This window comes from Devosia sp. Root685 (assembly GCF_001427875.1).
Lineage (GTDB): Bacteria > Pseudomonadota > Alphaproteobacteria > Rhizobiales > Devosiaceae > Devosia.
Map to the genome: position 1 here is coordinate 971,258 of NZ_LMHK01000002.1, position 114,913 is coordinate 1,086,170.

A 114,913-nucleotide genomic window follows, 5' to 3' on the forward strand; every position below is an offset into this window, starting at 1 on the left:
GGACGGCAACCTGCCGCTCCTTACCCTCTCCCCGCAATGGGAACGCGACTTTGCCGAAGCCATGGTTGGCGAAGGCGAGCACCGCCACCTCGCCATGGCGCCCAGCCGCTTGCAGCAGTTCATCATGTCGGTCGGTCAGGCCTTCGAAAAGGCGGCCCAGCAGGGCGAACTGCCGGTGATGATCACCTCTCCCTCGATCCGCCCGCATGTGCGCGCCATCATCGAGCGCTTCCGCCCGCAGACCGTGGTGATGAGCCAGAACGAGGTTCATCCCCGCGTGCGCCTCAAGACGGTGGGCGCCATCTAGGCCTGATCAACATCCCTCAAATGCAAAAGGGCGAACCCTCGGGTTCGCCCTTTCTTTTGGTCAGCTCGCGATATTGCCCGGAACCAGCGGCGGCAGGTTGATGACCGACGCCTCACGCGAGGTATCGACCTCGTCTTCTTCGGCAAGCTCGCGCTCGGCCTGATACCAGAAATCCTGTTCGCGATCCTCCGGCTGGCCGGCGTCGGCCCAAAGCTGGTAGGCGCGATCACGGACTTTATTTTCCTCGACATGGTGCATGGTGCTCTCCTCGTTTCGCATGAATGCAGAACGCGAGCTTGGCCTAGCAGTTGCCGACGACGCCGCCATGACGCGAGATTTTACCGGCTGGTCAGCGCCAGCTTGGCCCCGAGCGCCACGAAAGCGGCGGCAAAGGAGCGGCGCATCCAGGTCATGATGGCGGGTTTGGAGATGACGTGACCGCGAATGGCGGCGGCAAAGAGCCCATAAAGCGCAAAGACCACGAAGGTCATGAGCATGAACACCAAGCTTAGCTGCAGCATCTGCGGCACCGCACCCGGCGCATCGGCCGGCACGAACTGGGGCAGGAAGGCGAAGAAGAAGATCGAGAGTTTTGGATTGAGGAGGTTTATCAACACAACCTCGATCGCCATATCCTTGAGGCTTTTGGGCTCGGCATTGGCGGCAACCGAGAGCGAGCCGGTTTCTTTGAGCGTGGCCCAGGCCATGTAGAGGAGATAGGCGACCCCGAGATATTTGATGATCTCGAAGGCCAGCGCGCTGGCATGGAGAATGGCGGCGAGGCCGGTAATCGCGGCGATCATGTGCGGGACGATGCCCAAGGTGCAAAAAAGGGCCGCCCAGAGGCTCGCCTTGCTGCCGCGACCGAGCCCGGCAGCGATCGTATAGAGCGCGCCCGCGCCCGGAGAGACGACGACGATCAGGGTCGTGATGAGAAATTCGACGCTCATGGGACGTGGCTCCGGCTCAATGGCGGGACAGTTTCTCTTTTCGCGGGGAACGGCAAGCCCCGCGTGCCATTATCCCCGCACCAACAGGGGATCGGCATGCGCCTCTTCAGCTGCGATCATTGCGGCAATACGGTCTATTTCGAGAACAGCCGCTGCGAGCATTGCGGCCACGCGCTTGGCTATCTGCCGGAACAAAACGCGCTCGTCTCGCTCGATGAGGCGGAGGGCGTTTGGCACGCGCCGGCCTTTGCGGGAGGCGCCTATATCTATTGCGACAATGCCAGACACGGGGCCTGCAACTGGCTGATTGAAGCGGAACCCGGCGGGCCAGTTCTTTGCGCGGCCTGCCGGCACAATGAGACCATTCCTGCGCTCGACAATCCGGAAAACCTCAGCCGCTGGCAGGTGGTCGAACGGGCCAAGAAACGCCTGGTCTATTCGCTGCTGCGCCTCGGCCTGCCGCTGAAGACACGCGCGGAAGACCCTACGCACGGCCTCGCATTTCGTTTTCTCGCCGATGCCGGCAGCGCGCCGCATGTGATGACCGGGCACGAGAACGGCATCATCACCATTGCCCTGGCGGAAGCCGATGACGCCGAACGCGAGCGCCGGCGTACCGGCATGGGCGAGCCATATCGGACCCTTCTCGGTCATTTTCGACATGAGATCGGGCACCATTATTGGGACCTGCTGGTGAGCGGGCAGCCGCCGGAAACGCAGTTTCGCGCGCTCTTTGGCGATGAGCGAAGCGACTATGGCACGGCGCTCAAGGCCTATTATGCCCATGGCGCGCCCGCGGGTTGGCCGCAAAGTCATATCAGCGCCTATGCGACGGCTCATCCGTGGGAGGATTTTGCCGAGACTTTCGCGCACTATCTCCACATCGTCGATACGGTGGAAATGGCTGATGCCTTCGGCATCAGGGCACGGCCGCGCACGGGCGACGAGGCGCTGGCGCTGCTTCCGGTGTCCTTCGATCCCTATATGGCGCCCGACATGGCAGCGATCGTCGATAACTGGATACCCCTCGCTTCGCTCCTCAACAATCTCAACCGCGCCATGGGGCAGGCTGACGCCTATCCCTTCGTGCTGTCTCCGGCGGTGATCGAGAAACTGGGGTTTGTGAACGATCTGGTGCATCAGGCCCCGGCATTGGGGCAATTGGCAACGCTCGAAGAGGCGGAGTGAGCGACGCCCTTCCAGTGGCAAAAACTTGCTGGTAAACCCTCGTCCATGTCCGACATCATCATTGTTTCCGTCCCCGTCTTTTCGACCCTTTCCAATGCCGCCTTCGCCCTGCGGAGGGAGGTGTTCGTCTGGGAGCAGAAAGTGCCGCAAGAGGAAGAGCTCGACAGCTCTGACCTCACCGCGACCCACTATGTCGCCGTCGCCGAGGGCAATGTCGTCGCAACCTTGCGGCTTATCGCGCAGCCCGAGCATATGAAGATCGGTCGCGTTGCCGTGCATCAGGCCTGGCGCGGCAAGGGCGTGGCGCGAAAGCTGATCGAAAAGGCGATGACCGATGCGCGCGCCAAGGGAAGCGAGCGCTTTTTCCTGACCGCGCAATCGGACAAATTGGGGCTTTACGAGAAGCTCGGTTTTGTCGCTTTCGGCCCGGAATTCATGGATGGCGGCATGCCGCACCGGGCCATGCGCGACTATGACAAGGCTAGCGCCGTCCTAATCGATTAATTCAAATTTAACGCATTAACCTCGCTGGGGGACTCCTGCCCTCAAAGCTGCGTTATTGTGGGCTTGTCGCTCAAAAGAGCGCGTCCTGCCGGGCGGCAACCAGTGTGTGGTGCTTCTGGTTGAGAACGCGAATTCTTGTCTTTTCGCAGGACGCGACCAACCGCCAGGGAGGCGGAAAAGGGCCGGCACCGCCTCGCGCGGGAGCCGGCCTTTTCAACCTTTGCGAAGGAAAGGGTTCAACGTTTCCGGGGGGAGACGTCCAAATGGTTCCCTGCCAATGGGGGAAATTGATCGGGAACGGCTCGCGGATCGAGACGTTGATCCAGCATAACGGGCCACACGGCACTCTACCGGCAAGTTTTGCGCCGCATGGCCCTGTTCAAACAAATGAACCATTGGAGCCTACAATGATCCGCACGCTTTTGACCACTACGGCCGTTGCCATGCTCATGGGTACTGCTGCTATTGCTCAGACCACCCCGGCCCCTGCCCCGACCGACGCTCCGGCAACCACCACCGAGGCGCCCGCGGTGGCCCCGGCGGATGCCACCACCCCGGCTGAAGTGACGGCTGCTCCGGTTGATACCGGCGCTGCACAGACCACGGATGTCAATGAGCCCTGGGACATGTCGGCCGGCTATGTGGCCGCCGATACCGATAATCTCGGTACACGCCTGATCGGTCAGCCGGTCTATTCCAGCGCCGGTGACGACGCCGAAGAAATCGGCTCGATCAGCGATCTGGTGTTTTCTGAAACCGGCCAGATTGAAGCCGTCGTGATCGGCGTGGGCGGTTTCCTCGGCATTGGCGAAAAGAGCGTTGCCGTCGATTTCGACTCGCTCGAATTCACCCTTGCCGCCGACAATACCGAACGCTGGGTGCTGCCGACCACGGCTGAAGCCCTGACCACTGCCCCGGACTTCGTCTGGGCCGAGGATGAACCCGTGGACGGTGCCGCTGACGGCACGGCTCCGGCTGCCCCTGATGCAATGGCGCCGGCTGCTCCCGACGCGATGGCTCCGGCCCCCGTCACCACCAACTAATCTCTCCTGCGGCCCTTCGCTCACTGAAGGCCAAGGAAAGGAAAAGGCCCGCTTCGGCGGGCCTTTTTGCGTTCCGTGATTTTGGTGTCAGCGGTTGCGAAAACGCTGGCGGGCAATTTCGTCGTAGTCTTGCTGCTCGATCTTGTTCTGCTCGTCACGCTCGCGCTGATGTTCGCGCTGGTCGAGCAATTCGACCTTTTTCAGGTCTTCGAGGGCTTCGGCCAACTGGTCCTGTGCCGTTTCGAGCTTGCCGCGCATGTCCTGGGCGGATGCCAGCAGATTGTCGCGGCGCTGCAAAGCGGCCTTGGCAAAGGTGGAATAGGCAAAATGGGCGACATCGGAAATGCCGGTCTTGGTCTGCTCGATCTCGATCTGCTGATCGAGCTCGGAAGCCATGCGCTCGAAGTCCGCGACCATCATTTCGATCTGCATGACCTGCCGGCGCTTTTCGTCGACATTGAACTTCTTGAGCCGAATGAGGCTCTCACTGCGCGATTTCAAGACCTGTACTCCTTACACACCAAGTCAGTCTCCGAAAGAGGCCCCAAGCACACTCCCGTCAGACCTGCGCATCGGCTTCGGCGATGATCTCTGCAAGGCGCTGATAGCCCTCCTCGATCGTCGACGTCTCTTCCCGCTGCTGGTTCAGAAAACCTTCCAGCTTCGGGTTGATAGCGATAGCGCGGTCCACATTCGGATCTGACCCTTTGCGGTAAGCCCCCAGCCGGATCAGTTCCTCCATGTCCGAAAAAATGGACATGAGCTCTCGCGCCCTTGCCAGAACCGGCCGAACCTCGGCCGGTACGCACCCTGGCATGGTGCGCGAAATGGACCGGAGCACGTTGACGGCGGGATAACGCCCCCGCTCGGCAATACCGCGCTCCATCACAATGTGCCCGTCAAGAATGCCACGAACGGCGTCCGCAATTGGCTCATTGTGATCATCACCTTCCACCAAAACGGTAAATAGTCCGGTAATAGAACCGGTAGAAGGCGTACCGGGGCCCGCACGTTCGAGCAAACGTGGCAATTCTGTGAAAACCGTCGGTGGATAACCCTTGGCGGTGGGCGGTTCGCCGATGGAAAGACCGATCTCGCGCTGCGCCATGGCAAAGCGGGTGAGCGAGTCCATCATACAAAGGACCCGCAGCCCCTCATCGCGCAGATATTCGGAAAGCGCGAGGGAGATATAGGCGGCCTGCCGGCGCATCAGCGCGGCTTCGTCCGAGGTCGCGACAACGACGATGGCACGCTTGAGGCCTTCTTCGCCCAGATATTCCTGAATGAACTCGTGCACCTCGCGGCCGCGCTCGCCGATCAGCCCGATGACCGAGACGTCGACATTGGTATTGCGCGCCAGCATCGACATAAGGACGGACTTGCCCACGCCCGAGCCGGCAAAGATGCCCATGCGCTGGCCTTCGCAAAGCGTCGTGAAAGTATTGAGGGTGCGCACGCCAAGATCGAGCGGTTCGCCCACGCGGACGCGATCATGCGCCGCAAGCGGGGACTGGCGCAGCGGATAGGCTTTTGCCCCGCGCGCCAAAGGGCCCATGCCGTCGATGGGTTCGCCATTGGCATTGATGACGCGGCCGAGCCAGGCCATGGAGGGATTGACCGAGCCATCATGGCGCTTGAACACGGCCTTGCAGCCGAGCCGCACGCCGCTCAATTCGCCAAAGGGCAGACAGAGGGCATGACCATCGCGAAAGCCGATGATTTCGGCGGCAAGATGCTCCCCATCGCTGCCCTCGATCATGACGCGCCCGCCGACGCGCAATTCGCGCACCGGGCCGACCACTTCAATAAGCAGGCCCTGGACCGATTTGACGCGCCCGAACACCTCGACATCGTCAATGGCGTCCACGGCCGATATGAGCGCCTTCATGCGTGATCCGGGCCTTTTGCTGACACAAATATGGTTTACGCCGAGCCCGCGAATCGGGGCCGCCGCGAATCGCAAGATAACCGAACATTAACTTAAATTCGCTATTGGCTGAGCGTTCGGGCCTTTGGCCTTGAGGGCGGAGCTTTAAGCCCAAACCACTCCCAGATCACGAAATGCACGAGTCGCCTGAATCGCTTGTAGGCACTTCTTAACGTACTACCTTAAGAAATTTTCATCTAATTTTATTAACGATTTCAAACACTTAAATTAAAATCACCCTAACAGTGTTTGCGTATTGCCGAAGCGAATTAAACTTTGTTAACTATTTGGGCTTAGGCTTCAGTCATATCCAGTAGGGTTGGAGCGTGGTGGTTGGACTTGTCATCCCACCACGCAGGTTCCAGCAGGAACGAATGACAAGGGGAATATAATGCGGGTACTCCTCATCGAGGACGATAGCGCCACGGCGCAGAGCATCGAACTGATGCTCAAGTCCGAAAGTTTCAACGTCTACACCACCGATCTCGGTGAGGAAGGCGTCGATCTCGGCAAACTGTATGATTACGATATCATCCTGCTCGATCTCAATCTGCCCGACATGAGCGGCTATGAGGTTCTGCGGACATTGCGCGTCGCCAAGGTGCAGACGCCGATCCTGATCCTCTCGGGCCTTGCAGGCATCGAAGACAAGGTTCGCGGTCTCGGCTTCGGTGCCGACGACTACATGACCAAGCCCTTCCACAAAGACGAACTCGTGGCTCGCATCCACGCCATCGTTCGCCGCTCCAAGGGCCATGCCCAGTCGGTCATCTCGACGGGCGACCTTATGGTCAACCTCGACACCAAGACCGTGGAAGTGCAGGGCGCCCGCGTCCACCTCACGGGCAAGGAATACCAGATGCTGGAGCTGCTTTCGCTCCGCAAGGGTACGACCCTGACCAAGGAAATGTTCCTCAACCACCTCTATGGTGGCATGGACGAGCCGGAACTGAAGATCATCGACGTCTTCATCTGCAAGCTGCGCAAGAAGCTCAGCGTTGCCACCGGCGGCAAGAATTACATCGAAACCGTCTGGGGCCGTGGCTACGTGCTGCGCGAGCCCGATGAGGCCGACGTCTACAGCGAAAACGTCGCCTGACCTTCCGGCGACGAATGGATTGAAAAACCCCGCGCGACGCATCGCGCGGGGTTTTTGCTTTTTGGGCACCAAAATATGCCTTCTCGTGTCGAAATGGCCGGGAGCCACTCGTTGTCTCAGTGAAGGCGCGCTGCCGCCGCTGAGGAGACTGGACATGATCCGTTCGACACTTGCTGCCCTGACCATGACGCTCGCCGCCACTGCCGGTGTCTTTGCCGAAAATGCCGCAAAGGGCGACTATGCCGAGGTCAACGGCATGCGCATGTATTATGAGGTTTCGGGTTCGGGCGATCCGATCGTCGTGTTGCACGGCGCCTATATGAACATACCCGCCATGGGCGGCATCATTCCGGCGCTGGCAAAAAGCCACACGGTCTATGCCATTGAATTCCAGGGGCATGGCCGGACCGAGGATATCGATCGGCCGATCACCTATCCCAATCTTGCCGACGACGTGGCTGTCTTCATGGATGAAGTCGGCCTGGAGAAGGCCGATATCTTTGGCTATTCCATGGGTGCGGCGGCCGGACTGCGGCTCGCCATCGACCATCCCAAAAAGGTCGACCAACTGGTTACGGCCTCGGTGAGCTATGACATGGCGGGCTCGCAGCCGGCTTTTCTCGAAATGATCCCGACCATGACCCCGGAAATGTTCATCGGTTCGCCCATGGAAGACGCCTGGAAACAATATGCGCCTGATCCCGAGGGTTTTAGGCCCTTCGTCGAGCGCATGATCGCGCTGGAACACGAACCGCTTGCCTGGGGCGAAGAAGTGAAAGCGCTGAAATCACCCGTGCTGATCATCGCGGGCGACGCCGACATGATGACGCTTGAGCATATCGTGAGCATGTTCCGTCTGCTCGGCGGCGGCGCGCCCGGCGATATGGGAAAACCCCTCGGCGCCTCCCGCCTCGCCATTCTGCCGGCGACATCGCATACCGCGGTGATCGATCAGGTCGATCTGCTGATGGGGTTTATCGAGCCCTTCCTCAAGGGCGAAACGCCCAAGGGCATGTTCGATCAATGACCATTCTTGCCGGTGCACCGCATTCCGGCCTTTTCCTCGCGCCACTTCGCTGGCACCCTTGCCCGCGATCTGGAGGGGCCGATGAGCAGTCGCCAAGAAACCGACAAGGCCATTTCAACCGTCTGGCGCGTGGAACAGGCGCGGCTGATCGCCGGCCTGACCCGCCTCGTGCGCGACATTTCGCTGGCCGAGGAACTGGCGCAGGACGCCTTGATGGCGGCGCTAAAACATTGGCCGGAAACCGGCGTGCCGCGCAATCCCGGCGCCTGGCTGATGCAGGCGGGCAAGCGCAAGGCCATCGACTATTTTCGCCACCGCAAGATGGCGGCGGGCAAGCTCGAAGAGGTCGGCCGGATCATGGAGGACGAGGTGCCGGACGCCGAAACCGCCATCCATGAAAGCATGGACGACGATGTCGGCGACGATCTTCTGCGCCTCATTTTCACCTCTTGCCACCCGATCCTGCCGGCCGAAAGCCGCGTCGCGCTGACGCTGCGGCTGATCGGCGGGCTGACCACCGAGGAAATCGCCCGGGCATTCCTTGCCAGTGACACGACGATCGGCCAGCGCATCGTGCGCGCCAAGCGCACCATTGCCGATGCGGGCCTTCCCTATGAGGTGCCGCGCGGCGAGGAGCGCGCCGAACGGCTCCAATCGGTGCTCGGCGTGCTTTATCTCATCTTCAACGAGGGCTATTCGGCGACTGCGGGCGAGGACTGGATGCGCCCACAGCTTTGCGAAGAAGCCATGCGCATGGGCCGCACGCTCGCCCGGCTGATGCCCGAGGAGCCCGAAGTGCATGGACTGCTGGCGCTGATGGAAATTCAGCATAGCCGCGTCAATGCGCGCACCAATGCCAGGGGCGAACCGATCCTGTTGCCGGACCAGAACCGGGCGCTCTGGGACCAGTTGATGATAAGGCGCGGCCTTGCCGGGCTCGATCGCGTCAATGCGCTCAACGGTGTCGCGGGGCCTTATGCATTACAGGCCGCCATTGCGGCGTGTCACGCCAGAGCCCGCCGGGCCGGCGATACCGATTGGCGCCGGATTGCCTCGCTTTATGCCGTGCTGGTCGAAATCATGCCCTCGCCGGTAGTGGAGCTCAACCGGGCCGTGGCCGTGTCGATGGCCGACGGACCGGCGGCGGCGCTGCCTCTGGTGGAAGCCATTCGGGACAGCGGTACGCTCGAGAATTACCACCTGCTCTACGGCGTGCGCGGCGATCTCTTGCGCAAACTCGAGCGGCACACCGAGGCCAATCTCGATTTCAGGCACGCAGCGGAGCTGACGCGCAATGAGCGGGAGCGGGCATATCTGCTGGGGCGGGCGGCGGAGGTGGAGAGTTAGACCGTCTCGAACCGGCTGAGGTCGAATTTCACCTCAAGGCTCTGCCGGTCGAAGGGCTTCATCATATAGTCGTTGGCGCCTTCCTTGCGGGCCATGGCGATGGCGCCGATGTCGTGCTCGACCGTGCAATAGACGATGTGCGGTTTTTCCCCGCCGATAAAGGCGCGCAGCAATTTGAGAAATTCGAGCCCGCTCATGATCGGCATGTTCCAATCGAGCAGGATCGCGTCGGGCATGTTCGCCTTGCACTTTTCGAAGGCTTCCTGGCCGTCCTCGGCTTCTTCGACCGTGTAGTCGAGGTCTTCGAGAATACGGCGGGCAACCTTGCGCACGACGGTGGAGTCGTCAACGATCAGGCATGTGGGCATGGCGGAGCTCCGGGCAGGCAGGCGCTGCCCGGACTATGCGCGAAAAGTGGTTTGGGAATGGTTAGCGAAAAAGAAACTTTTCCGCCAAGCGCAATGCCAATTATTCGCTGGCGGTCGCCGCTGTAGCGTCCCCGGCTGACGCATCTTCCTTGGCCTTGGGCACGGCGGTGAAGAAGAAGACGTCGGCTTCGATGCCGATATCGATCTCCATATCGGTCATGCGGGCGAGAAGGCCGGTATAAAACGGCTGGATGCCCCGCGCATCGACCGAACCTTCTTCCGGCATGCCGGAGAGAAGACCGGCCGAGCCGGATGGGATCAACGTTTTCTGGCGCTTTTCGGGATCGCTCTTGGAGCTGAACTCGAACTTTTCTTCCCCCGCCGGGCCCGAAACCTTGACGCTGACAAGACCACCACGCGGCACGGAACCCGCTGCGATCAGCAGCATGTTCATAAGAAGCTTGGCCTTGTGCTTGGGCAGGAGGATCAGCGGCACGTTCCAGTCGAGATCGGCCTTTTCGATATCGAAGAGAATGCGCGCCACGCGCTCGCATTCACGCGTGTCGATATCGGTGCCGGCGGTCGAGGAGGCGCCATAGGCAAGGCGGGCAAATTCGAGTTTGGCCCGGCTTTGCTTCGCGGCACTGGCGATCAGGTCACGCGCGCCTTCCGACATTTCTGCCTGGGAAGGATCGGCCAAAACTTCGAGCCCATTGCCGATGGCGCCGATGGAGTTGATCAGGTCATGGCAAACCCGCGAGCACAGCATCGCGGCGAGGTCCGTTGCCTTGAGCTCAATGATATCGGTCATCTTAGGTCTCCATGCCCGCCGAAGCGGTGAATCAGTCTTTGAAAGGATAAAGGGGCGCGCGGCCCAGCACTACTGCGTCGATAGCGTTTTGGACAATGAGGGCCAGTTTGCGGCGCCCTGTCGCGCGGCAGCATCAGGCGAGAGCAGGAAGGCCTCGCGATTGGCCGCCGAATAGAAAAGGAAGAGGCGGTCCTTGAACACGGTATAGAGCCGCGCATCGGAATCCGAGACGAAACCGCGCGCCATGCTCATGGCGCCATGGCCGCCATATTGGGGGGCGTAGATTTCCGGATGGCGTTTGAAAACCTCAAAATTGGCTTCATTGGCGAAATGCCAGGGCGCGCCCATCCAGTAGAATTCAAACTCGGGCTTGCCCGGCAGCGGCGCTTTTTCGGTGAAATAGGACACCGGGTCCATGCCGCCAATGGCAATGCCGGTGAGCGGATCGGCGGTGATGTAGCTGACGACGGACTGGGCGAGCGCAGGGGTAAAATGGGCAGAAAATGGCCCGAAAAGCGGCAGCACCACGGCGAACATGGTTAAGATTTGTTTAGAGGTTTGCTGCATGATCGAAATCCAGGATCGGCACGTCGTCGGCGGTAAATTTGCCGCAAAGACCTTAATGTCTTCGTAACCACGCTGAGCCGCCCAAGGGAGATGATCCATGTTCAAACGCCTGGCCAAAATCGGTGCCCTTATGCTGGCCCTCGCACTGCCCGCTTCCGCACCCGCCCTGGCACAGGGTTCGCTGAGCGACACCTATTCGGGTGACGAACTGGTTGAAAGCGGACACCAGTTTTTCGGCTCGGCCAGCCAGGGCCTTGCCTCGGTCGTCGAAAAGGCCGTGAGCCAGTTCGGCCTGCCCAATGGCTATATCCTCGGCGAGGAGGCCGGCGGCGCGCTCTTTGTCGGCGCCAAATATGGCGAGGGCAAACTCTATACCCGCAATGCCGGGGAATATTCGATCTTCTGGCAGGGCCCGAGCATCGGCTTCGACGTCGGCGGCGATGGCTCGAAAGTGATGATGCTGGTCTATAATCTTCAGACCATTCAGGAAGTTCTCGGCCGCTATCCCGGCGTCGATGGCTCGGCCTATGTGATCGGCGGGCTCGGCATGACCGTGACCAAGCGCGGCAATGTGGTCATCGTGCCGATCCGTTCGGGCGTCGGCGCGCGTCTCGGCATCAATGTGGGCTATCTCAACTTCACCAATGAGCCGACCTGGAACCCCTTCTGAGGCCGGCGGTTGCCTCCAATACGCGTTTGGAAGCCGGGGCTTTGTCCCCGGCTTTTTCGTGACTCGTGTCCCAAAGCCGTTAGGGTTAATCTTCTGTGGAGATGGCCAGGGTAAAACCTGAGCGCTAAATCGGAATATGGACGAGCCGGCTGTGCCGGGGCTGCCTTGCGGCCGGAGTATGCGCGATGCTGATCGAGAACATGATGTATTTTGCGCTGGGCCTGCTGGTGGCGGGGCTGGTGGCGCTGATTGTCATGCCGGCCGTGTGGAAGCGCGCCGTGCGCCTGACCAAGCGCCGCATCGAAGCGGCAACCCCCATCACGCTTTCCGAATTCCGCGCCGACAAGGATCAGTTGCGCGCCGAATTTGCGCTCTCGACCCGCAGGCTCGAAATGAATGTCGAGACCCTGCGAAAACGCCTCGCCGAGCAATTGAGCGATGTGAACCAGAAGCGCACCGATCTCGGCGCGCTCAAGGCCGAACGCGAACAGCATATGGCCGTGGTTGCCGAGCTTGAAAGCCGGCAGATCGAGCTGCGGGCGCGCATTATCGAACTGGAAAAGGACGGCACCGACCTGGCGCAGCGGCTGCGCATGCGCGATCGCGACGTCGAAGTGCGCCAGGACGAGATCGAAACCCTGCGCTTGAGCCTGCGCGACGGTTTTCCTCAACCGACCGGCCCGGAAGACCTCACTGGCGATTATGATCAGGATATCGATCGGGTGACGGCGCTCTTGGCCATCGAGCGCAAGCGGGCGAGCTTTCTTGAAGATCAGGCGCGCAGCCTGATCGGCCGGCTGGAAAATTCCGATCGCCGCTCGTCCGAGGCGACGGCCGCCATCGCCCAGATGCGCGATGCGCTGGCGCGGCGCGACGCCCGCCAGGAGGAAAACGCCGAGGCTCTGGTCACCGCGGAAGCCCGCATTGCCAGCGCCGAAAACCGTCTCAACGCGCTTTTGGCGGAATCGAGCGAAGCGGTGGCCCAAAGCCACGGCCGGGCCGAGCAATTGCTGGCCGACAAGCTCGGCCTCGAAGACGAGGTGGAGCGCCTCCGTTCCAAAGTCGCCAATGTCGAATCCTCGATCCTCGCGGATTGGGAAACCGAGCGGTTTGAAGAGGCGCATCTGCGCGAGAAGCTCAACGACATAGCCGCCAGCGTCAGCCGGCTGGTTTATGCCGTCGACCACGAGGCCCCGCTCAACGACAATCCCGAGGAAAGCCTGTTCGACCGCGTGCAGCGCTTTGCCGACGATGGGGAATCGATGGGAACGCTGGAGCCGCCGACGAGCGAAACTCCGCCCCGCGGGTCGGTGTCGGATCGCCTGGCGGCACTGCGGGAAATTCAGGGGCGGTAGGGGAAGGCCACTACTGCGCCGCGATTTCCGTGCTTTGGCGCAATTCGCCGGTTTTGGAATCAAAGACCGACAGCATGACCGCGCCGCCGGCACGGTAGGTCACCTGAATGGTGCCATCGACCGTCAGCGCCGAAACGACTTCGGAGCCAGGCGGAACGCTGACGCTTGCTGCAATGGTCGGGGGCGGCGCATCGCGCATGAGGCGATAGACAACCGCCACGCCAATCGCCATAAAGCCCAGCAACATGATGCCCATGGCGAAACCCGCCGAACGGCGCGCTTTTCCAATAACGGCGGCAGCCTCGGGCGAGACTTCGGTTTCGGCAGGGGCGGGCTTATTGCCGGACATGTCAGGATCACTCATGGCAGACGATACCGTTTCTGAATTCGAGGACGAGCCGATCGAACTTGTCGTCGATGAAACCCATGCCGGGGGCCGGCTCGATGCCGTGCTCGCCAAAGAGCACGACGTTTTGAGCCGTAGCCGCATCAAGGATCTGATCCTCAACGGCGCCGTCACCATCGACGGCAAACCCGTCAGCGAACCCAAGTATCGCTTGAAGACCGGTGAGACAATCGTCCTTCTTGCCCCACCCCCCGAAGATCCCGAGCCCGCCGCCGAGGATATTCCGCTCGATATCCTTTATGAGGATGATCAGCTCATCGTTATCAACAAGCCGGTGGGCATGGTGGTGCACCCTGCCCCCGGCTCGCCCAATGGCACATTGGTCAATGCGCTGATCTTTCACTGCGGGGAGAGTTTGAAGGGTATTGGCGGGGTAAAGCGCCCCGGCATCGTGCATCGGCTCGACCGCGACACCTCGGGCGTGATGGTCGCCGCCAAGACGGAAAAGGCGCACAAGCACCTCTCCAAGCAGTTCGCCGACCATGGCCGCACCGGGCCGCTGCATCGCGCCTATACCGCCTTTGCCTGGGGCACGACGCAAGGCGCCCTGGGCACGGTCGATGCGCCTATCGGTCGCGATCCCGGCAACCGGGTCAAGCAGGCGGTGCGCAAGGATGGGCGCGAAGCCATCACCCATTATTCCGTCGAGGCGCGCTATGGCGACGAAGGCTGGGATATCACCCGCATCGAGTGCCAGCTCGAAACCGGCCGCACGCATCAGATCCGCGTGCACATGGCTCACATCGGCCATCCGCTGGTCGCCGATCAGGTCTATGCCTCAGGCTATGTGACCAAGGTCAATCGTTTGCCCGAAGCATTGGCCGGGGCAGTCCGCAGCCTTGGGCGGCAGGCGCTGCACGCGGCTCAGCTCGGTTTCGAGCATCCGGTGACGGGCGAAGAGATGATGTTCGAAGCTGACCTACCCGACGATCTCCAGGCGCTTCAGGATGCGCTGGAGCCCTATGACAAGGCGTTTGCGCGCTGAGAAAGGCCGGAATCACTCAAGGGTGATCGAACCGAAAGGCCCGCTGGCGCGTAGTGTTTATGAGGCTGCGTAAGAGGTGAGCGGGAACCTTATCCAATTTGTAACGTTATGTGCGGTTCCTGCCTCTTAAAATTGCCAAACTGCCGCCTATATTAGGCGGTGCGTCTTCGCTTGTGCCGTTCGGACAGGGGGAGATTTTTCCGCCCGCGCGATGCGGGGGATAAGAAAGGGGGTGCGTCCATGGCCCAAACCAATCTGCCAATTCTCTCCGCCGAAGGTGGCCTTAGCCGCTATCTGCAGGAAATCCGCAAGTTCCCGATGCTGGAACCGGATGAAGAATATATGCTCGCCAAACGCTACAAGGAACATGCCGATCCAGGCGCGGCCCAGAGGCTGATCACCAGCCATCTGCGTCTCGTCGCCAAGATCGCCATGGGTTATCGTGGCTATGGCCTGCCGATCTCGGAAGTCATCTCGGAAGGCAATGTTGGCCTCATGCATGCGGTCAAGCGCTTCGAACCCGAAAAGGGTTTCAGACTCGCGACCTATGCCATGTGGTGGATCCGTGCCGCCATTCAGGAATATGTGCTGCGCTCGTGGAGCCTCGTCAAGATCGGCACCACTGCGGCCCAGAAGCGGCTGTTCTTCAACCTGCGTAAGGTGAAGGGACAGATCGCCGCGCTGGACGACGGGAGTCTCCACCCCGACCAGATCAAGCAGATCGCCACGACGCTCAAAGTGACTGAAGACGACGTCGTGTCGATGAATGCACGCCTTTCGGGTGATGCTTCGCTCAATTCGCCCATGCGGGCCGACGAGGGATCCTCGGAATGGCAGGACTGGCTGGTCGACGATACGCCGGACCAGGAAACGAGCCTTGGGGAAACTCAGGAGTTCAGCGAGCGCATGGGCCTCCTCAATCAAGCCATGGATGTGCTCAACGAACGCGAACGCGCCATCTTCCAGGCCCGCCGCCTGCAGGACAATCCGGCAACGCTCGAAGAACTGGCCCAGCAATATGACGTCAGCCGCGAGCGCATCCGCCAGATCGAAGTCCGCGCCTTTGAAAAGGTGCAGGAAGCCGTGCAGCAGGCTGCCCACGCGCACTAGGTATTTTGGCGATTGAAGAAATTGGCTCCCGCGTTTCGAAAGGAATGCGGGAGTTTTTTGTTTGGAACCAGGTCGGTTCGCGTTTTGGCGGACGTAAAAGTAGTCCTCATGGTGAGGCGCGAAGCGCAGCGCAGCCTCGAACCACGAGGACGTGCCCCGATGACGCAGTGCCACGCCCTCGTGGTTCGAGGCTTTGCTCTGCAAAGCACCTCACCATGAGGACTACTCAGACATGCCTTTCAACCAAAACGTGATGCGCTCTAAGCATCGACCAGATCCCAGAGCCGCTCTTTACTCAAGATAAGCAGCCAGGGCGTTTCGTCTTCGGGCTCGATTTCTACCTGTCCGCCCGTCCCCTCGTTGGACGTGCCGATGAGCCCACCCGGCTCCAGCAGCAGGCCGTCCATGGGGTAAAACAGGCCCGTGGAACGGCGGAAGCGAATAGGCACCAGTGGGTGGATCGACACGCGTTCGCGTTTCCCTGCGTCGAAAGCGATGGGGCCGGTGACCGCGAGGGCCACGTCGACCTCATCGACCAGCATGAGGCGGCGGCTCGGTGCATATTGCAGCACGGCGCTGAGCGCGGCGAGGGTATGATCGAGGCGTTTGCCGGTCATGCCCAGCGCCAGGGTCACCGGAGCAATGGTCGAATAGAGCGCTTTCTGGAAATCGGTGGTGATCTGTTCGGGGATATGGATGACGCGGGAGCGGCTTTCCCAGCCGGCGCGATTTTCAAGCGAATCGAGATCGCCGATAACAGCCTCGGGCACAAGACCGGCCGCCCCGATCGTGTCCGCGCCGCCATCGGCCCCGACCAGCGCCACGCCTTTTTCGGCCAATTCGCGCAAAAGGGCGCCGTCTACCGTGCCGCCGCCGACAATGGCGAGGGGGCGATCAAAAACCAGCGGCAGCGCATCCGGGCTGCGTTCTGAAGTCACTTGCACTGTCACATTTCTCTCAATATGGTCCGAGCCGTCTCGCTGGGGTGTTCTGGAAATCTTCCGGAGCTGAGAGTTACCCATTGAACCTGAACCAGGTCATGCTGGCGGAGGAAGTTCGAGATGGCAAGAGTGCCCTCGCGTCCTCTTCCATTGACACATACCCTTCTCCCATGGCCGCAACCGTTGAAGGGATGACCAAATGGTCAAATCCACTTATCTGGCGCTTGCGGTCCTTTTTGGATTGTCTGCCGGTTCTGCCTATGCGCAGGACGTGCCCACGCTCACCATCTACACCTATGACGGCTTTGCCGCCGAATGGGGCCCGGGTCCGCAACTCTCGGCCGCGTTCGAGCCGGTTTGCGGCTGCAAGCTCAACTGGGTTGCCGCTGACAGCTCCATCGGCACGCTGCGCCGCGTGCAGCTTGAAGGCGCGACGACCGACGCCGATCTGATCGTCGGGCTCGACACAGCTATCGCCGGGGAAGCCCGCGCCACCGGGCTTTTTGCCGATCATGGCCTGACGCTCGACAAATTGGCGCTGCCCGAAGCCTGGACCGATGCGCAATTCGTGCCGTTCGATTATTCGCACTTCGCCTTCATGTATGACACCGACCGGACCGCGACGCCGCCGAAGAATTTCGAAGAGCTGATCGCCATGCCGGAGGATTTCAAGATCGTGGTGCAGGATCCACGTTCGGCGACGCCCGGCCTCGGCCTCGTCCTCTGGATCAAGGCCGCCTATGGCGATCGCGCCCCTGAAATCTGGGCTGGGCTCAAGCCGCACATCCTGACCGTCACGCGCGAATGGAGCGAGAGCTATTCGCTCTTCCTTGATGGCGAGGCCGACATGGCGCTCTCCTATACCACCTCGCCCGCCTATCACATCATCGAAGACAAGGACGAGACGATCAAGGCGGCGCTGTTCGAGGAAGGGCACTATCCGCAGATCGAAGTTGCGGGGATTTTGAAGTCTTCGGATCAGCAGGAACTGGCCAAGGAATTTTTGGCCTGGTTCACCTCGCCCGAGGGCCAAAAGATCATTCCGACGACCAATTGGATGTTCCCGGTGGTCGATCTCGGGGCTGATCTCAATCCTGCCTTTGCCACCCTGCCGCAGCCGGAAAAAACGCTGCGTCTGAGCGACGAGGATATTCTGGCCCATTCCTCGGCCTGGATCGACGAAATGCTGGCGGCGGTGCAGTAGACGTGAGCGGCTACCAGCGTACACGGCCAACACCCCCTCCCACCCTCCCCCATCAAGGGGGAGGTGCAGGCCGGTGGATGCGGCTTGATTGTGCGACATACTCGATGCAACACCTCCCCCTTGATGGGGGAGGATGGGAGGGGGTGACGGCAAGCACGGCACCGTTGTGGCTCCCGTCCCCCTCTCCAACTCTCCCCGCAAGGGGGAGGGTGCCGGCTGGAGCATGGGGCGAAAAATGCTGACACTTCCGCCGCGCCCTGCCCGCATCGCCATTTCGAGCCTCCTCGCTATCGCCATTGCCGGGCTGATTGCGGCCGTGCTCTGGGCCATCCTCGAAGCCGCGACCGAGCCGAGTTCGGCCTCGCGTATCGATATTCCGCATCTCCTGCGCATGACCGCCATTCAGGCGGGGCTGACAATGGTGCTCTCGCTTGCCGTCGGCATGGCGCTCGCCTGGGCGCTGAACCGTTTGCGTTTTCCGGGGCGCGATCTCGTCGTCGGGCTTTTTGCTGCCGCCATCGTCACGCCCGGCATGGTGGTCGCTTTTGGACTTCTGTCGATCTGGGGGCGCAATGGCTGGATCAATCAGGCGAGTGAGGCGCTGTTTGGCTTCTCGCTCGGCAATCCGGCCTTTGGGCTTTCGGGCATTCTTCTCGCTCATGTCATTCTCGATGGTGCCTTTGCCGCCCGCATTCTGTTGGCCCGGCTCGATGCCATTCCGGCAACGCGGTTGAAGGTCGGGCAATCGCTGGCCCTATCCGCGACGCAGCGTTTTGCCCTGATCGATTGGCCGGCGATGCGCTCGAGCTTGCCGGGGCTCGGCGCCATCATTTTTCTTCTCGCGTTCACCAGTTTTCCCATCGTGCTGCTGCTCGGCGGCGGTCCGGCCAACCAGACGCTGGAAGTCGCCATCTATTCAGCCGTGCGGCTTGATTTCGACCTCGCCGGTGCGGTGCGGCTGGCGCTGACCCAGATTGCCGTCTGCGCCGTCGTCATCCTTCTCGCCTCGGCCAGCACGCCCGTTGTCAGCGTGCATGGCCGTTCGGTCGCGCCGCGCTGGCGCGATGCACTGCCGGCGCAGGCGCTGCAATGGCTGGTGCTGTTGCTCGCAACAGTGGGTTTTGCCCTGCCCCTCCTCTCGGTACTGATCGATGGGATTGTTTCCGGTTTTGGCCGGGTGCTGGCGCAGCCGACATTCTGGTGGTCCCTAGCAACCAGTGTCGTCATCGGTAGCGCTTCGGCTGTCCTGACGCTGCTCCTCGCACTGGCTCTGACGCTGGGACGTGCGGCGAGCGGCGAGCGGCCGGTGCGCATTCTGCTCGGCACACCGAGCTTTGCCTATCTTGCGGTGCCGGCCGTCGTGCTCTCGCTCGGTTTTTTCCTCATCGTGCGCAATCTTGGCGTCGCCACGGCACAGGCGGCGCCCGTCGTCGTCATTATTGCCAATAGCCTCCTCGCCCTGCCCTTTGCCGTCGCGACATTGGGACCGCCACTCGACGCCATGGTGCGGGCGCGCGGCAAGCTGATACGCTCGCTTGGGCTCTCGGGCTGGCAGCAATTCTGGAAAGTGGAGTATCCGCTCCTTGGAAAGGATATCGGGCTCATGCTGGCCCTCGCCTTCTGCTTCTCGCTCGGCGATCTCGGCGTTATCGCCCTCTTTGGTACGCAGGATTTCCAGACCCTGCCGCTGATGATGTTCCGCGCCCTGGGCGCCTATCGCAGCAATGACGCCGCTGCCATCGCCGCCATTTTGCTGATCGGCACCATCCTCGCCTTTGTCGGCCTGCCGCGTCTCTTTGAAAGGATCGCCCATGCTTCGCGCTGAGCACCTCGCCTTTGCCTATGGAAAAGAGGCACAGACCTATGATTTCTCATTCGAGGCTGAGGCCGGCGCCGTGACTGCTATTTCCGGGGCCAGTGGTTCGGGAAAATCGACGCTGCTCGATCTCATCGCCGGGTTTTTGGCCCCGAAGAGCGGCACACTGGCGCTTGATGGCGCCAATCTGCTGCCGCTGCCGCCCGAGACGCGGCCGCTCTCGCTGCTGCTGCAATCGGACAATCTTTTCGACCATCTGAGCGCGCATGAAAACGTCGCGCTCGGCCTGCCCAAGGGTGTGGCCAAAATAGAGGGCCGGCGGCGGGTCGAAGAGGTTTTGCAGCGCGTCGGGCTTGATGGCCTTGCTCACCAGACGGCGGCAACGCTATCCGGCGGTCAGAAGCAGCGCGTGGCGCTGGCCCGTACGCTGTTGCGCGACCGCGCCATTCTGTTGCTGGATGAACCTTTTTCCGCGCTCGACGATGAAACGCGGCAGGTCATTAGGGCGCTGGTGGGCGAACTGACGCGCAGCGAAGGTTGGCACACTATTCTCGTCAGTCACCATGAGGACGATATCGCGGCGCTGGCGACGCGCCGCTATCGCCTGGCGGAAGGCCGGCTCACGCCGGCCTGATCACGTTGCCCAGGCAGCAAACACTTCGTTGAACAGCGCCTGCGCATCGGAATCCTTTTCGAGCGTCAGGATGGCATTGCGGCCGGTGCCATAGACAAGGGCGAGGTCGAGCCAGCGACGCGACTCCAGGAGCCGCGAATTGTTGGTCTGGTCATCGGGCGACGCCGACAGCGCAAAGAGGAAGCTATTGCCCATGACGCGGGCCGAGGCGCCGACCAGCGGCGTGCCCGGCACAAGTTCCTCATTCTTGAGCAACACACCCGGCAGGCTCGAAATCGCGCCGCCGACAAAGGTGTCGTTGACGTCGAAATTGATTTCCATCAGATGGCTGGCCGGCAGGCTCGGATCGCCATTCTTGCGGATGGTCACCGAGACATTGAGATTGCGCGCCGGAATACTGGCCTTGCCGATCAGGGTGGGCAGGCCCAGTTCATCCTCGCCCTTGGTCCAATCGACCGTGCCCGAGAAGGGCACGGCGCCGGTGCGGCCATCGGACGAAGCCTCGAGCAGCAGCGACTGGCTGCCGGCGAGAACCGCGGGATCGACGCTATTGGCCGGGTCGTTGGCCGCCGCAATGCTGGTATCGGCGCCCGAAAGGCGCTCCTCGGTCTTGTTCTCGCCGCCATTGATCGAGGGCAGCACTGTCTCATTGCCGCTGGGCGTCACCGTATCCGGCGTCGGCTCCAGCCGGTCGTCCGTATCGATGCCCTGCATGGCCGTGGTCGGCTCGCTCGGCGTAGTGGTTGCGGTATTACCCGGGCCAGTGGTGGTATCGGGCGCGGCGGGCGCATCGAGCGTCGGCGCTGTCGGCTGCGGCGTTCCGGTCGTCTCGGTTGCCGCCGTTTCGGTGCGCCCGAACATCTGGTCGAGATCGACATAGCCTTCGCGCCAGGCCCAAAAGCCCGCGCCACCGGCGCCGACCAGGAGGAGCGCGAAGACGATCAGGAAAATCGTCATACCCGCGCCGGAACGCCGTTCGCCGTTCGCTGGATCGAAAGCGCTGGGATCGGCGTTTTCGTCCGCGAGACTGTCTTCAAGCGGCGCCCGGGTTTCCTGCACGGGCAGCATTTCGGTCGGCTCGCCGCGCGCTTCGCGATCGAGCGTCTCGATGGCTCGCTCGATGGCGCCTTCGGCTTCCCGCGTATCGTCCGGCTCGACCTCGACTTCCCTAACGCTCGATAGCGCGGTTTCGACCGGCGGTTCGACGACGCTAACCTCGGGCTCGACCATGGTCTGCCGCGCTACGGCAGCGCTTGATCCCATGGACGGCTCGACCCGCGCCATGACGGGCTGCGCAGAAAAGCCGCTATTGGCCGCGGTGCTGACGGCGGCAGCTGCTTCGCGACGCGGCAAAATGCTGGGGCGCTTGAGCGGAACCGGTTCATTGGCACCGGGCGGGACAGCCTCGTCCACCACAACGGGAGCCACAGGCTTGGCAATCGCTTCGTCCTTGACGACGAGCGGGGCGACGACGGGCTGCACCTGTGCGCCGCTGACGCTGGCGGCCTGGCCGATGATCTCTTCGATCGAAAGGGGGCTATCGTCTTCGTCGACCGCTTCGGTCGGCACGACATCGGCGGGTAATTCGTCCGATTCGAGATCGGCTTCCGGCTCGATGACCTGCGGCGCTGGCGGCTCGACGGGCTGGGGTGCTGCGGCCTGAACCGGCTCGGCAACAATCGATTGAGCGTGAACCGCAGGCGTGGGCTGGATTTCTGCTGGTGGTGCCGGCTCGGGCGCGCGCGCGGGCGGCGCGGCGGCAGCAGGCGGGCGCGGCGCAAACAATGCATCGCGCCCGAGACTGATGACGGCTTCGCTGGCTTCCTGTTCGACCTGGCGGATACAATCTTCGAGCTGCAGCCGGTGCTGCGTGATCTCGCGAGCGGGCAGAGGGGGCTGGATAGCCCGCAACTGGCCGACGAGAGCCGCGCGCGCCTTTTCGTAAACCGCGCGCCGCGCAGCTCCATTGTTCTCCGGCAGCGCCGAGATCGCTCGGCGCAACAGCTCCTTATAGTCCGCCATAGGCTACTGGGTACTCACAATTGCAGCGACGTCTTTTAGCAAAGATTATCAATCTTGGAACGGGTCAACCACCAAGATGGTATCCGCGCGTTCCGGACTAGTGGACAAAAGCGCGACCGGCGCCCCGATCAGCTCTTCGATATAGCGAACATACTTCACGGCCTGTGCCGGCAACTCGGCCCAGGAGCGCGCTCCGGCCGTCGTTTCCGACCAGCCTTCGAGTGTCTCATAGATCGGCTTAACGCGGGCTTGCGCCCCCATTGAGGCAGGCAAATAATCAATCCGTGATCCATCAAGCTCATAGCCGACGCAGACCTTGATCTCCTTGAGGCCATCAAGGACGTCGAGCTTGGTCAAGGCGATGCCGGTAATGCCCGAGGTTTTGACCGTCTGGCGCACGAGAACCGCATCGAACCAGCCGCAGCGGCGCGGGCGGCCGGTATTGACGCCGACTTCCTTGCCGACCGTTGCCAGATGCCTGCCGACTTCATCATCGAGTTCGCAGGGGAACGGACCTTCGCCGACGCGGGTCGTATAGGCCTTGGTGATCCCCAGCACATAGCCGATCGCCGTGGGCCCGAGGCCCGAACCAGCCGCGGCCTGGCCGGCAACGGTATTGGACGAGGTGACGAAGGGATAAGTGCCGTGGTCATTGTCGAGGAGAGCGCCCTGCGCGCCTTCGAAAAGGATACGCGCGCCAGCCTTGCGCTTGTCGTCAAGCACCTGCCAGACGCGGTCCATGAACGGCAGGATTTCCCCCGCGATGGACGTCAGTTCGTCAAAAATCGTCTGCGCTTCGATCTCTGCAAGACCGATACCGCGGCGCAGCGCATTGTGGTGGCTGAGGAGACGCTCGATCTTGGGCATGAGCGTATCGGGTTCGGAAAGGTCGATGAGGCGGATGGCGCGGCGGCCAACCTTATCTTCATAGGCCGGACCGATGCCGCGGCGCGTCGTGCCGATCTTGAGACCGGAATTGGCGTCTTCGCGGATGCCGTCCAATTCGCGGTGCAGCGACAGGATCAGCGGCGCATTGTCGGCGATACGCAGGATTTCGGGGGTGATCTTGACGCCCTGGCCGCGGAGCTTGGCCATTTCCTGGACGAAATGGTGGGGGTCAACGACCACGCCATTGCCGATGACCGAGAGTTTGCCTTGCACGAGGCCCGAGGGAAGCAGCGCCAGCTTGTAGCTTACCCCATCGATGACCAGTGTATGGCCGGCATTGTGACCGCCATGGAAGCGCACGACGACGTCGGCGCGCTCCGAAAGCCAATCCACGATCTTGCCCTTGCCCTCGTCGCCCCATTGCGAGCCGACGACAACCACATTCGCCATAGTCCAGTCTTCCTTAGCTGAGGCGCGCCGAAGCCCGGCACGACAAAATCGGGCCGGCCCAAAAGCCTGTACCCTTACCCAAGTTGCGGACATCCGTCCTTCCGGCCGCACCCCTTGTCGGGTTTGATTGCAGCCGAATAACTGATAAGTCCGATTGTCCTTACATCACCCAAGCGCCGATGACAAAGCCGCAGACCACTGAAAAGCGCGGCATTTCCGCCGGCATTCTCGATCAGCCCTATCTTTTGCTCGTTCTGGCGCCGCTTTTCTGGGGCGGCAATGTCGTTGCGGCAAAACTGGTGGTGGGCGAAATCAGCCCCTTCCTCCTGCTCGCCTGCCGCTGCGTTCTGGCGACGCTGTTCATTTTGCCCTTTTCATACAGGCACTTGCGGAACGATTGGGCGGAGGTCAAACGCACATGGCCGGTGCTGATGGCCTTCGGCATCGTGGGCTATGCGCTGTTCAACGTCTTTCTCTATATCGGCCTGACCATGACGACCGCCGTCAATTCGGCGATCGAACAGGCCTCGCTACCGATGCTGATTCTCGGTGCAAATTTCCTGTTTTTCCGTGTGCGCTCCAATCTGTTGCAGATTTTTGGCGTGCTGCTGGCAATTTCAGGCGTCATCCTGACCGCGACGCATGGCGATCCGCTGCGGCTCCTGCGCATGGACGTCAATCTCGGCGACGGCTTTGTCATCCTCGCCTGCCTGGCCTATACCGGCTACACGCTGGCGCTGCGCTTCCGGCCAAAAGTGCACATGTTCAGCTTCATGGCCGTGTCGTTTTTCGGCGCGGCGGTGTCAGCAGTGATCATGCTGGCGCTGTTCGGCGGCGGACTGGGTACGGTTACCATCCTCGCCCACGCCTCACCCACCGTCTGGCTGGTGATCGCCTATGTCGCGATTTTCCCCTCCATGTTCAGCCAGGTCGCCTATGCCCGCGGCGTGGAATTGGTCGGCGCCAATCGGGCAGCGCCGAGCCATAATCTCATTCCGGTTTTTGGGACATTGGGCTCGGTGCTAATCCTGGGGGAAAGATTGGAAGGGTATCATTTCATCGCCGCAGGGATCATCATCGCCGGTATTGTGCTGGCGGAGTGGGCGGCGCGGCGGGGGACCCAACCGCAGTAGCCCTCATGGTGAGGGCTACTGGTGGCGGCGGAACGCTGTAGAAACGTTATGGCAGCGTGTGCCCGGCCGTACGGAACAGGCGATACCACTCTTCACGCGTCAGCGGGACGGATGAACCAGCGGCGCATTCCTCGACACGCGATGGTTTTGTGGTGCCGAGGACGACCTGCACATTAGCTGGGTGGCGGGTGATCCAGGCGACTGCAATTCCGGTCGGGGTCACCCCATACTTTGCCGCCAGTTCGTCCATCGCATCGTTAAGCTCTGCATATTCTTCGCGATCGCCGACAAAGACGCCGTCGAAAAAGCCCTTCTGGAAGGGCGACCAGGCCTGTAGCATCATGCCTTTCAGGCGCGAATAATCGAGCAGGCCATTGTCGCGGCTGATCGATTGGTCGAGGCCATTCATATTGGCGGCGACGCCCTGCGCGAAAAGATTGGCATGGGTCACGCTGAGCTGCACCTGATTGAACAGCAGCGGTTGCTTCACCGCGGTTTTCAGCACCTCGATCTGGCCCGGGGTGTGGTTGGACACGCCGAAATGGCGGACTTTGCCGGAGGCGGCGAGCTTGTCAAAAGCCGAAGCGACATCTTCTGGCTCAACGAGTGTATCGGGGCGGTGCAGCAGCAATACGTCGAGATAATCGGTGCGCAGCGCCGCCAGCGATTCATCGACGGTCTGCAAAATGTGCTCGGACGAAAAGTCAAAGTAGCCTTTGCGGATGCCGACCTTGCTCTGAATCAGGATTTTTTCGCGCTCGACAGCCGACAGTGTAATCGCCTCGCCGAACCGCTCCTCGCAACGATGCCGCTTGCCACCATAAATATCGGCATGGTCGAACACGGTGACGCCGGCATCGACAGCGGCGCCGAATAGGGCCTGGATTTCGGCATTGCTCATCTTGGCGATGCGCATGAGGCCGAGCACAACGCTCGACACGGAAAGATCGGTGTGGGGCACCTTGAAGGTCTTCATCGAAACCTCGGATTTTTTGGGATTGGCGCACGGCGGCGCAAGGGAACGCGAGAAGACTAGCGCGGACTGGCCCCAAAAAGAAAGCCCCGCCGGCGAACCGGCGGGGCAATTGTCAATAATTTGTCGCTTTTAGAAGCGAACGGCCTTTGCCTGCTTCACGCCTTCGAGCGCGGCAATCTTGGCCAATTGCTCTTCCGTCAGCGTGCCATCGATGGATACAAGCGCGATAGCATCGCCGCCGACATCGGCACGACCAAGGTTGAAATTGGCAATATTGATACCCAGCGTGCCAAGCAGCGTGCCGAGACGGCCGATATGGCCCGGCTTGTCCTCATTGGTGACATAGAGCATGGACGGCGAGAGCTCGGCTTCCATGTTGATGTCCTTGACCTGGATGATGCGCGACTTGCCATTGGCAAAGATCGTGCCGGCCACCGCGCGGGTCTGGCGCTCGGTGGTAATGGTCAGGCGGATATAGCCTTCATAGGCGCCCTGCTGGTCGCGGGTCGTGGTTTCAACGGTAATGCCGCGATCCTTGGCGATCTGCGGCGCCGAAACCATGTTGATGTCGCCGAGCGAGGGTTTTAGGACGCCATTGATGGCGGCCGCGATCATCGGCTTGATGTTGAGCCCGGCAGGGGTGCCTTCGAACTCGATGTGAATACCCTTGATGCCGGTTTCGGTGAGCTGGCCGGCAAAGGAGCCCAGCGCTTCCGACAGTTTCACCCAGGGGGTGATGATTGGCGCTTCTTCGGCCGAAATCGACGGGAAATTGAGCGCATTGGTGATTTCGCCGGTCATCAGATAGGCCGAAATCTGCTCGGCAACCTGCAGGGCGACGTTCTCCTGGGCTTCGGTGGTCGAGGCGCCGAGATGGGGGGTGCAGATGACGTTGGGCAATTCGAACAGCGGATTGTTCTCGGCGGGTTCAACGAGGAACACATCGAGCGCAGCGCCAGCGACATGGCCCGACTTCAACGCATTATAGAGGGCTTCTTCATCGATCAGACCGCCACGGGCGCAATTGACGATGCGCACACCCTTCTTGGTCTTGCTCAGGTTTTCGGCATTGAGAATATTGCGGGTCGCGTCGATCAGCGGGGTGTGCAGCGTGATGAAATCGGCCCGGGCGAGGAGATCGTCGAGCTCGACCTTTTCGACGCCCATGGTCTGGGCGCGTTCCGGGGTCAGGAACGGGTCGAAGGCAATGACCTTCATACGCAGGCCAATGGCGCGGTCGGCAACGATCGAACCGATATTGCCCGCGCCGATCAGGCCGAGGGTCTTATTGGTGACTTCGACGCCCATGAAGCGGTTCTTTTCCCACTTGCTGGCGCGGGTCGATGCGTCGGCTTCGGGCAGCTGGCGGGCCAGCGCGAACATCATGGCGATGGCGTGTTCGGCGGTCGTGATCGAATTGCCGAAGGGCGTATTCATCACGATGATGCCCTTCTTGGTCGCGGCCGGAATATCGACATTATCGACGCCGATGCCAGCGCGGCCGATGACTTTCAGATTGGTCGCGGCGGCGATGATCTTTTCGGTCACCTTGCTGGCCGAACGGATAGCGAGGCCATCATACTGGCCGATGGCTTCAAGGAATTTTTCCTTGTCCTTGCCGAGATCGGGCAGGTAGTCCACCTCGACGCCGTTGTCCTTAAAAATCTGGACGGCGGTTGGGCTCAGCTTATCCGAAACGAGAACTTTTGGCATTTGAGGGTGGTCCCTGGAATGTGATGTGTGGGATAAGACCCCCACCTGGCCCTCCCCCTGACAGGGGGAGGAATAGCTCCGAGTTTGGCCACTGTTTCCGCGCCAAACTCGATCAGCCCCTCCCCCTCGAGGGGGAGGTTGGGTGGGGGTACTAGAACTTAAGCAGCAACCTTGAGCGCGGCCTTTTCCTGGGCAAAAGCCCAGTCGAGCCACGGCGTCAGAGCCGCAAGATCGGACGCTTCAATCGTCGAGCCGGCCCAGATACGTAGACCCGCCGGAGCGTCCTTGTAGGAGCCGAAATCATAGCCGACGCCGAGCTTGTCGAGGCGGGCAACGATGGCCTTGGCAAACGCCGCCTGCCCCTCATCATCGAGCGCCACAACGTCCGGATCGGTGATCGACAGGCAGACAGAAGTATTGGAGCGCTGATCGGCATTCCTAGCGAGGAAATCGACCCAATCGGTCTTTTCCACCCAATCGGCTAGCACCTTGAAATTGGCATCGGCGCGGGCCTGCATTGCCTTGAGGCCGCCAACCTGCAAACCCCACTGCATGGCGTCGATCGCGTCTTCGATGCAGATCATCGAGACGGTGTTGATCGTTTCGGCCTTAAAAATGCCTTCGATCAGCTTGCCGCCCTTGGTCATGCGGAAAATTTTGGGCAGCGGGCGGGCGGGCTTGAACGTTTCGAGACGCTCAACGGCCCGCGGCGATAGGATCAGAATACCGTGCGCGGCCTCGCCACCCAGCGCCTTCTGCCAGGAGAAGGTGACGACATCGAGCTTGGCGAAATCGAGCTTTTGCGCGAAGGCGGCCGAGGTCGCATCGCAAATGGTCAGACCTTCGCGGTTCGCCGGGATCCAGTCCGCGTCCGGCACGCGCACACCCGAGGTCGTGCCGTTCCAGGTGAACACCACGTCGCGGTTGAAATCGACCTGCTTGAGATCGGGCAATTCGCCATAGGGCGCTTCGAGCACGCGCACATCGGGAAGCTTCAATTGCTTCTGCACATCAGTGACCCAACCGGCGCCGAACGATTCCCAGGCGAGCATATCGACGCCCCGAGCGCCCAGCGCGCTCCAGAGGAACATCTCCACCGCGCCGGTATCGGAAGCGGGCACAATGCCGATGCGATAATCGGCAGGAACTTCAAGCAGTTCGCGAGTCAGGTCGATCGCCTGCTGAATGCGCGCCTTGGCGGGCTTGGCGCGGTGCGAGCGACCGGTCAGCGCGCCAGCAAGCGCTTCAACCGTCCAGCCTGGACGCTTGGCACAAGGACCCGACGAAAAATTTGGGTTAGCCGGTTTTACCGCCGGTGCGGTCAGGGGCGTATCAGCCATCTCAAGCGGCCCTCCCAGGCCTATGCGCCTCGCGTTAGGGCGAGGTGTCCTGAGACCCGAAATACTCCCCGCCCGATTGGCCGTCAATGGGGAATGAGATTGAGATGCTTTGTAGGTAGACACGTAAGATTGGCGACGGGACAATTGCGAAGTGCAAACTGCCAGTCCTTTCAGTCGGTTAACCGAAAATGTGATAACGGAATGCATCTAAGGCATTGAATGCAAACGCTCTGTTCCGGTTTGCCTACCGCAACAAATGCGGCGCTTGAGCTGATCCTAGCCTTCGTCTCGGTACCGCTCGCTTGCTGTTGCGAAAAAGATAGGTGGCCAAGGCTTTCGGCCCAACTTGGCTGCTGGCACGCGTTGAAAGGCGCACCTCGCCGTCGGGATAAATCACAAGCTACTTAGACGGGCACCGTGTGCGCTTCACCACAATCTCGGACTGACCGCCCAAAAAGCGCAACAATTTCAAGGGGCCGTGAACCACAATTCTGGACTGTACTTTACCGCAATCCCGGACTGACGGCGACCCTCCCGTAAAATCAGTAGGTTAACAAGCATAGGGACACCTGAACTCCGAGCGACATCGAGGCGAAGCTCGCCTGCTGCTGATCCCGAGAACTTTCGTCTTAAAAATTTCTGCGTCGCTCGCACTGGTGTAAACTACGGCTGCCAACGGTGCCCCATCACCAGGAAGGGTTGAAGGCGCAAGAATCCTTTTATCCAACAAGCCCAAAAGCACAGGGTCCAAACACCGTGAAGGGCTCAGCTTTGCTAACTTTTCGGAGTATCGAGGGCCCTGAAAGAATCCTCAGAAGGCGGGGTTCGGGACCGAGTGCTACGAGCCGACGCCTGTCGCCCATTTCAGGAATGGGGTGGGCTGCAGACCGGCAGCTTTGCGTCCGCCGTCGGTCTATAGCGGACGATCAGCTTCAGGCAGTGGCGCTAAGCCCAGGCGACAGGACGCTGAGAGGCGCTAGCGGAGTAGCAAAAATCCGGTGAGCAGGATGGCGGTGAATGCGCCATTGAGCGCCATTGCAATACCGGCAAAGGCCCCCGCCATGTCGTTGACCTGCAAGGCCCGCGCCGTGCCGATGCCATGCGAAGCCACTCCGACGGCAAAGCCGCGGGCCGCATAATTCTTCGTCCCCAGCGCATTCATCAGCGGGGTCACGATGATTGCACCCGTCACCCCCGTCAGAATGACGAGCACTGCAGCGAGCGAGGGAATTCCACCCAGGCTCTTTGCCAGTTCCATGGCAATCGGCGCGCTGACCGATTTCGGCGCAATAGATGCCAGAACTTCCGGCGGTGCCCCAAAAATCGCGGCAATCGCCAGCGCGCTGCCCATGGCGGTCACGGAACCGGCGACGAGCGCCACGGCAATCGGCACTATGGAGCGCTTGACCGCCGCCAGGTTGCGATAGAGCGGGACAGCCAGCGACACCGTTGCCGGCCCCAGCAGAAAGTGCACGAACTGCGCGCCCTCGAAATAGGTGGGATAGGACGTGCCGGTCAGCAGCAGCACGGGAATGAGCATGGCCGCGCTGAGCAGCACGCTATTGGCCAGCGGCGAATTGCCTAGCAAAGCGCCGATGCGCAGCGCCAGCACGAAGGCAACCAGGGTGGCGCCGAGCCAGGTCAGCGGCGAGGTGGCAAGATAGACCCAGATTTCGCTGAAACCGCTCATCGCGACATCCACCGCTCGGTGAGGATGAAAGCGCCCACGGTGACCACCAGCGTCAGCGCCGTCGACGCGACAACCGCCAGCAATAGCGGCCCGCCCCAGGCCCGGATCAATTCGCCATTCTGCATGATGCCGACTGCCGAGGGCACGAAGAGCAGCGACAGGATACCCAGCAAGCCATCCGCCGATGCGATCACGGGCCTTGCCCGATCGCCCATAAGCGCCAGCAACCCCACCAGTAGCAACATGCCGATAACCGGCCCCGGAAAGGCAAAGGCCGGCACGAGCAACCGCAGGATTTGCACTAGCGTCTCGCCGGCCAGCTGACAGAGGATCAACAGGGCAAAGCCCGCCACCCAATCGGCTGGACGCAGCGGCTTGGCGACCACGTCAGTCATTTGAACTACCCGTGTTGGAGTGCGCCCTGGTTGAGCGCATTCTTCACGATTCTACCATTGGCCATGATGACGGGCATATGGGCGCCATCGTCTTGCAGCAGCGAGATATCGGACAGCGGATCTCCATCGACCACCAGCAAGTCGGCAAATGCACCCTCAGCGACGACACCCACCTGCCCCTCAAGGCGGCAAAGCTTAGCGCCAATCACGGTCGCGGAACGGATGATTTCCTGCGGCGTCAGCACCTTGGCGAGGAGTTCAAACTCCATGCCGTGATACTTGCGCAGCTGCCCGAGAAGGTCGGAGCCGAAGGCCATGGGCAGACCGGCATCGCGCATGATTTCGAGCGAGCGCAGGCCGCCACTGCGGACCACCTCGATTTTCGCGGATTCGGCGGCGCCGAGGCCGAGGGCTTCGCCTTCGAGCGCCAGCGCATCATAGGCGACAAGGGTGGGGACGGCGATGCAGCCCTTTTCGGCTGCCTTTTTAGCGGTGTCGGGCTCAATCAGGTTGCAGTGTTCGAGCGAGTGGACGCCGAGTTCTACGCAGCGAGCAATGGACTTATCGGTATAGACATGCGCGGCGACATAGAGGCCAGCATTCTCCGCCTCTTCCACCATGGCGCTAATTTCGTCGCGCGAATACTGGATCGAGTGGATCGGATCATTGGGCGAGGACACGCCGCCATTGGCCATGACCTTGATGAAGTTGGCGCCTTCCTTGATCATGGTGCGGCAGGCGGCGCGGACATTGTCGACGCCATCGACGATGAGGCCCATGGAGCCCAAGCGGTCGGAGAATAGACCGGGACGGTCATCGGTGCGCTGGCGCAGGTCGGCGTGGCCGCCGGTGGTAGTCAGGCCCTTGCCGCAGATGACGAGACGGGGACCGATGAGAAGGCCTTCATTGACAGCGCGGACGAGACCGTAATCAGCACCACCCAGATCGCGCAGGGTCGTGAAACCACGCCGCAGCGCTTCTTCCATCACCCGCGCCGAGCGCAGGGCGGCAAGCGAAGCCGGGGCGATCATATTGGCCCAGAGGTCGAGCGTTTCGGCAACGACATGGACGTGGCAATCGATGAGGCCGGGCATGATGGTCCTGCCCGCAAGATTGATCACTTCCACGCCGTCCGGCCGCGCAAGGTCGGTGCCGATGGCGGCGATGCGCTGGTCGGTGACGAGGACCTCAAGACCCTGCCGCAGGATGCCGGCTTCCGCGTCGAGGACATTACCGCCGGTGAAAAGAAAAGACGTGGTCATGAGAGCAACTCAACGGTTGTGACAGGCGACAAGGCGCCCATCGTCGCGGGCAGTCAGGGCCGGTTCGGTGGTCTTGCAGACGGCGGTGACGAGCGGGCAGCGCGTGTGGAACGGGCAGCCGCTCGGCTTCTTCGTCGCGCTCGGGATGTCGTCATTGGTGGCGCTAAAACTGTGGCGCTTGCGCGGATCGCGCGAGGGCGCCGAGCGCATCAAGAGTTCGGTATAGGGATGGCCCGGCTCGGCAAAGATGCGGGTCTTGGGGGCGATCTCGACGATCTTGCCCAGATACATGACGGCGACGCGATGGGAGATGAATTCGACGACGCCGAGGTCGTGCGAAATTGAGAGATAGGAGACGCCGAGATCGCGCTGCAGGTCGCTGAGGAGATTGAGGATCTGCGCCTGCACCGACACGTCGAGCGCCGAAACCGGTTCGTCGCAGACGATGACGTCGGGATTGAGGGCCAGGGCGCGGGCAATGCCGATGCGCTGGCGCTGGCCACCGGAAAACTGGTGGGCAAAATTGTCGGCCTGATCGGGTCGCAGGCCGACGCGTTCCATCAATTCGGCGACGCGTGTTTCCCGCTCGGCCGGGGTGCCGACCTTATGGATATCGAGCGGGGCGCGGATGATGTCTTTTACCCGCTGGCGCGGGTTGAGGGAGGAGAAGGGGTCCTGGAAGACGATCTGCATGCGCCGGCGATAGCTTTTAAGCGCCGCGCGATTGAAGCCGCGGATTTCCTGGCCGTCGAACTGCACGCGGCCGCCGGTCGGCTTGACGAGGCCCATGAGCGCAAGGCCGGTGGTCGACTTGCCGCAGCCGCTTTCGCCGACAAGGCTGAGGGTTTCGCCGCGATTGAGCGAAAAGCTGACGCCATCGACGGCTTTTACGGCGCCAACCTGACGCTGGAGCACGCCGGCGCGAATGGGGAAATGGACTTCGAGGTTTTCGACCGAAAGCAAGGGGGTGCGATCAGGCTGCATCATCGTGCTCCCAGCAGGCGGCCCAGTGTCCGGGGCGTTTTTCTTCGAATGGCGGGCGCTCTTTGAGGCAGCGCGCCGAGGCGTTGGCGCAGCGCGGGGCGAAGGCGCAGCCCTTGGGCAGGTTCCAGAGCGGGGGAACGGTGCCTGGAATATCGGCCAGGCGATCGCCGGCTTCGCTCGACGCGCCGGCACCGGGGACGGCGCCCATGAGGCCGATCGTATAGGGGTGGAAGGGGCGATCAAAGAGGTCGAAAATGCTCGCTTCTTCGACCTTGCGGCCCGCATACATGACGATGACCCGGTCGGCGACTTCCGAGACGACGCCGAGATCGTGGGTGATGAGGATTTGCGCGGTGCCGAGGCGCTTTTGCAGGTCGGAAATCAGGCCCAGGATTTGCGCCTGAATGGTCACGTCGAGCGCTGTGGTCGGCTCGTCGGCGATGATGATTTTCGGATCGCAGGCAAGTGCAAGAGCGATCATGGCGCGCTGGCGCATGCCGCCCGAGAGTTCGTGCGGAAACTGGGTGGCGCGGCGTTCGGGATCGGGCATCTGTACGAGGCGCAACACATCGACGGCTCGGGCATCGGCTTCGCGGCGGTTGCACTTGCGGTGCTGGCGGACGGATTCGGCGATCTGTTCACCGATACGTAGCACGGGATTGAGCGCGGTGAGCGGCTCCTGGAAGATCATAGCAATCTTCTCGCCACGGAAATCTTCAACCTGCCGCTGATCCATGGCGAGGAAATCCTGGCCATCGATCAGAACCTTGCCGCCGGCAATGCTGGCCGCTTCCGGCAGGAGCCGGAGCAGAGAGAGCGCGGTCATGGATTTGCCGCACCCGCTTTCTCCGACAATGCAGAGGGTCTCCCCTGCACTGACGGAGAAGCTCATGTCGGAGACGACGGCAAAAGCGCCATTGACGCCCCTGATCTCGATATCGAGATCGGAGACTTGCAGAACCGGGACATGGGTTGCTGTGTTCATTTCGCTCATTGCCGTCGTCTCCAATGCCGGGCTGGTGGGACGCGCCCGGCATGTTTCTGCGTCTCAGTCGGTGGCGCCTTCGAGGTTACCGACCATGAAACCGTAGTCGCCGCTGTGGACGAGATTGCGGGTGAGGTGCTGCATGATCATCACGCCGTTCTCGAACGGGGTCGGGATCTCTTCAAGCACTTCGAACGTGTAGGGGCTGACGACGCGCCCGAGGAGCTGGCCGGCCTTGATGACTTCGCCGTTTGCCGGAGCCAGCGGTTCGAGCCAGCCGCCCTGGGTTGGGCGAATGCCGGCCAGTTCATTGACGACGATCTGCTTGGGATTGGTCCACGGATCGCCCGGAATGGTGCCGATGGTTTTCAGCATATTGAGCACGCCATCGACCGTCTGCTTCACGTAAGGGGTCTGGTCGACGATGCCGCCGCCGAGCTCGATCACGGCAACAGGGATATTGCGGGTGTCGATGGTCACCGACTTGGTGGTGCCGCCGAAGACGGTGCCCTGCTTGTTCTCGACCGGACGGTAGAGGAGCTTGGAACCAAAGGCGCGCGACAGGCGCTCGTCATTCCAGATGTAGACATAGTCGACGGTCGGGCGGTCGGTGCCCGAATGCAGGTCGATATGCACGTCGATGACATTGAGGAATTTTTCGGTCAGCGCATGGGCGAGCTGCTGGGAATAGGTGCCCTTGGGATTGCCCGGGAACTGGCGGTTAAGGTCGACCTTGTCGATGGTAGCAAAGCGCTCGTTGACGGCGAAGGCATAGGGATTGGCGACCGGCAGCAAGAGGATGCGGCCCTTGAGGGGCTGATCCTTGAGGGCGCGGTAGAGATCGAGAATGGCCTGAGAGCCGGTGTTCTCGTTGCCGTGGATGGAGGCGGAAATGCCGATGGTGGGACCATCCTCTTCGCCGACCAGCTCATGGATGAACAGCACCGCATCGCTGCCATCGGCATGCGTCGTAAACTTGGGCCGAAGCTGGTTGATGGATTTGACCATTCGAATATTCCTTTAGTTACTTTGCCTTGGCGGACTTGCCGCCGCCGCGAGAGAGCTGGCGGGGGTCGAGCACATCGCGCAGACCATCGCCGAGTAGATTGAAGCCGAGCACCGTCACCATGATGGTCGCGCCCGAGACGATGGAGAGCCACGGCGCGTCGCGCATGAAGCGGGTGCCATAGGCGAGGGTCCATCCCCAGGTCGGGGCCGGTGGCGGCAGGCCAAAGCCGAGGAAGCTCAGGGCCGATTCCGAGATGATCGCCGTGCCGAGGCCGAGGGAGGCGAGGACGATGATCGGGCCCAAAGCATTGGGCAGGATTTCCCGGAAGATGATGCGGGCGGGGCTGGCGCCGATGGCCTTGGCTGCCTGCACATAGTTCTGTTCACGCAGCACCAGGGTCGTCGAGCGCACGACGCGGGCATATTCGGTCCAGGCGACGACGATGATGGCCAGCGCGACATTCATGATGCCCGGGCCGAGCACCGCGACGATAGCGAGGGCCAGGACGATGGCCGGGAAGCCGAGGAAGATATCGGTGATCCGCATCAGGACCTGATCGACCCAGCCACCAAAGTAGCCCGCGACAAGCCCGACCACCGTGCCGATCACGGCCGAGACCGTCACCGCGATCACGGCGATGGTCAGCGAGATGCGGGCGCCGAAGACGAGGCGGGACCAGAGGTCGCGACCGAAATTGTCGGTGCCGAGGATGTGCTCCATCGTCGGACCGTCGAAGCGGTTGCGCATGTCCATCTGCTCGATGCCATGGGTCGCGACATAGGGCGCGAAAATGGCGAGGAGAATGATGGTCAGCGAGATCAGCGCGCCGACGACGAGCGAAACGTTGGTGAAGGCTTTTGGCAAACGCATGGTCATCAACCCAATCGAATACGCGGGTCGACCGCTGCGTAGAGAAGATCCACCACCAGGTTCACGAGCGCGAAGACGATGGCGAAGGTGAGCACGATGCCCTGGATCAGCGGTAGGTCACGCTGCGAGATCGCGGCGATGGTGAGCTGTCCGAGGCCCGGCCAGGCGAAGATGGACTCGGTGAGTACCGCGCCGCCGAGAAGCGCACCGAAGCGGAGGCCGATGACACTGAGCACGGGGAGGAGTGCATTGCGGAGGGCGTGGCGGATAACGACCCGGCCTTTGCGCAGCCCCTTGGCATAGGCGGTGCGGACGAAATCCTCGCGCAGCACTTCGAGCATGGAGGCACGCACGAGGCGCGAGATGATGGCGGCCGAGTTAGCCGCCAGCGCTAGAGCTGGCAGGGCGATGTGGCCGATGGAATCCCAGAGCACCTGCGGGCGACCTGTGATGGCAGCGAGGAAGGCTTCGGGCAGCGGCACGCCGCGACCGATGGCGGGGAGCCAGCCAAGCTGCACGGCAAAGAGCAGCATCAGCAAAAGACCGAGCCAATAGACCGGCATCGAGACGCCGAGCTGGGCGAAGAGCATCGTCACCGTATCGACCCAAGAGCCCTGGCGGATGGCAGCGAGAACGCCCAGCGTCAGGCCGATCAGGGTAGCAAGGATCAGGGCAACGACGGCGAGCTCGATGGTCGCGCCGAGACGACCGAGGATGATCTCGGAGACCGGCTGGTTCTGGAAGATCGAGCGGCCCATATCGCCTTGCAGGAGGGCAGCAAAATAGTCCCAGAGGCGGATGTACCAGGGGTCATTCAGACCCAGCGTATTGCGCAGGGTTTCGATAGCTTCAGGCGTCGCATCCTGGCCGAGCAGAACCGCGGCCGGATCGCCCGGAATGATGAGCAAGAGGCCAAAGGTGACCACCACCATGCCGATGGCCATGGGGATGAGCAGCAGGAGCCGGCGGATGACATAGGCTACCATTGGCTTTGCCCTTGCCTGTCTGGATTACGCTCAGCCAAGGATCACCTCATCGAGCTTGCGGGGGAACTTGGTGAGGCTATCGGGCCCCTGTCCGGTGACGAGAACCGTATCGGCAAGGCGGAAGCCGCCGAGGCCGGGCACGTAAAGTGCGGGTTCGGAGGAACAGACCATATTGGGCAGGAGCACGGTGTCATCGCCCCCTTCCACCCATGGCGGTTCGTGGAACATCACGCCCATGCCGTGGCCGACGCGGTGGAGGCAGAATTCGCTGACGCCCCGGTCGCGGATGAAGCCGAGCGCGCGATCATCGGCCGACGAACAGGTTGCGCCAGCGATCAGCCCTGCGGTCCCAATGGCCTGAGCCTCCTGAGCAAGGTTGTAAAAACGCTCCTGCTCCTTGCTGGGCTCGCCCAGAATGAAGGTGCGCTCGCTTTCGGCGGCGCGCCCACCCACCCGGCAGCCGAGAGAAAGAATCATGCTTTCTCCGCGCTGCGGGCGGTGGCCGGTCGGCATTCCGTGAGGGACAGCGGAACGCAGACCGGAATAGACAAGCCCACCGGCAATGCCCTGCACGAGCATGACGTCCTCGTGCTCACGATACATGGTATCGAGCGCATGGCGGATGATGTGGGCTTCAATTTCGATTTCGGTCGGCATGGTCTTGCCGGTGCGCAGCGCCTCGTCGATGACGGCAACGCCGGCGGCAACCATGGAATCGGAAATGCGCGCAGCTTCACGCTGCAGCACCAGTTCTTCGGGGCGCTTGGTGAGGCGCATTTTCCCGACGATGCCGGATGCACGCACCCTGGCATTGGGGAAGGCGGCTTCGATCTGGCCGACGCGCGCGAAGGCTATGCCATGCGAATGCGCCACGGTGCCTTTGATGTCGCCGAGGGTTCGGGCGAGCACGGCAAAGGGCCGGTCGCGGCCGGGAAATTCGAAATAGACGACGAGTTCGGCTGCGGTCTTCTGGTCGAGCGCGTGGTGCCGCTCAAGTTCGGGGATCAACAGAAAGGCATCGGTTTGCGTCAGCGCAAAAACGACGGGGCGCTCGGTGGTGTAGTGGGAAAAGCCGGTCGTGTAGATGACGTCGTCATTGGAATCGAGCAGCAGCACGTCGACGCCGTCTTCGGCCATGCGCGCACGGATGTCGCGATGAACGGATGCGTAATAGTCGGCGCTGAGCCGCTGGGAGAAGGCCATGGCGATGTCCTTGGAAAGGGGCCGCAAGGCCGGCCGGCACCGAAGCGCCGGCCGGTTGGTCACAATCAGTCGGTGAAGCCGATCAGGCCGCGGAGATTGCCGCGCGGCGTCGCCTGCACATCGACCGGCAGATCCTTGGCGTAGAACAGCTGATAGCCCTGCGCGGAGATGACGTAGTAGGGCAGCTCTTCGGCAAGGATGGTCGCGGCCTTCTGATAGGCGGTGATGCGGCCAGCCTGATCGAGGGTCGAACGGCCTTCCTGGAGGAGCGCGTCGACTTCAGGGTTGGAATAACCACCCCAATTGGTCGGGCCACCGGTGGTGAACTGGGCGAACATCAGACGATCGGGATCGACGATGTTGAGCCAACCGAGGAGAGCGATCTGGTGCTTGCCCTGCTGCACATAATTGGTCGAGAACGACGGCCAATCGCTGATCTGGGCAGTGGCCTTGACGCCGGCGGCTTCGAATAGGGCCTGCAGGAATTCAACGCTCTGCACGCGGTTGGTGTCTTCGCTGTGGGTCGAGAGAACCACTTCGAGGTCTTTCCCGTCCTTGTCGAGCACGCCGTCGCCATTGCTGTCGGTCCAGCCCAGTTCATTGAACTGGGCCACGGCCGCTTCAATGTCGAAAGTCGGCTGGGAGATCTTGTCCGAATAGGCCCAGGACGAGGGCAGGATGATCGAATGCGCTTCCTGATCGACGCCCTGATAGATGTCGTTCACGATGGTTGCCTGATCAACGAGCTTGGCAAAGGCCTGGCGCATCTTGGGATCGGACAGCAGCGGATCTCTAACGTTGAAATTGAGATAGTTCACCCCGAGCCCGGCGGTGATGACATTGCCGAAACGGTCATCGGCCTTGAGGCGCTCGATATCCTGCGGGGCGAGCGGGGACTGGATGACGTCGAGGTCGCCGGCCTCAAAGGCCTGCGAACGGGCCGAGTTGTCGCCGATGATTTTCAGCGTGACGTTCTCGATCGTCGGGGTGCCGCGCCAGTAGTTTTCGTTGGCTGCGAGGACGATCTCGCTGCCGCGGTTCCATGACACAAGCTTCATCGGGCCGGCGCCAACCGGGTTGAGCGCGATGTCCGTGCCGCCTTCGACCAGAGCCTTGGGCACGATGCCGATATCGAGATAGGTGAGGAGCGGCGCGTAGGGTGCGGAGAGCGTGAACTTCACGGTTTGCGGATCGACCGCTTCGACGGCGGAGATCGGCGCGTAGAGGGCGCGGCTCGGCGCGTTGAAATCGGGATTGACCAGCGTCGTATAGGTGTAGACGACGTCATCGGCGGTCAGCGGGCTACCATCGGAGAACTTCAGGTCCGGGCGGAGCTTGAAAATGAAGGTCTGCGGATCGGGCGTTTCCCAGCTTTCGGCCAGGTCCGGCACCGGCTCGAGGCTCGGAGTGATATGGACGAGGCCGGAATAGATGAGGTCAGCGGTGCGCGAGGCAGTCGTATCGCGCATCAGGCGCGGATCGAGCGTACCGGCATCCACGTCCATCCCCACGATGAGCGCGTTGCTGTCCTGTGCGAAACCGGTCTGCACCGGCATGAGGCTCAGCGCGATCAAGGCGCTGGTCGTCAACAAAAATTTCTTCATTCCCTGTTCCCTTGCTGTGACTAATTAAGCGGATAGTCGGCCCGCTAGCTGACCGCCTTTGGCGCGCCTGAGATCGGCAAGCCGCGGGGCCAGAATGGTGTCGAGAGCGCCGGTATCGGGCGCGTGGCGATATTCGAAACACTGGACGCCCGGCCGCACGAGCTGGGCCACGTGATCGGCGCCCGAGGCGTAAACCACCGCATCCGAGTTCTCGATGATCTCGCTGAGATCATCGGCCGACGACCAGGTGACGCGGATGTCGGAAATATGCGGGGCGAACTCGCGCACGCTGGGGCGCATGATCGCGATATATTCCTTGAAGTGGGTGATGGCGGCGACACGGGCGCGGGAGTCGAGCCCGGCCAGATTCTGCCGCGTGCGCTGGGAGGGAATGAAGCGCAAGCCGAGTACTTCGCCGCCTTCGACCAGCGCCCGCACTTCCGCTTCCCTGTGGCCAAAAGTCAGGACGAGATCGGCAGCCTGACAGGCCCTTCGCTGCGGCCCGTCATTGCGAATGCTGTCGAGCGTGACCAGATCGATCTGGTCGTTGCTGGCAAGCGCGGGCCGGATTTCCTCGACATAGTCGCGGCCCGGACCTTCGAAGATGCAGACAAAGACGATGTTGAGCCCGGTCGCCGGGCGGCGCATCTGCGCGCCGGCATTGATCATCGACACCAGCGCCATGGATGAGACGCCGAGCGCTTCTGCCTTGGCGAGAATGGCTTCGATATCACCGCGCAGCGCATTGATCGGCTGCCCGGAGGCGGCAAGAGCCAGCGGATCGCGCGCCGTAAAGGCACCGAGGCCCGCGCGCATTTCGATCAGCCCCTCGTCGCGGAGCTGCTGATAGACCTGGCTGACGGTCATCGGCGCGATGCCGAGTTCGCTCGCCAGCTGCCGGACCGATTGCAGCTTGGTGCCATAGGGCATGTCGCTGAAGGCCAGCATGTAGCTCAATAGCCCATGCAATTGTGTCCCGACCGGGACGGGAAGCGACTTGTCGATGCTGGACGCGTCTATTGTGAACATGTGTTCTACCACGTTGATACACTGACCGTAACCACGAGTTCCCGACACTGCAATAGGGCATGCAATTTTTTTGCACACCGTTTGATTTCGCCTGACGAATGTGCACAAATGCATGAAATCAGGCGAGTTTTACCGGCTTTGGGGCCGGGCCATCGTCGTTTGCGCGTCTTTTTCTGCGTCTGGAGGTGTACTAATGGAATATATCAACCTGGGCCGGACGGGCCTGAAAGTGTCACAGTTGGCGCTTGGCTGCATGACCTTCGGCTCGCCCACCTGGGCCCCATGGGTGCTGGATGAAGCGGCCTCGCGCCCGATCATCGACAAGGCCGTGGACCTCGGGATCAACTTCTTCGATCTGGCGGATATGTATTCGGCCGGTGCGAGCGAAGAGGCGGTGGGCAAGGTGCTATCCGCGCAGAAGCGGCAGAACCTTGTGCTGGCGACAAAACTCTACAATCCGATGAGCGGCGATCCCAACGATCGGGGCTTGTCGCGCAAGCACATCTTTGAAGCCGTGGACGGCAGCCTGAAGCGGTTGGGGACCGACTATATCGACCTGTATCAGCTGCACCGCTTCGACTATGGCACCCCGCTGGAAGAGACGCTGGACGCGCTCAATGACGTGGTGCGGGCCGGCAAGGTGCGCTATCTCGGCGCCTCCTCCATGCACGCCTGGCAGTTCATGAAAGCCCTCGGCATGCAGCGCGCCAATGGCTGGGCGCCCTTCGTTTCCATGCAGCCGCACTACAACCTGATCTACCGCGAAGAAGAGCGCGAAATGCTGCCGCTCTGCCGCTCGGAAGGTATTGGCGTTATTCCCTGGAGCCCTCTTGCCCGTGGACGTCTTGCGGCCCGCACGGACGCCGACACCACGCGTTCGCAGACCGACAAGACCGCTTCGGCGCTCTATGACCGTTCACGCGAACAGGACGATGCTGTGGTTTCAGCCGTGCGCACCGTGGCCGAGCGCCATGGCCGCCCGCCGGCCCAGATCGCCTACGCCTGGGTCGCGACCCGTCCGGGGATTACGGCCCCCATCGTCGGCATTTCGAAACTCCATCAGTTCGACGATGCCGTCGCGGCGCTCGAGGTGAAACTCAGCGACGAAGACGTCGCGCTGATGGAAGCCCCCTACCACCCCAAGCCGGTTGCCGGTCACCAATAGGAGTTTTGGGTCATGCTGATTGGCAATGAACTGGCGGGCCTGACCGCAGGCATCGACGCGCTCTATCGCAGCACGCCACGCAGCGACGGTTTTCTCGACAAGGAAGGACTGATCCCGGTCGCCATGGCCGAGGTCGAACCCATCAAGCTGCGCGACTATGCCGAGGCGCGGGAACGGCTCGAAGCCCTGGCGATGCGCAATGCCGGCGAGGCGGAGACGCCGTTGCGCCGTGACTATGTCGATGAAATGATCGACTCGCTTTTAGCGCTGGTGACGACTTTTGAGGAAAAGCCGATCAGCTTTGCCGACCGTGTGGCGCGGCAGATCCGGGTCTCGACGCAGCTTGTGCCAGACGACGAATTGGAAGGCTATCGCAAGACGATCCGCGAAAAGCTCGATGAGCTGGGCTATTCCGGCGGCGGCCTCACCGAGGACTTCAATCGCTGGGAAGCTCAGGCGCGCGTGCCCAAAGAGGCGGTGCTCGCTGAGCTGAAGGCGCTGATCCTTGAAGGCCGTGAGCGCGTGACGGCGACCATGTATCCCTTTTCAGATGAATGGATGGAGCCCGAAGGCGTCACGGCCGTGCCGTTCTCGGCCTATTGCGACTACCCCACGCGGAAAGTGCTGCTGAACCTCGACTTTCCCTACACGCGCTTCTCGCTAAAGCACCTCGCAACGCATGAAGTGTTTCCCGGCCATCTCGTGCACATGAACCTGCGCGAGCGCCACGTCGCCGAAGGAAAGATGCCGCTCGATGGAGCGCAGGTGGTGACGAGTTCGGCGAGCAGTGCACTCTTTGAAGGCATTGCGGACAATGGCATGTTCTTCCTCGATTGGGTCGATGGCCCGGAGGACGAACTCGGCGTCGCCCTGCAGCGCCTGCGCAGCGCCATGCGCTGCAATGCCGCCTGGATGATGCATGCCCAAGGCATGAGCCTCGATGAAATCGTGCCGATCATGGCCGACAAGGCCCTGCAGGACCCGGTAACGGCCCGCTCGCGGCTCGCTTTTCTCAGCCACAACCTCAGGGCGCCGTTCGTCTACGCCTATTATGGGGGCGACATGGCCGTGCATGAGGTGTGGAAAAACGTACCCACAGAACGACGGACGGAATTTTGGAATTATCTTTACAGTAACATGCACACGCCAACGACACTCGTCCGCTATTGGCGATGATCGACCCGGTGCTCTGTCCAAGCCTAATCTCAGCGAAGAACGAGCTGCCTAATCTGCCAACGCCGGCTCCGACCGGGCATCATGCTGGTCCTGGGCGGCGCGGATTGTCTGCCAGTTGGCTTCGCTCCAATGCGCCAACGGGATCAGGGTCGTGGTCAAGGTCCGGCCCAACTCCGTGAGTTCATATTCCACCCTTGGCGGCACGGTAGCATAGGCCGTGCGCGTAACGAGGCCGTCGCGCTCCAGACCGCGCAAGGTCAAGGTCAGCATGCGGTGCGTTACGCCGCCGATCTCGCGCATGATCGTTGTGAAGCGGGCCGGTCCATCGGTCAGCACCGAGACCGCCATGATCGTCCATTTGTCCCCGATCCGATCGAGGACTGCGCCGACGACCCGGCAGTGATCGGCACGGTCGGGATTTATGCCTGATGTTGAAGGCTTGGCTGATGCCATCAGGTTTCCTTTCCGATCATTGGTGATCGTAAGCCACCATCCTGTGCGTTCTTGCAGGTCATTTCGATATCAAACATATCCCTACGTACATTTTGTGCGCAAGACATAAAGGAGAACTCAGGTGTCTGTTATCGCAATTCTCGGCGCCGGCCAGGGCATGGGCCAGGCCATCGGCAAGCTGTTTGGCAAGCGTGGTCACAAGGTGGCGCTGCTGTCGCGCGACCCGGCAAAGCTTGAGCCGGTCGTCGCCGAACTCGCTGCCGCCGGCATCGAAGCTGGGGCATTCCGTGCCGACGTCACGGACGAGGCCTCCATCAAGTCCGGTCTTGCCGCCGTCAAGGAACGCTTCGGCGCGATCGACGTGCTCGAATATTCGCCATCCAACGCCACGCTGCCGCAGGGGTCTGCTTCCCAGATCACCCGCAACACTCTTCAGCAATGGTTCGACTTCCAGCTCTTTGGTGCGATCGCTGCCGTCGCCGAAGTCTTGCCCGATATGCTCGAACGCAAGAGCGGCACGATCCTCGTGACCACCGGAGCGGCGTCCGTCCGTCCCGAGGCAGCCTATCCCGCCTTTGCTATTGCTGGCGTCGCCATGGGTGCGCTGCGCAACTGGGCCCTGGCGCTCCACACCGAAGTTGCGGCCTCGGGCGTCCAGGTCGGCCACGTGGCAATCGGTACGTTCATCGGTCAGAGCGCCGAAACCAGCGCCGACGCCATCGCGCCGCTCTACTGGGACTTGCACACCGAGCGTGACGCGCTCGAGCGCGTGTTCGGCTAAGTAGGAGATATCATTATGAAGATCGAAGTTTGGTCCGATATCGGCTGCCCCTGGTGCTACATCGGCAAGCACCGGCTCGACACGGCTCTGTCCGGTTTTGCCCATGCCGATGAGGTCGAGGTGATCTGGCGCAGCTTCCAGCTTGATCCGGACGCCCCGCGCGTTTCCGATATGAATCTCGACCAAATGCTGTCCAAGAAGCATGGCGTTCCGCCGGCCCAGGCGGTGGAGATGAATGACCGGATGCGCCAGATGGGTGCCAAGGAAGGTCTTACCTACCGCTTCGACATCGCCCGCTACGGCAACTCGTTCGATGCGCATCGGCTGATCCATCTCGCGCGCCAGCATGGGCTGCAGTCGGCCATGGAGGATCGCCTCTTTGCCGCCCATTTCGGCGAGGGCAAGGCGCTCGGTGATCCTGACACGCTGCTGGCTCTCGCGCTCGAAGCCGACCTGCCGGAGCCGGAGGTTCGCGATTTGCTCGCGGGTGATGCCTTCGCCGATCAAGTGCGGGCCGACACCGAAGAAGCCCGGCGGTTGAACGTGCGCGGCGTCCCCTTCGTGGTGATCGACGAAAAATACGCTCTGCCCGGCGCGCAGTCGGTCAAGGTCATCGGCGATGCCCTGCAGCAGGCCTGGAGTGAGGCACATCCGCTTAAGACCCTAGCAGGTGCCACCGATGCGGATGGCTATTGCGAAGGGGGTGAGTGCAAGCTGCCGAACTGAGGGGATACGGCTTTTACCGCCTACAAATCTGTGTAGCGGCTTCGCCTTGGATGGGCACACACTGACGCCCCATGCCCGCTTTCGGGTAAGAACACTCCCCAAGCCCATGTCAGAAATGGGGTCGACAGCGGCACATCCGAAATGCGCCCCATTCCGGCCGTTAATTCGCTTGAGCGGCGATCCCAAAAGCGGACACAGAATATACTACAGCGTTAGCTTATCAGCGTAGCGTCATAGTCCTTGGCGAGATGGCCGAGACGATAGAGCCGATTGTTTCGGCGACCGTGTCCTGCCCGCGGCCGAGCGCTGATCCATTGATAAGGACGTGATCGGATGCCAGTGGCCCTGGGGAAAAATAGCTGCCGGGGTGCAGCACGATACCGCGACTCGAAAGCTGGTTGGTCACGACATACTCATCAGGCACAGGCAGCCAGATAGTAGGACCGTCGGTTTTCGGCAGGTCAAAGCCAACGCGCCGCAGACTGTCGAGCATGATGGCGTGGCGAGACCGGCAGGCCTCGACATAGGTCCGCACATCCGCCAAAGCCTCGGGATCAGATAGTTGAAAGGCCAGGGCATTCTGCAGGATGCGGCTGACCCAGCCGGAGGAAAAGGTCAACTTCTGCCACATCCGGTCGATGTAATAGTCGCTGCCCCCCACCACGCCGACCCGCAGGTCCGTGCCGGTGAAGAAATTGTAGGCATGGACATGCACCACGATACGCGGCAGGCGGCTGCCGAGCGAGAGCCAAGGCTGGGCATGCATTAATGGCGCCTGCACCAGCTCGATGATGGGCATATGCGCTTCGGCGAGGAGGTCCGCCGCCTGCTCGATCCAGTCGGGCGTGACCGAAAATCCGGTCGGGTGATTGCCGACCGGCTGGTAGACGAAGGCTGCCGGCCGCGTGGCCAGGGCCTTCTTCAATTCGCCAAGGTCCGGGCCGCCATCGCGATAGGTGACCGGCACGGCACGCGCCCCCAAGGACTCGAGAATGTCGAGAACGCGGGACACCGTGGGCGAATCCACGATGACACGGTCGCCTGGCCGCACCGAAGTCTGCAGCGCCAGTTCGGCGGCAGCAATGCCACCATGGGTGGCCATCATGAAACCGGGCTGAAACGGCCAGTTCGGCTCCACCGCTTCACGCAGCATGGCGCTGATCGACGTCGGGGTCGCCTCATGCACTCCCGTGTCCTTCAAGGCGGCGGCAAAGGCGCGATCCAGCGGCGGCAGGATGGACTTGTCCGGCGTGAGGTGTCCCAGATTGAGCGGGATTCCGACCGAAGCCTTCATCATCACGTCATAGCGGGTGGCACGCCGCGCCAAAGCTGGTCCCAGCACCATTGTGCCGCCGCGCCGCTTGGTTTCGAACACCCGCCAGTCGACCAACTCGCGCCAAGCGGCAGCGACGCCAGCAGGGCTCATGCCAAGCGCTTCGGCTACTTCGCGCACCGTGGGCATGCGCATGCCGACGGCGAGCTCTCCCTCAGCCACCATTTCCATGATGGTCCGGCTCAAGGCCCGCGGATTGCGCATGGGCACACGCTTGACGATCCGCTCTAGCATGCCAGGTCCTTCATCGAAGAGTTATGTTTATGAACATAGTTATATTGACCAAAACAAAAGCCAGGGTCTAGCCTCAATACCGCGCTGAGGGGCCACAAAACAGGCCTTCCGCCGCCTGATCCACCGCATTTCTCAGCCCTGCTGGGGAAAGGAAGCTCCGTTGTCGTCTGCCCGTTCATCGTGCTCGCTGGCCGTCCTGACGTTTGCTCTGGCCGCCTTTGCCGCTCCCGCCTTCGCGCAGCCCGTCGCCGTCTCTGATGGTGGCGAACTCATCCTTGCCTCGACCAATTCCCCGCCGAACTGGAACCCCGTTTCCGCCACGGGCGACATCACCACCAATCGCCAGCAGCAGTGGCCGCTCTATCCTCATCCGTTCCTGACCGGCACCGACGCCAGTGTGACGATGAACAGTCAGTTCCTGGTGTCGGCCGAGGTGGTCAGCACCGAGCCGATGGTGGTGGAATATGTGATCCGCGACGAGGCAGTGTGGTCCGACGGCACACCGATTACAGTGAAGGATTTTGAGTATACCCAACAGGTCCAGGATCCGCGCGCCTGCGCCGATTGCACTGCCGCCTTCACCCAGGGTTATAGCCTCGTCTCCTCGATAAAGAGCAATGACAGCGGCAAGCTGGTGCGCATCACTTTCGAGGCGCCCTTCGCGCCGTGGAAGACGCTGTTCCCATTCATTCTGCCCGCCCATGTGGCCGAGACCTATGGCGACCTCGCCACTTCGTTCAATGTCGGCCTGTCGGAAAATGTGCCCACGGTTTCTGGCGGCCCCTATATGGTGGAAAGCTATGAAGAGGGCGTGGTGATGAACCTCGTCAAGAACCCGGCCTGGTATGGCAATCCGGCCCATCTCGACACGATCCGCTTCCGCTATATCGCCTCGGTCGGCGAGCAGATCACCGCCCTCGAAAACGGCGAGATCAATGCCGTCTATGGCGGCGCCACGCTCGATACGGTGGAGCAGGTCAACCAGATGTTCGGCAATAGCGTCGAGATCGGGCCTACGCTGACCTATTACCACTTCAGCCTCAAGGCCAATGGCGACGTCATGGGCGACGCGGCGCTGCGCCAGGCCATGACCAAGGCGCTCGACATTGCCGACATGACCAATCGCACGGTCGGCCAATATGTCGAAGGCGCCGTGCCGATGACCAGCGCGGCCTATATTCCCGGTCAGGCCGAACTCGAGGACAATACCGGCGCAACGGGCGTCGGCACCGGTGACATCGAGGGTGCCCTCGCCCTGCTGGAAGGGGCCGGCTATACCGTCGTCGATGGCAAGCTGAATGGCCCGGGCGGCAACCCGCTGCGCGATATCGAAATCCTCACCTACTCGACCGATCCGATCCGCGTGCAACTGGCCGAACTCGCCCAAGCCCAGCTCGCGAAAATCGGTATCACCGCCACAATCGATGCTGCCGACCGCTCGCGCTACACGCCCGAAGCGCAGGCGGGCAATTTTGATATCTACACCACGGCCACGGCCCTCGACCTGGGCGCGCTGTCGCTGGCCCAATGGTACCAGACCGACGCGGCCCGCAATTACTTCGGCTATTCATCGGCGGAAGTGGATAGCCTCGTCGAACAGATCTCGGTGACGCTCGACGAGGCGGAGACGGCGCGGCTGACCAATGAGCTCGACCGGGCGCTGCTGGCCGATGGCGTCGTAGTGCCGCTCTTCCCCATCACCAATATGGCCGTCTACTCCGACAGCTACGCCAATATCTTCGTCAACCCGTCCAAATACGGGACAACGATGAATGTCGAGGAATGGGGCCTCAAGGCCGCCAACTGATCCCGGCACCGATCCTGACCTGGGAGCAGGCCTGTCCTGCTCCCGCCTTTTCCCTTCAGATGAAGAGCTTTCAATGACCATCGACTTCGTCGTGGCGACGCCCCATGACGCCGTGCATTTCAACGACGTGCACCGCAACTACACCGCCACCGCCGGCTATCTCGTCTGCAACAACATCTACAACCGGATGGTGCTGACCGAGTGGTACAATTTCAACGGCTCCTATCCCGATCTCGCCACCCATTGGGAAATGCTGGATGGCGCCCGCCGCTGGCGCTTCCACCTCAACCAGGCAGCCCGCTGGCAGGATGGCGTACCGATGACGGCCCATGACGTGGTCTATACCCATCTCCATGCCAAGAAGATGGGCTATACCGGCGCCATGTTCCTGACCGACGTGGTCGATATCGTCGCCGTCAACGACTACACGGTCGACTATCATCTGTCCGGGCCGAATTCGGGCTTCCTGGTGCAACTGGGCAATTTCATCTTTTCCCATATCCTGCCGCGCCACCTCTACGAGGGCACGGACTGGGACACCAATCCCTACAATCTCAAGCCCGTCGGTTCAGGCCCGTTCCGCCTGGTCGAATGGGAAAAGGGCAAGCAGATCATTCTCGAAAAGGTCAAGAACCACTGGGGGCCGCAGCCCGAGATCGATCGTCTGATCCTCAAGATCCAGCCCGATCGCGACGAATGCGTGAAGATGGTGGTGCGGGGCGAGGCAGACTTCTTCCCGCAGGACACGCTGACCTATGACCGGCTCCATCTGGTTGAGGGTGCGGACAATGTCGAGGTCATGAAGGGCAAGGGCCCGGGCATGGCCCTGCTCGACTTCAACCACGAAAGCCCGCTCTGGCAGGACCAGCGTCGCCGCGAAGCCATCGCCCGCGCCGTCAACCGCGCCGACATCGCCAAGATCACCGATCCGGGCGTCAGCTTTGCCTGGGACCACTACCTGCTGGGCAGCGTCGAATGGGCCTTCAACCCCGATGCCAAAGCACCCGGCCACGACCTGGCCGAAGCCGACCGCCTGCTGGATGAAAGCGGGCTCAAGCGGGATGCCAGCGGCTCGCGCGGCACGCTGCGCATGTTCTACATGGACAGTTTTTACGGTCACAAGAAGCTGGCCGAGATCATCACCGAAAACCTTAAGGCCGTGGGCTTTACGGTGGAATATGCCGGTCTCTCCGCTGTCGAATGGTCCAAGCGCATCCGCCGCGAGCACGATTTCGACCTTTATATCGTGGGCGGTACCATGTCCCCGGATATCGAGATCACCGCAACCAAGTATTCCTCAACCGGCCTCAACAATATGGGCCTGCACCACAACAAGGATGCCGATGCTGCCTATGAAGCCGGTCGCACCGCGCTGACCCGTGAAGATCGCGGCGCGGCGTACAAGGAGCTGCAGGCGATCTGGCAGCGCGATTGCGAATTCATACCGCTGCTGTGGTACGGCACCTACTACGCCCGGTCCAAACGCTTCTTCGGCTGGGCCGACCAGCTCGATTATTCGATCCCGTGGTGGCATTGGGGCCGCATCCGCCCCGTCGCAACCGTCTGATCGAACGACAATGATGAGGAGAACGACATGCTTGCTCTGATCGGCCAAAGGCTCGTCAACAGCCTGGCCATTCTCCTCGTCTCGACCTTCGTGGTCTTTACGCTGGTCGCCTTGGCGGGCGACCCGCTGGGCGAATTGCGTGACCGGCAGCCGCCGGTGCCCGATAATGTCATTGCCGCCGAAGAAGCCCGCCTGGGCCTCGATCAACCTATCCCCCTGCGCTATGTCACCTGGCTGACAGGCGTCGTGCAGGGTGATTTCGGCCCCTCGGTGAAGCCCAACCAGAATATCGGTGCCGAATTGGCGCCGCGCGTCGGCGTCACGCTGCGGCTGGTGACCACGGCCATCGTCATTGCGACGCTCCTGGCGCTGATAGCGGGCACGGTAGCGGCGCTCTACCGCAACCGCATCGCGGACCATCTCATTTCCACCTCGGCCTTCATTCTCATCGCGCTCCCCTCCTTCTGGCTTGCCGTGCTGCTCAAGCAGGGGGGCATCGCCCTCAACAAGGCCGCCAATGCCCGCATCCTGTTCACCATCGGCGATGTCTCGGTGCCGGCGCCGAAGGACTTCCTGCCGCTGATGCTGGATATGGCCGGCCACCTGATCCTGCCGACCATTGTTTTGACCATGATCCACTTCGCCAGCTGGAGCCGCTACCAGCGCACCGCCGTCGTCGAGTCGCTGTCGAGTGACCATGTGCGCTTTGCCGTGCTGCGGGGCCTCAGCCGCAACCGCATTGTCGGCGCCCATGTGATGCGCCCGGCCTTGATCCCCATTGTCACCGTGGTGGCACTCGACCTGCCGGCCCTGCTCTCGGGCGCCGTCATCACCGAGACAGTGTTCCAATGGCGCGGCATGGGCGGCTTCCTGCTCGAGTCCATCGCCAATCGCGACGCCAATGCCGTGATGGCCTGGCTGTTGGTCGCGGCGGCGGCCGTAGTCTTCTTCAACCTGCTGGCCGACATCGTCTATGCCATCGTCGATCCAAGGGTGCGTTATGGCCAAGCCTAGTTCCGCCCCGCGCTCCTATTCGCGCTTCGCCATGGCGCTCCGCCGCTTTCGAGCCAATCCCATGGCCATGATCGGTCTCGCCATCCTCGTGGCACTGGTGGCCGTCGCCATATTCGGACCGATGCTCTGGATGTACGGCTATGCCGATATCACGCCTGATCTGTCGCAGCCCCCATCTTGGGCGCATCCGCTGGGCACAGATACTCTGGGGCGCGACATGCTGGCCATGGCCATGCGCGGCATGCAGCAATCGCTGCTGATTGCGGGCACCGTCGCCTTGCTAGCGAGCCTCCTAGGCACCGTGCTGGGCGTCATTTCCGGCTATCTCGGTGGCATCATCGACGCCTCGATCATGCGTCTCGTCGACCTGGTCCTGACCATTCCCACGATTGCCCTGGCGGCCTTTCTAGGCAATGCCATGAGCAATTCTGGAGTTTCCTGGCTTGGCCTGTCGCTGGTGCTTGGTGCGCTGTTCTGGACCTCGGTGGCGCGGCTGGTGCGGGGGGTCTCGCTATCGCTGCGCGAAATGCCCTACATCAAGGCCGCCAAGGTCATGGGCGCGGGGCCGGTCCGCATCATGGCGCGACACATGATCCCCAATGTTGCTGACCACATCATCGTCTCGACCGCGCTGTTGGTGGGCGTAGCCATTCTATCGGAGACCGGCCTCTCCTTCCTTGGTTTTGGCGTGAGGCCCCCCGATACTTCGCTGGGCCTGCTGATTTCCAACGCGCAGACTGCCGTGATGACTCGGCCCTGGCTGTTCTATGCGCCAGGCATCCTGATCATCCTCATCGTGCTCTCGATCAACTATGTCGGAGAGGGCCTTCGCGACGCCTTCAATCCTAAGGCGGCGCCGACCAATCCACTGGTGGCCCACCGCACAAGGCTGCGACATGCGGCGCAGCCGCTGGCCCGCCAGCCTGACAGCGTCGTTGAACTGTCCGGCTTCCGCGTCACCTTCCCCAATGCGGACCGTCCTGCCGTAGATGGGATCGACCTGCATATTGGCCGCGGCGAAGTGCTGGCGCTGGTGGGTGAATCCGGATCCGGCAAATCGCTGACCTCACTGGCCATTGCCGGCCTGCTGCCGGTTGGCGCCGAGGCAAGCGGCACGGTGCTGATCGATGGCCAGGATGTTACCGGCCTCAGCTTTGCCCAATGGCGCCAGTATCGCGGACGTCGCATCGCCACCATCCTGCAGGACCCGTCCACCAGCCTCAATCCGGTACTGACCATCGGCGCGCAATTTCACGAGACGCTGGCAGTGGCGGGGCGCATCTCCCGCGCCGAAAGCCGAAAACGCGCGACGGAGTTGATGACCCTGATGGCTATCCGCGACCCGGAAAGCCGCCTGGACCAATATCCGCATCAGATGTCTGGCGGCATTCGCCAGCGTGTCGTCATCGCCATGGCTATGGTCCATAAACCCGAGCTAATCATCGCCGATGAGCCGACCACGGCGCTGGATGTGACGGTGCAGGCCCAGGTTCTAGAAAGCCTACGCATTGCCCGTGAACGGACGGGCGCCGCCATGCTGTTCATCACCCACGATCTGGCGCTGGTCGCCGGCGTGGCCGACCGTGTCGCCGTCATGCGCGAGGGCCGGATCATTGAGCAGAAGCCAGTTCATGAGCTGTTTGCCGCGCCCGAGCATGACTATACCGAGCACCTGCTGAGCCTGGCGCCCCGTCTCGACCTGGTCGTCAAGGCGGAGGTGGTGCCAGTGCCTCGCGGCGAGCCGCTGCTGCGCGTCGATGGCCTGTCCCGCCATTTCTTGCGCCCGCGCAGCAAGGGAGTGTCCGAGAGCGACCGTGTCATCCACGCCCTGTGCAATGTCTCCTTCGACCTGATGCCAGGCGAGACGCTAGGCATTGTCGGCGAATCGGGCTCGGGCAAAACGACCCTTCTCAACACGGTTCTCGGTCTCTTCACGCCAAGTGCCGGCCGCGTCATCTTCCAGGGCGAAGAACTGGCCACACCGCAGGCACGTCTGAAAGCCAGCCGCGATATGTCGGTGGTTTTTCAGGATCCCTATGCCTCGCTCGACCCGCGGATGACGGTGGGTGAACTGCTGGCGGAACCTGCGCAGACCCATGGTGGCCAGAACGCCGCGCAACGAGCCCGTACGGTTCTGGACCAGGTCAGGCTCCCGGCCTCGTCACTCGATCGCTTTCCGCATGAATTCTCCGGCGGCCAGCGGCAGCGGATCGCCATCGCACGTGCTTTGATGCTCGAACCCAAGCTCGTCGTCCTAGATGAGCCGGTTTCCGCTCTCGATGTCTCCATACAGCGGGACATCATGGTTCTGCTCGGTGAGCTCAAGCGAGAGCTGGGCGTTGCCTACCTACTGGTGGCGCATGACCTTGCCGTGGTGGCCGAACTCAGCGACCGGATCGGCGTCATGTATGGCGGACAAATGCTGGAACTGGGCGAGACGGCACAGGTCATCGGCGCGCCAAGCCACGCCTATACCGGGGTGCTGCTCGACGCCGTGCCGGTACCCGATCCCACGACCGAGCGCCAACGCCACGCTCGCGGGCGCGTCCAGTCATGGCCAACGCCCGCCGATCCCCTTCCCGCATGCACCGTTTCCGGAGTTCACAAGTGACCATAAAGCGTATCCATGTCGGCCCCCGCATGAGTGGCATCGTCATCAATGGCAGCAATGTCCACCTGTCGGGCATGACTGCCGCCAGGCGCGAGGGGCGCACCGTTGCCGAGCAGACCGGCGACATCCTCAAGCGCATCGACGAATTGCTGGCCGATGCTGGCACCAGCAAGGAACACCTAGTCCAGGTCAACATCTGGCTGAGCGACATCTTGACCTTCAACGAGATGAACGAGGCCTGGGACGCCTGGGTGATTCCCGGCCACACGCCAGCCCGCGCCACGGTGGAAGCGCGCCTAGCCTTGCCTGATATAAAGGTTGAAATCCAGGTTCTCGCCTCGCTGCCTTAGGAAGACTATGTTGCCCCCGACAACCCGGTTCGCGTGATCGATGCTTTCATCGATGAGCCGGATCTGTCCGAGCTTGGCCTGCCGCGACCGGCAGACCCGGATATGCGCCTGGCACGATGCTCAAGCTCTACGTCTATGGCTACCTGCATCAACTGACCTCAAGCCGGAAGCTCGAGCGCGAGGCAGGTCGCAATGTCGAGCTGATGTGGTTGATGGGCAAGCTGATGCCGGACTTCAAGGAGGCGCATCTAGCGCAACTCCGACCACGTTCTCCAGCTCCGGCACCTCCTCCATCAACGCGAAGCAATAGGCTTGCAGGATCTGCGCAAGGACCTGGCGGTATTGGCCGTAGCCCCCAGGCAGTTCCTCGTCGGGCTGAGCGAGAATAAGGATGATGTAGCCCAACGTTCGATTTATCGCGGTCGGCCCTGCGATGACCCTTCTTGCGAACCGGGTCGCGCGCCGCGAAATTACGATCTGGATCGATTCGAGGAAGGCCTCGCCGAGCATTCTGCGGTTGATGCGATCCTCTTGGGCCATGAGGCGCAGGGCCTGCTCGGCGTTCGACACATCGACCTCTGCACCGCCAATGCCCTCAGTGGTCCCAGCGATCACATGTTCAACGAACAGTTCGATCAGCTGGTCCCAGGCGTAGGAGGGCCGGTCGGCGGTCTTCTTCGCTCGGAAACCGGCCTGCTGCTGGACCCATTGCCAATGTCCCGGCGATACCCGCACCTGATCGCCGGCAGGCCATCGAGTACCATCGGGTCGGACGAAGTGGGCGCCGATGTTCTGGAGGTAGAGCCCGAGGAGGTCTTCCTCGCCATCGGCGCCGGCGAAGGTGCCTGACCGAACGAACCCTGCCCGCTTTGCCAGATATCTGGTGAAATCGGAGATCGTGTCGAGTTCTGCAAGCACCAGGTCGAACGCCACCGGATCGAAGACGTGGACGAAGGTGTCCCCAGGGCTCACGTCGCCGATCCTGAACGGTAGCACCTCGCCGTCTTCGAAGGGAGCATTTCCTTCGATCTAGGGATCGAGGACAAATGTTCCCATCCCGCCATCGAAGTGGTCTTGGCAAGCTTGGCTCGCACCGACCGCGATAGCCACCAAGTGAACCCGTCCTCTGCTAAGGTCTGGAAGGGAGAAAGGAAATGGATCCTCGCAGGCGCGGTCCAGGAAGAGCCGATCCGAGAAAGCCCTCAACCAGCGCTCCGCGCCCTTGAGCTGGTCGACGGAGTGCCCGATGGCTCTGCGGTACCATCTCGACCAAGCAAGCGGCAGGTCCCCAGTCGGCCAGTCTATGGATTTGTCGCTGAAGACGACGATGTCGTCGCCACAGACCACCAACAGGTCGCAGAGTTCCTTGCCCTGCCTGTTCGCCGTGTTCTTCCCAGCGCGGCGGTCAACGAAGACGTTGGGATAGGACCATAGGCGAAGGAAGGCGCGATCGGATAGATCGGCAAGATACCTCTCGCTCTCGGTGACGCCCTCTCCGCGCCGAATGGCTCGCATTCTGATCCCGATGTTTATCCTAACCCAGTCTGTTCGATTCTCCTGGGAGGGATAATGAGCATCGAGGCAGCACCGGATCTTGCGGAAGTGGAAATCGTTCGGACCCTCGACATCGCCCATGTCGGCCATCTCGATGACGACCAGCCGTCGTCCGATGGCGCACTCGAATTGAACCTAAACTATTTCGACGCGCGTGGGTGGGATGCATCGGACCTGGCAGCCGTTCTGGAAGAGGAGCAGGAACTCCTTGCCAGGCTGAGCGCGGCCGGCGGACGACGGATGAAGCCAACGAAATTCTGGAAGACCACTTCTCGGACCGGTCCGAATTGTCCGGCATCGATGCTGGTCTTGGTGGCGCAGTGCTGGCGCTCTCGGCCGCCGGCGCCACTCCGATCAGCTCATGCAATGGCGGCACGATCGGGATCGAGCACCATTCGAGCGATGTGCCACATATCCTTTTCGTAGGTTCCGATAGGATGGACTCAGTAGCTATAGCATCAGCGTTGAAGGCCGCGGACCTTGGGCGATCGTGAACGGGCCCTACGGTGAAATCTATGCCGACCAAGTGCTGAAATTCCCGCGTTTCGCGCGGCTGCTGGTCGACCGGCTCAACTCGGTCGACCAGCCGCAGGATTAGTCGTCAGGACTTGCCCCCACGTCTGAGCCATTCGAACTCGTCGAGGCCCACGCGGGACAGTTCGCCGGCCAGTTCGACAGCGATCCTCTGCGCCTTCATGGGGAGATGTAGCCGAGCCAAGTGTACTTGCGCTTCGAAGTGCTCTCGAAAATGAACCCAGTAGTGCTGCCTCCCTCGGAGATGGGGGAGGCCAAGATGCACTTCTTCTTCTCATCCGGCATGAACTCGTCGTAGTGCCGCCCGCCGGGCTTGCCGTTGACGCCGCGGACCGAAGGCTCTGCATCTCCGCGGACTACGAGGTAGTCCACCCGATCACTGCTATTCTCCAGTTCGATGAAAGGGAAGAACCGCTGCCCACCGATCCTGACCGTATCGCAGGCAGGTTGCAGGCAGGTTGCAGGCAAAGCAGATACCTCTGGGTGTCGCCTTCGAGTCTGACCATGCTCCCGAGGGTGAGATGCGGTTGCCATCCTTTGGGCAATGGATGATGGCCGTTGAATTCGCGGACATAGGTGGCGAGGCGGGAGAAGTCGCGACTGGCCTCCCCCTCGATCTCGGAGGCGACGCGACCGAGGCGTTCCGCCTCGGGAAGGAAGAGCGCGGAATAGAGCAAGGGGACCTTCGCGGGCCCCCGAAGCAAGCATCTGGTTCTTGAGATCGTTCCTCGGAGCCTTCATCTCCACCAGCTTCTTGTCGATCTCGCAGCCGTTGAAGCGATCCTCGAACCACGCGCGGATTTCATCGTCGCTCAAAGCATCGCCAAGATGATGAGGCTGCGATAGCACCCCCTTCATCTGCATGAGGAACATCGACATTGCGAAGGCATGCGCATCGTCCGTATGGCCTATCATCATGCGGTGCCCGACGAAGGCGGGATCCAATCGACGATCGAGTACGGCAAGAAGATGGTGAGTCGATTCCCGCAGTGCAGCAATTCCGAGCAGGGCGAAATTGGACAGCAGGCCATTGCTGTGCTTGGCAAACTCGCCGATCGCAAGATCGGGAAGCGCCTCGACCGGCACGCCGTTCACCATGGAATTCTGGGACTTCCAAAACAACACCGCTGCATTTTTCCTGCACCAGGCCGCCATTATCGGACTGGGCGCCGTCATCGGCCATTACGGCTAGCAGAAGCTGCAGACGCGGCGGCACAGAGCGTCGTGAATGGTCCTCGGCCAGTCGGGCCGCACCTCATCAGCCTCCGCTGGCTTCAATAACCGCGGATACTATCGAGTCTTTTGTGGGTGGCAGCTTTTGGGACGATGACCTGAAATCCCCAAAGGCCGAAATGGGGTCGATATCGGGCCTTCAAAGGGTGATTGTATGGCACATGTTCTCCGCTCCTATTTGCAACATAGGGGCTACCCTATTGGAGTCTAACTAAACTATGCCGAATGGCAAAGCGAACCATGCGGGAACCGTGACCCAACCGCATGGTTCGCTTTGCCACTTATCTTCAATGCTTGAAAGACAGAAATGGCATCGAATACCGGTCGAGTTTCACGGGCGCTTCAGCGAGAGTTTCCACCTTCGTATGTGCTCGATCAGCGCCCGTAGCTTCGGGGCCATGTTGCGGCGCTGCGGGAAGTACAGGAAAAATCCGGGGAACAGCGGCAGGAACTCGCCGAGCAAAGGCACCAGTTCACCCGCTTTCACGAACGGCCGGAACGTCTCTTCCGGCGCGAAGGTGATGCCGCCGCCGGCAAGCGCGGTGCGCAGCATCAGGCGCAGATCGTTGGTGGTGATTTGAGGCTCGACAGCAACATCGAAGGGAATGCCGTTTTCCTCGAATTCCCAGCGATAGGGCGCGACATTGGGCGCCGGACGCCAGCCGATACAGCGATGATGGACGAGCTCGCGGGGATGGGCTGGTGCTCCGTGGGCGGCAAGATAGGTTGAGCTTGCGACGACCATCTCCCGCTGATCGCCGGTTACCGGAATGGCAATCATGTTCTGCTCGATCACCTCGCCCAACCTGACGCCGGCGTCGTAGCCGGCAGCCACGATGTCGAACTCTTTATCTGTGACCGTGACGTCGATCGTCACATTTGGATAGCTCTCTGCAAAGGAAGCGAGGAGCGGACCTGAAAGGAACTGCTCCGCGATCGAGGTGGCGGCGATCCTGAGGAGCCCGCGTGGCGCATTCTCCGCCGACACGCTTTCGAGCGCGGTTTCGATATCCGAGAACGGTTGGGACAGAGCGTCGTGCAGGCGCTCCCCGGCTTCCGTCAAACGTACGGAGCGTGTGGTCCGCATTACCAGCGCCGTACCTACAATGTCCTCTAATCGCCGCATCCCCTGGCTCACGGCCGACCGAGACACGCCCAGGCGATCGGCTGCGGCACGGAAATTGTCTTCCTCCGCGACGGCAAAAAAGAGCGGCAGGAGGTTGAGATCGATCTTCATTGTCCAGCTTTACTAACCACTCAGTCCTGCGGGCGACGGATACCATCACCGACTGCGAGCGTCCATTCTCTTTGTCAACCCAGAGGAGGACGTCAATATGGACAAGGTTATTCTGATTACCGGGGCCTCCAGCGGCATCGGTGAGGGTATTGCCAGAGAACTGGGCAATGGCGGCGCGAAGGTGTTGCTGGGCGCTCGCCGGCTAGATCGCATTGAGGCCATCGCGGCAGACATCCGCGACGCGGGCGGCGTGGCCGAGGTACGATCGCTGGATGTCACCGACCGCTCCTCCATGGTTACCTTCGCCCAGGCCGCCATGCAGAAATGGGGACGCATCGACGTCCTCATCAACAATGCCGGCGTGATGCCGCTCTCGCCGCTTGCAGCCGGCAAGCTGGATGAGTGGGACCGGATGGTGGACGTCAACATCAAGGGCGTGCTCTGGGGCATCGGCGCCGTGCTGCCGATCATGGACGCGCAGGGCGGCGGCCAGATCATCAATATCGGCTCTATCGGTGCGCTGCAGGTCGTGCCGACGGCGGCGGTCTATTGCGCCACCAAGTTCGCCGTCCGGGCGATCTCGGACGGGCTGCGTCAGGAAAGCGCGAAGATCCGCGTCACTTGCGTCAATCCGGGCGTCGTCGAAAGCGAACTAGCCTCGACCATCACCCATGAGCAAACCATGGCGATGATGGATAGCTATCGCGCCGTTGCGCTTCAGCCGGCCGACATAGCACGTGCGGTGCGGCAGGTGATCGAAGCGCCGGCCGGCGTCGACACCACAGAGATAACCATAAGGCCGACCGTATCGGCAAATTGATGCCGGGCGGAAATGCAAAGTGGCCCTTGGCGGCTGCTCTGGCTGGGGGGCGATCCCGTCCCCGTCATACCCGCCCCCCCTCAAGAGTGGAGTGAACTCATGATTTGTGTGTCGATGATCGCATCCAGGGCAGCGGCCGCCCGCAATGTACTGATAGCCTTGGCATTTATCGTTTCTGTCGCGCCAGCGCAGGCCAATGCCACCGTCGCGCCAGCGTCGGACGCTAACGTCCGCAACGAAGCCATCGTGCGCGAGGCGTTCGAGCAATGGGCAGCCGGAAGTGGCAATGTCTTCGACCTGCTGTCCCCCGACGTCCGCTGGACCATCCATGGGTCCGGCCCGGTTGCCGATACCTACAATGGCCTTGAGGACTTCGTACAGCGCGGATCGGTCCCGCTCGTCAGCCGGCTGGCCTCGCCGCTGAAGCCTAGGGTCCACCACGTCTGGGCTGTCGAGGACAGGGTGATCGTCCGCTTCGACGCTTCGGCCACGACGACGTCGGGTGCGCCCTACCGCAACCAGTTCGTGTGGATCTTCTGGATGGAAGACGGATCGGTCGTCGAGGCCGAGGCCTTCCTCGATCTCGTCGCATATCAAGAAGTCGTCGACAACAACGAACCGCGTCAGCAGTAGAGCATAAAGCCTCACCCGGGACGGCCGCATCGGGCGGTCGTTCCCTTTGCTGGCGATACCGCGACATTCAACAAGGAGTTCGACCATGCAGCGCACATTTGCAGTCTTGGTTGCCACAACGCTTCTGGCCCAGCCCGCGATAGCTGAGGAAAAGGAAATGCTGACCAACCACCCCTATATCGGGCTCTGGGTGACCGAGGACGGACACATCCGCCACGAGCTTCTTCCAAACGGCCGCTATATGGAGGCGCGCGGAACACGCGAACGCGCCTACGAAGGGCGCTACCTAGTGACGGGCACGCGCATCGAATATTGGGACGACACCGGTTTCACCGCCGATGGCGACTTTATCGACGACATCCTCCATCACGCCGGCATGATCCTTTACCGCCGATAATGGCAAGCTGTGCGAGATGATCGCAGCCACAGGCACGGGAATGGCGGTCTTCGGACCACCCCCTCAGCCGCCGAATGGTAGAGACTTGTAGGCCGCAATCTCGAAATTTTCGAAAGCGAAATTGGCCATTGAGTTTTTGAGGATTTCATCCGGGGCCAGCTATGGCCGACAGCGGCGAACGTGCCCGCCAGCGATACAGCCAAATCCTGCAGCGATGACTTGTCTTCGCCGAGAGCATCGAGAATTCGCTCTATCCGCGCGATCTGGCCTTCGGCCTCGGCGATGTGTTTTTGCAGCTCGGCTTCGATATCGGGATAGTTTTCGATCCGGCCCGCCTGCGACTTCAAGATGGAGATCGCCTGGTTCTCCGTGGCATGCGCATTCTTGAGACCGGTGACAAAGAGGTCATGGCCTGTAGTGGTCATGGAAGTCTCCTGCTGAAACCACCGCAGTGGTGGATGGTCGCTCGGTTGCAGGCTGGGAATGGCTAAGACGGAAGGCCAGCGCCGTGTCGTGAGCGTTACGCGTTCGTAACACCGCCGGGCCTGAGCACGACTTTCGTCCATTCGTTCTGCTTGTCGTGGAAATTCTTGTAGCCAGTCGGCGCTTCTTCGAGAGACAGGCGATGGCTGATCAAAAACGTGGTGTCGATCTCGCCTTCTTGGATACGGCGCAGCAAATCTTTAGTGTATTTCTGAACGTGGGTCTGACCGGTCTTGATCTGCAAGCCCTTCTCCATCATGGCGCCAAGCGGCCACTTGTCGAGCATTCCACCATAGACGCCGGGCACCGATACTCGTCCGCCTTTGCGGCAGGCGAGAAGTGCCTGGCAGGGCATGACCTCGATCAGCACCTGGCGCGATCTTCTGCTTGATGACATCGAGAACATTGTCCACGACGAAGCCATGCGCCTCCATGCCGACCGCGTCGATCACGGCGTCTGGGCCAACGCCACCCGTCATCTCCATGAGCGCCTCCCGGACGTGGGTCTCTTCAAAATTGATGACCTTGGCACCGAACTTTTGCGCCAGCTCCAGCCGGTGAGGGTGGTGGTCGATGCAGATCAGCCTTCGATTTCAGCGTAGCGGGGGTTGGTCGCTGCTTTATCCGAAAAATAGACAGAGTTGTGGGTTTCAGCGGGAATTCCGCCAGCAAACCGCCCCTTCGCTACAAGGGGAGATGCCGGTATTGGTGACTTACAGATGCTTGTTTGGGAGCACATCCCCCCTAAGGAACGTTAGTGAAGACCAATTCCTCTCAAGAACAACGGGTTAATCCGATTTTCGGTTGAGGCCATGTTCACACCAGATCCCTTGAATGTTGGAAGCTGAGCAGACACCCCCGCGTTTGCGAAAAAGGATCGCCTTTGAATTTTCGTCCACAAACGGTGTCATTTTCGTCCGAGCGATCTCGCGCCTCGAACACGAGGTCGGACCCATAACCTGTAATATGGAACTAAAATGACGTGCCATATTACAGGTTATCGGACCGCGCCGGGCTAGCCTAGAGCCGCGTCTCGGGCCAGCTACCGGTTGAATTGATGGTGATCACGGAACATTCTGTCTTCCGAACAGGTGCTCAAGGTCATGACCATGTTTACCGATCGCTGCCATCGATGCGAAGGCCGAAATGGGGCAGGTTCGGGCACCCGCCTTCTTTCAGTTTTGGGGTGGAAAGCTGACGTTCCGGTATTGGTTCGAAACTAGGAGAAGCGCACGCAATTCTGCGACCACTTGATACCTTCGCCCTCCTAAAACTCTTCGTGTATAGACGGATCGGCATCAAAGATGCGGCCGTCTGATCGCGTCAGGGTGGAAATTGCGGTCATTTGCGCCTCGTCCAGCGTGAAGTCTTGGATCGCAAGATTTTCGGCCTGGCGGGAGCGCGTTGCGGACTTCGGGATCGGCAGCACGCCAAGCTGTACGTGCCAGCGCAGGACGATCTGGGCGGGTGTTTTTTGGAGCTCGCGAGCGATGGCGACGATTGCCGGCTCTTCGAGCAAAGCGGTGTTCTTGCCAATCGGGGTCCAGGCCTGGGTGAGTACGCCGCGCGCCTGGTCCGCCGCGCGCTGCTGTTTCTGATTGAAGTAGGGGTGGAGTTCGACCTGATTGACGCTCGGTGTAACGCCAGTCTTTTGGATCAGCACATCGAGATATTCGGGCAGGAAGTTAGAGACGCCGATGGAGCGTACGAGGCCCTTCTCGCGCGCCTCGATCATGCCTTCCCACGCTTCGAGATAGAGGCCCTGGCCCGGATTGGGCCAGTGAATGAGGTAGAGGTCGAGATAATCGAGGCCGGTCCGGAGGACAGACTCTTCGATGGTGCGGACCACCGCGCTTTTCTTGTGGTGGCGGCCGGGAAGTTTTGAGGCAACGCGAATGTCTTCACGCGCAATGCCTGAACCCCTGACGGCTTTTCCGACAGCGCCTTCGTTCTCGTAATTCACGGCAGAATCGAGGAGCCGGTAGCCCTCGTCCAGGGCTGCGGCCATGGCTTCGACGCCAGCATGGCCCCAGAGGCTATAAGTGCCCAAACCGATCTTTGGCAGAGTGGTCCCATCATTGAGGGTATAGTGATCTGACACAGTCATATGCTCCAGGAAGTGTAGGCGGAATGTGTCACGCGGATCGGAGAATGCCTACCCGCGTGCGATGTTTGGGTATTCGGATGCGGGGGTTAGCGGTCCCAGACCTTGCGCACCTCCGCATCAAGGTCGTTCTCGATCCTACATTCGGCGTCGATCCACATGGTCGGGCGCGTCTCAAGATCATAGGCGGGCCACTCGACCACCCCTTCCGCCTGTGGGACGCCCGTGCGCGCGAAGCCGGCCCAAAGGGCGCTCATGTGGCTGGCTGTTGCCTGGCGCTCCGGCGAGGTATCCGAATACATATAGAAATCTAGATTCTTGTCGGTATTGGCGAATTTGATGTTGATATCCGCCGCATGGGGCGAGCCGATGGGATAGTCGGTCTCGGGGATGGTCACCGGGCTCTGATAAGCTAGGTGATACATGAAAACCGGCGCCCCGCCCTGCTTGACCTTGGCTTCGGCGATCTTGACGCTATCCTTCCAGATCGCCGAAGTGGTGATGGCGAAATAGATCTGCGACGGGCTCGCGTCCGGGCGCGAAGCCTTGAAGGTGTTGACCAGGTCATCGAGCTGTTCGCCCTGATAGGTGCCGCTCAGCCGTTCGCGCAGCGCGGCATCATCCATGTCGAAGACGTCTTTCGGCCCGAAGGAGGCGAAGAATACGGTTTCGTCGCGCGTCGTGCCGCAGATCAGCGGCTTGTTCCTGGAGAAGTCGGCCACGCCATCGGCGAAGGGGTTTTGCGTGATAACCGTGCCATCAACGAAGGAACCAAAACCCGGAACGGGGTCCGGATCGCCCCATGGCGCCAGGCCTCGGGCATTGCCCGCTTCCTGGGCTTCAAGCAGGCGGGCGGCTGGGATGTCCTGCAATTGACCAATGTCGGTCTCGGCGAGGCCCAGCCACTTCAGCGTTTCCCTGGCACGCTCGGTCGCCTGCTCGCGCGTCGGGAAACGGAGAGGCGCTGCACTTTCGATGGAGGCCTTGTGGAAGAGCGAAGCGGCGCCGGGCATGGTGTAAATCGCTGCCGTCTTGGAGCCGCCGCCACTTTCGCCCCAAACCATGATGTTGTCGGGGTCGCCGCCGAAATTCTCGATGTTGTCGCGCGTCCATCGCAAGGCCGCCTGGATATCAAGCATGCCCGCATTGGCGGTATATTCGCCTTCCGCGAGGTCACCGAGGAACAGGTATCCCAAGAGCCCCAGGCGATGGTTGGACTGGACCACGACGACATCGTAGAGCCGAGCCAGATTGGTGCCATCCTGGCCGGTGGCGGCGCCCGATCCGATCATGTAGCCGCCACCATGGTTGTAGAACATGACCGGCCGGCGCTTGCCGTCTGCCGCCGGCGTCCAAACGTTGAGATAGAGGCAGTCCTCGGACGGCGCCGGCATGCGGCCGTTGCCATTGGGTCCCATCTCGCCACCAGCGACCTGGAATGACGGATTGCCGAACTCAAGTGCGTCACGCACCCCGCTCCATGCTTCAGGTGCGACCGGCGCTTTGAAGCGCAAGGCGCCGATTGGCGGGGCGCCGTAGGGAATCCCGAGAAATTTCGCAATACCGCCTTCGCTGCGGCCGGCGACCCGACCATGGGTGGTTTTTGCTTCGATCGTTTTCGTCTCCTCGGAAAAGCCGACTCTGGGGAATGCGGCAGTTCCGAACATGGCTGCAGCGGACAGAAGCGCGGTACGTCTTGTCATCGTTCCAATGGGCATAGTTTCTCCTTCATCGTGCGCGATTGCGCAAAATGTCGATCCAACGGGCTGTGGTTATGAAGTCAGAGGTGGCGCGCCTGCCCCTCACCATCGAAGATCACGGCATCAGAGGAGTCAAAGCCGAGGGCGATTCCATGTCCGATCTGGAGTGGCTGATCGCCATCGAGAACTGCCATCAACTGGCCGCCGGTCGGCAACTCGACGTTGACGTTGGTTTCGTTGCCTAATCGCTCAACGAGGGCAACGCGCCCCACCAAGGTGGCACTGCTGCTGATCTGAAGGGCGTGTGGGCGTACGCCGAGCGTCACAGTCTCCCCCGCCGATATACCCGACGAGTTTGCTGCAATATCAGTGGCAGCCAGATCCTTGCTGGAGATGGTGACCTTGCCATCGGATACCGCTTCGACGGTAACGGGCAGCAAGTTCATTTTCGGCGAGCCGATAAAGCCCGCCACGAACAGGTTTGCCGGCCGCTGATAGAGTTCGATGGGACTTCCGACCTGCTGCACGACACCACCGTCGAGCACCACGATCTTGTCGGCTAGGACCATGGCCTCGACCTGATCATGTGTCACATAGATCATGCTGGCGCCGAGGTTCTGGTGGAGCTTGGCGATCTCCATGCGCGTGTCGACGCGCAGTGCCGCGTCGAGATTGCTCAGGGGTTCGTCGAACAGAAAAACCTCGGGCTGACGCACGATTGCCCGGCCAATTGCGACACGCTGCCTTTGGCCACCGGAAAGCTGTCCGGGCTTGCGATCGAGCAGATGTTCCATCTGCAGGATGCGCGCCGCCTCGCGGATTTTTTGGTCGCGGACATCCTTGGGCGTCTTGGCGAGCTTCAGGCCAAAGCCGACGTTTTCGTAGACGGTCATGTGCGGATAGAGTGCATAGGACTGGAAGACCATGGCGATCGACCGGTCCCGCGGTTCAACGTGGTTCATCACCTTGCCGCCGATCCGAAGCTCGCCACCGCTGATATCTTCCAAGCCAGCGATCATCCGCAGCAGGGTGGATTTGCCGCAGCCACTGGGGCCGACGAACACCACGAACTCACCGTGTTCGATGTTCAGGTCTACGCCTTTGATCACCTCGACATTGCCGTAGCTCTTGCGCAGTTGCCGTAATTCCAGTCCGGCCATGGCCGTCTCCTCGATTTTTGGATGTGCCCTAGCCCTTGACCGCGCCGGCGGTCATGCCCGCGACGATCTGCCGGTTGAAGAACAGGAAGACGATCAGCGGGGGGATGGTGATGAGCAGGATATTGGTGAACAGGAGGTTGTAGGAGGTGTTGAACTGACTCTGGAAATTGTAGAGCGTCAGTTGCACCGTCGCGTTGCTTGAACCCGGCAGGTAGTAAAGCGGGTTGGTGAAGTCGTTGAAGATACCGACCGACTGCACCACGATATTGGTCACCGTCACCGGCCAAAGCAGCGGCAGGATCACGCGGAAAAACACGTCGAGCGGACGCGCGCCGTCGATGATGGCCGCCTCATCCAGCTCACGCGGAATAGTGGCAATGAAGGCGCGGTACAGAATGATCGAGAATGGCAGGTTATAGGCCACCTGGATCAGGATCATGCCGTGCAGCGTGCCGAACAGTTTTAGGCCCTGCAGCAGCCAGATGGTCGGCACCACGGCGGGCGGGATCATCAGCCCGGCGAGAATAAGAAACTCGATCGTGCCGTTCCACTTGGCTTTACGACGGGCCAGCACAAAGCCGACCATGGCCGCGAGGACAATAAGAAGCGTGACGCTGACCACCGTGATCAGCGACGAGTTGATGAAGGCAGTCACCATCATCCAGTTGCGCGTCGAGACGACCGCCACGAGGTTGTCCCAAAGATGAAAGCCGTTGGGCCAGGAAAAGTCGCGAAGCGAAGCCTGTTGCCGATCCTTGAACGACATCAGGATGATGAAGAGGAATGGGATGACAAAGACGAAGAAGCTGAAGACGATGGCGGCAATGCCGCTGATCACCGAGGCGCGGTTTTTCATTCGTGGCCTCGCTTGCGATTGAGGAGCATGGTCAGCGGCACGACGAGGATGGCGATGAGGATGAAGAGCACCACATTGCCTGCTGTCGACAGGCCGAAGAAACCCGCCTGGTACTGTTTGTAGATCACCGACGCGATCGTGTCGGAGGAGAAGCCTGGCCCACCCTTGGTCATGGCCCAGATCAGGTCGAAGGTCCTGAGGCCGCCGATGAAGGACAGGGTGATGACCGTAGCCGTCGCTGGCCGGCTCAGCGGCAGAGTGACGAACCAGAAATTCTGCCACGGGGTGGCCCCATCGATGCGGGCGGCCTCATAGTAGTCCCTGGGGATGGCGACGAGCCCAGCGATGTAAATGACCGTAGCGAGGCCTACGCCCTTCCAGACGTCGACCAGTGCCACCGAGAACAGCGCCAGGTTCGGATTGGTGAGCCAACCCGGTCCTTTCACGCCAAGCAGCGCCAGCCCTTCATTGATCATGCCGTTGGTCGGATGCATCAGAACGGTGAAGGTGATGCCGACACCTATGGTCGACACCAAAACCGGAAAGAACACTACCGACCGCAGATAGCCTCGTGCGATGATCCTGCTGGTGAGCAATAGCGCCAGGGCCATACCCAGCACGACTTTCATGCCAGAGGTCACGACGGCATAGATAACGGTATTGACGAGCCCCTTAATGAGAAACGGCTCGCGGAAGAACTGGGCAAAATTATCAAAGCCGATGAAGGTCGCGTCGAACAGCGTCCAGCGCGTCAGGCTGAAATAGAGGGATGATATCGTCGGCAGCAGAAACAGCACCGAGTAAATCACCGCCGCCGGGAGCAGGAACCATCCTGGATAGGCCGTCTCGCGCTTGGCAGCACTTACCGGCCCGCGGCCAATCGTGGCCTCGGTTGCAGTCGCTACAGACATAATCTCCTCCAATTTCGATGAAGTGGCGGGCCATCACCAGCCCGCCACCTCGGCAGTCGCTTACCAGCCAGGGAGGCCGAGCTGCTGCGCCTGCTTCTTCACGTCCTCGTCGTAGAGAGCCGCAGCATCTTCCGGCGTACGAATGCCGGAACCGACTTCGACCGTGATGTTCTCAAGGTTTGGACCCTTCACCGGAGACAGGAATTCGAGCGCTGGTGCTGTCTGGCCTTCAGCAGTGAAATACGCCCCCAGATCAGAAACGGCAGTCGGGACACTGGCCGGAAGCTCGCAGCCCTGGATCAGGAATGGACCAGTGATGGCATTGAGTTCCACCCAAGGGTCACATCCCCCTTCCTTGCTTGCAACGAAAGCCACGAGCTTCTTGGCAGCCTCGACATTGGGGCTATTGGCCGAGATGTAGAGGGCAGTCGGCATCCACACCGTGGTGCCGTTCTTGGCGGCATCATTACCCGGTAGCCCAAAATAGCCGACATCGTTCAGAAGATCGGGATAGTTCTGGGCGATGGTCCCAACGGCAAAGGTGAGCATCGGATAATGCGCACCGTCGCCCTGGGCGAGCATGCGCAGACCATCATCGAGAACGGCAGCGCCATAGTCTTCGTTGAGGTACCCGGCGTTGTAGACGTCCGCCTGCTTCTGGAAACCACCCATGGCGGCGACGTTGCCGGCATATTTGGCTTCGTTGGTGGTGTACTTGGCCGCGAAATCGGGCTCGACAGCCTGAATGTTGTAATAGTCGGCGAGGAAGAAGAGCTGGGATGTCCAAGTGTCGCCAAAGGTCTGGATGACGGGCGCCTTGCCCGCTTCCTTGATCTTGGCATTGTTGGCCATGAATTCATCCCAGGTCTTCGGGACTGAAAGACCGAGTTCTTCGTAGATCCTCTTGTTGTAGAGCACGCCGCCACCCATGGCCTGGCCATAGGGAACACCATGCAGGGTGCCGTCGGTGGCCGTCACCGTCTGCTTGAAGCTGTCGAGGATGGTCGACATGTAAGCTTCGCTTGAGAGATCGACCGTGCTCTGCACGGGATTGATCGCCTGGAACAGGGAACCGGTATTGTAGACGAACACGTCGTTCATGGTGCCGGTCGCAAGGCGGCTCTTGACCATGTTGTCGCGCTCGGTGCCACCGGGACCGACTTCGATCTCGACCTTGATGTCGGGATTGGCGGCTTCGAACGCCGCAACCATCGCTTCGGTATAGGCTACGGCCGCCTGATCATTCGGCGAGAAGAGGGTCAGGCTTGTCTGCGCGTACGCAATGCCGACCATGCCGGTCATGGCCAAGAGGCCGGCGGTGAGGCCCACCAGGGCCCTCCGTTTAATCATCGTCATAGGTTTCCTCCCTAAGCCCCTTCGGGCGTCATGCTTGCCAGTGGATGCGGAACTTTGCGGTGTGCGTTCCCGGCGCGATCTGGCGGCGCGCCTTCCCTCCCTCAATGGTCGCCAGAGGCTCGCCATCGACCGAGATTTCAAAATACCGATCCGACAGCACGAGCTCCCCCTCGCTGTGTTCTGGAACGGTGAATGTGTAGGTGACGCTGTCGCCATCGATGGCCCAGTTAGCGGCGACCTTGCCCGCGGCACTGTCGTGATGGGCGCTGACCGGTGACAAGCTCGGTATGACGAGCGGCTCGAAGACCACGCGCTGGAAGCCTGGAGCATCGGCATCCGGGCGGAAGCCAGCGACGGCCTCAAAGAGCCATTGGCAGACCGCGCCATATGCATAGTGGTTGTATGAGTTCATCGTCGGCTCGAAGATCGAACCGTCGGCCTTGATTCCATCCCAGCGCTCCCAAATGGTGGTCGCGCCACGCTTCACCTGCGCCAGCCAGCCGGGCACCTCTTCCTGCAGGAAGACGCTGGCGGCCAGTTCCGGTTCGCCGATTTTCACGAGCGCCGGCAGCAGTGCCGGTGTTCCGATGAAGCCCGTGCCGATCCGGCCCCGGGCCCGGGTGATCGTCGCCTTGAACCATTTTTTGGCGGCATCGAGATGCTGTGCCGGGATGAGATCGTGAAGGATTGCGAGCGCGTAGGAGCTTTGGTCGTCGTATAGCAGGCGGCCAGCAGGTGTAATGAACTCGTCGGCGAAGGCAGCCTTTACAGCTTCCGCACGCGTTGCGAAGTGCTTGGCATCATCGGGTCGGCCAATCGTCTCGGCAATACGGGCGATCTGCGCCGACGAGATATAGAGATAGATCGTGGCCGCGGCATCGTCGCCCATCGTCGGCACGGCCTTGAGATGGTCGTTCTGCGGCTGCAGCCAGTCGCCGAAACTGAAGCCCTTCACACCCCATCCAGAGGGCGGGCGAACGACAGGGCCATCGCTGATGCCCCAGACATAGTCGTTCCAGCGCTTCATCGCCGAGAAGGCTTCTTCGAGGATGGCGCGATCGCCGTAGTGGGTGAACAAGGTCCAGGGAATGACGCTGATGGCGTCGCCCCAGCCCGTCGAGCCGCTGAACGTGCTGCCGTCAGGCGGTCGCTTCAGACGCAAAGGATTGGGCGAAACATGCGCAATGGCCCCGTCTGCATCCTGGTCCACCATCATCTCGCGGACGAATTTGGCGAGAAACGCGTGACTTTCGGCCAGGTAGCAGGCGGTAGGCGCAAAAACCTGCGCATCGCCGGTCCAGCCAAGGCGCTCGTCGCGCTGAGGGCAGTCGGTCGGGATGTCGATGAAATTACCGCGCTGCGACCAGATGGTGTTCTGGACGAGTCGATCGACCAGCGAATTGGCAGAAGAAAAGCTGGCGGTTGGATTGGGTACCGAGGTGATTGGCACCGCTTCTATCGCGTCGATGGCGGCGTTGCCGGAGATCGTGGCGCGCGCGTAACGGAAGCCTTGGAAGGTAAAGGTGGGGCGATAGGTTTCGGCCCCCTGCCCCGCAAAGGTGTATTCAACGACGGCTTCAGCGCTGCGGAAATTGACGTTGTAGAAATTGCCGTGCTTGTCGAGAATTTCGGCGTGCTCGAACAGAACCTTGGCGCCCGCATCGCCGTGGCCGACAAAGGCAATGTAGCCGCCGATATTCTGACCAAAATCGTAGACGGTGCGGCCTTCTGCGTCCTGCCAGGAGCGGATGGTCTGAAGGGCGGGCAGTTCCTGCACCGGGGCGCATTCCTGTGCCACAAGGACGCGCTGGTCGAAGCCGACGACTTCCACCCCGTGCGACGCTGCTTGCTGCACCCTGGCGTCGTATGTTTCGCCGAAATAGATGCCGGACTTCCGAACCGCTGTTTCTCCACTCTTCCAGGTGCCATCGGTGGCCACCAGGACCGGGCCTTCCGGCGCACGCCGCAGCTCCGCAAAGGCGCCGATCTTTTCGCCCCAGATATTGGCGAGACCGTTGCCGGTCCACATCAAAGGCGAGCGAAACCAGCCGTCAGCAAGGGAGATTTCGATGACATTCGGTCCGGGCCGCAACAGGTCCGATACGGCATACTCCTGGATGGCAAGGCGGGCGTCGTAGTTCGTCCAACCCGGGGACAGAACTTCAGCACCGACGCGACGGCCATTGATAGAGGCCCGGTAGAGGCCCCAGGCCGTGACGAACAGCGTTTCGGAACCCCGCACGTCATCGAGTTCGAATGTCGTCGAAACGAACGACCCGGGCCACCCGACACCCTGGTCGGACAAGGGATGAATCATCCGAGCGGCCCAGCCATCAGGGCGAGCAAAAGGGTTCGCAGCCGAGCGCGGCAACGTCATGTCGTTCAAGATGAAATCCTCCCTGGCGCGTTGGTTCGCGTCAGTGTGCAGTGTTGGACGTGCAGCGTTGTACAACTAAGTTTGGATTGCAAGAGGGAATTTTATCGGCACAGTGTCCTGCGCGAGAAATTGATGAAAGAGAGCCGGAAATGGCCAAGGCCCCGCGAGAAAAAAACGTCACCATCCATGACGTCGCAAAGGACGCTGGCGTCTCGTTTTCCGCGGTCTCGAAGGTCATGCGCAATGCCTATGGCGTCAGCGACGCATTGCGCGAAAAGGTCAATGTCTCGATTGCCAAGCTCGGCTACACGCCCAGCATGTCCGCCCGCGGAATCAGCGGCGGCAGAACGTTCGTCATTGGGGTCGTCTTCCCGGACATGCGCAATCCGTTCTTCGCCGACATCCTTGCTGGTGTGTCGTCGGCGCTGGAGCGTACGACCTATCAGATGGTCCAGGGTATCGTGCAGCATTCTTCCGAAGCTGCGCTCGTCCAATCCATGACCAGCATGCAGCTCGATGGTCTGATCATCGTCGGCAGCGTCAGTACATCCCAGGCCCTTTCGGCGCTAGCCGCGAGAATTCCTCTGGTCCTGATTGGCCACCATTTGCCCGAGGTTTCCGCGTTCGACACGGTCAACAACGACGATGCTGAAAGCGGCCGCCTCGCAGTGCGTCACTTCGTCGAAAACGGCTATCGCAAGATTGCCATGCTCAGCCTCGACTCGCCGAACGGCACCGTCATCCAACGACGTGAGGAGGGCTATATCGAGGCCATGAAGGCTGCAGATCTTGGCAAAAACATCGAGATTGTCCGTACGCCGCAAAACCTGCGCGAGATTCAGGGCGCCGCCCAACGGCTCCTCTCGGGCCCGAACCGCAAGGACGCCATATTCTGCTGGACGGACTACGTAGCCCTCGAGACCCTTAGCGTCGCCGGCATAGGTGGCCTTGCAGTGCCGGGAGACGTCGGAGTCATCGGTCACGACAACACCATGTACTGCGCCTTCGACCAGAATTCACTGACAAGCATCGACCAGTCCGGCGAACAACTTGGACTGCAGGCTACGCGACTTCTAGTCGAAAGGATCGAGGGGCGACAAAAAGCCGAGCACTTCCTAGTCCACCCCCGATTGGTGGCACGCCGCAGCTCTGCATTGTCGCAAAAGGCATGATGTGACGGCATCGGGGTGGTCGACGGACGGGCAGGTTTTGGCAGCACAGTTTTGAAACCTGACGTCCATGGTTTCGGAAGTAGGTAACTCCCAGACAGCGTGAAGGCCAGGTTCCGAAACTGGCGGGCTATGTCACCAATTCTGGCGTAGGCCCGGTCACTGTTGAGCTGTTCGATGCACTGCGCATCAGTGGCAACAATTCCAGGCCTTGTCGTTTGATCTCCCGTAAATATGGTGTGTCGGACAGCACAAACGTGTCGATGCCGAGGGCTCGATACTTCTCGAGACTATTCGCGACATCTTGAGCCGATCCCACGAGCCAAGTGGTCCCAGCGCCGCCACCGCCGAACTTGCCTGGCGTTGTGTAGAGATTGTCGTCAAGCACCTCGCCTCGCTCATGCAGGTCCAGCAGCCGCTTCTGCCCTACGGCAACTTTGCGATTATGATCGTCCCAACCTGCTCCCTGCTGCTTGGCCATCTCCGCTACCTTGGCTTCGGCATCCCGCCACGCCTCCTCGGTGGTGTCGCGGACGAAAGTGGTGATACGCAGCCCGAATTTAAGCGGGGGGAGGTCGCGGTCGAGCGTCCGGCTCAGCGCCTTGAGCCGCGCGACGCGCTCGGCAATACCCTCGAGCGGCTCGCCCCAAAAGAGCTGCACATCGGCTTCGGTGGCTGCCACGCGTTCTGCTGCGTCAGAAGCGCCGCCGAAGTAGAGCTCAGGGTGCCGGCGCTCGCCTCGCTTCACTGGCCGCGGCACAACCGTGCTGTCGGTGACGGAAAAATGCTCGCCGGCAAACGTGACCTTGTTCTCGGTCCATAGTCGGCGCACCAGCCGCATGAATTCCTTGGTCCGGGCGTAGCGATGCGCTTGGTCTCCTTCGCTGTCGCCATAGGCGGCAAGGTTGTCCTGTCCCGATACGATGTTGATCCGCACCCGTCCTCCGGTCAGATGATCGAGCGTCGCTGCCGCCGAGGCGAAGTTTGCCGGTCGCCAATAACCGGGCCGAATGGCGATCAGCGGCTCAAACGTGGTGGTGCGCGCCGCCAGCGCTGTGGCGAGCGTGAAAGTGTCTGGCCGACCCCAACCAGTCCCAATCAGTGCACCATGCCAGCCAAACTCTTCGAGCGCATGGGCCTGTGCAGTCAGTGCGTCGAGGCTGTTGTGATCAGCGGCGACGGGCTCACCACGGTGACCGGGGTTGACCTGATTGGGGATGTACCAAAGAAATTCGTTTGTGGAGCTCATCGACGGGCCCTTTCCTGAACTACCGGAGCTGGAAGCCAAGTCGACCAAGCGACTCTCGAAGGAGATGTCGACCCTTCAGGGCCTCCACATCGCGCAGCCGATCGACGGCCAAGTCGCTCCAGCTTTGTGGCGAAAGACGTTGCTCGTTACGAAAAGCTGCTATGTGCTGATCGTGCCGGGAAATCGCATCGACCTGTGTTTCAAGGCCATATCGTTCCCGATGCAGCACTGCCGACTGGGGAAGGCGCGGCTTAACAGCGGCCTGACGCTCAGGATCTGGGTGCCCAACCACAAGGCCAAAGACGGCGTACGCCTTGTCCGGAAGTCCGAGCTCGGCTGCCACGGCTTCGGGATTGTTGCGCAATGCGCCGATATAGACCGTGCCCAGGCCCAGCGATTCTGCTGCGACCACAGCATTCTGCGCTGCCAACGCTGCGTCGATGCTGGCCAACAGGAAAGACTCGGTGAAATCAGCACCTTCAAGTCTTACTCCGCGCTGACCAGCAAGATGGTCGGCTCGAGCGAGGTCAGCCACCCAGACCAAAAAGAGCGGTGCATCATTGATATGCCGCTGTTCTCCCGCGATCCGCGAAAGACGCGCTTTGCGATCCTCATCTTCAACCGCAACCACGCTCCAGGCCTGAATATTGGACGAGGTCGGGGCTGATTGTGCTGCGGCAACAAGCGTTTCGATCGTTCCTGCAGCAAGGGGGCTGGGCAGGAAGGCGCGTACCGAACGGTGGCTCAAGAGGGTGTCTAGGGTCTGGTTCCACTCGACGGAGCCGATGGGCAGGGGTTCTCGATAGCGATCGAAAATGGCTTGTTCGGCTACGGTGGGGAATGGGACCACGGTATCAAATCGAATTCTGGACATGGTCAGACGGCCTCACGCTGATTGCGCCGCAATGCGAAGCTGTTTGAAGGTCGTGCCAGCCCGAGATTTTCGCGCAACGTCTTACCTTCATACTTGGTTCGGAACAGGCCACGCCTCTGCAGGATTGGCACAACTTGATCGACGAAATCGGTCAATCCCGTCGGAAGGATGGGGGGCATTATGTTGAAAGCATCGGCGGCGCCGTTCTCGAACCAGAGTTGTATCGCATCAGCAATTTGCTCGGGTGTGCCGACCACCTCACGATGCCCCCGAGCGCCTGCCACGGCGAGATAGAGCTGACGGAGGGTCAGGTTGTTGCGCTCGACAAGGTCGGTCACGAGCTTGAGCCGGCTCTTGTTGAGTTCTGTGTTCTGCGGCAACGGCGGAGCGCGGTCGTCGAGCGAATATCCTGAGAGGTCGACGCCTTTGTAATGGCGCTGGAGAATGGTCCAGGCGATGGACGGGTGAATCAGCGACTGGATATATTCATGGTTGTCGCGGGCCTCTTTCTCGGTACCGCCGAGCACGGGGAAGATACCGGGGCTGATGAGCAGCTCGCCTGAGCTGCGGCCATAGCGACCGAGGCGGCCTTTCACATCCGAGTAGAATTCCTGCGCGTCTTCCAGGGTCTGGTTGGCCGTGAAAATCATCTCAGCGGTCCTGGCGGCGAGTTCGCGACCCGGTTCGGAAGCACCGGCCTGGACGATGACGGGATAACCCTGCACCGGGCGCGCAACATTGAGCGGACCGCTGACCGTGAAATGTTTGCCGTGGTGATTGAGCTGATGGACCTTGTCAGGATCGAGATAAACGCCGCTCTGCTTGTCTCGAACGAATGCATCGTCCTCGTAGGAATCCCAAAGACCCTTGACCAGATCGACAAATTCCTCAGCGCGCTCATAGCGGTCGGCGTGGGCCGGATGACCGGGAATGGAGAAATTCTTCGAAACGTCAGCCCCGGTTGTCACGACGTTCCAAGCGGCCCTGCCCTTGCTGATATGATCGAGCGAGGCGAATTTTCGCGCGAGAAGGTAGGGGTCTTCGTAAGTGGTCGATGCAGTCGCGACAAAGCCTATATTGTTGGTCACCTGCGACAGCGCCGCCCAGAGCGTCACCGGTTCGAAATGCGCACCTTGGCTAGACCGCTGCAGCGCCTCTGGGTCCTTGGCGCGCTCCCAACCGGCCGGGCTGTCGGCCACGAAGACGAGGTCGAATTTCCCTCGCTCGGCGGTCTGCGCCAGCGCCTTGTAATGTTCGATATTATGCCCGGCATCGGCCTGCGATGCCGGATGTCGCCAAGCCGATACGTGGTGGCCGGTCGCCATGATGAAAGCGCCGAGCTTGAGCTGTCTCTTCTCACTCATTTCAGTGTTTCCCTCTGTCTAGGCAGCGCTGCGGTCGTCGGCGTCAACGCCGAGCCGGGACAGCAATTGCGTACGGATCGCGCCAAAGCGCGGATCGCCATGATTGCGGCGGCCCTTGATGTCGATCGTCAGGTCTTCGACGAGGCGCCCCTGGTCGAGAACCAGAATGCGGTCGGCCAATGAGATCGCCTCGTCCACATCATGGGTCACGAGAAGCACAGCCGGCCGGTGGCGGGTGCACAGTTCGCGCAGCAGGTCGTGCATCTTGAGACGGGTGAGCGCATCGAGCGCCCCGAAGGGCTCGTCGGCGAGAAGCAGTGCCGGCTCACGCACGAGAGATCGGGCTAGTGCCACGCGCTGCTGTTCACCGCCGGACAATTGGATCGGCCATGCCGTTTCACGACCCGCAAGTCCGACCTCTTCCAGCGCCTTGCGCCCTGCCTCTCGCCCCGCTCCACCAAGGCCCAGCGTGACATTCTGGATCACGTTGCGCCACGGCAGGAGCCGCGCATCCTGAAATACCACGGAGAGCTTTTCGGGCGTGCGTAGCGCCCCGGTGCCCTCGACCTCGTAATCCAACCCGGCCAGCGCGCGCAGGAATGTGCTCTTTCCCGACCCGCTCTTTCCAAGGAGAGCGACGAATTCGCCTTGGCCAATTTCGAGGTCGAGATTGTCAAGAATGGTGACCTCGCCAAAGCGGCGGGTCAGCCGGCGGACTTCAACCGCGTTCAATGGGCGAGCGTGCGGCGCCATGACAGCAATCTCCTTTCGAGCAGACGGACGACGCCATCCGAGGCAAGGCCCAGGAAGGCATAGACCACGAGTCCGACGATGATGATCTGGGTCTGTCCATAGGTTCGAGCGAGCTCGATCATGTAGCCGAGGCCAGAGGTGGCATTGATCTGCTCGACCACCACCAGCGACACCCAGCAGAGGGTGACCGCAAACCGCAGGCCGAGCAGGAAGCCGGGTACCGCGCCTGGCAAGATGACCTGCACCAGGAAGTCGCGCTGGCTCATGCTTAGGGTCTCGGCGAGTTCAACATAACGCTCGTCGATCGCCCGCAACGCGTTATGCGTGTGCATGTAGATCGGAACGACGACGCCGAGCGTGATGATCGTGACCTTCATCGTCTCCCCGATGCCAAGCCACAGCATCAGCAACGGGATCATCGCCAGGGTCGGTACCGCGCGCTTGATCTGGATCGGTCCATCAATGAAGGCCTCGCCGATGCGCGAGAGACCCGAGATGACGGCGAGCAAAAGGCCGATGACGATCCCGAAACCTAGTCCAAGCAGTGCTCGAACTGACGAGGTGAGAAAGTTTGATTGCAGCCGCCCGTCGGCGATGAGGTCACCAAATGTGGCGACGATCGTCAATGGCGCCGGGAGGATGCGCGGATCGAGAAGCCCGAATGTCGATCCTGCGGTCCAGGTCAATAAAAGTGCAATCGGCCCGATCTGCAGGCCAAAGGGGATGGCCGGACCCGGCCCCAGGCGCCGGCGGCGCCTGGTCGAGGTTTCAACAATGGCCGGTGGCCGGAGGCTTGTCGGAGAGGAGTGGCTTGTCGGAGACGCGTGGCTCGCCGGCGGGGCAAAGCTTGCCAATCGTTCTCGGTCGAGGACATCGAGTCCCCTGCTAGGGCTACTGCTCACATAGGTCATCGCGGAACTCCAGGGTTCGGGGAAGTCTATTTGGCGCTCAATGCTGTCGCGGCGCGTGTTTCAAACCGGCGGTCAAAAATATCCTCTGAGCTGTAGGGCTCGTAACCGAGCTCGGCGCCCAAGAGATCGATAGTTTTTTGATGACGGGCGGCGACTTCGTCCCAGTTGTCGGGGATGATCTGTTTGCCGGCGAGCGCGACGAGATATTCACCGTCTTCCTTGGTTAGACCTTGGTCCTTGACGTAGTAGCCTTCGACCCAGGCCTCGGGGTTTTCGTTGATCCACTGCGTCGCCCGTGCCCAGAAGTCGACGTAGACGGCGAGCGCTGCGGCCTTGGCCGGGTCGTCCAATACCCATTGTGGCGCATAAAGGTGGCTCGGATCGTCACGCAGCCCGTGCTCGATCACCGTGGCGCCATCGGCGCCGTACTGGTTCACGTAGCGCCGGATGTAGACCCCGCCGATCGGGGCAACATCGACCTGATGGCTGGCGAGCGCCACCGGATAGACGTCGCCAGTGCTTGGCAGCTCTACCAGTGTCACGTCATCGCGGGTCAGGTTTGCCGCCTGCAATGCCCGCAGCACCAGAGCGCCTTGCGCTTGCCCTGGACTGAAGGCAATGCGCTTGCCGCGGAAATCGGCGAGGCTCTTGACGTCCACGCCTGGAGCGATGCCGAAGCGATAGATTGGGTGACCCACCGGATCTTCACGTTCGCGGTAGGCGATGTTGCGGACAGGCAGGCCGTTCCAATTCGCAAAGATCGATGGAATTTCGGCTACCGAGCCGACATCGAGCGCCCTGGCTCGGAAGGCTTCCGAGGTCTGTGGCCCGCCGCTGAGATTGGTCCATTCAACCTCGAACGGAATCTCGTCGATAAGGCCGGACAGCTGCAGAGCCACTTTGGTCTGGGGATCACCCACCACTAGCTTTGTACCGGTTGGGACCTCAGCGAGTAACGGAGCGGCCTCCTGGGAAGATATTGCTCCAAGGGTAGCAAGCGATAGAAACGAGGCTGCGATCAAGATCGTCGCGGTTCGGCGGTTCTGCTGCATTTCTGTCCATCCGATGATCGATGGAGAAACGTTAGCTTCCAATATCCACTATTTCTATAGACATTAAAGGATCGATTTCCTGAATGTCACAAGGGAATGAGAAAGAGTGCGGCTTTCAGGCAGTTCTCAGGACGCCGATTTTCCAAGAAGCAGAATGCCCGTCTTTCCTAGGTCTCACGTATGTACCAGCGCTGCGCCTCCTCGACAGCTGTCGCGGGGTGGTATGCGGACTGGTGGCTTTTCGACAATCGCCCCATGAAAGCAGACATCATGTCCTGTCATCTGCCGCACAACCGCAATGGGGTGGTTGACCAGATAGATAACAAGACTCTCGACGTCCTTCGAAAACGAGCAGGTGAACTTCGCGCACCTGCTCGGAAAATTCTGCACGCAACCAACGGGGAAGGTCACGCCTCGCGGTTTAGCGGGTCATAAGAGCCTGAGGACAAGGCAGCCGTAGGGCCCCAGACCTCCATCCGCAGCTTCATCGCCGACAAGAACGGTCCCCGCGGGCAGGTTGTTCACGGTGATGGGCTCATGCGTCGTATTGAGCACGAAGAGAAGCTTGCGATCCTCGGCTTCGCGCAGGACGACTTCGATCCCCTCGGGCTTATCGGCCAAGATCTGCTCCACGCCGGCGATGGCGAACTCCTCGGCCAACAGGGATTCGATCAGGGCATCGGTGAGATAGGTGCCCGAATAGATCACGCGGCCTTTGCCGACCTTGCGGAGCGAGATCGCTGCACGACCCTCGGCAAAACGGTTGGACCAGATACCTCGCGTTTCGGTGCCTTCGGAAAGTTCGAGCAACTCGTACATGTGGCCGGCGGTCATCTCCTGATTGCCGACCTTCAAGGTGTACTTGCGGCTGGAGGATTCAGCTGGGAACTGTTTGCGGATGGCCGCGGCGCCATAGCGGCCGCCGAGCGGGAACAGTCCATCTCCATCGACCGGTGCGAGCCGGCCGAATTCTTCGACGGCAACACCCGCCAAAACGGTCAGCGATTTTCCGGGAGCAGCGTCGCGAATGATGTGATTGTGTTCGTCACGCGAGCCGGTGCGGGCAGACAGGATGACAGTGCCGCCACTCCTGGCAAAGGCCTCGATATGATCGGTCCACTCGTCTTTCCAGATAAGCCAGTGCGGCACATAGAGCACCTTCAGGCGGCTCAGATCGTCTTCAGGGTGGATGAAGCCGCAGGAAATGCCATTGTCATAGCAATAGCGATGCAGCAGGACCCCTTCGTCATGCGGGCTCGGCAGGCCCATCGGGTACGTGCGGTGCGCTTCCTGATTGTCGAAATCGGAGCCGGCGATACCGACATCGAAGGCGACTGAGGTGCCGAGGATCTGGTCCTTGATGGCGTTGATTTCCTGGGCGAATTGCGTGGCCTCGTCATAGCGCCGGCGCGGCACATCGTCGTGGTCGATGATACCCATCCAGTAGATTTCGGCGCCGAAATGGGCGGGCCGCCAGCGGAAGAACATCACCCCATCGGCTCCGCGAGCGACGGAACTGTAGGCCATGCGGCGCATTTCGCCCGGCTCGGGGGTCATGGTCGAAAATATCGGCTGCGCGCCAAAACCCGACTGCTGTTCGGGGACGATGAAATTGCCCGAGAAGCCCCGACAGACATCGAGGTGAATGGCCTGTGCGTGCGCGGCGCCGCCATTGCGCTGCATTTCGTCATAGAGCAGCGGATAGATGTCGTAGCCGACGAAATCGAGGTCGGTCGAGAACTGGCCACGGAAGTCGATGTCGTCCAGGCGCCCGAGATTGTGGAAGATGAACCAGTCGGGATTGGTGTCGCGCAGGATGACGACCTGATCGTGCTGGAACCGCGCCACCGAGAAAGCCAGGAAGCGGTGATAGTCCTGCACATGGCCGGGGCTTGGAAAGACCGGGTTGTGATCAAACGGCAGAACGATCTGGTCGAAGTTCTGATAGGCCGTGGCCCAGAAGTCGCCACCCCAGGCGTGGTTGAGCGCGCCGATGTTCCCATACTTGTCTTCAAGGAATTTCTGGAACTCCCGTCGGGTCGCTTCCGAATAGGAGCGGGATTCCGAGGTGTTGAGTTCATTGTCGGTCTGCCAGCCGATGACGTCGGGATTGTCGCGGTAGTGCTCGGCCATGGCGCGGGTGATGCGCTGGCTGTGGGTGCGATAGACGGGGCTCGTGGTATCCCCATGCTGGCGCGAACCGTGGCTCGCCTGGCGGCCACTTCCGTCCACACGCAGCACTTCGGGATAGTGATAGGTCAGCCAGCGCGGCGGCGTGGCCGTGGGCGTACACATGATGGTCTTGACACCATGCTTGCCCAACACGGCGATGGCGCGATCGAAGAGATCGAAGTCGAACGTATTCTCCTTCGGTTCGAAAATGTGCCAGGCAAATTCGCCCATGCGAACCGAATTGAAACCGGCCTCCTTCATGCGCTGGGCGTCACGTTCCCAATAGCTCTCATCCACGTGCTCCGGATAGTGCGGGACCCCGAGGAGAAACGTGTCGATGTTGATCGGCCGCCATACCGAAAGGGGCGCGGGCGGTGTCTTGGTGGTCACGAGAAGTCTCCGTGGTCTAGATAGCGGAAGCCTTGGGGGGGCTGAGAGTCTGATCGTCTGGCCCGCCAAAGAGGTAAGCCTGATCAGGATCGAAGGCGATACGAATACTCGCGCCTGCGGCGAGGCCGACAATGTCGGGCAGATGGATGGTGACGTTACTCGTGCCGGTGTCCGAGCCAACTGACAGAAGCGGAGTGGCATCGGCATAGACGATGGTTTCGCGGCCGAGATGTTCCACGAGGCGGACACTGGCGGCAAGTCCGTCGTCCTCCTCGGCAAGATGGAAGGCCTCCGGGCGAACGCCGACCTTGACCGTATCGCCAACCTCGAGCCTGGCGCCTGGCCGCAGGGCGATGGAAAATACGCCCGCCCCGGGATTGCTCACGCGAACCCAGCCCTCTTCAAGCGCCACGACGCTGGCTTCGAAAAAATTCATGCGCGGGGCGCCGAGGAAGCCGGCAACGAAGAAATTGTCGGGGTTGCGGTAGAGATCGAGCGGACTGCCGACCTGCTCGATGCGTCCCTGGTTGAGCACGACGATGCGGCTGGCCATGGTCATGGCTTCCACCTGATCGTGGGTGACATAGACCATGGTGGCGCCAAGCTCGGCATGGAGGGTTGAGAGCTCGACGCGCATCTGGGTGCGCAAGGCCGCATCGAGATTGCTGAGCGGTTCGTCGAAAAGGAAGACCTCGGGGGCACGGGTGATGGCCCGACCAATGGCAACCCGCTGACGCTGCCCGCCCGAGAGCTGGCGCGGCAGTTTGTCGAGTTGATCGGTCAAGCGCAGGATTTTCGCGGCGCGGGCGACGGCAGCGTCAATCTCCGGCTTGGGACGCTTGGCCATGCGCAGGCCAAAGCCCATGTTTTCCGCGACGCTCATGTGCGGATAGAGGGCATAGGACTGGAAAACCATGGCAATGCCGCGCTCGCCGGGCTCGGCGCGGGTGACATCGCGGCCATTGATGATCATGGTGCCCGAGGTGATCGGCTCCAACCCGGCGATCGACTTGAGCAATGTCGACTTGCCGCAGCCTGACGGCCCGACCATGACGATGAATTCGCCAGGTGCCACGTCGAGGTTGATGCCTCGCAGGGCATGATAATTGCCGTAGTTCTTTTCGATATTGCGCAGTTGCAAACTAGACATTGCGAGATCCTTGAGGGGCTCAGCCCTTCACCGCGCCCATAGTGAGGCCGGCGATGAAGTGACGTTGCATGAGGAAGAACATTGCGACCGGCGGCACCGCAACGATGACCGTGGCTGCCGAGATGACGTTCCAGGCCGAAACGTACTGGCCACGAAGATTGGCGAGGCCCGCTGTGACCGGCTTGACCGTGTCCGAAAGGGTCAGGACCACGGCCCAGAAGTAGTCATTCCAGATGAAAGTGAAGAGCAGGATGGCGAGTGCGGCGAGTGCAGGCCGCACGAGTGGCAGGACCACATGGATGAGGATCTGGGTAGGCGACGCCCCTTCTGCCCGTGCCGCCTCGAACAGTTCCTTGGGCAGCGCTGCGATGAAGTTGCGCATAAAAAGCGTGGCAAACCCGGTCTGAAACGCCGTGTGAAACACGATCAGCGCCCAGGTGGTGTCGTAGAGCCCCAGTCTGACCATGAGGTCGCGCACGGGGATCATCATGATCTGCGCGGGCAGGAAATTGCCGCCAATGAAGATGGCAAAGACCAGCATGCTGCCGCGAAACGGATATTTGGACAGCACGAAGCCTGCGAGTGTCGACAGCGCGAGAACAAACACCACCGCCGGCACGGTGATCAGCAGCGAATTGGCGAAGAACCGGGCCATCGGCGTTTGCGTGAAAACGCCGACATAATTGTCGATGAGGCCGAACTGGGTCGGCCAGCCCCAGAGATTGCCCGCGGCAATATCACTGGTCGAGCGTGCCGAGGTCAGCAGGATGGCAAAGAGTGGAGCCAGCCAAAGCACGAGAATGGCGATCACGAGGACCATGTAGGCCCGGCGCAAGCCGACGGCGGTCTGCGGTATCGGACGAGGATACATCAGGCACTCCGATCTTCGGCGCGCATGATGCGGTTCAGGTACCACACGATGAACACCAGCATGATGAGAAAGAGGATGGTGGCGATGGCCGCGCCGTAGCCGAAGCGGTACGAGAAGATCGACTGCTCATACATCTGGTAGGCGAGAACCGAGGAAGAGCCGAATGGGCCGCCCTGCGTCATGACCGAGATCATGTCGAAGGAGCGCAATGCCCCGATGGCCGTGATGGCGATCGCGATGAAGCTGACCTGCGTCAGCTGCGGTAAGACCACATGGCGAAGCATGTTCCAGCCGCGGGCCCCGTCGACCCGCCCTGCACCGATCAGGTCTTCGGAGAGGCTATTGAGGCCGGCGAGATAGAGGACCATGCAGAAGGCGATCTGCGGCCATAGCGCGGCAAAAACCACCGCGAAGGTGACGAGGTTTTCGTCCGACAACAAGGCGGGTGCGGAAGCGCCGAAGGCGCTGAACAGCAGGGCCAGGAGACCAAACTGGGGGGTATAGACCCAGGTAAAGACGACGCCGACCGCGACCGAAGCCAGCACCAGTGGCACAAAGAACAGCGACTTTACGATGCGCATGCCCTTGATCTGCTGGTTGACCAGCAAGGCGATGCCAAGGCCAAGCGGCGGGGCCAGCATGAAGATGACCAGCCAGATCACGTTGTTCTTGAGCGATGTATAGAATTGGGGATCGGCAAACAGCTCTTCGTAATTGCCGAGGCCGATCCACTGCATCGGACCGAAACCATCCCATTCGTGCAGACTGATCCACACGCTCTGCAGCGAGGAGGCGACGATCACGACGCCGAAAAGGACGATGGCAGGCAATATGAAGATGGCAGGCGTTATCCAGCCGCGATGGCGGCGCCAGACGTTACTCATCGGAAATCTCTGGATTGGGACTGCGGGGGTGGCTGTGGCCACCCCCGCCCAACGTCGGGAGGAACTCAGACCTTGAAGATGCGCGTGCGCGTCTGCTCAAGCCGGTTGAGAATGTCCTGGCGCCGTTCCGGCCGCACCATGAACTCCTGGAAGCCATTGAGCCCGGCCTGGGCCATATCGGGATCGGTGTCACGGTCGTAGTACTGGGCCGTACCCTGCACCTGCTTCAGGCTTTCGACGGCTGCATTCACCAGGGGATCGGAGCTCGGCGGCAGATCATTGCGCGGGGGCACATTGCCGGCCGGCGCGAGATAGGCTGCAAGGTTTTCCGGCTGGTAGAAGAACGCGAGAAACTGGCGGCCCAGCTCCTTGTTCTTGGCATTGGCCGGAATGTGGACCGAGTCCGTCGAGAAGTCGTCAAAACGCGGGATATCGGCGATCTTGGGGAACGGGACAAAGGTCAGATGCGGCAGGTCCGCCTCGGGAATCGCGTACTTGATGAAATTGCCGAGGTTCATGATGCCGGCCTTGCGCTGGGCCAGGAGGGGCGCGGCCTCCTGCCAACCGTAGGACGAGTGGTTTTCGAGGAAGAAGCCTCCCTTGATCAGCTCCTCCCACCGGTCGAAGACGGCGGTCAAGGCAGGGTCAAGATAGCTCATCTTGCCGTCCATCAACGCAATGTGGCTTTCAAGGCCATTGATGCGCAGATTGAGGGCGTCAAAGAAGCCGGCGCAGGGCCAGAGTTCCTTGCTGGCAAAGGCGAAGGGTGCCATGCCTGCCGACTTGGCGGCCTCGCCATAAGTCAGGAGTTCATCCCAAGTCGTAGGCGCCACGAGGCCTTTTTCCTCGAAGACGTTCTTGAGATAGAAATTGCCCCAGAGCGTGCCGGCCAGTGGGAGGCCGTATTGCTTGCCGTTGACGGTGACCGCATTGATCGTGCCACCGAGAACCGACTGGTAGTTTTCCTGGACGAAAAGGTCCGAGATATCGTCAAAGAGGCCACGATCAACGAATGCCTTCATGCGATTGCCGGAGAACCAGAAGCAGATATCGGGCGCACCGGCGACCAGATAGTTGCGGATCGCCGTCTTGTGTGCCTCGTGGTCCATCTGGTTGAGGGTGACGGTGGCGCCAGACTGCTGCTCGAAAGCGGCGATGATGGCCTTGAGCGCATTCGTCTGATTTTCGTTGTTGCCATTGAAGACGATGGTCAGGTTGTTGCTTTGGGCAATGGCTGGCATAGCGATGCCGCCCACGGCCAGAGCGGCGGCGCCGCCACCAACGGTCTTCAAAAAGGCACGACGGGTCGTTGCCCCGCCAAACAGCGAATGCATGATAGTGTTCCTCCCATGAAAGCGACCTGCACTCCTCGCCCGATCGCAAACTGAGCCTAGACTGACGTCCGACCATCTGGCAATACTTAATTTATAAAACTAAGGAACTACCGAATATGAACCTCAAGGTTGATCAGAGCACCGCGCGCGCGATGAATCGGCGCCTGATCCTGAACCTGTTGCGGGAAAATGGACCATTGAGCCGGGCCGATATCGCCACGACCATTGGGCTGAGCGGGGCAACGGTGGGGTTTGCGGTCGGCGACCTTCTGACTGAGGGGCTGGTTAGAGAGGGGGAACCCAGCAGCGGCGCGACAGGGCGTCGGCCGATTCCAATCGAGATCAACTATTCAGGGCTCCTCGCGGTCGGGCTGAAACTCATGGTCGGGAGCGTCGAATGTGTCTTGACGGACTTGTCGACGACACCGCTTATCACCCGTATCATTCCCCTGCCCGACCAGTCTCCGGAGACCATCGTCAAGGTCTGCGCCCAAGCCGTTGCCGACCTCCTGGCCGAGGGGGGCGCCCCTGGTGCGCGCATCACCGGCGTCGGCATCGCCATGCCTGGCATTATCGAAGATGGCATTTGTCGCCGCAGCCACCGCTTCAACTGGACGGAGGTCCCACTGGCCCGAATGATGGCGGATGTGGTGCACGTGCCTGTCTGGGTTGAAGACGACACCAATGCCTTTGCCTTGGCTCAACAGCTGTTTCGCCTGGGGCGCCACCACAAGACCATTGGCGCGCTCGCCATTGGCGCCGGTATCAGCTGCGCAGTCGTGATCGATGGCCAGGTCCACCATGGGGCACATGGCGGCGCCGGCAAACTCGGCCATTCCACATTCCACCCGGAAGGCCTCCCGTGTGAATGCGGACGCCGCGGCTGTCTGCAGACCCTGTTTTCAGAGCCCGCCCTGCTCCGCCGCTGGCAAGCCGCCACAGGTGCCGCTGCCACCACGACACGGCACGACATGGCCGAAGCGGCGCGCAACGGGGACAGTACCGCCATCGGCCTCTTGAGCGAGGCGGGTCAGGCCATCGGATCTATTCTGGCGACTTTTGCGAATATCGTCGATCCCGAGGTGATCGTTGTCGGCGGTGAGGCCGTTGCATTTGGCGACCTGTTTTTCGAACCGATGAGACAAGCCATGCTTGAAGGGTGCCTGTTGCCGCCGCCGCCCATAACGCCTGACTGGATAGACAATTCCTGGGCGCAGGGCGCCGCGGCACTCGCAACGCGACAGGTGTTCAACTTCGAAGCCAGCGCCGGAGCCGTCAGGCTCTCGTAGCCAGTGATCGCCGACAACGACGACGGCAGCTTCCGAGACCGCGGCTCTGCGTTTTGAACGGTAGAAACGGGGCCGGCAGCTGCTAGGCAGAAACGCGCCCAATTCCGGCCGTTCGGGCTGTTCTCAAATTCCCGAAAGCGGACATCGCTGTTTGGTGCAGTTGGACACTTGGTTCGGGTGGGGAGAAGCCTGGCGGCCTCGCGTACGGAAGCTGGGAAAGCGGACACTGCCGTGGCCGCAGCTCTTAAGCGGGAACGTGCCCAACGGACAGGTCTATCGCTCCCATCGTGTCTCGGTGGCGAGATACTCCCAAATGACAGTCTTCACAGTCACTGAGTCCGACCAGCCCATAGAATAGCGATAGCGACCGGGCTCGACCGTAATCCAGCCACCTACCATCGCTTCTTCGTCGAGCAGTTGAACAGTCATGCGACTGCCTACCTCTGGCCAGGTGGCAAGTTCCGCACCGGTACCAACAGTCTCGAAAGCATCGCGCTGGACGGGGCTCAACCGCTCTAACGGTACAAACGCGACGTGGTCAGGCTCTTCTAGCAAAGTTTCGCCGATCTCGTGACAGGCGTGGAGAAAGCTTTCGGCTGTTGCGCATAACGATAGTGCAACCTCTCGGTTTTTTAAGTCCGGCATTGCGCACCTCCCTGTCGTTCATCAATATCAACACGGTGCAGCGAAAATGCCGCCCTTATGACGGTTGAGAACCGGCCATAGTCTTTTCATCGGCACAAGTAGACAAGTGTGTGCAGACGTCTGCTTCCGGAGCAGCCACCTCCAAGTGCGCGATAATAGCCTCACGCTCTGACTTTCCATACGATTGCCGCTCCACTTGCGTCATGGCGAGTCACCAGCATCGCGAAAGCACGTGGGCAGTAAGGGGTGGTTTGCGGACGGTCTGCTGTTATCTACGATACGCCCGAAAGCTTCGGAGGATCAGGCGATCGGTTTCCAAGGGCTTCATAGATATTCTCCTGTCTCAGACGGATTTTGACATCGGCAGGAAGACAGTGAAACTCGCGCCATGATCAAGCACATTTTCCGCGCGGACTTGGCCGTCATGCGCATGGACGATGGCTCTGACAACCGATAGGCCCAGCCCGCTGCCACCTTTGTCGCGGGCTCTTGACCCTTCGTCACGCCAGAACGGCTCAAAGGCATTGCGTAGCGCATCGGCAGATAGGCCGGAACCGTTATCAGTGACCCTGAGCACGGCATCGCCGTGTTCCATCCCCGTGGAAATGGAGATGGGTTTTCCTGGAGCATATCGCATGGCGTTATCGATCAAGGCCAAGAGCGCCTGGCGGAGCCGTGCCGGGTCGGCCCGGACGGGCGCCGCTCGGAGATCAGCCTGCAGCAGCATGTTTTTTGCGGCAAGCGCTTCGGCGGACAGGTCAACGACATCCCGGGCGACGATAGCGAAATCGGTGTCGGTTATCGAAAGCTCGAGGGTGCCAGCGTTGAACAGACCCAGCGTTCGCAGGTCTTCAACAATCTGAGTCATGCTATCGACCTGGGCGATCAGCAGACCGATCAGTTCCCCATCAAGGGTGAACACGCCGTCGGCGATGCCTTGCATGCGGCCCTTCAAAATCGTCAGAGGCGTCCGGAGTTCGTGGGCAGCGGCAGAATTGGAGTAACGGAGTTCCGCTTCGGCGCGCTCAAGGCGCTCGGCCATTGCGTTAAAGTCGTCGACGAGCCGCGCGGACTCGCCGAAGCCTTTGATATCGGGATTGGCCCGAGCAGTGAGATCGCCAGCGGCGACAGCCCGGATAGCGCGCGCGACTTCAAGGAGAGGGAGGACGATCCGCCGGGAAAGCCAAACACCGCCAAAGGCTGCGATGGGGAGAACGACCACCAATGTCAGCAGTAAGTAGGCCCAGTCGATCCACGACCAGAAAGACTCCGTCTCCGAGACTTGCGGAAACACACGCTGCACGAGGTCGAAATAGGTCGGAAACCCCAGATAGGCGACGAGGGCACCGGCGACAGCAAGAGCGGTCGCGATCAAAACGATCTGCAGTGCGGTCCCGACCTGCCTAGCCATTCGGCATATCCAGGCGATAGCCGACGCCGCGGACGCCAGTGATCAGATCGGGCAAGCTGGCAGCGCCGAGTTTGCGCCGGAGATTGCTCATATGACTATCGACGGTGCGGTTCATGGCCTCGCCTTCTGGCAGGCAAGCGTCGATCAGTTCGGTGCGCTCGAACACGCGATTGGGTGAGCGCGCCATGTGCTCGAGCAGCCGATATTCGGTGCGCGTCAGTCCCAAGATGGCCGTTCCCACATGGACCGTCATGGCATCGCTGTCGATGCTGAGCGGGCCGAGCCTCAGCACGGAGCTGACTTTGCCTCCGTGACTACGGCGCAGAATGGCGCGCGCTCGCGCGATGACCTCAAGTGGATTGAAAGGCTTGACCACATAGTCGTCGGCGCCCAGGCGAAGGGCCTGGAGCTTGTCGAGATCCTCGGCAAGCGCGGTGACCATGATGACGGGCGTATCGTCTACGCTGCGCAGGGCAGCGAGCGTTTCAAATCCGTCCATTTTCGGCATCTTGACGTCGAGAACCACGAGGTTGGGCTTCAGCCGCTGGTGGTGCGAAAGGCCAATATGGGGATCTGTGGCGCTGACAGTCCGATAGCCATCGCGCTCGAAATAGGCCTGCAGGATGCGGACGATTTCGATGTCGTCTTCGATGATGAGGATAAGCTGGTTGTTCATGTGCGTTCAGCCGATGGTTGCGAGCTGGCGATAACGTCCGTTCGTGGCGATGAGCTGATCGTGGCTTCCCATTTCGACAACGCGTCCTTCCTCCAAGACCACGATCTGGTCCGCATGGCGCACTGTCGAGAGACGATGGGCGATCGACACCACCGTGCGATTGTGACGTGCAGAAAGCGCTGCGGATAGAGCATTTTCGGTCTGCGGGTCGAGGGCGCTTGTTGCTTCGTCCAGTAAAAGGACGCGCGGATTGCGCAGAATGGTCCGCGCCAGCGACAGCCTTTGCCGCTCGCCGCCGGAAAACTGATAGCCACGCTCTCCGACTTCGGTCTGGATGCCCTTCGGCAGACCAGCCACCTTTTCCCAGAGTTGCGCTATTTTGAGCGCCTGTTCGATCTCGGCCGACGATGCGTCTGGTTTGGCAAAGCGCAGGTTCTCATCGACGCTGGCGTTCAGCAGGAAGGGATCCTGCGTCACGACACCAAGGATGTGAGAGAGGGTTTCAAAACTCAAATCCTTGAGGTCGATGCCATCCAGCGTCACCCGTCCGCTGTCAGGATCGTAAAGGCGCGCCAGCAGATAGCCCAGCGTGCTCTTGCCTGACCCCGTGCTGCCCACGATAGCGGTGTGCGTGCCAGCCGGAATGCGCAAGGCGACGTGATCCAGCGTTTGGCGCTCTGATGCCGGATAGGAGAAGGACACGTCCTCGAAAACGATCTCGCCCCGAACGCCGTTGGCATCGACTTCAACGGGATTTGCAGGCTCGACCAGCGTCGGCTTGGTGTCGAGGGTACCAAAAACTCGCGTGAGCAAGGCGCGCGCCTTGCGCAGTTCCACCCGGGCTTCGAACAGTTCAAGCATGGGCCAGAGCAGCTGTTCCTGCAGCGCGATAAGCGCCACCAGGGTGCCAATAGAGACACCAGAACCCTGGGCCAGCATCAGCCCGCCGATAAAGAAGGTCAGCGCCGGCAGGATGTCGAGCGCAAACATGATGATGGCGATTTCCCATTGACCGGCGGTGTGGGACCGCAGTTCGAGCCGGGCGACATCCGAGGAAGTCTGGCGGAAGAGCCGCACGAGGTGATGGGCCCGTCCCATGGTGCGGCCGAGAATGAAACCGCCCGCCGAGAGGGATTCCGTGACCGTTGCCGACATATCGGCAATGCGCTCCTGCTGCTGGAACGTGATGCGCTCGCGCAACGCGGCGACGCGATTGTTGAGCCAGAGCAGGATCGGCATGAAGGCGAGCGAGGCAAGCGCCAGGCGCCAATCGAGGAGAATCATGGCGACGACAGTCGTCAGCGCGACGCTGACATTGCGGGCGACGTCGGTCGCGGTATTAGTGAACAGCGATTGAAGACCCGCAATGTCGCTCGACATGCGCGATTGCACCTCGCCGGTTCGCGCCGTGGCGAAAAAGGCGAGCGAGAGCGATTGCAGGTGCTCGTAAAGCGTCACCCGCAATTCGTGCATCAGCTGCTGGCCGATATGGGTCGAGACATAGGCCTGCAGCACGCCGGCAATGGCCGATAACACGGCGACCCCGACGAGCCCGCCACACAGCCAGACCAGCAGCGTGGCATCGCGAGCCGGCAGTGCATCGTCGATGATGCCGCGCATCATGAATGGTGCCGTCGCGCCCGCTATGCCAGCAATCACGATAAGCCCAAGGACGATAAGGAGCGCTCTGACATGTGGGCGGAAGAGAGCGAGCACACGCCGCCAGGGCGTGTGCTGCCGGGCCGAGGCCTCATAGTCTGCGAGGTCGTCGAGGTCATGCATGGTTTGAGCTCGCAGGTTGGAGGTCGGCGGTTTCGGGGGCCTTCTTGCGCTTGCGGCCGAAGATCGACATCACGACGAAGTAGAATACTGGCACGAAGATCAGCGCGAAGATCGTAGCGGCGATAACCCCGCCCAGAACGCCGGTGCCGAGGGCCTTTTGGGTCTCGGCGCTGGCGCCGTGGGCATGGACCAGCGGCATGACGCCGAGCGCAAAAGCAAGCGATGTCATGACGATCGGCCTGATGCGCAGCCGGCCGGCCTCGACGATCGCGTCACGCAGAGCCCACCCTTCGGCAAGCTTGGCCTTGGCAAATTCGACGATCAGGATGGCGTTCTTAGCAGAAAGGCCAATGACGGTGATCAGGCCAACTTTGAAGAAGACGTCGTTTGACTGTCCACCCAGTTGCACCGCTGCGACCGAACCGATGATCCCGAGCGGCACCATCATCATCACCGACAGCGGCACAGTCCAGCTCTCGTAAAGCGCGGCGAGCACCAGGAAGACCACCAGCATCGAGATGGCGATCAGCATGGGCATCTGCGCGCCAGACTGACGTTCTTGCAAAGATTCGCCGGTCCATTCGATACCAAAGCCTTCCGGCAGTTGCTGGACGAGACGCTCGACCTCGGCCATGGCATCGCCATTGGCCACACCTGGCGCACCTTCGCCTTGGAGAGAATTGGCGAGATAGCCATTGTGCCGCGAAATCTGGGCCGGCGCGCTGTTCCACTTGGCAGTCACGACTTCGCTTAGCGAAACCATGCCGCCCTTGTCGTTGCGCACGAACAGTTTCAGGACGTCGTCGACATTCATGCGGTAGCGCGCGTCGGCCTGCACGATGACCTGTTGCAGCTTGCCGCCATTGGAAAAGTCGCCGACATAGCTTGAGGTGATAGCCGTCGCGAGCGTGTCACTGATCGACTGGAATGCGACGCCGAGCGCTTGTGCCTTGTTGCGGTCGATCTCAAGCTCGACATTGGGACCATTGGGCAGGCTGTTCTGATAAAGGCTCGAGAGCTTGGTGGACTTGGCCGCAAGATCCAGCAACTGGTTCTGCGCTGCCATGAGAGCATCGAGCCCCTTGCCGCCGCGATCCTGCAGCACGAAGCTGAAACCCGAGCCGCCGCCCAGTTCCTCGATCGGCGCCGGCAGCGACACCATGACCGACCCCTCGGGGATATCAGCCATGGCCGCAGTCATGGCCGCAACTTCTTCGCTGGCCGGCATATGGGCGCGGTCTTTCCAATCCTTGAGCGTCACGAAAGCCATGGCAGCATTGGATCCCGACCCCATGAAACTGAAGCCGTTGATGAGTAGATTTTCCTGCGTCGCAGGGCGCTTCATCACCTGGGTGTTGAAGAGGCTCGTGACCTTGTCGGTACGCTCCTGGGTCGCACCGGCTGGCAACGTGATCGACACAGTGTAGTTGCCCTGGTCTTCGTCGGGCATGAAAGCCGACGGAACCTGCGGGAACCAGAAAACGAGCGCAACGACGAGAACAACATAAAGCGCCATCATCCGCCCGCCGCGGCGCAAGAGGCCACCGACGGTCTTGCCATAGCCATGCGTGACCTTATCGACACCCTTGTCGAAAAGGGCGAAGGGCAGCCACTTCTTCTTTCCATGATCGACTGGCCTGAGGATCGTCGCGCAGAGCGCTGGGGTAAGGGTCAGGGCCAGGAACGCCGAGAACAGGATCGACACCGACATCGACAGCGTGAACTGGCGATAGATGGCGCCCACCGAACCGCCGGCTAGACCCATGGGAATGAAGACGGCGACAAGCACGGCAGTGATGCCGATCACGGCGCCGGTGATTTCCTTCATGGCCTTTCTTGTGGCGTCCCTGGGCGAAAGCCCCTCGGTCGTCATGATGCGCTCGACGTTTTCAACCACGACGATGGCATCATCGACGATGATGCCGATCGCCAGCACCATGCCGAACATGGTGAGCACGTTGATCGAATATCCCGTCAACTGCATGACTGCGAACGTACCGAGCAGAGCCACCGGCGCAACGATGGCCGGAATGATGGTGTAGCGAACGTTCTGGAGGAACACGAACATGACCGCAAAGACGAGCGCCATGGCTTCGAGCAGGGTGTAGATCACCTTCTCGATGGACACCTTGATAAAGGGAGACGTGTCGAAGGGGAGCGCATAGGACATGCCCTCGGGCATCGCCAGTTTGAGTTCGGCAAGGCGTGCCTTGACTGCATCGGCGGTCGCGACGGCATTGGCGCCGGGTGAGAGCTGGATGGCGGCGCCAGTTGCCTCGTTGCCATTCTGCTGCATCGAGAAGCCGGTGGTTTGGGCGCCGATTTCGACGCGCGCCACATCGCCCAACAGGACCGTTGCGCCATTGCGCTCGCCCTTGATGGCAATCTTGCTGAACTCTTCAGTCGTCGCCAGGTCGCTGCGCACAGTTAGGGGCACGGTGATGGCCTGGCCTGGCACGGTCGGGCCCGCGCCAAGCTGACCCGGCGCGATCTGGAGGTTCTGCCCCTGGATCGCCGCGGTCACATCAGCGAAGCTAAGGCCCAGCATTTCAAGCTTGAGCGGATCGACCCAGATGCGCATGGCCTTTTCGGTGCCGAACGACTGCAGCCGGCCTACGCCCTTGATGCGCTTGAGCTCCGGGACGATGTATTTGGCGAGATAATCTTCGAGATCGAGCGCGGAGAAGCGCTTGCCTTCGGAGGTCAGGGTGACGATAGCCAAGAAGCCTGATGTTGCGGACTCAACGGTGAGCCCGCCCTGGCGCACCAAGGCCGGCAGCCGGGGTTCAACACCCTTCAAACGGTTCTGAACGTCCACCATGGCAAGCTCGGGATCGGTACCCGGCGCGAAAGTGAGCGTCACATTGGCGCTACCCGTGCTGTCCGCAGACGAGCCGAAAAAGAGGAGATTCTTGACCCCCGTGAGCTCGCGCTCGATCGGGATGACAACGCCCTCGTTGACGGTCTGCGCCGAGGCACCGGGATAGCTTGCCGAGACACTAACGCTTGGTGGAGCGATCGAGGGAAAACGTGCAACCGGAAGCTGCGGGATGGCGATGACGCCGAACAACACGATGAATGCGGCCACCACCCACGCAAAGACGGGGCGATCAATAAAAAACTGGGGCATTTGGTTCGCCTGAACTTAGTGGGTTGCGGCCGGCTCGACCGACGAAGCCGATGCAGCATCGGGTCGCGTGCCGAAGGGAATTGTCCGTACAGGCCCTGCGGCAGACAGCTTGCCCTGGCCCTCGACCACGATACTGTCGCCAGCCTTGAGACCGCCCGTCACGATATAGCGGCCTTCGACCAGCTCGCCCAAAGTCACGGGTGTCGGCGTTGCAACGCCCTCTTTGACAACGAAGACGCTGGGCACGCCCAAGGTATCGCGAACAAGGGACTGCTGCGGCACGCTAATGGCGTCGGGATAGGTGCCGCGTGGCACGCGGGCCCGGACATACATTCCAGGCAAGAGGCGGCGATCGGCGTTTTCCGCCTCGGCCCGTAGCCGGACATTGCCGGTGCCCTCATCGACGCTGATGTCGGAAAAAAGCGCCTTGGCGGCGATGACGCCATCATCGCCCTCGCCTGCAAGGATTTCGATCGGGATCGTGCCCACTTCCTTGAGCCCGCCGCTTCTGGCCAGACTGCGCAGATGCTCAAGCCGCGAAGCGGGCTGGCGGATATCGATATGAACGCTGCCAATCTGCTGGATCGTCGCAAGGCTCGTCGTGCTGGTCGCTTCCGCTAGCGTACCTTCACCCACCATTGCTGCCCCGATCTGTCCATCGAGCGGCGCCTTGATCGTTGCAAGGTCAAGCGAGAGCTTGGCCTTTTTGAGGGCGGCCTCGGCCTGGGCGACGTCGGCCGCTCCTTGCGCACGCTGAGAACTTGCGAGGTCATAGGCCTGATCGCTGATATTGTTGCTGGCTTTGAGCGCATCCGCGCGCTCGAACTCTGCAGTCGTCTGCTCAAAGACTGCACGAGCTTTCTGCAAAGTGGCTTCCGCGCTCGCCACATCGGCGGCATAGCTCGTGGCATCGAGTTCGAAGAGCGGCTGTCCCTTCCTGACTTCGCTTCCCTCGTCAAAGAGCCGTTTGACGATAAGCCCACTGACCTGAGCGCGAACCTCGGCTGTGCGGAAGGCTGACACACGGGCCGGCAGTTCATCCCAGACAGTAACCGAATTGGCCTGCAGTGCAGCCACCGAAACGAGCGGCGCTTCTATCGCCTCGGGAACGGCAGCCTGTTGTTGGGCAGGCGAGCAAGCGGCCAGGGCAGCCACAATCAACAAGGCTGGCAGGACACGAAATGTCGAAGAAATCATGATGCTTCTCGGATAACTGGGCGATGAGATCAGCGCGACGCGGGAAGAGACGCGGAGACAGAGGGCGAGCCGCCCAACACGCGAAAAATCTGGACTTCGGTGACCAACTGCTCGAGCCGATTGGCCGCCAGTGCCCGATTTGCCGCCCGGCTTCGCTCCTGCGCATCAAGCCAGATGCGCAGGGCAACAGAGCCGGTGCGATAGCGCTCTTCAGTCAGTTTTTCTGCCGATTGCGCCGCCTCGAGTGCCGCCCTCAATCGATGCGATTTTTGATTGAGGGTTGTGCGCGCACTGAGCGCCGTGCCTGTATCACTGAAGGCCGTCAGAAGCGCAGAGCGGAATTCGGTGACGGCGAGTTGATAATCGACCTCGGAAACCTTCACCCGCAATTCGCCATCACGGAAATTGAGGAAGGGCAGCACCAGACCCGCGCCCAATGTGGCGATCGGATTGGCCAAAATCTGGAGAAGATCGGTGCTGGCCGCGCCGAGATTGCCGGTCAGCGTGATCTGCGGATAAAGGCTTGCCTTGGTGCCGTCGACATTGCGCAAAGCCGCCCGCAGCCGCAATTCAGCCGCTCGCAAGTCTGGACGACGTGCAAGGAGGTCGGCCGGCAGACCAGCCGTGATCTGCACTGGCGTGCGTCGAGGCAAGTTTTGCGGCTCGTCAACAGGATTTGCCACTCCGTTAAGCAAAACACCAAGCGCATTACGAAGCACCACGCGGTTCTGCTCAAGATCGGAGAGCGAGGCGGCCTGGCTCTCGACCGTCTGGCGCATCTCGGCCAGTTCCAGTTCGGTTGCGGCACCCGCCACAGCCTGGCTTTTGATCAGGTCCTCGACCTGGCGCGCCACTGCAAGCGAGGCGCGCGCTGCAGTCAGATCCTGGTTCGTATAAGCAAGGCGCCAATATGTTTCGATGGTCGAAGCGATGACTGTCGTCCGCGCAGCCTCTACGTCTTCGGCCGACGCTGTTGCCTGCAGCGCCGCCATATCCTGGCCGCTGGCCAATCGGCCCCAAAGGTCAATCTCGTAAGAGGCCCCCAATCCGAGATTAAAACTGTCGCTGCTTGCGCCTGTATCGTTCAGTGGCACCGTGCTCTGCGCACTGCCCGTTCCACTGAGTTGGGGAACCTTCGCCACACCAGCCATATCCGCCTGCAGCAGGGCTTTGCGCACACGCAGATTTGCTGCGAACAGGTCGTTATTGTTGGCAAGAACCGTCTCGACGAGTTGGTCGAGTTTCGGGTCGCCGAAACTACGCCACCACTGCACCGCAGCCACCGGGTTGGAGATGCCCGAGCTGTCCATCCACAGCGGCGCACTCGGCAGCGCCGGCCGGACATATTGCGTGGTCAAGCTCGAACAGCCGGCCAGCAAAACGGCAGGCAGAACAATTGCAAATCGGAAGGAGGACATCACTGAACCAGACGATCATGAATACGACCGGCATCCGGCCCATGTGTCAGTCATCAGGTCTATGTGGAGCAATCATCGAGGATTGGTGCAGATTGCGTGCAGATCTAAGGGAGAGAGGATGGTTTGCCTGAATTGTCAGCTAAACGGCGGCCTTCGGCCAGCGGCAGAACGAGTGACAATGGTCGTAATGGGGTCGGAAGCGGTACTTCAGCTACGCCCCGGTCTTGGACCTCACCGCGCCCCCTGTGGCCCGCAGTTAAGAGCTTTGCGGTTGCAGGGCTTCGCCCCCTGAATCCCAAAACAACCTTATCCGTCCGAGAAAACAATCATACAGTTCCTTTCTGTTGCCTGGAGACGATCCCTATCGGGTAGTGCCTCAGATCAGGCAGGAAGGCGTCTACATATCAGGGGTAATCCCACCTTCTTGATCCGCCGGCCGACGAGTGGGTCACGATGCACTACAAGCTGCTTCAAGCGAACCAGGTCGTGCCGGGATATTGATGCGCCTTCGCGACCTCTTCGTTCAGTTCCAACCCTATGCCTGGACGGTCGCTGAGAGCGATCTTGCCATTCTTGATGATGTCGCCGCCATCGGTAATGGTCGACCAATAGTCCCGGTGGAACCAATGGTATTCGAGGATCAAAAAGTTGGGAATGGTGGCGCAGACATGCGCCGACGCCATGGTGCCGATGGGCGAGGAGACATTGTGCGGGGCGAAGGGGATCGAATGCAGGTCCGCCAATTCCGCAATCTTGCGGCATTCCGAAAGCCCGCCGCATTTGGGGATATCGGGCATGATGATATCGACAGCCTGCTGCTCCAGCAGCTTGCGGAACCCATGGCGCAGATAGAGATTTTCGCCGGCACAGATCGGCGTTGACGTGCTGCGGGTGATCTCGGCCATGACGTCTATATTTTCGGGCGGGATCGGTTCTTCCAGCCACATCAGTTGAAGATGTTCGAGATCGCGCGCGAGGCGAATGGCGCTGTGTTTGTCGAGACGAGTGTGGAGATCGCAGGCCACTTCAACCTCTTTGCCAGCCGCCTCGACCACCATTTCGGCAAGCTGGACCATGCGGTCATGCTCCCACTTGTTGGGAGTCATGTTGAACTTGTCCTTGATGTACCAGCCGGTCTCGCTGCCGGTATGGCCATAGGCGCGAATGTCGAGATCGACCTTGAGCGCCTTGAAGCCGGCTTCGAGCACCTGGTCTACCTCGCGCTGGACCTCGCCCATATTCATCCCGGGGGAGACTTCGCAATCGCAATAGACGCGGATGTCGTCGCGGAATTTGCCGCCCATCAGTTCATAAATCGGCACTTTTAGCGCCTTGCCCTTGAGATCCCAGAGAGCGATTTCGACGCCGGTCAGCGCCGTGATCAACGCGCCAGCGAACCCGCCCTCGAAAACGAGGCTGCGGCGGATGTCTTCAAATATTGCGTCGATGGCGAAGGGATCGCGTCCGATCAGCTTTTCGGCCAGCTCCTTTTCGATGATGGCAATGGCCTGATGGCCGCCATGCACGCATTCGCCGAGCCCCGTAAAACCGACATCGGTCTCGATGCGCACCCATAGATGCATGCAATGCCCGATCGTGGCGGCCGTCTTGACTGACGTAATTTTCACTGTGGTTCCCCTCCCGGCGATGTCGCTTGTGCCCTGCTAAGGCAGTCCTTCCTCCGTCAGATCTTCGAAGGCCGCGATGCCGATATTGAGATGGGACTGCAGCGCATATTGGTAGCGAATGCGGTCCCGCTGCTCCAAGGCGTCAACAACGGCAGCATGCTGCTCAAAGGTCTCGCCGGTAAAATTATGCAGTTCCTTGGCGCGTTCCATGATGCGGATGATCACCGGCTTCATGATACCGTAGACGTCGCGCACGGCGCGATTGTCCAGAATGGAGACGATGCGCAGGTGGAAACGGAAATCCATTTCCGAAGCTTCAACGATCGAGGTCGAATTGCGCAGGAGCTCGTTGATGCGGCGCATTTCCTCGATATCGGCAGGGCGCATCTGCTCGAAGATCGTATCAACCGAGCCGACTTCGATGAGCCGGCGAAAGCCCTGGATGTCGTTGAAGGCGCGGCGCGAGATGTCGAGCGTGTTGAAAGAGAAGAGATCGAGCGCCCGCTCCATCCGATCATCGATAATGGTCGCGCCGACCTTGGGTCGCACCGACACGACGCCATAGGCTTTGAGGATGCGCATGGCTTCGCGCACCGTGTTGCGGCTCGCCTGGAACCGCTCGCAGAGTTCGCGCTCGGTGGGCAGGCTATCGCCGACACCGAGCCCGCCATCGGCTATGAGACCGCGGATTTTGAGCACCATGGCATCCACCGCGGAAGGGATGGAGCTGCGCACAACCGCTGGGTTGGGCGCCTTGCCTCCTCCTCCCGCGCGCGGAACATCGTTCATCCCTTGACGGCCCCGACGGTAAGGCCTTCGGAGAGGAAGCGCTGGGCATAGACGTAAAGGATCGCCACCGGAACGGCTGTTAGAAGCGAAGCCGCCATCAGCTTGCCCCAAGGTAGGATGTCGCCGACCACAAGCGATTGGAGACCAATCGGTAGCGTACGCAGGGATTCACTGGTGATGAACACGAAGGCAAAGAGAAACTCGTTCCAGGCATTGGTAAAGGCGAAAAGGGTGACTGACAGGATGGCAGGGGCGGCCAGCGGCAGGGTGATTTTCCAGAAGATATAGAGCCGGCTTGCCCCGTCAATACGCGCCGCTTCTTCGAGTTCAACGGGAATGGAGCGGAAGTAACCCATCAGGACCCAGGTGGCGAAGGGCAGAAGGAAAGTCGGGTAGGTGATGATGAGCGCGATATGGCTGTTGATCACGCCAAGATTGGTGAGCGTCTGGTAGAGCGGAATGAACAGCAGCGTGCCAGGTAGCAGATAGGTGATCAGCAGAAGCGTCGTCAGCACTCCGGCGCCGCGGAAGCGTAGACGCGACAGGGCATAGGCCGCGAGCGAAGCGAGGGCCACCGAAACGAGCGTGCTGAGCGCGGCAACAAAAGCCGAATTGAAAAGCCAGGTCAGGAACGGCGTGTCCTGCAAGAGCGAGGTGTACTGATCAAGCGTCGGCGGATCGGGCCAGAAGATCGAGCGGCGTTCGCTGATCTGCGGCGTCGATTTGAGCGAGGTCGTGATGATCCAGTAGAAGGGGAAGATCACGAAAGCGAGGAAGGGCACCAGCACGAGGAAGCGCGCGAATGGCCCGGCATTGGATCGCGCCGCATGGCGCAGGATCGGCTGGGTGGGCTTGCGGCCGGTCGCGACACGAACGCGTTGGACGATCCATTCAAGCCCCGCAAAGATCAGCTGGATTGGCAGGAAGATCAGATCGATGATGATGTTGACGAGCCAGGTCGAGCCAGAAAGCAGGCGATCGGCAAAACTCGGGGCTCGATCGGTGGTGTTGTCGCGCTTGTCGTCCTGACGCATGAAGCGGGCCAAAAGCCAGATCAGAATGGCCATCAAGGGCGCAACGCTGAAGGCGATCGCGATGCCGGGGCCATATTGCAACGAGCCCAGCGCCTTTTCATAGGCGAGGATGGAATAGAGCTTGGTTGCCCCGCTCGGTCCGCCGCCGGTCATCAGGAAAGGCAGGCCGAACTGGTTGAAAGTCGAAATGAACGAGAGCAGGAGCGTCACGACAATGACGTAGCGCAGGCTGGGCAACGTGACGTTGCGGAAGCGTTGCACGGCATTGGCACCATCGACCTGCGCGGCTTCGATCTGTTCCTTGTCGACGGCCTTGAGCCCCGCGAGCAGCAGGAGCACGAAGAACGGGATGCCCTTCCAGACATTGACTGAAATGACGCTGCCCATGGCCATGTTGGGGTCGGACAGCCAGCCGAGCGGGCGATCGATTACGCCGACACCCTGGAGGATCGGGTTGAGGCCGCCAAAGAGCGGATCGTAAATGCTCTTCCAGGCGAGCGCCGTGACGATCTCGGGCACGATCCAGGGCAGGAGCATGATCCCGCTCAGGATGCTGCGATAGGGCAGACGGCTATTGAGGATCAGCGCCACGGTCATGCCGATGACGAATTTGAGGCTCAGCGACCAGAAGGTGAACTGGATGGTGTTCTGCATGGCCTGCAGGAAATCGCTGCTGGTCCACAGGCGTTCGTAATTCCGCAGACCCACATTGGTGGTTTCACCCGTGAGGTAATTGAGCGAGGTGGTGCTGATGAAGATGGCGCTGACGAAGGGCCAGAAGATCAGCAAAGCCATGATGAGCACCATGGGCAGAACGAAGAGATAGCCGACCTTCCAATCGGTCCCGAAGAAGTTCTCGAGGCGCTTCTTTCTGCCAGGTTTGCGCATAGCAGGCGCCATGGTCAGGCTCATCCGATCGTCCATGCAAAGTCTCCATCGGGTCTGGCGCCCTCATCCCGGAGCGCCGGCCGAAGCCGAAAAGTTCATGTGTGTGTGAACTGCGGCGACGGGCCACCCGAAGGCACCCGCCGCCAGGGGCATTACATGATGCCGCCTTCTTCGAAGATCTGGACGATCTTGTTGTGCGCGTCCTTGACGGCCTCTTCCGAGCTCATGCGGCCGGAAATGACATTGCCCATGGACTGTTCGAGCACGCCCTGCGCGCGGATGGCGTCGATCTGGGCAGCAGGCTTGGCCGGCCAGGAGGGGCCGATGAACGGATCTTCGATATCGACCTGTTCCTTGATGATCGAATAGTTCGGATCTGCCGCGATCAGCTCATCTGTCCAGAGATTTTCGTAGGCCGGCATGAAGAGACCGCCGGCCACGGAAGAGATCGGCGTGAAATTTGCTGGATCGAGCAGTTCAAGCGCGAGTTCCTTGGCAAGCTCGGCATTGGGCGCACCCTTGAAAATGGTGAGCCAGCCGCCGACCGCGCCACCATTGCGGTGGTCTCCATTATTGGCGCGCGGCTGTGGCAGCAGCACGGTGTTGGGGAAGACCGGATTATTGTCGCGCTTGGCAGCCGCATAGAGCGAGAAGGCGTTGTGCGTATAACCAACGCTGCCGGCGAGCCAGGCTTCGTTGTTGGAAATATCGCCCCAGCTTTCGACACCCGGCGGCAGCATGGCGGCATATTTGCCGTTGCGGTCATAGGTCTCGCGAATGAATTCATAGGCCGCGATGGTTTCGAGCGAGTCGAACTCGACCTTGGTGCCGGTCTCGTCGGTAAAGTGTCCGCCGAAGGCATTGAGAATGGCCGACGCCACGCCCCAGCCGTCGCCGGATTGGTTGACCGTAAGACCCCAGCCATAAAAGCCGTTGTCCGGGTCAGAGATGGCGAGTGCGGCTTCGCGGCGTTGTTCCCAGGTGTCGAGCGTTGTGGGATCGATGCCTTTTTCGGCCAGCTTGTCGCTGCGGAAGAAGGCGCCGGTGGTGTTGGCGATATAGGGAACGGCGACCCAGCGGCCATCGATCTTGCCGATGGTTTCTGCATTGATGCCGCGCATCACATTGCCATAGCGCTTGATGGCTTCTTCGACGACGTCGTTCACGTCCTCAAGAAGGCCAAGCAGGTGCATCTGCGGGATCGATACGGTGCTGGTATAGGCGAGATCGGGCGGATTGCCAGCGCGGACCGCCGCGGACATCTTGCCGAGGAAGTCGCCGAAGGATTCCGGGTTGGTGGTCGAGATATCGAGCTGTGCATTATTGGCGGCAGCGAACTTGGTCACCGTATCGCGGAAAAGATTTTGCGCCGCTTCGAAATATTCGGTGCGGTGGATGACCGTCAGCTTGCCCGCAGCGCCTTCGGGCAGATCCTCTTCGGGCTTATCCTGCGCGAAAACTGGCAGGCCGTGACTTGCCGCCCAGATGCCGATGCCGGCAGCGCCGCCGCGTTTGATCAGATCACGGCGATTGAACTTATTCGACGTCATGTGTCCCTTCTCCTCTGGAACATGCCCGAGCGCCTGCGATCCCCTTTCACGGGGTCAAATTGTTTCGCGAACCGCTCTTCCTCCTCAGACAGAGCCTCTCCCGCTCCATCCACCTCACCTCCAACTGTGGGCTTTTGTCCCATCAATGGCGGCGAATAGCACAAAAGTAAGACTCAAAATCGATAGAAGTCAACCTTTTGTCCTACAAAAGACTTGATGCTGGGGCGGCTTTGGTTTTAGACATGAATTAGGCAGCGGCAGGCTGGCAGCGTTTCGTCGAGGAGGGCGAAGCTGCTTTTGGCACCACTGCCTCCGCGTCGGCTTGCGCTAACCAGCCTGCGAGCCGGCCCTGTGAGACCATCGATCTGGAGGAAGAGATGGGCGCTGTAACGATCCGCGACGTTCGCAAAAGCTATGGCAATATGGAGGTGCTGCACGGCGTGTCGGCCGAAATCGAGGACGGCGAATTCGTCATCCTGGTCGGACCCTCTGGCTGCGGAAAATCAACCCTGTTGCGCATGATTGCCGGGCTCGAGGAGATCACCGGCGGCGAAATCGAAATCGGCGGCACCGTGGTCAACGACCTCGCCCCGAAAGACCGCGACATCGCCATGGTCTTCCAGTCCTATGCGCTCTATCCGCATATGACCGTCGAAGAAAATATGGCGTTTTCGCTCAAGCTCGGACGGGTTTCGCGGGACGAAATCAAGAAGCGTGTGGCGAGCGCCGCGACCATTCTGGGCCTCGAGCCCTATCTGCAGCGCCATCCACGACACCTGTCTGGTGGACAAAGGCAGCGTGTCGCCATGGGCCGCGCCATCGTGCGCAATCCGCAGCTTTTCTTGTTCGACGAACCACTCAGCAATCTCGACGCCAAGTTGCGTGTGCAGATGCGCAGCGAGATCAAGCTCAACCACCAGCGGCTCAAGACAACCACGGTCTATGTGACGCATGACCAGATCGAGGCCATGACCATGGCCGACCGCATCGTCGTCATGCATTCGGGCCATATCGAACAGATCGGCACGCCGCTCGAACTCTATGACGCGCCGCGCAACCTCTTCGTCGCCGGCTTTATCGGCTCGCCTGCGATGAACATCGTCGAGGGCGAAATCAATGGTTCGGTATTCAGCTTTGCCGATGGTACCAGGATCGACCTCGGTGCTGCGCCAACCAGCATCGCTTCGGGCGCGGTAACCCTCGGCATTCGCCCCGAACATCTGCGTATTGATCCCAATGGCACGCAGGCCGAAATCATCATCGTCGAACCGACAGGTTCAGAAACCCTCGTCACCCTTCGCCTCGGAGATCGCGATCTCATCGGGGTGTTCCGCGAGCGGATCAGTGCAGGCCCAGGCGAAACGATTGGGATCTCTTTCGACGGCGAGCGGCTGCACATGTTTGACCCAAAAACGGGCAACCGCATTTCGCGATGACGCCGAACCCGCCCGCATTAGGCAGCGCAACTATCGCCCCCCAATGAGCAACAGGCAGCGCCATACGCCGAATGGCTGTTTCCATTATACCGTGAATAAAAGCGGACGGACTGCTGACTCCCTCGATCAGTACCCGGCGGCAGCTAGGGACGACAAACCCCGCCGCGACTAGCCCAGCCACTCACTGAAACGCCGTTCGCCTTCTTGACCAAAGGCGATGACGCGTGACCCCGGTAACCGCCGCGCCCAGGACAACATCAGCAGGCGCCCCAGTATCGCTTGGCCCAAACGCCCGGCCAGATGCTGGCGCCTCTGGCTCCAATCGAGGCAGGAGCGACAGAGCGGCCGGTTGCTGGATGGTAAATCTGCCGGTACCACACCGATTTCCGAGAGCTTATCGAGACCCAACTCCGTGACGGTCAGATCGTCATGCAGCCAGCGGTTGCCCTGCATCCGCTCGAAGAGCCTGACCCCCATCTCACCCGCCAGATGATCGTAGCAGACGCGGGCTTTGCGCAGCGCCGGATCACGCGGCCCTGTGCGCAAAGGGGGTACTGCATCGCTGGAAAAGACCATCAAGGCCTCAAGCAGACTGGCGACATGGGAACCAGCAAGACGAAAATAACGGTGACGCCCCTGGGCCTCAACGATCAGCACCTCGCCACCCACCAGCTTTGCAAGGTGACTGCTGGCGGTCTGCTTGGTGATGCCGCCGAGCCCGGCCAACTCTGTCGCGGTCAAGGCCCGGCCGTCCATCAGCGCGACTAGCATGGTGCTGCGGACAGGATCGGCGACAAGGGCAGCGATGCGGGCGATATCGGGACCTTCTCTCATAGTTCGACGTTAGTCGAACCATTCGCCTTTGCAAATCACCTAAGTCAGGGGCCAGCAAGAAAGGCCGCAAATATGATTACCTGCGTTATCACTTATGACATCGACCCGAACCGGCGAGACCTGTTTGAGCAATATGCCCGCAATTGGGGGGAATGCAGCCCGCGCTGCGGAGCCGACCTGATCGGCTACTTCGCCCCGCATGAAGGATCGACCTCTACCGCCTATGGGATCTATTCCCTGCCGTCACTGGCCGATTATGAAGCCTACCGAGCTCGGCTGGCGGCCGACCCCCTGGGGCGCGATAACTATGAATTCGCCCGAAACGAGCGCTTTATCCGTCGTGAAAGTCGTCTTTTCGTCAAGCTGGCCTCGGCCCCGCACGGGGTTCGGTCATGATTGCCGTCATATTCGAGGCTTGGGTTCCCGGGGAGGCGCAAGCGGAATATCTCGATCTGGCTACAGAGCTGCGACCGCTGCTTGTGAACCTCGATGGTTTCACCTCCATTGAGCGCTTCCAGAGCCTGACAAACTCCGGCAAAGTCCTGTCACTGTCCTTCTGGCGTGACGAAACCGCGGTTGCCGCTTGGCGCAACCTGCCTGAACATCGGCGTGTGCAGGCCGCTGGCCGCGATCACGTCTTTGTCGACTATCATTTACGCATCGCGGCAGTGACGCGGGACTACAGCATGAACTCCCGGCATCAGGCTCCAGTCGATAGCCGCGCGATCCACAACGAGGCTCCGGACCATGCTCCGCGGAGGAGCCTTCATCGCTGAGAAAAGGCAGTTCGGAACATCACGGAAAACAGCGCCTCTCGCGGAGCGACATTGGACCTTGTAGCGTTACCCGTCTTCCAGGAGGGTTTTGCAGTGTACGAGAACACGGATAAATTCGTTGATATGGACTTCGAGCAAAAGGTCCGGCAAGCGGCGTATCATCTGTGGGAGAATGATGGCCGTCCCATCGGACGGGAGACCGACTACTGGTTTCGGGCCCTCGAGACATTGCTGCGGGACCGCAGCGCTGTGGGAAACACGGCGCAAGGCGATGGACTGCCAAGCTAGATGATACCAGCGGCCTCAATACGCCGCACGCCCGGTGCCATTGTCAGTGATGAGGGTACGCTGTTTCGCGTCTGGGCCGAGGGCCATGTGAGGGTTTCCATATCGATCAACGGCGACGCGGCTTTGGATATGGCAGCGTGCGATGATGGTTATTTCGAGATTTTCTTTGAAGGGCTGAAGGAAGGAGCTCGTTACCGCTTCAGCATTGATGACGGCCCACTCATGCCCGATCCCGCCTCACGCGCCCAGCCGGAGGGCAATAGCGGGTGGTCAGTCGTGCAATCGAGTGCCTTTGACTGGCACGACCGCGACTGGCCGGGTCCAGGTCACTTCGACCATGTCATCTACGAGTTGCACATTGGCAGCTTCACAACTGAGGGCACCTGGCCGGCCGCTCAAAGGCGGCTCCAGCACTTGCAGGATATCGGCATCTCTATCATTCAGCTCATGCCGGTTGGCACATTCGAAGGCACTTTCGGCTGGGGCTACGATACGACCTTGCCCTATGCGCCTTTCGCGGCATACGGCACGCCAGCCCAAATGCGGCACTTCGTTGATCACGCCCATGCCCTCGGCATGGGGGTCATTCTTGACGTCGTTTATAATCACGTCGGGATGGGCGGATATTTTGACGCCTATAGCCCGCATTATTTTACCGACAAGCACGAGACCGAATGGGGCCAAAGCTTCAATTTCGATGGGCCGCACTCAGGCCCGGTTCGGGACTTCGTCACCGGCAACGCCGCCTATTGGGTGCGGGATTTTCATGTCGATGGATTTCGGCTCGATGCCACGCAGGCGCTCATCGATGATAGCGAGCGGCACATCATCACCGACATCGCGTCTGCAGCAAAGGCCGCAGCGGGCGATCGCTCGATCTACATAATTGCTGAAAATCATACCCAAGACCGGCGTCTGGTCGAGCAACCAGCGCTGGGAGGCCATGGACTTGACGCACTCGTCAGTGACGACTTCCAGCATGCCGCACGCGTTGCACTGACGGGCCACAACGACTTTTACTATCGGGATTACCTGGGCACGCCGCAAGAACTCATCTCCGCCCTCAAGCACGGATACCTCTATCAGGGGCAGAGGTCGGACATGCGCGACATCCCCTATGGCACCGCTAATCTCGACACGCCGCCGGACCGTTTCGTGCATTTTCTCGAGAACCACGATCAAGTCGCCAATTCCGCCCAGGGCCTGCGACTGTCCGGATTGGTAACGCCGCAGCGAATAAGGGCCGTAACTGCCCTCCTATTGCTCGGTCCGCAGACCCCGTGCCTGTTCCAGGGGCAGGAATTTGGTTCGAGCAAGCCATTTCTCTATTTTCTCGGGGTGGAAGGCGAGGCGGCCCAGGCAGTTGCCGATGGACGCCGCAAAACCCTCCGCAATTTTCCCAGTGTTGCCGATCCGGCGATGATCGAGCAACTTTCAGACCCCTCGGCGGTCGAGACCTTCCTCGCCAGCAAACTCGACTGGCAAGAGGCCGAGCGGCATGCTCCCATCCTCCCGCTCCACCGTGACCTCATTGCGCTTCGTCGCCGGGACCCGGCATTCTCGCAGCGCTATCGCCGCAGAATTGATGGTGCCGTAATTGGCGAGGGTGCGCTGCTGATCCGGTACCTCACGGAGCGCACGGACGATCAGAAGCTCTTGCTGCTCAATTTAGGCCGCGACCTCAACATCGGCGTCGTTGCCGAGCCGCTGCTGGCACCACCACATCAGCGGAAATGGGCTCTGCAATGGTCCAGCGAACGTCCAGACTATGGAGGAGCAGGGCGCCGGCCTTTTGACACCGATCGATTTTCGATCTTGCCGTCGGATACGGCCATCCTGCTTAAAGTCCAAAACCGATCGTGACCCCGCGCCCGCAGCGATCACTTCTTACGATCTGTGTCTTGTCCTTGGCCTTTTAGCCGTGGTGGTAAAGCCTTGAAGGCTTGCCAACAGCGTGTCGTCGGCAAACGAGATGGCCGAAAGAAACCATTTTGAGCTTCCGAATGGGCATCATGATCAATGCGGGACGGCGCTAAACCGACCACACCAGCATCAGCATCGGCACCGCGACCAGGACAACGAGCAATGAAAGCGGCAGGCCCAGCCGCCAGTAGTCGCCGAAGCGATAGCCTCCAGGCCCCATGACCAGGGTATTGCATTGATGGCCGATGGGCGTGAGGAAGTCCGATCCTGCCCCGATCGCAACGGCCATCAGGAAAGCCTCGGGCTGGTAGCCGAGATCGGTGGCAAACGTTGCGGCGATCGGCGCCATGACGAGCACCGTAGCGGCATTGTTGAGAAATGGGGTCACGGCCATAGCGGCCACCAGAATGAGCGCGAGTGCGCCATAAGCTGGCAAGACGGATGCCGTGGCCGACAGCCAGTTGGCGATCACATCCGTTGCACCTGTTGTTCGTAGCGAGTCACTCACCGGAATGAGAGCGGCCAGCATTATAAGAATGGGCGCGTCGATATGCGAATAGACGTCGCGGAGCGGCACAGTGCGGGTCGCGACCATGAGCACTGCAGCGGCGAAGAAGGCGATCGGCACTGACACCACACCCAGAGCGGTGCTGCCCATCGCCAGAATAAGGATAAGCACCGGGATGATCCCGTTGCGAATGCTGCCAATAGTGAGATTGCGTTCAACAAGCGGGAGGCAATCCCATTCGCGAAGTCGTTCGGGAAGAACATCGAGATCGCCTTGAAGAACGATGATATCGCCAATCCGGAACCGGATTTCTCCCAGACGCTCGGTAAAGCGCTTATCCCGTCGGCTTACGGCGAGCAAGTTCAGTCCTGCGGCGTCAAAAAGCGCGAGCTCCCGCGCTGTACGGCCGACGAGGGAGGAACTGTCCCCAACGACAGCTTCCACGACGCCAAGCTCCATGGACGAAGCCGCTTGATCCCTTCTTTCCGAGAAGGCGAGCTTTCCCTGCGACACGATCCTGTCGAGGGCCTCGGGTTCGCCTTCTACAATCAACAGCTCGCCGGCCTGTATCATCGAGTCCGGTAGCGGGAGACGCCGCTTGCCGTTTGGCGCGATGATACCCGTGATCATCGCCTGGCCGCCGCCAAGCCGCTGCACTGACCCCACCGTCTCCCCCACGCTCGGCGAGTCAGCGGGTACGCGAACCTCGGTGGTGTAATTCTTGATCGCTATTGCTTGGTCGAGCGAGCTTTTCGCCTGTGCCCGTTCGGGGAGCAGGCGATAGCAAAGAGCGAGGAAAACGACGCCCACCAAGGCCAGCGAGGCGCCGACCGGCGTGAAGTCGAACATCGTAAAGGGTGTGCCCGTCAGGTCCTCTCGTACCCGAGACACAATAACGTTCGGCGACGTGCCGATCTGGGTCATCAGGCCACCGAGAAGTGCTCCGAAGGACATCGGCATAAGAAAGAGCGAGGGAGAGACACCCGATTTCCTGGCCATCTGGAACGCAATCGGCATCATGATCGCCAAGGCGCCGATATTCTTGATGAACGCCGAGAGGAGCGTGACGGTTAGCACCAGAATAATGAGCTGTGACCGAGGCGTTCGCAGGTTCGGGGCGAGACGCCGCACTGCGACTTCCATGACACCAGACCGTGCCACCGCCGCGCTGACGACAAGAGCGCTTCCGACGATAACGACGATGTCGTCTGAAAGGCCTGAGAACGCGTCCTCAGGCGCCACGATGCCAACCGCGACGGCCGCAAGCAGCGCCCCAACGGCGACAAGATCGTACCGCCACCTTCCCCAAACAAATGCGACCATCATAAAAAAGATGATGCCGAAGGCGAGAATCTGTTGGGTGGTCATCAATGTGCTCCATCGGACTAAGGCAACGGGTGACGAGCCAATTAGTCGAAGTGGTGCCGGCGTATTTTTGATAACTCAGACAGTTTTTAGCTTCTGGGCTGCGACCCACGGTCGGTTAGCCCGACGTGGACGCAACCGCTGCTGCTGGCGCGCTGAAATCGTCACCCATGAAGAGAGGATCAACTCGCGCTGCGGATGCTGCCGGTGCCGCCGGAAGCCTGGACCGACCGCGAGCCGGCCGCGATAGCCGCCGTCAGGGCCGCGAGGCTGTCCGCGCCGCCGAGCCAGGCGTGGATAAAGCCGGCGTTGAACGCATCGCCCGCCCCCGTCGTATCCACCACCTCGACAAGCGGACTGGGCAGCGCGATGACCGTATCGCCTACTGACAAAACAGCGCCATCCCCGCCACGTTTGAGTGCGACGACGGGAAAATGCCGCCGCAACACGGAAAGCGCTTCCTCGGGCTCGCTTTTGCCGGTCAGTGCCTCCGCCTCTTCCATGTTTGGGAGGAAAACATCGGTCCCCGCCGCCCGCTCGAAGAACATGGGATCGCGGATAAGCGCGTCATCCCAGCTTGGATCGAGCGACACCGTCAGCCCATGGCTTTTGGCCTTGGCAATGGCGTCGGGCATTTCATGCAGCGTCGCATATTCGGCGATATGCAGGTGCGCCGCCTCGGACCAGGCTAGGCCCATCTCGAAACCCGCAGGGCGCGCATGGCCAGCGCGACGCGAGAGAAACGCGCGGTCCCCGTCATGCACCATGACGACGGTGAGTTGAGGCCCGGCCGTTTCGTGTCTGTCGAGAAACTGCAGGTCGAGCCCAAGGGCCTCGATCTCGGCTGACACAGACGAAGACAGCGCATCAGTCCCAAATCGCGCAAGTAGCGCCGAATGGCGCCCAAGCGCTGCCAGATGTGCGGCAGTAATCAAGGCGCCGCCGCCCGGCGTGAGGGCAAAATCGCGGGCAAAGAGTTCACGCCCCAATTGGGGCATGCCGTCGAGGCCGCGAAACACCATGTCGCAATAGATGCGGCCGAGATTGAGCACAGCCCCGGCGCGTGGAAGAGAAGAGGTCATGCGCGGCCCAGAGCCTTTTCGCTGGCAGCATCGAAAAGGTAGAGCGAGCCGGCTCCTGCATGGACCGAAACGGTGCTGCCGATGGCAGGCACGACGCGACCCGGCGCCGTAGCAATCACCTGCGCCTTGCCCATGGTGAGGTGCACCAGCGTTTCCGAGCCCAGCGGCTCGACTGCCTCGACCGTGCCGGACGCCGAAAGCCCCGCGCCACCCGCTTCGCCCACCACCAGATCGTGCGGGCGAATGCCGATCAGCGTCTTGCCTTCCTGGCTGGGCAGGGTGAACCCCGAAACCGTTGCGCCCTCAATGCTGAGAGCGCCACCGGCAATCACGCCTTCCACCATGTTCATCGACGGGCTGCCGATGAAGCGCGCGGTAAAGACGTCGACCGGATTTTCATAAAGATCAGTCGGCGACCCAACTTGTAAAATATTGCCGTCGCGCATGACGACGATCTTGTCGGCCATGGTCATGGCTTCGACCTGGTCATGCGTCACATAGACGATGGTGGTGCCAAGCCGGCGATGGAGGCTCTTGATCTCCATGCGCATCTGCGCGCGCAATTGCGCGTCGAGATTGCTGAGCGGCTCGTCAAAGAGGAAGGCCACGGGATCGCGCACCATGGCGCGACCAATGGCAACGCGCTGGCGCTGCCCACCGGAAAGGGCAGCCGGGCGGCGGTCGAGCAGCTTTTCGAGGCCCAGAATCTTGCCGGTTTCGGCAATGCGCTGCTGCTTTTCGGCCTTCGTCATCTTGGCCGTATAAAGCCCGAAGCCGATATTCTGACCCACGGTCATATGCGGATAGATGGCGTAGTTCTGGAACACCATGGCGATATTGCGTTGCTTGGGCTCGCGCTGGTTCACCACCTCGCCGCCGATCAGCAGGTTGCCGCCCGAAATGTCTTCGAGCCCGGCGATCATGCGCAGCGTTGTCGACTTGCCGCAGCCCGATGGCCCGACAAAAACGACGAACTCACCGTCCTCGATGGTGAGATCGATGCCATGGACGGCGCGGGTCTTGCCGTATTCCTTGACCAGTTTCTGCAGTTCGATCTTGGCCATCAAGCAGTTCCCTTCAATGCGCCAAAGCGCTCTTTGAGCATGCGCGCGGCATCAGCCTGGCGGCGCAGTATTTTTTCATGAATGTCGGCCAGCCGCGCGGCGTCCTGCCGATAACCTGATATGGCCGCGTTCAGCGGCGCCGGCGCCGGCCCGCCGAAGCGGGTGCGCACGGCAACGAAATATTCCGGCGAGACGATTTCGGCGAAGCTGGTCTCATCAAGCACAGAGGTCCGCCCCGTCGCCTTTTCGAACGCCGCGGTAAATGGCCTATAACCATCGGTGACGAGGTCACCACCTTGGGCCACAACGGCCTTGGCGACGGACGCCGCAATCTCGTGTCCCTCGCGGAAAGAAAGCCCTTCGCGACGCACGAGAGAGTCAGCCAATTCGGTAATGGTGATGCAGGAGCGCGAAATATTGTCCCGCACCCTCTTAGGATCGATGCGGATCTGCTCGACCAGCGCGGCCAGAAGATCGAGCACGCGATAGGCCGAGGCAAAGGCCTGATAGCCCATGGCCTGCGTTTCGCCTTCGCTGTCATTCATGTCGGTGAAGGGCGTATTGTGCATCACCGTGAGCATGGCATGGGCCCGCCCCGTCGTCTGGCTCGCCAGATGCCGAAGATGCTCGATCGGCACCGGATTGCGCTTTTGCGGCATGATCGAGGAGATCTGCACGAGGCTATTGGGCACATAGATCTGCCCCACCTCGAAACTGGTCCACACCTGAAAATCCTGGATCGGACGCCCGAGGTGGAGAAACATCAGTTCAACAGCCGAATAGGTCGACGTGATGTAGTCCACGCCGGCAATGCACGAATAGGAATTCTGCAATGGCGCCGCAAAGCCCAGCAATTCCGCCACCCGTGCCCGATCCGTCGGAAAGCCCGTCGTTGTGATCGCCGCCGCACCCATGGGGGAAAGCTCGACGATCCGATAGGCTTCGAACAACCGCTCGATATCGCGCCCGACGAATTCGACAATCGCCGAAAGATAGTGCCCGAACGTCGTCGGCTGCGCCGGCTGCCCATGGGTATAGGCAACGATCAACGTATCCTTTTCGCGCTCTGCCGCATCGATCAGCGTCGCATGCAGCTTTAACGCCTGGGCTATCAGGACATTTAGTCGTTCGCGCAGCCCTAGCTTGAAGAGGGTATGATCAATGTCATTGCGCGACCGGGCTGTATGGAGACGCCCGCCAAGATCGGGCCCGACGCGCTTTTTCAGCTCTTTTTCGATGAGGAAGAAGAAGTCTTCGACCTCACCCGTGTAGACGAGTGCGGAAGGCTCAATCTCCGCATCGATGCTCTCGAGCGCCGCGGCGACCTCGCGCGCCTGACCAATATCCAAAATACCGGTTTCGGTGAGCATCACCAGATGCGCCCGGTCGATGGCCCGAAAACCTTCGACATGGTGGTCCTTGGCGCCGTCGAACAGCGGCGCCAGCACGGTTTCCTTGTATACGGGATCGGGGAAAACCGACTGATCGGTAGAACGAGGATCGGTCATGGCTTAACCCTTGAGGCCGGCCAGCATCACGCCACGAACGATGTAGCGCTGCAGGAGAAGGAAGACGAGGAGCGTCGGGATGGTGCCCATGGCGGCGCCGGTCATGATCAGCTCCCATTGAATGGAAGCCTCCGCCGAGAAGCTCGAAATGCCGACAGGCAATGTATAGAGCTCCTTGGAAGTCGTGACGATCAGCGGCCAGAAGAATGCGGTCCAATTGCCGAGGAAGGTGAAGATGGCCAGTGCCGAGATCGCCGGCACCACCATGGGCATGGCGATCTTCCACCAGATGGTGAATTCGTTGAGTCCGTCGACACGCGCCGCTTCAAGGAAATCGTTGGGCACGCCCTCGAAGAACTGCTTCATCAGGAAGGTGCCGAAAGCCGTCATCATGCCGGGGAACATGATGCCCCAGTAGGAGTTCAGCCAACCCAACTGGCTCGACATCAGGTACCACGGGATCACCAGCATTTCGGTGGGGATCATCAGGGTCGAGAGGATGGCGAGGAAGATAAAGTAGCGGCCGCGGAATTCGAATTTCGCCAGCGTATAGCCGACGAGACTATCGAAGAAGACGTTGGACAGCGTGACGGTCAACGCGATGAAGGTCGAGTTGAAGAACCACTGCATGAAGCGGCCGTCGCTCAGCACCTTGATATAGTTGTCGAACGTCGGCGCCGCCGGGATCAGTTTCAGGTCATAGACCTGACCCGAGGTTTTCAGCGAGGTCGAGAACATGAACAGCAGCGGCGTGATCATGATCAGCCCGCCGATCAGCAGCAGGGTCCAGGCTATGATGCGCCCGGGGCGAATATCGCGGCGATTGGCCGCCAGCTCTTGGGTCGAGGCCATGGTCATTTCTTTTCCCTCAGCACATAGAGCTGGAGCAGGGACACGATCAGGAGGATAGTGAACAGCACCACGGTCTGCGCTGCGGCATAGCCCATCTGATAGGACGAAAACGCGGTCTGGTAGATCATGAGCACCAGTGGCTTGGTCGCATTCAGCGGCCCGCCCGGATCATTGGTGGTCATGTTGTAGACCTGGTCGAAAATGCGCAGGAACCCGATGGACGAGAACACCACGAGGAACACCGTCGTCGGCTTCAGCAGCGGAATGGTGATCTTCCGCAGGATCGCCCAATCGCCG

Annotated in this window: 103 protein-coding genes, 2 pseudogenes and 1 riboswitch (2 of these 106 cut by a window edge); of the genes and pseudogenes, 35 read left to right on the forward strand and 70 right to left on the reverse strand. The window is 61.0% G+C overall.

What is annotated here, in order from left to right; genetic code table 11:
* Positions 1–307, forward strand: partial view of a flagellar biosynthesis protein FlhA gene (gene flhA / locus ASD83_RS12965; RefSeq protein WP_056311476.1) — the final stretch only. Its footprint begins 1,850 nt before the window's first position; the window shows 307 of its 2,157 coding nt (coding positions 1,851–2,157); its start codon lies beyond the left edge, outside the window; it ends in the stop codon at positions 305–307.
* Positions 308–367: 60 nt separating this feature from the next.
* Here flhA and ASD83_RS12970 read toward each other — a convergent pair whose 3' ends face one another.
* Together ASD83_RS12970 and ASD83_RS12975 are read right to left on the reverse strand one after the other, a co-directional pair.
* Entirely contained in the window at positions 368–565 is a 198-nt protein-coding gene (locus tag ASD83_RS12970; protein WP_082561251.1) for a DUF2934 domain-containing protein, read from the reverse strand.
* A gap of 80 nt (positions 566–645) precedes the next feature.
* Positions 646–1,257: a LysE family translocator gene (locus ASD83_RS12975; protein ID WP_056311480.1), complete on the reverse strand. Its 612-nt coding sequence runs from the start codon at positions 1,255–1,257 to the stop codon at positions 646–648.
* Between the two features lie 96 nt (positions 1,258–1,353).
* Here ASD83_RS12975 and ASD83_RS12980 point away from each other — a divergent pair, with 96 nt between their 5' ends.
* From ASD83_RS12980 to ASD83_RS12990, 3 genes are all read left to right on the forward strand, one after another.
* A complete protein-coding gene (locus tag ASD83_RS12980) occupies positions 1,354–2,445 on the forward strand; it encodes a putative zinc-binding metallopeptidase (protein WP_056311482.1) in 1,092 nt (363 codons plus the stop codon).
* 45 nt (positions 2,446–2,490) lie between these two features.
* On the forward strand, positions 2,491–2,949 hold the full coding sequence (locus tag ASD83_RS12985) for a GNAT family N-acetyltransferase (protein WP_056311484.1): 459 nt from the start codon (positions 2,491–2,493) through the stop codon (positions 2,947–2,949).
* Between the two features lie 407 nt (positions 2,950–3,356).
* Entirely contained in the window at positions 3,357–3,992 is a 636-nt protein-coding gene (locus ASD83_RS12990) for a PRC-barrel domain-containing protein (RefSeq protein ID WP_056311487.1), read from the forward strand.
* A gap of 87 nt (positions 3,993–4,079) precedes the next feature.
* Here the strand turns inward: ASD83_RS12990 and fliJ are convergent, their stop codons facing one another.
* Both fliJ and fliI read right to left on the reverse strand, forming a co-directional pair.
* On the reverse strand, positions 4,080–4,493 hold the full coding sequence (gene fliJ / locus ASD83_RS12995; protein ID WP_056311488.1) for a flagellar export protein FliJ: 414 nt from the start codon (positions 4,491–4,493) through the stop codon (positions 4,080–4,082).
* A 58-nt stretch (positions 4,494–4,551) separates the two neighbouring features.
* Positions 4,552–5,880 carry a flagellar protein export ATPase FliI gene (gene fliI / locus ASD83_RS13000; RefSeq protein WP_056311490.1) on the reverse strand — a complete coding sequence of 443 codons (1,329 nt, stop codon included), beginning with the start codon at positions 5,878–5,880 and terminating at the stop codon, positions 4,552–4,554.
* Positions 5,881–6,310: 430 nt separating this feature from the next.
* On the opposite strand from fliI, the gene ctrA reads away from it, so the two are divergent.
* From ctrA to ASD83_RS13015, 3 genes are all read left to right on the forward strand, one after another.
* Positions 6,311–7,018 carry a response regulator transcription factor CtrA gene (gene ctrA, locus ASD83_RS13005; RefSeq protein ID WP_035085763.1) on the forward strand — a complete coding sequence of 236 codons (708 nt, stop codon included), beginning with the start codon at positions 6,311–6,313 and terminating at the stop codon, positions 7,016–7,018.
* Between the two features lie 184 nt (positions 7,019–7,202).
* On the forward strand, positions 7,203–8,045 hold the full coding sequence (locus tag ASD83_RS13010; protein WP_413813500.1) for an alpha/beta fold hydrolase: 843 nt from the start codon (positions 7,203–7,205) through the stop codon (positions 8,043–8,045).
* An 81-nt stretch (positions 8,046–8,126) separates the two neighbouring features.
* A complete protein-coding gene (locus ASD83_RS13015) occupies positions 8,127–9,392 on the forward strand; it encodes an RNA polymerase sigma factor (protein WP_056312422.1) in 1,266 nt (421 codons plus the stop codon).
* On the opposite strand, the gene ASD83_RS13020 is transcribed toward ASD83_RS13015, so the two are convergent.
* The 3 genes from ASD83_RS13020 to ASD83_RS13030 all read right to left on the reverse strand — a co-directional run bounded on the left by ASD83_RS13020 (position 9,389) and on the right by ASD83_RS13030 (position 11,138).
* Positions 9,389–9,760 carry a response regulator gene (locus ASD83_RS13020; RefSeq protein WP_056311494.1) on the reverse strand — a complete coding sequence of 124 codons (372 nt, stop codon included), beginning with the start codon at positions 9,758–9,760 and terminating at the stop codon, positions 9,389–9,391. The genes ASD83_RS13015 and ASD83_RS13020 overlap by 4 nt on opposite strands.
* A 100-nt stretch (positions 9,761–9,860) precedes the next feature.
* Entirely contained in the window at positions 9,861–10,571 is a 711-nt protein-coding gene (chpT, locus tag ASD83_RS13025) for a histidine phosphotransferase ChpT (RefSeq protein WP_056311496.1), read from the reverse strand.
* A gap of 69 nt (positions 10,572–10,640) precedes the next feature.
* Positions 10,641–11,138, reverse strand: a complete 498-nt coding sequence (locus tag ASD83_RS13030) for a YHS domain-containing (seleno)protein (RefSeq protein WP_156385943.1) — start codon at positions 11,136–11,138, stop codon at positions 10,641–10,643.
* A 97-nt stretch (positions 11,139–11,235) separates the two neighbouring features.
* Between ASD83_RS13030 and ASD83_RS13035 the strand changes: the two genes are divergently transcribed.
* Positions 11,236–11,808: a DUF1134 domain-containing protein gene (locus ASD83_RS13035; RefSeq protein WP_056311501.1), complete on the forward strand. Its 573-nt coding sequence runs from the start codon at positions 11,236–11,238 to the stop codon at positions 11,806–11,808.
* A 185-nt stretch (positions 11,809–11,993) separates the two neighbouring features.
* Positions 11,994–13,163, forward strand: a complete 1,170-nt coding sequence (locus ASD83_RS13040) for a hypothetical protein (RefSeq protein ID WP_056311503.1) — start codon at positions 11,994–11,996, stop codon at positions 13,161–13,163.
* Between the two features lie 10 nt (positions 13,164–13,173).
* Here the strand turns inward: ASD83_RS13040 and ASD83_RS13045 are convergent, their stop codons facing one another.
* On the reverse strand, positions 13,174–13,527 hold the full coding sequence (locus tag ASD83_RS13045; RefSeq protein ID WP_156385944.1) for a DUF6476 family protein: 354 nt from the start codon (positions 13,525–13,527) through the stop codon (positions 13,174–13,176).
* Between ASD83_RS13045 and ASD83_RS13050 the strand changes: the two genes are divergently transcribed.
* Both ASD83_RS13050 and rpoH read left to right on the forward strand, forming a co-directional pair.
* Complete coding sequence (locus tag ASD83_RS13050; protein ID WP_056311507.1) at positions 13,526–14,554, forward strand: RluA family pseudouridine synthase; 1,029 nt, start codon at positions 13,526–13,528, stop codon at positions 14,552–14,554. The genes ASD83_RS13045 and ASD83_RS13050 overlap by 2 nt on opposite strands.
* Positions 14,555–14,794: 240 nt before the next feature.
* A complete protein-coding gene (gene rpoH / locus ASD83_RS13055; protein WP_056311510.1) occupies positions 14,795–15,664 on the forward strand; it encodes an RNA polymerase sigma factor RpoH in 870 nt (289 codons plus the stop codon).
* Positions 15,665–15,924: 260 nt separating this feature from the next.
* Here rpoH and ASD83_RS13060 read toward each other — a convergent pair whose 3' ends face one another.
* Positions 15,925–16,602, reverse strand: a complete 678-nt coding sequence (locus ASD83_RS13060; protein WP_056311512.1) for a thiamine diphosphokinase — start codon at positions 16,600–16,602, stop codon at positions 15,925–15,927.
* Between the two features lie 33 nt (positions 16,603–16,635).
* A riboswitch (TPP riboswitch) is annotated at positions 16,636–16,735 on the forward strand.
* A 69-nt stretch (positions 16,736–16,804) separates the two neighbouring features.
* Here ASD83_RS13060 and thiB point away from each other — a divergent pair.
* The 3 genes from thiB to ASD83_RS13075 all read left to right on the forward strand — a co-directional run bounded on the left by thiB (position 16,805) and on the right by ASD83_RS13075 (position 20,259).
* Positions 16,805–17,809 carry a thiamine ABC transporter substrate binding subunit gene (gene thiB, locus ASD83_RS13065; RefSeq protein ID WP_056311514.1) on the forward strand — a complete coding sequence of 335 codons (1,005 nt, stop codon included), beginning with the start codon at positions 16,805–16,807 and terminating at the stop codon, positions 17,807–17,809.
* Positions 17,810–18,044: 235 nt separating this feature from the next.
* Positions 18,045–19,634 (forward strand): hypothetical protein, encoded by a 1,590-nt coding sequence (locus ASD83_RS13070; protein ID WP_056311516.1) that lies wholly within the window; start codon positions 18,045–18,047, stop codon positions 19,632–19,634.
* A complete protein-coding gene (locus ASD83_RS13075) occupies positions 19,621–20,259 on the forward strand; it encodes an ATP-binding cassette domain-containing protein (protein WP_056311518.1) in 639 nt (212 codons plus the stop codon). The genes ASD83_RS13070 and ASD83_RS13075 overlap by 14 nt, the downstream gene beginning before the upstream one ends.
* Here the strand turns inward: ASD83_RS13075 and ASD83_RS13080 are convergent, their stop codons facing one another.
* Both ASD83_RS13080 and ASD83_RS13085 read right to left on the reverse strand, forming a co-directional pair.
* A complete protein-coding gene (locus tag ASD83_RS13080) occupies positions 20,260–22,281 on the reverse strand; it encodes a hypothetical protein (RefSeq protein WP_056311520.1) in 2,022 nt (673 codons plus the stop codon).
* Between the two features lie 48 nt (positions 22,282–22,329).
* A complete protein-coding gene (locus tag ASD83_RS13085; protein ID WP_056311522.1) occupies positions 22,330–23,619 on the reverse strand; it encodes an adenylosuccinate synthase in 1,290 nt (429 codons plus the stop codon).
* Between the two features lie 179 nt (positions 23,620–23,798).
* On the opposite strand from ASD83_RS13085, the gene ASD83_RS13090 reads away from it, so the two are divergent.
* The gene (locus tag ASD83_RS13090) at positions 23,799–24,752 is read left to right on the forward strand and encodes a DMT family transporter (RefSeq protein ID WP_056311524.1); all 954 of its coding nucleotides are present in this window, start codon (positions 23,799–23,801) and stop codon (positions 24,750–24,752) included.
* Between the two features lie 46 nt (positions 24,753–24,798).
* On the opposite strand, the gene ASD83_RS13095 is transcribed toward ASD83_RS13090, so the two are convergent.
* From ASD83_RS13095 to ASD83_RS13160, 14 genes are all read right to left on the reverse strand, one after another.
* Positions 24,799–25,728 carry an aldo/keto reductase gene (locus ASD83_RS13095; RefSeq protein WP_056311526.1) on the reverse strand — a complete coding sequence of 310 codons (930 nt, stop codon included), beginning with the start codon at positions 25,726–25,728 and terminating at the stop codon, positions 24,799–24,801.
* A gap of 129 nt (positions 25,729–25,857) precedes the next feature.
* Positions 25,858–27,441, reverse strand: a complete 1,584-nt coding sequence (serA, locus tag ASD83_RS13100; protein WP_056311528.1) for a phosphoglycerate dehydrogenase — start codon at positions 27,439–27,441, stop codon at positions 25,858–25,860.
* A 158-nt stretch (positions 27,442–27,599) separates the two neighbouring features.
* A complete protein-coding gene (locus tag ASD83_RS13105; RefSeq protein WP_056311530.1) occupies positions 27,600–28,781 on the reverse strand; it encodes a phosphoserine transaminase in 1,182 nt (393 codons plus the stop codon).
* A 976-nt stretch (positions 28,782–29,757) separates the two neighbouring features.
* Complete coding sequence (locus tag ASD83_RS13110; RefSeq protein ID WP_056311532.1) at positions 29,758–30,471, reverse strand: LrgB family protein; 714 nt, start codon at positions 30,469–30,471, stop codon at positions 29,758–29,760.
* Positions 30,468–30,866 (reverse strand): CidA/LrgA family protein, encoded by a 399-nt coding sequence (locus ASD83_RS13115; protein ID WP_056311534.1) that lies wholly within the window; start codon positions 30,864–30,866, stop codon positions 30,468–30,470. The genes ASD83_RS13110 and ASD83_RS13115 overlap by 4 nt, the downstream gene beginning before the upstream one ends.
* Before the next feature lie 5 nt (positions 30,867–30,871).
* Positions 30,872–32,128: a metal-dependent hydrolase family protein gene (locus ASD83_RS13120; RefSeq protein ID WP_056311536.1), complete on the reverse strand. Its 1,257-nt coding sequence runs from the start codon at positions 32,126–32,128 to the stop codon at positions 30,872–30,874.
* Positions 32,129–32,137: 9 nt separating this feature from the next.
* Positions 32,138–33,112 (reverse strand): ABC transporter ATP-binding protein, encoded by a 975-nt coding sequence (locus ASD83_RS13125; protein ID WP_056312424.1) that lies wholly within the window; start codon positions 33,110–33,112, stop codon positions 32,138–32,140.
* Entirely contained in the window at positions 33,102–34,106 is a 1,005-nt protein-coding gene (locus ASD83_RS13130) for an ABC transporter ATP-binding protein (RefSeq protein ID WP_056311539.1), read from the reverse strand. Before ASD83_RS13130 ends, ASD83_RS13125 begins: the two co-directional genes overlap by 11 nt.
* Positions 34,107–34,160: 54 nt before the next feature.
* On the reverse strand, positions 34,161–35,105 hold the full coding sequence (locus tag ASD83_RS13135) for a succinylglutamate desuccinylase/aspartoacylase family protein (protein ID WP_056311542.1): 945 nt from the start codon (positions 35,103–35,105) through the stop codon (positions 34,161–34,163).
* A 16-nt stretch (positions 35,106–35,121) separates the two neighbouring features.
* Positions 35,122–35,982, reverse strand: a complete 861-nt coding sequence (locus ASD83_RS13140; RefSeq protein ID WP_244489166.1) for an ABC transporter permease — start codon at positions 35,980–35,982, stop codon at positions 35,122–35,124.
* Positions 35,982–36,962 carry an ABC transporter permease gene (locus ASD83_RS13145; RefSeq protein WP_056311544.1) on the reverse strand — a complete coding sequence of 327 codons (981 nt, stop codon included), beginning with the start codon at positions 36,960–36,962 and terminating at the stop codon, positions 35,982–35,984. Before ASD83_RS13145 ends, ASD83_RS13140 begins: the two co-directional genes overlap by 1 nt.
* 30 nt (positions 36,963–36,992) lie before the next feature.
* Positions 36,993–38,165 (reverse strand): M24 family metallopeptidase, encoded by a 1,173-nt coding sequence (locus tag ASD83_RS13150; protein ID WP_056312428.1) that lies wholly within the window; start codon positions 38,163–38,165, stop codon positions 36,993–36,995.
* 65 nt (positions 38,166–38,230) lie between these two features.
* Positions 38,231–39,769: an ABC transporter substrate-binding protein gene (locus ASD83_RS13155; RefSeq protein ID WP_056311545.1), complete on the reverse strand. Its 1,539-nt coding sequence runs from the start codon at positions 39,767–39,769 to the stop codon at positions 38,231–38,233.
* 24 nt (positions 39,770–39,793) lie between these two features.
* A complete protein-coding gene (locus ASD83_RS13160; protein ID WP_056311547.1) occupies positions 39,794–40,798 on the reverse strand; it encodes a GntR family transcriptional regulator in 1,005 nt (334 codons plus the stop codon).
* 193 nt (positions 40,799–40,991) lie between these two features.
* Between ASD83_RS13160 and ASD83_RS13165 the strand changes: the two genes are divergently transcribed.
* Positions 40,992–41,963, forward strand: coding sequence for an aldo/keto reductase (locus ASD83_RS13165; RefSeq protein ID WP_056311549.1), 972 nt, complete (start codon positions 40,992–40,994; stop codon positions 41,961–41,963).
* Positions 41,964–41,975: 12 nt separating this feature from the next.
* Positions 41,976–43,139 (forward strand): hypothetical protein, encoded by a 1,164-nt coding sequence (locus tag ASD83_RS13170; RefSeq protein WP_056311551.1) that lies wholly within the window; start codon positions 41,976–41,978, stop codon positions 43,137–43,139.
* Between the two features lie 48 nt (positions 43,140–43,187).
* On the opposite strand, the gene ASD83_RS13175 is transcribed toward ASD83_RS13170, so the two are convergent.
* On the reverse strand, positions 43,188–43,592 hold the full coding sequence (locus ASD83_RS13175; protein ID WP_056311553.1) for a winged helix-turn-helix transcriptional regulator: 405 nt from the start codon (positions 43,590–43,592) through the stop codon (positions 43,188–43,190).
* Positions 43,593–43,713: 121 nt separating this feature from the next.
* Between ASD83_RS13175 and ASD83_RS13180 the strand changes: the two genes are divergently transcribed.
* Both ASD83_RS13180 and ASD83_RS13185 read left to right on the forward strand, forming a co-directional pair.
* Positions 43,714–44,373, forward strand: coding sequence for an SDR family NAD(P)-dependent oxidoreductase (locus tag ASD83_RS13180; RefSeq protein ID WP_056311555.1), 660 nt, complete (start codon positions 43,714–43,716; stop codon positions 44,371–44,373).
* Between the two features lie 15 nt (positions 44,374–44,388).
* Entirely contained in the window at positions 44,389–45,099 is a 711-nt protein-coding gene (locus tag ASD83_RS13185) for a DsbA family oxidoreductase (RefSeq protein ID WP_056311557.1), read from the forward strand.
* A 220-nt stretch (positions 45,100–45,319) separates the two neighbouring features.
* On the opposite strand, the gene ASD83_RS13190 is transcribed toward ASD83_RS13185, so the two are convergent.
* Positions 45,320–46,666: an aminotransferase class I/II-fold pyridoxal phosphate-dependent enzyme gene (locus ASD83_RS13190; protein WP_056311559.1), complete on the reverse strand. Its 1,347-nt coding sequence runs from the start codon at positions 46,664–46,666 to the stop codon at positions 45,320–45,322.
* Positions 46,667–46,826: 160 nt separating this feature from the next.
* Here ASD83_RS13190 and ASD83_RS13195 point away from each other — a divergent pair, with 160 nt between their 5' ends.
* From ASD83_RS13195 to ASD83_RS20705, 6 genes and pseudogenes are all read left to right on the forward strand, one after another.
* On the forward strand, positions 46,827–48,473 hold the full coding sequence (locus tag ASD83_RS13195; protein WP_056311561.1) for an ABC transporter family substrate-binding protein: 1,647 nt from the start codon (positions 46,827–46,829) through the stop codon (positions 48,471–48,473).
* Positions 48,474–48,546: 73 nt separating this feature from the next.
* Entirely contained in the window at positions 48,547–50,040 is a 1,494-nt protein-coding gene (locus ASD83_RS13200; RefSeq protein WP_056311563.1) for an ABC transporter substrate-binding protein, read from the forward strand.
* 27 nt (positions 50,041–50,067) lie between these two features.
* The gene (locus ASD83_RS13205) at positions 50,068–51,054 is read left to right on the forward strand and encodes an ABC transporter permease (RefSeq protein ID WP_056311565.1); all 987 of its coding nucleotides are present in this window, start codon (positions 50,068–50,070) and stop codon (positions 51,052–51,054) included.
* The gene (locus tag ASD83_RS13210; protein WP_056311568.1) at positions 51,041–53,665 is read left to right on the forward strand and encodes a dipeptide ABC transporter ATP-binding protein; all 2,625 of its coding nucleotides are present in this window, start codon (positions 51,041–51,043) and stop codon (positions 53,663–53,665) included. Before ASD83_RS13205 ends, ASD83_RS13210 begins: the two co-directional genes overlap by 14 nt.
* The gene (locus tag ASD83_RS13215; protein WP_056311570.1) at positions 53,662–54,015 is read left to right on the forward strand and encodes a RidA family protein; all 354 of its coding nucleotides are present in this window, start codon (positions 53,662–53,664) and stop codon (positions 54,013–54,015) included. The genes ASD83_RS13210 and ASD83_RS13215 overlap by 4 nt, the downstream gene beginning before the upstream one ends.
* A pseudogene (locus tag ASD83_RS20705) lies at positions 54,016–54,254 on the forward strand (transposase); the annotation flags it as partial.
* Here ASD83_RS20705 and ASD83_RS20995 read toward each other — a convergent pair.
* From ASD83_RS20995 to ASD83_RS13235, 4 genes are all read right to left on the reverse strand, one after another.
* The gene (locus tag ASD83_RS20995) at positions 54,250–54,987 is read right to left on the reverse strand and encodes a hypothetical protein (RefSeq protein WP_156385945.1); all 738 of its coding nucleotides are present in this window, start codon (positions 54,985–54,987) and stop codon (positions 54,250–54,252) included. The pseudogene ASD83_RS20705 and the gene ASD83_RS20995 overlap by 5 nt on opposite strands.
* Before the next feature lie 57 nt (positions 54,988–55,044).
* Complete coding sequence (locus ASD83_RS13225) at positions 55,045–55,650, reverse strand: nuclease-related domain-containing protein (RefSeq protein ID WP_156385946.1); 606 nt, start codon at positions 55,648–55,650, stop codon at positions 55,045–55,047.
* Positions 55,651–56,262: 612 nt separating this feature from the next.
* Complete coding sequence (locus tag ASD83_RS13230; protein ID WP_156385947.1) at positions 56,263–57,228, reverse strand: hypothetical protein; 966 nt, start codon at positions 57,226–57,228, stop codon at positions 56,263–56,265.
* Between the two features lie 439 nt (positions 57,229–57,667).
* Complete coding sequence (locus ASD83_RS13235; RefSeq protein WP_056311578.1) at positions 57,668–58,573, reverse strand: LysR family transcriptional regulator; 906 nt, start codon at positions 58,571–58,573, stop codon at positions 57,668–57,670.
* A gap of 97 nt (positions 58,574–58,670) precedes the next feature.
* Here ASD83_RS13235 and ASD83_RS13240 point away from each other — a divergent pair, with 97 nt between their 5' ends.
* From ASD83_RS13240 to ASD83_RS13250, 3 genes are all read left to right on the forward strand, one after another.
* Complete coding sequence (locus ASD83_RS13240) at positions 58,671–59,393, forward strand: SDR family oxidoreductase (protein WP_056311580.1); 723 nt, start codon at positions 58,671–58,673, stop codon at positions 59,391–59,393.
* Between the two features lie 99 nt (positions 59,394–59,492).
* On the forward strand, positions 59,493–60,026 hold the full coding sequence (locus ASD83_RS13245) for a nuclear transport factor 2 family protein (protein ID WP_056311582.1): 534 nt from the start codon (positions 59,493–59,495) through the stop codon (positions 60,024–60,026).
* 85 nt (positions 60,027–60,111) lie between these two features.
* Positions 60,112–60,423 (forward strand): Atu4866 domain-containing protein, encoded by a 312-nt coding sequence (locus ASD83_RS13250; RefSeq protein ID WP_082561171.1) that lies wholly within the window; start codon positions 60,112–60,114, stop codon positions 60,421–60,423.
* Here ASD83_RS13250 and ASD83_RS13255 read toward each other — a convergent pair.
* From ASD83_RS13255 to ASD83_RS13295, 10 genes and pseudogenes are all read right to left on the reverse strand, one after another.
* Positions 60,411–60,848 carry a ferritin-like domain-containing protein gene (locus ASD83_RS13255; protein WP_056311586.1) on the reverse strand — a complete coding sequence of 146 codons (438 nt, stop codon included), beginning with the start codon at positions 60,846–60,848 and terminating at the stop codon, positions 60,411–60,413. The two genes, ASD83_RS13250 and ASD83_RS13255, sit on opposite strands and share 13 nt — an antisense overlap.
* Positions 60,849–60,943: 95 nt before the next feature.
* On the reverse strand, positions 60,944–61,276 hold the full coding sequence (locus tag ASD83_RS21330; RefSeq protein ID WP_244489168.1) for a hypothetical protein: 333 nt from the start codon (positions 61,274–61,276) through the stop codon (positions 60,944–60,946).
* Positions 61,277–61,394: 118 nt separating this feature from the next.
* Positions 61,395–61,490: pseudogene (locus ASD83_RS21495) on the reverse strand (hypothetical protein); the annotation flags it as partial.
* A gap of 683 nt (positions 61,491–62,173) precedes the next feature.
* Entirely contained in the window at positions 62,174–63,013 is an 840-nt protein-coding gene (locus ASD83_RS13265; protein ID WP_056311588.1) for an aldo/keto reductase, read from the reverse strand.
* Between the two features lie 86 nt (positions 63,014–63,099).
* On the reverse strand, positions 63,100–64,728 hold the full coding sequence (locus ASD83_RS13270; RefSeq protein ID WP_056311590.1) for a carboxylesterase/lipase family protein: 1,629 nt from the start codon (positions 64,726–64,728) through the stop codon (positions 63,100–63,102).
* Positions 64,729–64,790: 62 nt separating this feature from the next.
* Entirely contained in the window at positions 64,791–65,870 is a 1,080-nt protein-coding gene (locus tag ASD83_RS13275) for an ABC transporter ATP-binding protein (RefSeq protein ID WP_056311592.1), read from the reverse strand.
* A 28-nt stretch (positions 65,871–65,898) separates the two neighbouring features.
* Complete coding sequence (locus tag ASD83_RS13280) at positions 65,899–66,726, reverse strand: carbohydrate ABC transporter permease (RefSeq protein WP_056311594.1); 828 nt, start codon at positions 66,724–66,726, stop codon at positions 65,899–65,901.
* Positions 66,723–67,637, reverse strand: coding sequence for a carbohydrate ABC transporter permease (locus tag ASD83_RS13285; protein ID WP_056311596.1), 915 nt, complete (start codon positions 67,635–67,637; stop codon positions 66,723–66,725). Before ASD83_RS13285 ends, ASD83_RS13280 begins: the two co-directional genes overlap by 4 nt.
* 60 nt (positions 67,638–67,697) lie before the next feature.
* The gene (locus tag ASD83_RS13290) at positions 67,698–68,993 is read right to left on the reverse strand and encodes an ABC transporter substrate-binding protein (RefSeq protein ID WP_056311598.1); all 1,296 of its coding nucleotides are present in this window, start codon (positions 68,991–68,993) and stop codon (positions 67,698–67,700) included.
* Between the two features lie 28 nt (positions 68,994–69,021).
* Positions 69,022–71,370, reverse strand: coding sequence for an alpha-L-rhamnosidase (locus ASD83_RS13295; RefSeq protein ID WP_056311600.1), 2,349 nt, complete (start codon positions 71,368–71,370; stop codon positions 69,022–69,024).
* A 149-nt stretch (positions 71,371–71,519) separates the two neighbouring features.
* Between ASD83_RS13295 and ASD83_RS13300 the strand changes: the two genes are divergently transcribed.
* Positions 71,520–72,542, forward strand: a complete 1,023-nt coding sequence (locus ASD83_RS13300; protein WP_056311602.1) for a LacI family DNA-binding transcriptional regulator — start codon at positions 71,520–71,522, stop codon at positions 72,540–72,542.
* A 127-nt stretch (positions 72,543–72,669) separates the two neighbouring features.
* Here the strand turns inward: ASD83_RS13300 and ASD83_RS13305 are convergent, their stop codons facing one another.
* The 11 genes from ASD83_RS13305 to ASD83_RS13355 form a co-directional block, all read right to left on the reverse strand.
* A complete protein-coding gene (locus tag ASD83_RS13305) occupies positions 72,670–73,788 on the reverse strand; it encodes an LLM class flavin-dependent oxidoreductase (protein ID WP_056311604.1) in 1,119 nt (372 codons plus the stop codon).
* Between the two features lie 19 nt (positions 73,789–73,807).
* Positions 73,808–74,662 (reverse strand): NADPH-dependent oxidoreductase, encoded by an 855-nt coding sequence (locus ASD83_RS20715; protein WP_082561172.1) that lies wholly within the window; start codon positions 74,660–74,662, stop codon positions 73,808–73,810.
* 2 nt (positions 74,663–74,664) lie between these two features.
* Positions 74,665–76,026 (reverse strand): LLM class flavin-dependent oxidoreductase, encoded by a 1,362-nt coding sequence (locus tag ASD83_RS13315; RefSeq protein ID WP_056311607.1) that lies wholly within the window; start codon positions 76,024–76,026, stop codon positions 74,665–74,667.
* An 18-nt stretch (positions 76,027–76,044) separates the two neighbouring features.
* Positions 76,045–76,779 carry an ABC transporter ATP-binding protein gene (locus tag ASD83_RS13320; RefSeq protein ID WP_056311609.1) on the reverse strand — a complete coding sequence of 245 codons (735 nt, stop codon included), beginning with the start codon at positions 76,777–76,779 and terminating at the stop codon, positions 76,045–76,047.
* Complete coding sequence (locus ASD83_RS13325) at positions 76,755–77,690, reverse strand: ABC transporter permease (protein WP_082561173.1); 936 nt, start codon at positions 77,688–77,690, stop codon at positions 76,755–76,757. Before ASD83_RS13325 ends, ASD83_RS13320 begins: the two co-directional genes overlap by 25 nt.
* A 26-nt stretch (positions 77,691–77,716) precedes the next feature.
* On the reverse strand, positions 77,717–78,742 hold the full coding sequence (locus ASD83_RS13330) for an ABC transporter substrate-binding protein (protein ID WP_056311611.1): 1,026 nt from the start codon (positions 78,740–78,742) through the stop codon (positions 77,717–77,719).
* 429 nt (positions 78,743–79,171) lie between these two features.
* Positions 79,172–81,304 carry a beta-galactosidase gene (locus ASD83_RS13335; protein ID WP_056311612.1) on the reverse strand — a complete coding sequence of 711 codons (2,133 nt, stop codon included), beginning with the start codon at positions 81,302–81,304 and terminating at the stop codon, positions 79,172–79,174.
* 16 nt (positions 81,305–81,320) lie between these two features.
* Positions 81,321–82,454 (reverse strand): ABC transporter ATP-binding protein, encoded by a 1,134-nt coding sequence (locus ASD83_RS13340; RefSeq protein ID WP_056311614.1) that lies wholly within the window; start codon positions 82,452–82,454, stop codon positions 81,321–81,323.
* Between the two features lie 19 nt (positions 82,455–82,473).
* Complete coding sequence (locus ASD83_RS13345) at positions 82,474–83,325, reverse strand: carbohydrate ABC transporter permease (protein ID WP_056311616.1); 852 nt, start codon at positions 83,323–83,325, stop codon at positions 82,474–82,476.
* Positions 83,325–84,209, reverse strand: a complete 885-nt coding sequence (locus ASD83_RS13350) for a carbohydrate ABC transporter permease (protein ID WP_056311617.1) — start codon at positions 84,207–84,209, stop codon at positions 83,325–83,327. Before ASD83_RS13350 ends, ASD83_RS13345 begins: the two co-directional genes overlap by 1 nt.
* A gap of 65 nt (positions 84,210–84,274) precedes the next feature.
* On the reverse strand, positions 84,275–85,543 hold the full coding sequence (locus ASD83_RS13355; protein WP_056311619.1) for an extracellular solute-binding protein: 1,269 nt from the start codon (positions 85,541–85,543) through the stop codon (positions 84,275–84,277).
* A gap of 116 nt (positions 85,544–85,659) precedes the next feature.
* On the opposite strand from ASD83_RS13355, the gene ASD83_RS13360 reads away from it, so the two are divergent.
* The gene (locus ASD83_RS13360; protein WP_056311621.1) at positions 85,660–86,832 is read left to right on the forward strand and encodes an ROK family transcriptional regulator; all 1,173 of its coding nucleotides are present in this window, start codon (positions 85,660–85,662) and stop codon (positions 86,830–86,832) included.
* 273 nt (positions 86,833–87,105) lie between these two features.
* On the opposite strand, the gene ASD83_RS13365 is transcribed toward ASD83_RS13360, so the two are convergent.
* From ASD83_RS13365 to ASD83_RS13415, 11 genes are all read right to left on the reverse strand, one after another.
* Positions 87,106–87,477 carry a hypothetical protein gene (locus tag ASD83_RS13365; RefSeq protein WP_244489170.1) on the reverse strand — a complete coding sequence of 124 codons (372 nt, stop codon included), beginning with the start codon at positions 87,475–87,477 and terminating at the stop codon, positions 87,106–87,108.
* A 343-nt stretch (positions 87,478–87,820) separates the two neighbouring features.
* Positions 87,821–88,888 carry a sensor histidine kinase gene (locus tag ASD83_RS13370; RefSeq protein WP_056311623.1) on the reverse strand — a complete coding sequence of 356 codons (1,068 nt, stop codon included), beginning with the start codon at positions 88,886–88,888 and terminating at the stop codon, positions 87,821–87,823.
* Positions 88,881–89,564 carry a response regulator gene (locus tag ASD83_RS13375; protein WP_056311624.1) on the reverse strand — a complete coding sequence of 228 codons (684 nt, stop codon included), beginning with the start codon at positions 89,562–89,564 and terminating at the stop codon, positions 88,881–88,883. The genes ASD83_RS13370 and ASD83_RS13375 overlap by 8 nt, the downstream gene beginning before the upstream one ends.
* Positions 89,565–89,570: 6 nt before the next feature.
* Positions 89,571–91,346: an ABC transporter ATP-binding protein gene (locus ASD83_RS13380; protein WP_056311626.1), complete on the reverse strand. Its 1,776-nt coding sequence runs from the start codon at positions 91,344–91,346 to the stop codon at positions 89,571–89,573.
* Positions 91,339–94,476 carry a multidrug efflux RND transporter permease subunit gene (locus ASD83_RS13385; RefSeq protein ID WP_056311627.1) on the reverse strand — a complete coding sequence of 1,046 codons (3,138 nt, stop codon included), beginning with the start codon at positions 94,474–94,476 and terminating at the stop codon, positions 91,339–91,341. Before ASD83_RS13385 ends, ASD83_RS13380 begins: the two co-directional genes overlap by 8 nt.
* Before the next feature lie 15 nt (positions 94,477–94,491).
* Positions 94,492–95,673, reverse strand: coding sequence for an efflux RND transporter periplasmic adaptor subunit (locus tag ASD83_RS13390; RefSeq protein WP_082561174.1), 1,182 nt, complete (start codon positions 95,671–95,673; stop codon positions 94,492–94,494).
* Between the two features lie 29 nt (positions 95,674–95,702).
* On the reverse strand, positions 95,703–97,052 hold the full coding sequence (locus ASD83_RS13395) for an efflux transporter outer membrane subunit (RefSeq protein WP_162249166.1): 1,350 nt from the start codon (positions 97,050–97,052) through the stop codon (positions 95,703–95,705).
* A gap of 509 nt (positions 97,053–97,561) precedes the next feature.
* Positions 97,562–98,719, reverse strand: coding sequence for a mandelate racemase/muconate lactonizing enzyme family protein (locus tag ASD83_RS13400; RefSeq protein ID WP_082561175.1), 1,158 nt, complete (start codon positions 98,717–98,719; stop codon positions 97,562–97,564).
* Positions 98,720–98,755: 36 nt separating this feature from the next.
* Positions 98,756–99,421, reverse strand: a complete 666-nt coding sequence (locus tag ASD83_RS13405) for a FadR/GntR family transcriptional regulator (RefSeq protein WP_056311637.1) — start codon at positions 99,419–99,421, stop codon at positions 98,756–98,758.
* 83 nt (positions 99,422–99,504) lie between these two features.
* Positions 99,505–101,466, reverse strand: a complete 1,962-nt coding sequence (locus tag ASD83_RS13410; RefSeq protein ID WP_056311638.1) for an ABC transporter permease subunit — start codon at positions 101,464–101,466, stop codon at positions 99,505–99,507.
* Between the two features lie 116 nt (positions 101,467–101,582).
* The gene (locus tag ASD83_RS13415; RefSeq protein WP_056311640.1) at positions 101,583–102,980 is read right to left on the reverse strand and encodes an ABC transporter substrate-binding protein; all 1,398 of its coding nucleotides are present in this window, start codon (positions 102,978–102,980) and stop codon (positions 101,583–101,585) included.
* A gap of 377 nt (positions 102,981–103,357) precedes the next feature.
* Between ASD83_RS13415 and ASD83_RS13420 the strand changes: the two genes are divergently transcribed.
* A complete protein-coding gene (locus ASD83_RS13420) occupies positions 103,358–104,416 on the forward strand; it encodes an ABC transporter ATP-binding protein (RefSeq protein WP_056311643.1) in 1,059 nt (352 codons plus the stop codon).
* A 168-nt stretch (positions 104,417–104,584) separates the two neighbouring features.
* On the opposite strand, the gene ASD83_RS13425 is transcribed toward ASD83_RS13420, so the two are convergent.
* Entirely contained in the window at positions 104,585–105,250 is a 666-nt protein-coding gene (locus tag ASD83_RS13425) for an ArsR/SmtB family transcription factor (RefSeq protein WP_056311644.1), read from the reverse strand.
* A gap of 72 nt (positions 105,251–105,322) precedes the next feature.
* On the opposite strand from ASD83_RS13425, the gene ASD83_RS13430 reads away from it, so the two are divergent.
* The 4 genes from ASD83_RS13430 (at position 105,323) to treZ (ending at position 108,177) form a co-directional block, all read left to right on the forward strand.
* Positions 105,323–105,646 carry an NIPSNAP family protein gene (locus ASD83_RS13430; RefSeq protein WP_056311646.1) on the forward strand — a complete coding sequence of 108 codons (324 nt, stop codon included), beginning with the start codon at positions 105,323–105,325 and terminating at the stop codon, positions 105,644–105,646.
* Positions 105,643–106,026 carry an antibiotic biosynthesis monooxygenase family protein gene (locus ASD83_RS13435; RefSeq protein WP_056311648.1) on the forward strand — a complete coding sequence of 128 codons (384 nt, stop codon included), beginning with the start codon at positions 105,643–105,645 and terminating at the stop codon, positions 106,024–106,026. The genes ASD83_RS13430 and ASD83_RS13435 overlap by 4 nt, the downstream gene beginning before the upstream one ends.
* Positions 106,027–106,149: 123 nt before the next feature.
* Positions 106,150–106,314: a DUF2934 domain-containing protein gene (locus tag ASD83_RS21560; protein ID WP_413813501.1), complete on the forward strand. Its 165-nt coding sequence runs from the start codon at positions 106,150–106,152 to the stop codon at positions 106,312–106,314.
* The gene (treZ, locus tag ASD83_RS13445; RefSeq protein WP_056311652.1) at positions 106,315–108,177 is read left to right on the forward strand and encodes a malto-oligosyltrehalose trehalohydrolase; all 1,863 of its coding nucleotides are present in this window, start codon (positions 106,315–106,317) and stop codon (positions 108,175–108,177) included.
* 169 nt (positions 108,178–108,346) lie between these two features.
* On the opposite strand, the gene ASD83_RS13450 is transcribed toward treZ, so the two are convergent.
* The 6 genes from ASD83_RS13450 to ASD83_RS13475 all read right to left on the reverse strand — a co-directional run.
* Complete coding sequence (locus ASD83_RS13450) at positions 108,347–110,113, reverse strand: SLC13 family permease (protein ID WP_056311654.1); 1,767 nt, start codon at positions 110,111–110,113, stop codon at positions 108,347–108,349.
* A 179-nt stretch (positions 110,114–110,292) separates the two neighbouring features.
* Positions 110,293–111,192: a carbohydrate kinase family protein gene (locus tag ASD83_RS13455; RefSeq protein ID WP_056311656.1), complete on the reverse strand. Its 900-nt coding sequence runs from the start codon at positions 111,190–111,192 to the stop codon at positions 110,293–110,295.
* Positions 111,189–112,256: an ABC transporter ATP-binding protein gene (locus ASD83_RS13460; RefSeq protein ID WP_056311658.1), complete on the reverse strand. Its 1,068-nt coding sequence runs from the start codon at positions 112,254–112,256 to the stop codon at positions 111,189–111,191. The genes ASD83_RS13455 and ASD83_RS13460 overlap by 4 nt, the downstream gene beginning before the upstream one ends.
* Positions 112,256–113,764 carry an argininosuccinate lyase gene (gene argH / locus ASD83_RS13465; protein ID WP_056311660.1) on the reverse strand — a complete coding sequence of 503 codons (1,509 nt, stop codon included), beginning with the start codon at positions 113,762–113,764 and terminating at the stop codon, positions 112,256–112,258. Before argH ends, ASD83_RS13460 begins: the two co-directional genes overlap by 1 nt.
* A 3-nt stretch (positions 113,765–113,767) precedes the next feature.
* Complete coding sequence (locus ASD83_RS13470; protein WP_156385997.1) at positions 113,768–114,616, reverse strand: carbohydrate ABC transporter permease; 849 nt, start codon at positions 114,614–114,616, stop codon at positions 113,768–113,770.
* Between the two features lie 2 nt (positions 114,617–114,618).
* A protein-coding gene (locus tag ASD83_RS13475; RefSeq protein WP_056311663.1) for a carbohydrate ABC transporter permease crosses the window boundary here: on the reverse strand, positions 114,619–114,913 show its final stretch. 638 nt of this gene lie beyond the right edge of the window; 295 of the gene's 933 nt are visible here — the last part of the coding sequence; its start codon lies off the right edge, out of view; the stop codon is at positions 114,619–114,621.

What these genes read in the sequence shown, in the direction of transcription:
- ASD83_RS12970 (WP_082561251.1), bottom strand. Translation starts at nt 565, where the DNA reads ATGCACCATGTCGAGGAAAATAAAGTCCGTGATCGCGCCTACCAGCTT.
- ASD83_RS12975 (WP_056311480.1), bottom strand. Translation starts at nt 1,257, where the DNA reads ATGAGCGTCGAATTTCTCATCACGACCCTGATCGTCGTCGTCTCTCCG.
- ASD83_RS12980 (WP_056311482.1), top strand. Translation starts at nt 1,354, where the DNA reads ATGCGCCTCTTCAGCTGCGATCATTGCGGCAATACGGTCTATTTCGAG.
- ASD83_RS12985 (WP_056311484.1), top strand. Translation starts at nt 2,491, where the DNA reads ATGTCCGACATCATCATTGTTTCCGTCCCCGTCTTTTCGACCCTTTCC.
- ASD83_RS12990 (WP_056311487.1), top strand. Translation starts at nt 3,357, where the DNA reads ATGATCCGCACGCTTTTGACCACTACGGCCGTTGCCATGCTCATGGGT.
- fliI (WP_056311490.1), bottom strand. Translation starts at nt 5,880, where the DNA reads ATGAAGGCGCTCATATCGGCCGTGGACGCCATTGACGATGTCGAGGTG.
- ctrA (WP_035085763.1), top strand. Translation starts at nt 6,311, where the DNA reads ATGCGGGTACTCCTCATCGAGGACGATAGCGCCACGGCGCAGAGCATC.
- ASD83_RS13010 (WP_413813500.1), top strand. Translation starts at nt 7,203, where the DNA reads ATGACGCTCGCCGCCACTGCCGGTGTCTTTGCCGAAAATGCCGCAAAG.
- ASD83_RS13015 (WP_056312422.1), top strand. Translation starts at nt 8,127, where the DNA reads ATGAGCAGTCGCCAAGAAACCGACAAGGCCATTTCAACCGTCTGGCGC.
- ASD83_RS13020 (WP_056311494.1), bottom strand. Translation starts at nt 9,760, where the DNA reads ATGCCCACATGCCTGATCGTTGACGACTCCACCGTCGTGCGCAAGGTT.
- chpT (WP_056311496.1), bottom strand. Translation starts at nt 10,571, where the DNA reads ATGACCGATATCATTGAGCTCAAGGCAACGGACCTCGCCGCGATGCTG.
- ASD83_RS13030 (WP_156385943.1), bottom strand. Translation starts at nt 11,138, where the DNA reads ATGCAGCAAACCTCTAAACAAATCTTAACCATGTTCGCCGTGGTGCTG.
- ASD83_RS13035 (WP_056311501.1), top strand. Translation starts at nt 11,236, where the DNA reads ATGTTCAAACGCCTGGCCAAAATCGGTGCCCTTATGCTGGCCCTCGCA.
- ASD83_RS13040 (WP_056311503.1), top strand. Translation starts at nt 11,994, where the DNA reads ATGCTGATCGAGAACATGATGTATTTTGCGCTGGGCCTGCTGGTGGCG.
- ASD83_RS13050 (WP_056311507.1), top strand. Translation starts at nt 13,526, where the DNA reads ATGGCAGACGATACCGTTTCTGAATTCGAGGACGAGCCGATCGAACTT.
- ASD83_RS13045 (WP_156385944.1), bottom strand. Translation starts at nt 13,527, where the DNA reads ATGAGTGATCCTGACATGTCCGGCAATAAGCCCGCCCCTGCCGAAACC.
- rpoH (WP_056311510.1), top strand. Translation starts at nt 14,795, where the DNA reads ATGGCCCAAACCAATCTGCCAATTCTCTCCGCCGAAGGTGGCCTTAGC.
- thiB (WP_056311514.1), top strand. Translation starts at nt 16,805, where the DNA reads ATGGTCAAATCCACTTATCTGGCGCTTGCGGTCCTTTTTGGATTGTCT.
- ASD83_RS13070 (WP_056311516.1), top strand. Translation starts at nt 18,045, where the DNA reads ATGCTGACACTTCCGCCGCGCCCTGCCCGCATCGCCATTTCGAGCCTC.
- ASD83_RS13075 (WP_056311518.1), top strand. Translation starts at nt 19,621, where the DNA reads ATGCTTCGCGCTGAGCACCTCGCCTTTGCCTATGGAAAAGAGGCACAG.
- ASD83_RS13080 (WP_056311520.1), bottom strand. Translation starts at nt 22,281, where the DNA reads ATGGCGGACTATAAGGAGCTGTTGCGCCGAGCGATCTCGGCGCTGCCG.
- ASD83_RS13085 (WP_056311522.1), bottom strand. Translation starts at nt 23,619, where the DNA reads ATGGCGAATGTGGTTGTCGTCGGCTCGCAATGGGGCGACGAGGGCAAG.
- ASD83_RS13090 (WP_056311524.1), top strand. Translation starts at nt 23,799, where the DNA reads ATGACAAAGCCGCAGACCACTGAAAAGCGCGGCATTTCCGCCGGCATT.
- ASD83_RS13095 (WP_056311526.1), bottom strand. Translation starts at nt 25,728, where the DNA reads ATGAAGACCTTCAAGGTGCCCCACACCGATCTTTCCGTGTCGAGCGTT.
- serA (WP_056311528.1), bottom strand. Translation starts at nt 27,441, where the DNA reads ATGCCAAAAGTTCTCGTTTCGGATAAGCTGAGCCCAACCGCCGTCCAG.
- ASD83_RS13105 (WP_056311530.1), bottom strand. Translation starts at nt 28,781, where the DNA reads ATGGCTGATACGCCCCTGACCGCACCGGCGGTAAAACCGGCTAACCCA.
- ASD83_RS13110 (WP_056311532.1), bottom strand. Translation starts at nt 30,471, where the DNA reads ATGAGCGGTTTCAGCGAAATCTGGGTCTATCTTGCCACCTCGCCGCTG.
- ASD83_RS13115 (WP_056311534.1), bottom strand. Translation starts at nt 30,866, where the DNA reads ATGACTGACGTGGTCGCCAAGCCGCTGCGTCCAGCCGATTGGGTGGCG.
- ASD83_RS13120 (WP_056311536.1), bottom strand. Translation starts at nt 32,128, where the DNA reads ATGACCACGTCTTTTCTTTTCACCGGCGGTAATGTCCTCGACGCGGAA.
- ASD83_RS13125 (WP_056312424.1), bottom strand. Translation starts at nt 33,112, where the DNA reads ATGCAGCCTGATCGCACCCCCTTGCTTTCGGTCGAAAACCTCGAAGTC.
- ASD83_RS13130 (WP_056311539.1), bottom strand. Translation starts at nt 34,106, where the DNA reads ATGAGCGAAATGAACACAGCAACCCATGTCCCGGTTCTGCAAGTCTCC.
- ASD83_RS13135 (WP_056311542.1), bottom strand. Translation starts at nt 35,105, where the DNA reads ATGGTCAAATCCATCAACCAGCTTCGGCCCAAGTTTACGACGCATGCC.
- ASD83_RS13140 (WP_244489166.1), bottom strand. Translation starts at nt 35,982, where the DNA reads ATGACCATGCGTTTGCCAAAAGCCTTCACCAACGTTTCGCTCGTCGTC.
- ASD83_RS13145 (WP_056311544.1), bottom strand. Translation starts at nt 36,962, where the DNA reads ATGGTAGCCTATGTCATCCGCCGGCTCCTGCTGCTCATCCCCATGGCC.
- ASD83_RS13150 (WP_056312428.1), bottom strand. Translation starts at nt 38,165, where the DNA reads ATGGCCTTCTCCCAGCGGCTCAGCGCCGACTATTACGCATCCGTTCAT.
- ASD83_RS13155 (WP_056311545.1), bottom strand. Translation starts at nt 39,769, where the DNA reads ATGAAGAAATTTTTGTTGACGACCAGCGCCTTGATCGCGCTGAGCCTC.
- ASD83_RS13160 (WP_056311547.1), bottom strand. Translation starts at nt 40,798, where the DNA reads ATGTTCACAATAGACGCGTCCAGCATCGACAAGTCGCTTCCCGTCCCG.
- ASD83_RS13165 (WP_056311549.1), top strand. Translation starts at nt 40,992, where the DNA reads ATGGAATATATCAACCTGGGCCGGACGGGCCTGAAAGTGTCACAGTTG.
- ASD83_RS13170 (WP_056311551.1), top strand. Translation starts at nt 41,976, where the DNA reads ATGCTGATTGGCAATGAACTGGCGGGCCTGACCGCAGGCATCGACGCG.
- ASD83_RS13175 (WP_056311553.1), bottom strand. Translation starts at nt 43,592, where the DNA reads ATGGCATCAGCCAAGCCTTCAACATCAGGCATAAATCCCGACCGTGCC.
- ASD83_RS13185 (WP_056311557.1), top strand. Translation starts at nt 44,389, where the DNA reads ATGAAGATCGAAGTTTGGTCCGATATCGGCTGCCCCTGGTGCTACATC.
- ASD83_RS13190 (WP_056311559.1), bottom strand. Translation starts at nt 46,666, where the DNA reads ATGCTAGAGCGGATCGTCAAGCGTGTGCCCATGCGCAATCCGCGGGCC.
- ASD83_RS13200 (WP_056311563.1), top strand. Translation starts at nt 48,547, where the DNA reads ATGACCATCGACTTCGTCGTGGCGACGCCCCATGACGCCGTGCATTTC.
- ASD83_RS13205 (WP_056311565.1), top strand. Translation starts at nt 50,068, where the DNA reads ATGCTTGCTCTGATCGGCCAAAGGCTCGTCAACAGCCTGGCCATTCTC.
- ASD83_RS13210 (WP_056311568.1), top strand. Translation starts at nt 51,041, where the DNA reads ATGGCCAAGCCTAGTTCCGCCCCGCGCTCCTATTCGCGCTTCGCCATG.
- ASD83_RS13225 (WP_156385946.1), bottom strand. Translation starts at nt 55,650, where the DNA reads ATGGGCGATGTCGAGGGTCCGAACGATTTCCACTTCCGCAAGATCCGG.
- ASD83_RS13235 (WP_056311578.1), bottom strand. Translation starts at nt 58,573, where the DNA reads ATGAAGATCGATCTCAACCTCCTGCCGCTCTTTTTTGCCGTCGCGGAG.
- ASD83_RS13240 (WP_056311580.1), top strand. Translation starts at nt 58,671, where the DNA reads ATGGACAAGGTTATTCTGATTACCGGGGCCTCCAGCGGCATCGGTGAG.
- ASD83_RS13245 (WP_056311582.1), top strand. Translation starts at nt 59,493, where the DNA reads ATGATTTGTGTGTCGATGATCGCATCCAGGGCAGCGGCCGCCCGCAAT.
- ASD83_RS13250 (WP_082561171.1), top strand. Translation starts at nt 60,112, where the DNA reads ATGCAGCGCACATTTGCAGTCTTGGTTGCCACAACGCTTCTGGCCCAG.
- ASD83_RS13255 (WP_056311586.1), bottom strand. Translation starts at nt 60,848, where the DNA reads ATGACCACTACAGGCCATGACCTCTTTGTCACCGGTCTCAAGAATGCG.
- ASD83_RS13265 (WP_056311588.1), bottom strand. Translation starts at nt 63,013, where the DNA reads ATGACTGTGTCAGATCACTATACCCTCAATGATGGGACCACTCTGCCA.
- ASD83_RS13270 (WP_056311590.1), bottom strand. Translation starts at nt 64,728, where the DNA reads ATGCCCATTGGAACGATGACAAGACGTACCGCGCTTCTGTCCGCTGCA.
- ASD83_RS13275 (WP_056311592.1), bottom strand. Translation starts at nt 65,870, where the DNA reads ATGGCCGGACTGGAATTACGGCAACTGCGCAAGAGCTACGGCAATGTC.
- ASD83_RS13280 (WP_056311594.1), bottom strand. Translation starts at nt 66,726, where the DNA reads ATGAAAAACCGCGCCTCGGTGATCAGCGGCATTGCCGCCATCGTCTTC.
- ASD83_RS13285 (WP_056311596.1), bottom strand. Translation starts at nt 67,637, where the DNA reads ATGTCTGTAGCGACTGCAACCGAGGCCACGATTGGCCGCGGGCCGGTA.
- ASD83_RS13290 (WP_056311598.1), bottom strand. Translation starts at nt 68,993, where the DNA reads ATGACGATGATTAAACGGAGGGCCCTGGTGGGCCTCACCGCCGGCCTC.
- ASD83_RS13295 (WP_056311600.1), bottom strand. Translation starts at nt 71,370, where the DNA reads ATGACGTTGCCGCGCTCGGCTGCGAACCCTTTTGCTCGCCCTGATGGC.
- ASD83_RS13300 (WP_056311602.1), top strand. Translation starts at nt 71,520, where the DNA reads ATGGCCAAGGCCCCGCGAGAAAAAAACGTCACCATCCATGACGTCGCA.
- ASD83_RS13305 (WP_056311604.1), bottom strand. Translation starts at nt 73,788, where the DNA reads ATGAGCTCCACAAACGAATTTCTTTGGTACATCCCCAATCAGGTCAAC.
- ASD83_RS20715 (WP_082561172.1), bottom strand. Translation starts at nt 74,662, where the DNA reads ATGTCCAGAATTCGATTTGATACCGTGGTCCCATTCCCCACCGTAGCC.
- ASD83_RS13315 (WP_056311607.1), bottom strand. Translation starts at nt 76,026, where the DNA reads ATGAGTGAGAAGAGACAGCTCAAGCTCGGCGCTTTCATCATGGCGACC.
- ASD83_RS13320 (WP_056311609.1), bottom strand. Translation starts at nt 76,779, where the DNA reads ATGGCGCCGCACGCTCGCCCATTGAACGCGGTTGAAGTCCGCCGGCTG.
- ASD83_RS13325 (WP_082561173.1), bottom strand. Translation starts at nt 77,690, where the DNA reads ATGACCTATGTGAGCAGTAGCCCTAGCAGGGGACTCGATGTCCTCGAC.
- ASD83_RS13330 (WP_056311611.1), bottom strand. Translation starts at nt 78,742, where the DNA reads ATGCAGCAGAACCGCCGAACCGCGACGATCTTGATCGCAGCCTCGTTT.
- ASD83_RS13340 (WP_056311614.1), bottom strand. Translation starts at nt 82,454, where the DNA reads ATGTCTAGTTTGCAACTGCGCAATATCGAAAAGAACTACGGCAATTAT.
- ASD83_RS13345 (WP_056311616.1), bottom strand. Translation starts at nt 83,325, where the DNA reads ATGTATCCTCGTCCGATACCGCAGACCGCCGTCGGCTTGCGCCGGGCC.
- ASD83_RS13350 (WP_056311617.1), bottom strand. Translation starts at nt 84,209, where the DNA reads ATGAGTAACGTCTGGCGCCGCCATCGCGGCTGGATAACGCCTGCCATC.
- ASD83_RS13355 (WP_056311619.1), bottom strand. Translation starts at nt 85,543, where the DNA reads ATGCATTCGCTGTTTGGCGGGGCAACGACCCGTCGTGCCTTTTTGAAG.
- ASD83_RS13360 (WP_056311621.1), top strand. Translation starts at nt 85,660, where the DNA reads ATGAACCTCAAGGTTGATCAGAGCACCGCGCGCGCGATGAATCGGCGC.
- ASD83_RS13365 (WP_244489170.1), bottom strand. Translation starts at nt 87,477, where the DNA reads ATGCCGGACTTAAAAAACCGAGAGGTTGCACTATCGTTATGCGCAACA.
- ASD83_RS13370 (WP_056311623.1), bottom strand. Translation starts at nt 88,888, where the DNA reads ATGGCTAGGCAGGTCGGGACCGCACTGCAGATCGTTTTGATCGCGACC.
- ASD83_RS13375 (WP_056311624.1), bottom strand. Translation starts at nt 89,564, where the DNA reads ATGAACAACCAGCTTATCCTCATCATCGAAGACGACATCGAAATCGTC.
- ASD83_RS13380 (WP_056311626.1), bottom strand. Translation starts at nt 91,346, where the DNA reads ATGCATGACCTCGACGACCTCGCAGACTATGAGGCCTCGGCCCGGCAG.
- ASD83_RS13385 (WP_056311627.1), bottom strand. Translation starts at nt 94,476, where the DNA reads ATGCCCCAGTTTTTTATTGATCGCCCCGTCTTTGCGTGGGTGGTGGCC.
- ASD83_RS13390 (WP_082561174.1), bottom strand. Translation starts at nt 95,673, where the DNA reads ATGATTTCTTCGACATTTCGTGTCCTGCCAGCCTTGTTGATTGTGGCT.
- ASD83_RS13405 (WP_056311637.1), bottom strand. Translation starts at nt 99,421, where the DNA reads ATGGTGCTCAAAATCCGCGGTCTCATAGCCGATGGCGGGCTCGGTGTC.
- ASD83_RS13410 (WP_056311638.1), bottom strand. Translation starts at nt 101,466, where the DNA reads ATGGACGATCGGATGAGCCTGACCATGGCGCCTGCTATGCGCAAACCT.
- ASD83_RS13415 (WP_056311640.1), bottom strand. Translation starts at nt 102,980, where the DNA reads ATGACGTCGAATAAGTTCAATCGCCGTGATCTGATCAAACGCGGCGGC.
- ASD83_RS13420 (WP_056311643.1), top strand. Translation starts at nt 103,358, where the DNA reads ATGGGCGCTGTAACGATCCGCGACGTTCGCAAAAGCTATGGCAATATG.
- ASD83_RS13425 (WP_056311644.1), bottom strand. Translation starts at nt 105,250, where the DNA reads ATGAGAGAAGGTCCCGATATCGCCCGCATCGCTGCCCTTGTCGCCGAT.
- ASD83_RS13430 (WP_056311646.1), top strand. Translation starts at nt 105,323, where the DNA reads ATGATTACCTGCGTTATCACTTATGACATCGACCCGAACCGGCGAGAC.
- ASD83_RS13435 (WP_056311648.1), top strand. Translation starts at nt 105,643, where the DNA reads ATGATTGCCGTCATATTCGAGGCTTGGGTTCCCGGGGAGGCGCAAGCG.
- ASD83_RS21560 (WP_413813501.1), top strand. Translation starts at nt 106,150, where the DNA reads ATGGACTTCGAGCAAAAGGTCCGGCAAGCGGCGTATCATCTGTGGGAG.
- treZ (WP_056311652.1), top strand. Translation starts at nt 106,315, where the DNA reads ATGATACCAGCGGCCTCAATACGCCGCACGCCCGGTGCCATTGTCAGT.
- ASD83_RS13450 (WP_056311654.1), bottom strand. Translation starts at nt 110,113, where the DNA reads ATGACCACCCAACAGATTCTCGCCTTCGGCATCATCTTTTTTATGATG.
- ASD83_RS13455 (WP_056311656.1), bottom strand. Translation starts at nt 111,192, where the DNA reads ATGACCTCTTCTCTTCCACGCGCCGGGGCTGTGCTCAATCTCGGCCGC.
- ASD83_RS13460 (WP_056311658.1), bottom strand. Translation starts at nt 112,256, where the DNA reads ATGGCCAAGATCGAACTGCAGAAACTGGTCAAGGAATACGGCAAGACC.
- argH (WP_056311660.1), bottom strand. Translation starts at nt 113,764, where the DNA reads ATGACCGATCCTCGTTCTACCGATCAGTCGGTTTTCCCCGATCCCGTA.
- ASD83_RS13470 (WP_156385997.1), bottom strand. Translation starts at nt 114,616, where the DNA reads ATGGCCTCGACCCAAGAGCTGGCGGCCAATCGCCGCGATATTCGCCCC.